Here is a 112123-nt window from a genome sequence, read left to right as displayed (position 1 = left end):
GGTAAAGGCAAAGGGGTATCCGTCGGGCGCGTAATGTTGGGCCGCCGTCAGGGAATTATCGGTGCCGGGGGGCAATGTATCGGGGCGATAAGTGGCGATGCGGCCGATTTCGGCCAGCGTGATCCGTTCCTGCCCCGTGTCGGCATCCACAACCAACCCGTTCGCCAGAGCCAGTGTCGCGGCATCAGCCTGCAAGATCTGCCCCGCCAGCGCGAGGATTTGCCCTTGCAGCTTTCGCCCCGCGCGCAGTGCCGTTTCGCCGCCAATGCCGGCCCCGCGGCTGGCCCAGGTTGCGCCACCGCTGGGCGTGGTTTCTGTATCGCCCGTCACCACCGACACCTGATCCGGCGTCACGCCCAACTGATCGGCAACGATCTGGGCGACGATGGTTTCCGTGCCCTGCCCCAGTTCGTTGATCGAAATCGCGCAAGTCACATCTCCCGAGGGGGTCAGCCTGACAACCGCCCCGTCCTGCGATGAAATCCGCGCCCCGCCGATGCCGTAAAACGCCGCCCCCGGATTGGTAATTTCGGCAAAGGGCGCAATTCCGATCCCGCGAAAAACACCCTTTTCGCGAAGTGCCGCCTGTTCGGTGCGCAGATCGTCATAACCCATCAGGCCGTGCATTTGCGCGAGACAGGCATCATGGGACAGTTTTTCAAACTGAAACCCGGTGGCTGACGTGCACGGATAGGCATCATCCGGCACCAGATTGCGCGCGCGCATCTCGAACGGGTCAAGCCCAAGAACCTCTGCGGCGCGGTCGGCCATCACTTCGGTCACGGCACAGGCAATCGGGTGGCCCACGGCGCGATACTGGCTGGTCTGCACCTTGTTCTGAAACACCACCGACAACCGCCCGCGATAATCGGGCATCCGGTAAGGCGCGCCCATCAGGCGGATCACCTGATTGCCCTCGGCAACGCTGGTGCGCGGATATGTGGAAAACGGCCCGATCTGGGTCATGTCATCGACATCCATGGCAAGGATGGTGCCCTCGCCGTCCAGCGCCATGCGGGCGTGAATGCGGTGATCGCGGGCGTGAATATCCGACAGAAAGGATTCCAGCCGATCCGCGATAAAACGCACCGGACGCCCCAGATGGATGCTGGCGGCCACCACCGCCATTTCTTCGTTATAGACGTGCAATTTCATCCCGAAAGACCCGCCAACGTCGGGCGCCGCCACCCGGACCTTGCCTTCGGGGATACCGAAATGGCGGGCATAAATATCCTGAAACTGATAGGGGGTCTGCGTGCCGTGATGCACGGTCAACTGCCCGTCCGAACTGTCATAATCCGCGATGATCGAGCGCGGCTCAAGCGACACCGCCGTGTGGCGGCCAAAGATGAAATCATCCTCGATCACATGGGCGGCCCGCGCAAAGGCATCTTCGACCCCCGGCGTTTCCAGAACCGTGCGATAGCACAGGTTGCTGTCCAGCCCGTCAGCGGCCAGCGGTGCATCCTCCAGCAACGCGTCATCGCCATCGACAACCGCCTGATCCTCATCAATGTCGAGCATCACCAGCTCGCAGGCGTCCTCGGCCTCGGCCCGGCTGCGCGCCAGGATCATCACCACGGGATGCCCGGCCCACAAAACCTGACCATCGGCCAGCATGTTCTGCGGCGTGCTTTTCATCCGCTCAAAATGTTTCAAGCTGCCGGTCCAGGGGGCACAGACATGGTTCAGGGTTTCGGCGGTAAAAACCCGCACAACCCCCGCCGCGCTTTCGGCCTCTTGCAGGTCAAGGCCAATGATGCGCCCCTTTGCCATCGGGCTGCGCACAAACGCGGCGTGCAGCATCCGGGGCAGCACCAGATCGCCCACGAAACGCCCGCGCCCCGCCAGATGGCGCAGGGCGGTCTTGCGCCGGTGGGATTGCCCGATATGGCTGGTGTCGGGGGCGGCATCGTTCATTGTGGCACCTCCTGCCCGCCGGATCGCTGCACCGCAGTGGCCTGAATGGCGTCAACGATGGCCTCGTACCCGGTGCAGCGGCAATAATTCCCCGACAGGGCATCGCGGATTTCATCCCGGGTGGGGGCTGCGTTGGTTTCAAGCAAGGCATGGGCGTTCATCAACATGCCGCTGGTGCAATACCCGCATTGCAGCGCGTTGCGGTCGTGAAACCTGTCTTGCAGATCGGCAATCGCGCCGCGCTCGGCCAGGCCTTCGATGGTTTCGACGGTGTGCCCTGAAACCTGCACCGCCAGCACCAGACAGGCATGGGCCGGTTTGCCGTCAAGCAGCACCAGACAGGCCCCGCAAGCGCCCATTTCGCAGCCCAGATGGGTGCCGGTCAGGCGCAGCCGGTCACGCAGGAAATCCGCAAGGCTGGTGCGCGGCTCGACGAATTCGCGCACCTCCTCATTGTTGACTACCGTGCGAACCTCGACCGTCATGCTGATGCCTCCAGTTTGGCAAGGATGCGGCCAAGCAGGACGCGCGCCAGATGCAACCGCGCGCTGGCCGGAAATTGCGGATCATCGGGCGGATCAAGATCATCACTCAGGGCGTCTTGCGCCGCTGCGATCCGCTCTGCGGTGATCGCGCCGCCCCGCAACGCATCTGCGGCCTGCAAGGCGGGTGTTGGCCGATCCCCGACCGAAAAAAGCGCGATGCTGATGTCCTCGATCACGCCAGCGGGTGCCACGGCCTGAACCGCCGCCCCGACCATGGCATAATCGCCCCGCCGCCGCGCAATTTCATCAAAGCCGATAATCTGGCCCTCCCGCACCGGCGGCACATAGATTGCGCGCAGGATTTCACCGGGGGCCATTGCCGTTTCATAAAGGCCCAGAAAAAACGCATCTGCCGGGATACGGCGCGCGCCCTTTGCGCCGACGACCTCCAATTCGGCCCCCAAAGCCACCGCAACCGCCGGAAATTCAGAGGCCGGATCAGCCAACGACAGGCTGCCGCCGATTGTGCCGCGATTGCGAATTGCCGGATGGGCCACATGGGGCGCCGCCGCCGCGAACAAGGCCGCATGTTGCGCGATCAACGGGTCTGAAATGGCCTCGGCGTGGCGCGTCATCGCCCCGATCCGCAACCATCCATCCTCAAGATAAACCCCTGACAATTCGGAAATACCGGAAATATCAATCAACTGCGCCGGTGCCTGAAGCCGCAGCGCCAAAGACGGCACCACAGAATGCCCGCCCGCCAGATACACGGCGTCATCGTTCATCGCGTCATAGGCCGACAGGGCCTCTGCCACGGAATCCACGCGGATATAATCAAACGCCGGTGATTTCATTTCCCCTCCCAAATGCGATCTCCCCACCGCATTTGTAACCACTTGTTCATTTTTGGTAGGCCCCATTTTTTCATCGGTCAAGGAAAAAGTGACCACTTGGTAATTTATCCCCAGCCTGCTAGATCGACGTGGCACGAGAGAGTGAGCCTGATGCAAGATCCGACAACAGACCAACCCATCCAGACGCCGCGCCGCCGAAACATGCGGGCAAAAGACCGCGAGGCGCAGATTTTGTCAGAGGCGGTCAGGTTTTTTGCAGAATGCGGATTTGAGGGGCAGACACGCGAACTTGCCAAACGCATGGGCATATCGCACGCTGTGATTTACCGCCATTTCGAAAGCAAGGACGCGTTGATCGAGCGGGTCTATGATCATATCTATGTCAAACGCTGGAACCCCGCATGGGAGCCTTTGGTGCTGGACCGAAGCCGCAGTCTCAAGGATCGGCTGACGCAGTTTTATCTGGAATACGCCGAACGGGTGTTCGATTATGACTGGGTCAGGATATTCGTGTCGTCCGGCCTTAAATCCTATGGGCTGAGCCAGCGGTATCTGGATCTCATCAATGAAAAACTGATCTGCCCGGCTGCGCGAGAATTACGTTTCGAACGCAATGAGAGCGACCTTGACCGGCCATTAACCCTGGAAGAAACCGAGCTGTTCTGGGGCCTGCACGGCAGTATCTTCTATATTGCGATCAGGAAATTCGTTTATAACGTCGTGGTCGATATTGATGTAAACGTCGCGGTCACAAACACGGTCAGCACGTTTTTCGATGGTGTTTCGTCAGGGCGCAAAACACCCTGACGCGCAACGCCCCTTTTCAAATCGCTTTCTGATTGACCCGCCTTGACAGTTCGGCGGCGCTTTCCTTGCGTTCGCTGTAACGGTCAAGCAAGTAATCCTTGGCGTCACGGGTCAGGATGGTGAATTTCATCAATTCCTCCATGACATCGACCATCCTGTCGTAAAACGGCGAGGGTTTCATCCGCCCTGCCTCGTCAAACTCCAGAAATGCCTTTGGGGTCGAGGATTGGTTGGGAATGGTCAGCAGGCGCATCCAGCGGCCAAGGATACGCAGTTGATTGACGGCGTTGAAACTTTGCGACCCACCACTGACCTGCATGACGGCCAGGGTTTTGCCCTGGGTCGGGCGCACCCCGCCCAGCGACAGCGGCATCCAATCCACTTGCGTTTTCATGATCCCCGTCATCGCGCCGTGCCGTTCAGGCGAACACCACACCATACCTTCGGACCATGTAACCAGATCGCGCAATTCCTGCACCTTGGGGTGATCCGCCTCGGCATCATCGGGCAAAGGCAGGCCAGAGGGGCAATAGGTGCGGGTTTGCGCGCCGAACCGGGTCAGAACACGCGCCGCTTCCTCGGTCATCAGCCGGCTGAACGAACGCGCCCTGAGCGAGCCGTAAAGCAGCAGGATACGCGGCGCATGTGTTGCCCGCGCCGGGGCGAACAACCGGTCGGCGTCGATGGCCCGGAAATGCGCCGTGTCGAGGTTTGGTGCATCAGTCAACTCGGCATCCCTTCGCATCGATCACAAGTGTGCCGTCTTCTTTCGTCATCGGCCCGTGCGGCAAGCGATCAAGAAGATCCAGCACCAACGCGCTCGGACGGCACAACCGCACCCCCTTTGGCGAACAAACGATAGGGCGGTTGACCAGAACGGGGTGTTCCAGCATCGCGGCAAGCAGGGTCTCATCATCCACCGCCGGGTCAAGCAGGCCCAGATCCTGCGCGGGGGATTTTGTCGTGCGCAGGGCCGTGTGGGGCGTCAGCCCGGCGGCGGCGAACAGTGCCAAAAGCTGTGGCCGCGTCCAGCCGGTTTGCAGATAGTCGATGATCGTCGGCGTCGCCCCCGAGGCTTGGATGATCGCCAGAACATTGCGTGACGTGCCGCAGGCAGGATTGTGGTGGATGACAATGCTCATGATGTGCCTTTCCCGGCTGGAAACCAATGTTGTGTCCGGTTGGCAAAGGCGACAAGGGACAGCATGACCGGCACCTCGACCAGCACCCCGACAACCGTGGCCAGCGCGGCGCCCGAGCCAAGGCCAAACAGGCTGATTGCGACGGCAACCGCCAGTTCAAAGAAATTGGAGGTTCCGATCATGGCGCAGGGGGCCGCGACGTTGAACGGAATGCCCCATGCCCGCGCCGCGCCGTAAGCCAGAAAAAAGATGCCATAGGATTGGATCAGCAGCGGAACGGCAATCAGCGCGATCACCAGCGGGCGGTTGAAAATCACCTCGCCCTGAAACCCGAACAACAGCACCACCGTCACCAGCAGCCCGATGATGGAAAACGGCTGCACCCGCGCCTTGAACCCATCCACCGCCGCCTCGCCGCCGTTGCGCACAAGGCGCTGGCGGGTCAGATACCCGGCCAGAAGCGGCAGCATCACATAAAGCCCGACCGACAACAGCAGCGTATCCCACGGCACGACAATATCGGTCACGCCCAGCAGAAATGCCACGATGGGCGCAAAGGCAAAGACCATGACAACATCATTCACGCTGACCTGCACCAGCGTATAGGTGGCATCGCCACGCGTCAGGTTTGACCAGACAAACACCATCGCCGTGCAAGGAGCCGCACCCAGCAGGATCACCCCGGCCAGATACGCCTGGGCATCATCCGGCGGAATGAACCCGGCGAAAACGTGGTTAAAGAACAACACGCCAAGCGCCGCCATGGTAAAGGGTTTGATCAGCCAGTTGACCACCAGCGTCACAACCAACCCTTTCGGTTTATCCCCCGCCTGCCGCAGGGCGCCAAAATCGACACCCACCATCATCGGATAAACCATCGCCCAAATCAGCACCGCCACCGGCAGGTTGACCGAAGCGATCTCAAGCGATGCAAGCGCCGCGAAAAGGCCGGGAAACAGATTGCCGAGCAAAAAACCGCCCCCGATGGCAAGCGCCACCCAGACAGACAGCCAGCGTTCAAAAAGCCCCAGACCCGCCGCAGCGGGACGCGATGTATCAGTCATGGTTCACTTTCGGAATTTGAAGGTTAGCAGGCGCAGGCGATTTCGTTGATGACAGGCTGGCACAGGTCCGGTTGCCCGCCACAGCAGTCCTCCATCAGAAAGGCCAACAGGCCGCGCATCCCGTCCATATCGGCGAAATAGCGGATACTGCGGCCCTGCCGTGTGCTGCGGATCAGGCCAGAGCGGGCGAGAATTGACAGGTTCGCCGACATGGTGTTCTGGCGGACCCCAAGCGTTTCCCCAATGTCGCCCGCCGACATGCCCGCCGCGCCCGCCTTGACCAGCAGGCGGAACACGTCAAGCCGGGTCGGCTGACTGAGGGCGGCAAAGGCTTCGAGGGCGCGATTCTTATCCATATATCCAGAGATATGGATTTATAGGGAGATCGTCAAACGGATAATTGCGGGCCACCCGGCAGGTTGGAGCGCGCCGCGGTAATCCGGTCGGTCAGCCGTGTGATGAACGTTTCAACCAGCGGGCTGGACATGGCATTCCGCCGCCGCACGATCCCGACCTTTCGTTCAAAATCAAAGCCTTTCAGATAGAACCGCCCAAAGCCCTGAAATTCCGGAAGCTGGATATTGGTAGAGGGCGTCACCCCGAAAAACTGTGTGCCGGACAGGAAACGCCGCAATATCTGTTCGGCATTCGTTGTGATCTTTACCCGGGGCGGAACCTGTTTGTTGCTGACAAAATACGCATCCAACGCCCGGCGGGCGGGTTCCTCCAGACTTGGAAAGATCCACTCATAGGTGGCCAGTTCGGCGGGGCCGACGCTTTTGCCCTCAAACGGGTGATCGGGTGAACACAGACCGATGAAACGGTCAGTGTAAAGGATCTGCACGTCAAACGACGTGTCATCGAACTCATCGTTGGCCATGCCGATATAAAAATCGATCCGGTCACCCAACAGCGCCTGACGCAGGTTGTGGGCATGGTCGGTCAGCACGGTGAACTGCACATCGGGGAACTGTCGGTCAAAATCGTGCATCATCTCCGAGGCGACCCCGACAAACGAAGACCCGGTTCCGACCGCGATCCGCCCTGACGAACCGGCGGCGATTGTCGCGATTTCGGCCCGGCTTTCCGCGACATTAAACAGAATACGCCGGGCGTGCGGTTCAAGGGTCAGGGCGAATCCGGTCGGCCGCACCCCGCGCGGCAACCGCTTGAACAGTGGAACCTTGTAATAGTTTTCGATCGAAATGATGCTTTTGCTTAACGCTGGCTGGCTGATATTCAGCTCTTTCGAGGCGCCAAGCAGGCTTCCGTTTTCGAGAACGGCAATGAAGTGCCGAAATTGTCGGATATTTATCAATGGCTTCACCCAAGCAGGATTCTGGCCTCGGATCATAGTCGGAAAGGTTATATAAACCAAAGGAAAAGAAGCTTGTTGTTGTAGTTATCGCAGATGACTATGGCGCAGCTTTTAGGGAGGGCATCATGAAAGTATTTCCAACAATCTGCCGTTCGGCAGCGGTGTCGGTGACGGCGGCGCTTTATGTTTCAACCGCATCCTTCGCCAATGCGCAGGATCTTGCACCCATCAACATCGTCATCAACCAGTCACCGTGGCTGCAAGGGTTTGCCAATCTCGTCGATCTGTATGAATCCGAAACCGGCAATGAGGTTACGCTTGACGTGAACCCCTATGCCGGGAGCCTTGAAAAACAGCGCAATGCCGTGCGTTCGGAAAAGAGCGAATATGACATCCTGATCGTCAACGGCATCTTTTACCCCGAGATGTATCACGGCGGTTTCCTTGAGCCGCTCAAGAACATTGACCCGGATTTCAAGCTGGACCCGCAGATTTACACCTATGATGATACCGTCTGTTTCGATGCAAAAACCAAGACGGTGAACTGCGAAACCGGCGATCTTCTGACTGTACCGGTCAACCCGAACATCACGCTGATGTTCTATCGCAAGGATCTGTACGAAGAAAACGGGCTGAGCATCCCAGAAACATGGGACGATCTGCTGGCCAATGCCAAGGCCCTGCACAACCCGCCCGAAATGATCGGCATGATGCAACGCGCGGCACGGGGCGCGATTTCGATCACCTGGGATTACTGGCCCTATCTGATCAGCAACGGCGGGTCGCTGTTTCGTGACGAAGGAAACGGCGATTTCTTCGTGACCATCAACAGCCCCGAGGCCCTGAAGGCGCTTGAAACCTATGTGAAATTTTCCAAGGAAGTCGGCCCCGAAAACCCCGCCAGCATGGATCAGGGCGATCTGATTCAATATCTGGTCACCGGGCGCGCGGCCCACGCGGTGTTGCCCGCAGCGGCGCAATCGCAGATGGATGACCCGAACAAATCCATCGTGGTGGGCAAGATCGGCTATATGACCATTCCCCATGCGCCGGGCTATCCGTCGGCGCCGGCGCTTGGTCACTGGCTGGGCGGTATTCCCAAGAATATCGAACCTGACCACAAAAAGGCGGCGCTGGCCTTTCTTGACTGGTTCCAAAAGCCGGAAACCCAGATCGCCTATGCAGAAATGGGTGGCTCTCCGGTCAGTGCGGCGGCCTATGAATCGGACTTCGCCGAAAAGCCGGAAAACCGCTATATGCTGACCATGCGCACGGCCTCGCCGACCGCACGGCGCCTGTGGACCATCCCGGAAGGCGCTGAAATCGTTGCCGTGCTGGAAGTGGGCCTGAACAGAACCGTTGCCGGTGAAATCACCCCGGTTGACGCGTTGAACGGCATGGCCGCTGACATCGAAAAGATCATGGTCGACGCAGGCTATGACACGGGCCGCCTGCCCGATCTGGCCGACTGATCGCTGCGGACTGGCGGCCATATGCGCCGCCAGTCCCCCCGTGCCTTTGCAGGCCATCATCCAATTTTCCGACTCTGGTGGACACCCCGATGGCAAAACCGAACAACCGAACAACCGCCAAATATCTGTCGCTTCTTCCCGCCCTGTTGTTTCTTGTGGTGCTGTCGGCACTGCCGCTGTTCAACCTTGTCGCGCTCAGCTTTGCCGAGGTGACATGGACGGGCGGACAGGCGCATTGGGCCTGGGTCGGCTTTGAAAACTACGTCAAACTTGCCTCGGATGCCTTGTTCAAGGCGGGGATCGTAAACACCGTTATCCTTGTGATCACCGCGACCACGGCGCAGATTTCCATTGGCCTGATGCTGGCGCTGGCCTGTTCGCGCCTTGGCAAGCGATCGCGCGCTTACCGGACGCTGTTTTTGCTGCCGATCCTCATTCCGGGCATCATCATCGGTGCGATCTGGCGGTTGATGTACAACTCGCAGTTCGGCGTGGTGAATCAGATACTTGATCTTGTGGGGCTGGGGCCGGTGGATTGGCTTGGCTCGTCATCTCTTGCGCTGATGTCGGTCATCATCGTCGATATCTGGCACTGGACACCGTTTTCATTCCTGCTGTTGCTTGCAGCGGTCGAGGCCCTGCCCAAGGATGTATCCGAGGCCGCGCAGATTGACGGGGCCAGCAAATGGAAAGAATTCCGCCGCATATCCCTGCCGCTTTTGTGGCCCGCCATTTTCACGACCTTCGTGTTTCGCGCCATCATCGCCTTCAAGGTGTTTGACGAGGTGTATCTGCTTACCGGGGGCGGGCCGGGCACCTCTACCGAGGTGATCAGTTTCACCATCTATCAGCGGTTCTTCGTTCAGGACAATCCAGGGTACGGGTCGGCCATGTCGGTCACGGTGATCCTTGTCATTGCCACGATCATCGCCGTCGCCATGACCCGCCAAAGGAGCAGAACCCAATGAGCACGCGTCACAAACAACGCCGTTCGGTCGACCGGGTGCTGCTTGGGTTTCTGTTTCTGGCGGCGGTCCTGACCCTTGGCCCGTTCCTCTGGATCGCTCTGGCCTCGCTCAAGACCCAGATCGCGCTGCTGATGGGCACGGTGAAATTCACCCCGGTCACGATGAATTATAACGAGGTCCTGTTCGGCAACACATCGCTGTTTGCGCGCAATTTCCTCAATTCGCTCGTCGTGGCGTCGATCAGCACGCTGATGGCCATGAGCATCGGGTTTCTTGCCGGGTATTCGCTGCTGCGCCTGCGCTGGCCCACCTGGGTCGTGAACCTGTTTTTGCTGTGGGCCGTGGTGTTCAATCTGGTGCCGCCGGTCACTCTGGCGGGGGCATGGTATGAATTGTTCCGCGATGTCGGGCTGGGCAATGATACTGTTGCGCTGATCCTGGCGCACACCACGCTGCACCTGCCCATGTCGCTTTGGCTGTTGTCGTCGTTCCTGCGCGAAATCCCGCGCGAACTGGAAGAGGCGGCATTCATCGACGGGGCGGGGTTTGTCAAAACCCTGTGGCGCGTCGTGATCCCGATCATGATGCCGGGGTTGGTTTCGACCGGGATTCTGGTCTTTATCTTCAGTTGGAACGAATTCCCGGTTGCCCTTGCCCTGACCAACAACACCTCGGCCACGGTGCCCGTGGGCATTGCGAAATTCGCACAGGAAAATGAAATCAAATACACCCAGATGGCCGCCGCGTCGGTGCTGTCGGCCATTCCGGCGCTGCTTGCGCTGTTGTTTGGCCAACGCTTTATCGTCAAGGGCCTGACCGCCGGAGCGGTGAAATGAACGCGCCCACCACCATGCACGCCCTGCGCCAGCAATACGGCGCGTTGCACGCCTATGGCGATATCCGTCTGGTCACCCTGGGCGACGGCGCCGAACGGGGGGTGCGGGTGCTGGAACTGCGCACCGGAGGCGGGCTTGAGGCGGAAATCATCATCGACCGCACGTTCGACATCGGGCGCCTTGCCCTGAACGGGACAACCCTGTCGTGGCACACACCGGCCGGTTATCGCAGCGCGGCCCATATCGACCCGCACAGCGAAGGCGGGCAAGGGTGGCTGACGGGGATGTCCGGGTTTCTGGGCACCTGCGGGTTCGACCACATCCGCCAACCCGAATCCGAACCGGCCCAAAATACCCCCCTGCACCCGACCCAAGACATCGCCTATCCGCTGCATGGCGCCGGGGCGCATCAGCCGGCGAAACTGATCGGCTATGGCATCGACGAATACGGGGAAGAACCGCTGATCTGGTGCGAGGGCGAGATCGTTCAATCCATGATGTTTCGCGGCGCCCTGCGATTGCACCGGCGGATCGAGGCGCCCCTGGGTGGCACCAGTTTCACCATTCACGACCGGGTCACGAATATCGGGCCGACGGCGATGCCAAACATGATGCTGTACCACCTGAACCTTGGGTATCCGATGGTTGATGCCGCGACCGAAGTGTCCCTGGACGCGGCAACCCAGGTCTGGAACGGGTCAGACCATGACCCCTGCGCGCCCATGGGGCCAAACCCCGATCCGGCGGTGTCTGAACTGTCGGTCCACCGGCAGGTTGCAACGAACGGAATGGCAACCTGTCACGTTCACAACCCGCGCAACGGCCTTTGCACACGGGTGTCCTATTCGACCGACACCCTGCCCTATGTGCAGATTCTGCGGGTGCGGGGCAAAGGCTGCACCATGATCGGCATCGAACCCTGCACCACCGCCGCCCGATCCCGGCAGGCCGCCCGTGCCGCCGGTGAATTACCGATACTGAAACCCGGCGACAGTCGCGCCTTCACCGTGACTATCGCACTTGAATCCCTGACGCCCAGCATGGAGGTCACCGCATAACCATGCGTGCAATCTTTGTTCTTTTCGACACGTTGAACCGGCATTTCCTTGAACCTTATGGGTCCGACCTGATGCAAACCCCGAATTTCCGCCGTCTGGCGGAAAAATCGGCCCGGTTCGACAATCACTATGTCGGCAGCCTGCCCTGTATGCCGGCCCGGCGTGATCTTCAGACCGGACGTCTGAATTTCATGCACCGCAGTTGGGGGCCGCTGGAACCCTTCGACACCGTCATGACCGAGGTGATGAAAAAGCAGGGGATCTATAGCCACCTGATCACCGATCACTATCATTACCTTGAGGTGGGTGGCGCTGGCTATCAGAACGCCTTTACCAGTTTCGAATTCCTGCGCGGTCAGGAAGGCGACGGCTGGAAGGCCCATGTCGCCCCCGACCTGAACAGGTATCGCCAGCAATATCACCCCGACCAATACAGCGAGACACCGGGAGAATTGCCGCTGCACTATATGATCAACCGGGATTATATCCGCGACGAGGCGGATTTTTCATCGGTGCAATGTTTCGATCTCGGGTGTGAATTCCTTGCGGTGAACAAGGACGCCGACAATTGGTTCCTGCAAATCGAAACCTTTGACCCGCACGAACCCTTTCACGCGCCCGAACGCTGGCGCGCGCAATTTCCCACGGAGTATGACGGCCCGATCCGCGATTGGCCGCCCTATGCCCGCGTCACCCAGGATGATGCCGAGGCGGCAGAGCTGCGGGCAAATTACATGGCCCTGCTGGCCCATTGCGACGCACAGATGGGCCGGCTGCTGGATCAGATGGATGCGCTGAACCTGTGGGAAGATACGATGCTGGTCGTGTCCACGGATCACGGCTATCTGACCGGCGAACATGATTGGTGGGCCAAGAACAAGATGCCCGCCTATCAGGAAATCGCCCATATCCCTCTGTTCATCCACCACCCCGATCACCCGGATGCGGCAGGCCAGTCGCGCGCCGCCCTCAGCCAGACGCCCGATCTGATGCCCACTTTCCTTGAGGCGTTCGGCTGCGACATTCCTGATGCGGTGCGGGGGAAATCGCTTTTGCCGGTGCTGCGCGATGCAGAGATTCAGAACCACGAAAGCGTCATCTTTGGCTATTTCGGCGGGGCGATCAACGTCACCGACGGACAGCACACTTATTTCCGCTATCCCGAAAACCTGCTGGATCAGACGCTGTATCAATACAGTTTGATCCCAAGCCACATGCGCCAACATTTCATCCGCGAAGAGATGGCGCAGGCCGAAATGATCACCGGCCTGCCCTACGGCGATGGTTATCCGGTCCTGCGCATTCCGGTGATCGAACAATCGCCGTGGTACACTTCGCACGGGCCGGCGGCGATGGCCCCAAGCGACAGCCTGTTGTTTGATGTCGCAACGGACCCGCAACAGGAAACACCACTGGACGATGGCGCGCTTCTGGCCGCCATGACCACAAAACTGACCCGGGAAATGCAGCGTCAGGATGCCCCCCCGAGGCGTTCACGCGGCTTGACCTCAATCCCGATGCGGAGACCACGTAATGGCAAGACTGACCGTTGATACCCTGACGAAATCCTTTGGTTCGGTGCAGGTGCTGCACGGGTTGAACGCCGATATATCCGATGGCGAATTCATCGCCGTTCTGGGCGAAAGCGGCTGTGGAAAATCCACATTCCTGCGCATCATTGCCGGGTTGGAGGATGCAACCGGCGGCGCGATCATGATCGACGGCAAGAACGTCACCGATCAGGGGCCGCGCGACCGCGACATCGCGATGGTGTTTCAATCCTATGCGCTGTACCCGCATATGACGGTCGAGCAAAACATTGATTTTCCGTTGGAATTGATGGGGCTGGACGCGCCGGAACGCAAACGCCGCATTGCCGAAACCGCCGAATTGCTGAACCTGACACCCTATCTGGGCCGCAAACCCAAGGATCTGTCCGGTGGGCAGCGTCAGCGTGTTGCCATGGGCCGGGCCATTGTCCGCGAACCCAAGGTGTTCTTGTTTGACGAACCCCTGTCAAACCTTGACGCGAAATTGCGCGTGCAAATGCGCAGCGAAATCCGCAACCTGCAACAGCGGCTGAACGTCACCGCGATCTATGTCACCCATGATCAGGTCGAGGCGCTGACCATGGCCGACCGGGTGATGTTGTTGAACGGTGGCAGGATCGAACAATTCGCCCCCCCGCTTGATCTCTACGACCGCCCGGCAAGCGTTTTCGTGGCAGGCTTTGTCGGCACCCCGCCGATGAACCTTGTGGATGCCCGGATGAAGGCCGGTGCCGGGATTGCCGCGCTGGACACGACATTTCCCTTTGCCGCTGAATCGACCCGGGATGTGACCCTTGGGTTTCGCCCCGAACACATCAGAATCGTAAATGCGAATGATGCCCATTTCAGCGGCACATTGGAATCAACCGAAAACACCGGCGACCGGCTCAACCTTGTGCTGAGGGTCGCAGGACAAGAGGTGCGCGTCAGCCTGAACGAACGCCACCACCTGACGGTCGGGGATATTGTCCCGTGCCGGGTCATGGACAACCATATCCATCTGTTTGATCGCACCACCGGCGAAAGGATCAACTGACCCGGCAACCCGACTGCGGTATTTACAGCGCCACCCAACTGACATATCAGATAGAACATTATAGATGGTAGTTTTAATAACTGCCATATCTTCTATGTCTCTTGGATGGAATCAGCGTTGCGCGAACATTTGTCACAGACGGTCAGGCGGCAACCGACGCAGTCACCTGTTGCGCAATTGCTTGGTGATTTTCGCCTGAACGCCGACGCGAACATCACGTTTCAGGTGTTCGACATTCTCAGGGGCCTCATCGTTTCGGTAAAGCTGCGGCCGGGGCAACGGCTGTCCGAGAAAGAAATCGCCTCGGCACTCTGTGCCAGCAAAACCCCCGTGCGCGAGGCATTGATCCGCCTTGATGAGGTAAAGCTGGTCAAGATCGTTCCCCAAAGCGGAACCTATGTGACCAAAATCTCGGTCAGCCGCTATACCACGGCCTGTTTCATCCGGTTGCAACTGGAACTTGGCGCGGTGCGCGGTGCCGCATCCCTGCCCGACCCAAGATACCGGGTTGAGGATCTGGACGATATTCTTGCACAGCAGTCCGACGCATTGGCCCGGGATGATTACGCCGCGTTCTTCAACTTGGACGAGGCCTTCCACCACCAGATTTTCGTTCTTGCCGGCTATGGCGATGCCTGGACAACGGCACGGCGCACGCAATTCGATCTTAACCGGGCGCGCCACGTCCGGATAATGCACCGCATCCTGCGCGGGCCAGAGGTGCTTGCGGAACACACCGCCATCGTCGAGGCGATCCGCGCCCGCGACAGCGACCGCGCAGAAGCGGCGCTGCGGGCGCACATCGGCGATCTGGATCGCCAGATCAGCGTGCTTTTCACCGACGACCGCCTGCACGGACTTATCGAACTGCCAAGCGCCATGAACACCGGGACATAGGATAGAATGTTGAACGTCTTGATTCACGGAACCGGATTCGCCGGACAGGGCCACGCCGACGCCTTTCGCGGGGCTGGCGCCAGGGTTGTCGGTATCGTCGGCCGAACACCCGGCGTTGTCAGCGACGTGGCGGCCAAAATGGGAATTCCCTATTGCGGCACCGACTGGCAAGAGGCCCTGAACACCTGCCAGCCCGATATCGTTTCCATTGCAACACCCGGTGGTGCGCATTTCGAACCGATTCAACAGGCCATTGATTTTGGTTGCCATGTCTTTTGCGACAAACCGATGACCCAAAGCGGTGAAACCGCGCGCGCCCTGTTTGAACAAGCGCAGCAAAAAGGCGTCAAGACCGCCTATGCCGCCAGCTTTCGCTATGCGCCAAGCGTTCGTCACGCCAGACAATTAATTGCGGATGGTGCCATCGGCGAACCGACCGAGGTTGAGTGCATTTCGCATTTCAACCTGGAGCGTGAGATCCCGTTTGGATGGTCCCACCGCAAGGCAGACGGCGGCGGGCGCCTGAACAACAATTTCACCCATACCCTGTCGATTGTCACTGCGGTGATCGGTGAAAACATCCTGTCAGTCATGGGCGAGGTGCGCGACGATCTGGGCCGCGCGCCCATCGTCGACGGCGTGCATAATTTCACAACCCGGCGCGATTTCATTCCCGCAGACCTGAACGATCCCGCCCTTGAATGGGGCCAAAGCGATGTCGAATGGTCCTATACCGTGCTTGCCCAGATCCAAGGCACCCTTGCCGCCAAACCGGTATCGGTGCTGTTCAAGCATGGCGGTCTGGTGCCGCGTTTTCACGACGACCACATTGTGTTTTACGGCACCAAAGGCGCGATCCATCTTAACGGCCATTACGGCAGCGGGCAGTTGTCTTTGTGGGGCGCGGACAAGGCGTGGAACGCCGTGCCATTGCCACACGCCATTGCCGCCACGGTGGCCGATGTGAAAGGCGAAACCGAACAATGCTGGCACTATCTGGCGCAGGAATTCGTCAGGGATATCTGCGGCGAACCGGTTGACCCCTACCCGACCTTCCGCGAAGGCAGCCAATATCAGCAGCTTATCGACGTGATCCGCCAGAACGGCAACTGGACAGATGTGACCCATCTGGCCTGAGCCATCCCCCACGACCGGAGACCCGCACCATGAAGATCACCGATGCAAAAGTGTTCGTCGGCGGCCCCGCCAAAAACTATGTCACCCTGAAAATCATGACCGATCAGGGCGTGTACGGGCTGGGCGATGCGACCCTGAACAACCGCGAAACCCTGCCCGCGACATATCTGCGGGATTACCTGATCCCGAACCTGATCGGGATGGACCCGCGCAACAGCGAAGACATCTGGCAGTTCTTCTATCGCGGTGCCTATTTCCGGCGCGGACCGATTGCCATGGCCGCCATCGGGGCCATCGACATGGCCCTGTGGGATATCAAGGGCAAGCTGGCGAATATGCCCCTGTATCAACTGTTCGGCGGCAAAAGCCGTGAGGGGGCGCTGGTTTATGCCCATGCCACCGGCGCCGATCTGGAAGACCTGATGGATTCCATTTCCCACTACATCGCGCAGGGCTATCAGGCGGTGCGCGTCCAATGCGGCATTCCGGGCATGCCCACGGCCAGTTATGCGGTGCCGCAAACCAAGGGCGACGGCAAACATTACATCAGCGATTTCAGCGGCATCCGTCCCAAGGTCGAGGTATGGGATACCGAACGCTACATGCGCTATATGCCCGGGGCGCTGGCCGAAATCCGCGCCCGGTTTGGCCCGGACATCAAGATACTGCACGACGTGCACCACCGCCTGCTGCCCCGCGAAGCCGCCGAATTTGCCAAAGCGGTAGAGCCGGCCCGCCTGTTCTGGCTTGAGGATCCGACCCCGGCAGAAGATCAGGATGCCCTGCGATTGCTGCGTCAGCATTCGACGGTGCCGGTTGCCATTGGCGAAGTGTTCAATTCGATCTGGGATTGCAACAAGCTGATCGAAAACGAGCTGATTGATTTCATCCGCGTTGCCGTCACCTATGCGGGCGGGATCACCCCCGTCAAACGCATTGTTGATCTTGCCGCCCTGCATCACGTGCGCATTGGTTTTCATGGCGCCCCCAGCCATTCGCCCCTGTGCATGGCGGCGCAGGCGCATTTCAACGCATGGGCGCCCAATTTCGGCATTCAGGAATATCTGGTGCTTGGCACCCCCGCCTGTGACGCGCTGTTCCCTTCGGATCACCGCATGGAAAACGGCATGATGTACGTCAGCGACGCCCCCGGACTTGGCGTGGATTTCGATGAAAAAGAGGCCGCACAGTACAGTTACAGCCCCGGAAGCCACCCGGTTGTCCGCCTTGAAGATGGCACGCTCTGGAATTACTGAGCCTTTGTGAAAACGCCCGGGGTTTCCCTGCGGATGATGCCGGGCAGGCCGACGGTGGCATTTGCGGATGGGTTTCTTTTGGAACATCCCATGCTGGCCCTTGCGTTTCACGCAGGGTATCCCCGTATCCAGTCCGACCCGGTGAAAGTGGAATTGATGACGATATCTTGCCCATGGATGAAGCCCGCCCTTGCCTCTGGCGCCGTCTTGCGGGGCCTTATGGTTTCGGAACTGAAAACGCCATTCCTGGGCGCAATTCTGGATTCCGCCGGAATGGATTTCGCGATACTGGATCAGGAACACGGAAGCTATGGCCCGGACATTCTGGCCGCGCTGCTGGCAGGTTTTCGCAACGGGCGGTGTCAGACAATCGTGCGGGTGGCGGACATTCGGCGCGATGCCTTTCTGACCCCGCTTGAACTGGGCGCTGCCGGTGTTCTTGTGCCGCGCGTGGAAACCGCGGATCAGGCACGGGCCATTGTCGATTTTTGCCGCTATCCCCCGTCCGGGTCACGGGGGTCAGCATGTCGCGGGCGCACACAGGATTCACCCGCGTGGCCGCCGCAGAATATCTGCCACAAGCGAACGCCGACATCCTGATCGGTGTCCAGATCGAAACCGCTGCGGCGCTTGGCGCCCTTGATGAAATCCTTTCGGTCGATGGCATTGATATGGCGTTCATCGGCCCCTCTGATCTCAGCGTGTCCTGTGGAATATCACCCAAGCTCACATCGCCAGAGATGGCCGCCCTGATTGATGCGATTCTGGCCGCCTGCACGCGGCACGGCAAAATCGGCGCGCTCCAGACAACCGATTGGGAAGCCGCCCTCGCCCTTGTGCCCAAAGGGTTGGGGCTGATTTCCGCGACGACGGACCTTGCCGCGCTTCAGCATGGCATGAATGCCGCTCTCGACGCCCTCAAAACCCTGCCCCGCGCGACCTGAGCCATGGCGCACCGGGACACATTCATCGGTTTTGATCTGGGCACCAGCAGCCTCAAGGCGGTTTTGGCAGATGGCCAGGGTCGGGTGTTGGCCGAGGCATCGGCGCACTATCCCACCCTGCGCCCGCACGCCGGCTGGAGCGAACAAGACCCATCCGAATGGCGCCGCGCCATGGCGGAAACGGTCGCATCCCTGACCGCCCAGGCACCCGGGCCAATGGCCCGCCTTGCCGCTGTCGGTTTTTGTTCCGCCGCCCACTTACCGGTGCTTCTTGATGGTGACGGGGCCGTCATTCGCCCCGCAATTCTGTGGAGCGATCAGCGCAGCATTGATGAGGTCGCCCATCTTCGCGCCAACTTTGGCCCAGCGATACAGCGCGCCACGCTGAACGAACCCTCCTGCACATGGACGCTGCCGCAACTCATGTGGGTCAGCCGGAACGAACCCCGCGCCATGGCGCGGGCGGCGCTGTTGTTGTCGTCCAAGGATTATCTTGTCTATCTGCTGACGGGCCGGCCGCAGATGGACCGGACATCAGCCGTGGCGACCCTGCTGTATGATCTGGGGCGGCACTGCTGGGATCACGAACTTTGCGCGCTTGCCGGGCTTTCCCTTGATGCATTGCCCGAGGTTGTCACCCCCACAACCATCGTTGGCCAGACCGGTGACGGCCCCGCGCATTTTGGTTTGCCCCGGGGCATTCCGGTGGTCAGTGGCGCGCTTGACAGTGCAGCGGAAATTGTGGCTTGCGCGGGGCGCGGGGTTGATCCGCCTGCGGTGATCCGGATCGGATCATCGGCGGCCATCCTTGCCCCCGGTGCGCCGCTGTTCAAACCCGGCGTGCTGAATTATCCCCATGCCATTGGGCCGGGCCATTATTATCAGGCCGGAACCAACGCGGGTGCGGTCGCGCTTCAATGGGTGCGCCACCTTGCCGGAGGGCTGAGCCACGATGAGGTGGATGCCGTGGTACAGGATGTGCCCGCCGGCGCCGATGGTCTGCTGTTTCACCCTTATCTTCAGGGCGAACGCGCGCCCTATTGGAACCCCCATATGCGCGGCACCTTTTCCGGGCTGCACGCGGGCCATGACATGGGGCATTTTGTGCGGGCGGTGATGGAAGGGGTCGCCTTTTCCCTGCGCGACTGCGTGCAACGCCTGGATCTGTCCCTTGCACCGGATGTCACCGCACGTTTGGCCGGTGGTGTGACGCGCGGGCAGGTCTGGCCACAGATCCTCGCGGATGTTCTGGCGCGCCCGCTGGAATGCGTGGATTATGCGGAATCGGCGCTTGGCGCTGCCTTTATCGCCATGCAGGCCTTGGGCGGCGCTGCGGCCCTGCCCCGGGTGGCGGCCCGCGCGACGATCCGGCCCGATCCGGCAAAGGCCGATCTCTATTCAGGCATGTTCTGCCGCTATCAGCGATGGGCAGACTTTATAGCCCGGGAAGCGCAATGAGCCGGCCCTTTATGACCCGCCTGCGTTTTTTGACCGCCGGTCCGGCGATCCGGTTGTTGTGGCTGGTGATCGGCTGGCTGTCGCTTGCGCTTGGTCTTGTCGGAATTATCCTCCCGCTTTTGCCGACAACGCCGTTTGTGATCCTTGCCGCGTTCCTTTTTGCAAAAGCTCGCCCGCCCTCGCCGCGCGATTGGAGCGCAGCCGGACGTTCGGGCCGATCATCGCGAACTGGCGGGCCAGCGGGGCCATTGCCCCGCGTTACAAACTGATGGCGATTGTCATGATGGCCGGTGCTTTCGCGCTCAGCGTGGCGATGTCGCTGTCCGGTACGATACTGATTGTGCAGGCGGTCTGCATGACCGGTGCGGCGGCTTTCATCCTGACCCGCCCGAACAGCGCCCCCGCGAAACCCGGCGCCAACCGCCTGCCCCCTCATCAGGTGGCGCCCAAAGGTGACGGCAACGTAATTGCGATCTTGTCCTGAAGCTGGCGGACCGTTTCCAGCAACGCCCGGGCAATGGCGCCTATGCGGTTGTCCTGGGTATCGGGGCCGAAAATCGGCACCGTCATTGCACCGATGGCGGCCTTGCTGGGCAGATGCAGAACGGGGGCGGCCATTTCCAGAATGGCGTGTATTTCGGGGTTGGGCAGGGTCGCAAAGCCATGGGATTGGCATTCTTTTATGCTGGCCACGAACGCTTGCCGGTCTTTCGGGTCGGCCCCGGCCGCCACGTGGGACAGGGCGTCATCGCCCTGGGCCGACAGCATGCACGCGCCAGCCGCCGTGCCAAACAGCGGGGTCTTGTAGCCCACCAGCACGCTCAGCCCATAGTTTTGCACAGCAGAGGTGCTGGCAATCACCACCAGGCCCTCGTCGCAACCCACAGAAAAATGCGACGAATGCTGGATCTGATCTGACAGACGATCAAGGTAAGGCGTCGCGATCTCGGCCAGTTTGCTGTTGCCCGATCGCACCCCACCAAGCAGCGCCATCCGGTCGGTCAGGCCGAAAATGTCACCGTCAAACCGCTCGATATAGCCGCGCTCTTCCAGCACGATCATCATGCGGAATATTTCACTTTTGGAACGTCCGATCCCGGCGGCAAGCTGGGTCAGGCTGGGTGTCGTGTCGGTCAGCGAAAGAAACTCAAGAATATCCAGCCCTTTTTCAAGCGCGGGCGCAGAATATTTTTGCAGCTTCGTCTGCGGTTCGGACATCAGGACACCATTCATCGGAATGCGCGGGGGAAACACCCCCGCGCAGTTTGCAGCGTATTTGTCAGGAAAGACCGACAAACACCATGCGTTGCCTACTTGAGCCCGTTTTTCATCAGGATTTCATCGGCGTTTTCCGGCGTGATGGCCTCGGTGCCCATGACGACCTCTTTCGGCACATCAGCGCCGCCAAGGTACGCCAGCGCCTGACGCAACCCCTCGGCGCCCGGTGTCGGATAAAGGAACGTGGCGGCCAGTTCGCCATTGGCAACCCAGGTCACGCCTTCGCCGGGCAACCCATCAACCCCAAGAAAGATGATGTCTTTCTCGCGGCCGGCATCCTTGGCGGCAAGATAAGCGCCATAGGCCATCGGATCATTGTGGCCATAAACCAGAGCGATGTCTTCGTAGTTGCGCAAGGCCGTCGACATGATGTCATAGGCCTGATCCTGTTTCCAATCGCCCGACTGACGGTCCAGCAGGAACTTTACCCCTTCTTCACCCTCAAAGGCCGCATGAAACGGGTCCGAACGGTCGAACGTCGCCTGAATGCCAAGCCCGCCGTAGATTTCGACGATGTTGCCTTTCGCATGGCCCTTGCCGCCCAGCAGCTTCAGCGCGTAAGCGCCCGCCGCTTCGCCGATCAGCACGTTGTCACCGCCGACCCATTGCACGAATTTGTCGGTGTCCACGTTGCGGTCAAGCACGAAAACCGGGATGCCCGCATCGGTCGCCTGTTCGACAACCCCGGTCAGGCCCGCCGATTCCTTGGGTGAAATCAGGATGGCGTCGACCTCCTGACGGATGAAGTTTTCAACGTCCGCAACCTGATCTTCGGTGCGGTCGTTGGCGTCGGCCATCAACAGCTCTACGTTGGGATGCAACTCGGCCTCGGCGCGCAGGTCCTTGTTGAACTGCACGCGCCAGGGTTCAACTGTCGTCACCTGCGAAAAGCCGATGACATACTTGTCTTGCGCGAACGCGGGCATCGCCACGCACATGATTGCGGCTCGCCGCAGCGGTGGCAAGTAACCCCTTGCCAAATGTTCTTCGTTTCATAGTTTACTCCCCAGTCGTTATGCGGATCGCTTTATCCGCGTTATGATCGCTCTAACCTTTTCGTTTTCCAGATGAGAGGTTAGAGCCTCCTCCCTTGCCAAACCAGGTCTTGGTCATGGCAAAGATCTCGGTGAACCGACCCTCTTGCAGCATGACAGCCGCAATGATGATGACACCCTTCAGGATCAGTTGTGTGTTGCTGTCGATGTTGTTGAGTTGCAAAATATTGCTCAGGAACCCGAAGATCAGAACGCCGACAAAGGTTCCCATCACGGCCCCCCGCCCGCCCATCAGGCTGGTCCCGCCGATGACCACGGCGGCAATCGCATCCAGCTCCAGCCCGATGCCAGCGTCGGGTTTGCCCTGCCGGAACTGCGCCACATAAAGAACCCCGGCAAGGGCCGACAGCGCGCCAGCGATGGCATAGGTGCTGATCTTGATCCGGGCCACATCAATGCCCGCAAGGCGCGATGCCTCTTCGTTGCCGCCGATCGCCAACAGATAGCTGCCAAAGGTGGTCAGCCGGGTGATCAGCACGAACACTACCAGAAGGCACAGGAAAATCATCCCCGGCATGGGCAGAAAACCCCAAAGCAATTCGCGCAGCACCTCAAAATTCTCGGTGGCGTTGCTGCCCGTATAAACGGGATAAACGGCGGTATCCTGCCCGGCGATCACCCGCGCCAACCCCAACGCGCCAACCATCATTGCAAGGGTCACGATAAAGGGTTGCAGGCGGCCATAGACAATCAGCGCACCGTTGATCGTGCCCATCACGGCCCCGATGCAGGGCACCACCAACAGCACGGCAAGCACGCCGAATTTGGCGTCAACCTGCGCGGCAAGCCAGATCATCGTCACCCCCGCAACAAGCAGGGCCAGCCCGCCCCCCAGCGCAAGCGACGCCTTGCTGTTGCGCCTGTCGGTGCCACCTTTCAGGTTCTTGCTGAAAAACAGAAACGATGCCGCGACGATCACGAACAGGATCGCCCCTGTGGCCGGCACGCCAAATTCGCTGGCCGCGGTCCAGCCTTCCTGGGTCAGCAGCATCGCACAGATCACCGTTCCCAGCGCCATGATCGACCCCACCGACAGATCAATCCCCGCGATAAAGATCACCAGGGTCATGCCGATTGCCACAATCCCCGTCACCGACACCTGACGCAGCACATCCGTAAGATTGCCCAAAGACATGAAGATATTGTTGCCTTTCGATGACAACGGCGACGTAATCGCGCCAAAGGCAATCAGGGCGACAAGCCCCCAATACAGCTTGGTCCGGTTCAGCAGTGATATCAGAAAGCGGCCCGTGCTTTTGGGCGCGGATCTTGGGGTGGGTTTCAGGTCGGTCGTGGTCATGTCAGGTATTCTCCGCACCCTATGCCGATCCAGAAAACTGCATCGCAAGGTCTTTGATGGCGTCATTGGTGATGTCTTCGCCCGTCAACGTGCCGGTCATCTGGCCTTCACACAGAACGATGACGCGGTCGCACACCGCAACGAATTCGGACAGTTCGGAACTGGTAAAGATGACCGACAGGCCCTTGTCGGCCAATTTTCCGACCAGATCGTAAATTTCATCCTTGGCGCCGATATCAATGCCACGGGTCGGTTCGTCCAACAGCAGGATACGCGGATTTGTGGCCAGCCATTTGCCCAGCACCACCTTTTGCTGGTTGCCGCCGCTCAGCTTGCCCACCACATGATCCGGCCCGTTGGCCACGATACGCAACTGTTCGATCGTTGAAAGCGTCTGGGATGTGCGCAACCGGCCCGACATCACGCCGAATTTCGATCTGAGGGGCATCAGCGGCAACATGACATTGTTGGCGATCGTGTCGGACAGGATCAATCCGTTGCCCTTGCGATCTTCGGTAATCAACGCCAACCCAAGGGCAACGCCATCCTTTGGCGTGACCGGGTGAACCGGTTCACCGTCGATCTCGATCCGCCCCTCATAGTGACCGCCGCGCGCCCCAAACAGTGCTTCAACCAGTTCCGTGCGCCCTGCCCCCAACAGACCGCCCACGCCCAGAACCTCGCCGTGGTGCAGGGTGAACGACACGTTTTTGACAACCTCGCGCTGATTGGCCCGCACGCTCAGCCCCTCAACCCGCAGCAGCGGTTTTTGGGTTGGGGGTGTCTTGCGGCGGACCGGTTTGATATCCACCGGACGCCCCACCATCATATGCACCAGTTCGGCGGGGGTGGTTTCAGTCACCAGTTTCGATCCGATCTGATTGCCATCGCGCAGCACCGTCACCCGGTCGGAAATCTCGAACACCTCATCCATGCGGTGCGAGATATAGATCACCGCGACCCCCTGAAGCGCCAGATCGCGCACGACCTCCATCAGAATGTCGGTTTCGTTCTGGGACAGGGCCGACGTCGGTTCATCCATGATCAGAACCCGCGCGTCCATCAACAGGGCGCGGGCAATTTCGACCAACTGTTGTTCCCCGACCCGCAAATCGCGAATGCGGGTGTCCACATCAAGGGTAAAGCCAAACCGGGCCAGCGCCGTGTTCGCCGTTTCGCGCAGTTTTGCACGGTCGATTTTCATCCCGAATGTTAGCGGCTCATGGCCCAGCATCACGTTTTCGGCCACGGTCATATCGGGGATCAGGCTTAATTCCTGATGCATGATGACGATGCCCAGGTCTTCGGCCTCGCGCGGCGAGGAAAAGCTGACCGGAACGCCATCAATAACCATCGAACCGGATGTGGGCTGTTGAACCCCGCTGATGATTTTCACAAGCGTGCTTTTGCCCGCCCCGTTTTCCCCCATCAACGTGTGAATTTCGCCGCCGGTGAAATCAACATTCACATCCCGCAGCACCGACACGCCCGAAAATGTCATGCCAATCTGCGCAAGGCGCAACTCGATCTTGCTGGGCGCGCCGCGCTGCTCGCGAAGCAGAGACGTTGAAACCATCGACACAGCTCCTCCCTGAAACTGACGATCCTTCGGTGTTACCGTTTCATATACGAAACGCGCACCATATGTAAGTCAAAAAACACCTCACCCAGAAAATCGATGTAAAGGCTTTTATCGACTTTCTTCCACTGACATGTCAGAACCGGGGGCACGGTGACCAACCGATCACGCCACCACCCCTGCCAAGCCCGAGGAAATTACATCGTGTCCAACGTCCTTTACGATACTCTGATCGCTCGTCACGCCCAGAGTGACACCCCTTTCCTGACGCTCGATGATGGCACCACGCTCAGCTATGGGGGGTTTGTGGCGCGGGTTGCGCAAATTGCCCATGTTTTGGCCGATGCGGGGGTGGTGCCGGGCGACCGGATTGTCGTTCAGGCCGCCAAACTTGCCGATACGCTGGCCCTGTACGGCGCGGCGTTACAGACCGGCGCGGTCTATCTGCCCCTGAACACGGGCTATACCCACAGCGAGCTGCGCTATTTCATCCACGACGCGACCCCCGCCGTTGTGGTCTGCGATGCCGGGGATGCCGCCGATCTGGGGGCGATCTGCACGCAAAACACCCGCGTTCTGACCCTCGCCAACGACGGGAGCGGCACCCTGTCGATACAGGCAAATGCCAAACCCACCACATTCGAAACCGTGCCGCGCGGCGCCGATGATCTTGCGGCGTTGCTCTATACCTCTGGCACCACAGGGCGGTCAAAGGGCGCGATGCTGTCGCACAAGAACCTGTTGTCCAACGCGCAATCCCTTACCGATCTGTGGCAGATCACCGATGCGGACCGGTTGATCCACGCCCTGCCGATCTTTCACACCCACGGATTGTTCGTGGCCCTGAACACTGCGCTGCTGGCCGGGGCGCAGGTGCGTTTCATGGGTGAATTCAATCTGGATACGATTATCGCAGAACTGCCCGCCTCGACCCTGCTGATGGGGGTGCCGACGTTTTACACCCGCCTGTTGGGTGACGCGCGGCTGACCCGCGATCTGGCCCACAACATGCGCCTGTTCGTATCCGGCTCGGCCCCCCTGCTGGCCGAGGTCCACAGCGCGTTCGAGGCCCGCACAGGCCACCGGATTCTTGAACGCTATGGCATGACCGAAACGAACATGATCGCCTCCAACCCCTATGACGGCGAACGGGTGGCGGGAACTGTCGGTTTTGCCCTGCCCGGCACCGAAGTGGTGATTACCGACAACGGCGCGCCCCTTGCCGCGAATGAAATCGGCATGATCGAGGTACGCGGCGACAACGTGTTTCAGGGGTATTGGAACATGCCCGAGAAAACCGCCGAAGAGCTGCGCGCCACGGGATTTTTCATCACCGGCGATCTGGGGGTGCAATCAGGCGACGGGCGCATCAGCATCGTCGGACGGCAAAAAGACCTGATCATTTCGGGGGGCTACAACATCTATCCCAAAGAAATTGAGGATGTCATCAACGATGTGGACGGCGTGCTTGAAAGCGCGGTATTCGGCGTGCCCCATCCCGATTTCGGCGAAAGCGTTCTGGCCGCTGTGGTGTTGGACGACACCAGCATCACGACCGAAACAATCGCCGCACAGGTCGAACATCACCTTGCGCGGTTCAAACACCCGCGCCGCTATATCCTGATTGAGGCCCTGCCGCGCAACACCATGGGCAAGGTGCAAAAAAACCTGTTGCGCGCTGAATATGGTGACAGCGTGTGTTGAAAAGTGGCGCAGCCCGGGCATAGCCCGGACTGCGCCAAAAGGATCAATCGTAAAGGACAGCCTGAATTTCAGGATCGTCGATGTTCGACTGGTCATAGTAGTAGAAACCGGTGTCGATGATCTTGGGCAGCTCTTCGCCGTTGATCGCGGCAACTGCGGCCTTGACGGTTTCATAGCCGATGCCGACCGGGTTCTGGGTGATCGCACCCGCCATCAGGCCATCGCGGATCGCGTCGGTCTGGGCCTTGCCCGAGTCATACCCGATAACCGTCAAACCTTCGGTACCCATCTCGCGCACGGCGTTGACGATACCAATGGCCGAGCCTTCGTTGGTGCCGAACATGCCGTCCAGATCGGGGTTGGCGGTCATGATCGCCTTGGCAACTTCGGTTGATTGCAACTGATCGCCGGCGCCATATTGCACGCTGACAACTTCGATGTCGGGATATTCCGCTTCGATCCGGTTCAGGAAACCGTCACGCCGGTCGATACCCGTGCGGCTGGTCTGATCGTGCGCAACAACGGCAACCTTGCCTTTGCCACCGATCAGTTCGGCCATCTTGTCAGCGGCCAGCCCGGCGGCTGCAACGTTGTCGGTTGTGGCGGTCGTGACGGGAATGTCGCTGTCGACACCGCTGTCAAAAGCGACGATCGGAATGCCCGCATCAGCGGCCTGACGCAGCAGCGGAATGGCCGCCTGGCTGTCGAGGGCGGCAAAACCGATGGCGGCGGGATTGTTGGCCAGGGCGGCGGCCAGCATGTCAATCTGACGGTCAACCATGGTTTCGTTGTCGGGGCCTTCGAAGGTGATGCGAACACCGAATTCCTCGGCGGCCTGATCGGCGCCGGATTTCACGGCCTGCCAGAACTGGTGCTGGAACCCCTTCGAGATCAGCGGGATGTAAAGCTTGCCATCCTGTGCGGCAACGGCAGATGCCGATCCCAGGGCAAGCGTGGCGCTCAGGGCGCCAATGAGAACGCGACGTGACAACATGTGGTTTCCTCCTCGGTTGTCGATTGGCCGGACCATTCGTGGGTCAGGCCGCTTGGTGATCAGTTGGATTTCTTGCGGCGCATCATGTCGGCGTAAACCGCCAGAATGATGATCGCGCCAGTAACGACGGTTTGCCATTCCTGCGCCACGGACAGAACCCGCAGGCCGTTGGTCAGCACCGCCATGATAAGCGCCCCGATAAGCGAGCCAAGGATCGAACCGCGCCCGCCGGACAGGGACGTGCCGCCAATGACCACGGCGGCAATCGCCTCCAGCTCATAGCCAAGGCCCAATGCGGGCTGTGCGGAATTCAGGCGCGACGCGATAAGCAGGCCGGCGATTCCGACAATGCCCCCCGCCACGGCATAGATGGCGATTTTCCAGCGGTCGGTGTTCACCCCCGACAGGCGCACGGATTCTTCGTTCGAACCTAGGGCAAAGCAATACCGCCCCAACACCGTCCGGTTCAGAACATAGGCGGTGACGGCGGCAACGATGAACAGGATCAGCACACCGTTGGGGATTGGCACGGCAGGGATGATTTCACCGATCAGCGACCCGCGCGAAATATTGCTGAACCCCGGCGTATCGTTGAAATAAATCGGGCGGGTGCCGGAAATGACAAGGCTCAGCCCCTTGAGGATCAGCATCATGCCAAGGGTGGCAATGAACGGCGGGATTTTCATCTTGGCCACGAAACTGCCCGACGCCGAGCCGCACAGCGCGCCCGTGGCCACCGCAGCAATGACCCCCAACAAAAGGGGCATCCCCGCATAGGTCAGAACCACGCCGGTGATGACGGCACAGAATGTCATCATGGTGCCAACCGACAGATCAATCCCGCCGGTGATGATAACCAGCGTCACCGCGATCGCCAGCACACCGTTCACCGATGTCGCCTGCAAGATGGCAATCATATTCGACGTCTGCATGAAATTGGATGACGCAACCGAGAACCCGATCAACAGCACGATCAGGCTGGCAAAGGCCAGCACCCTTTGGTGGGTGCCTGCGGCGATGATCCGCGACAGGGCCGACTTGGGGGCGTTAACTGTGGTGGTGGTCATAGTGTTTCCTCCGCGCCGGCCAGCGCTGTGTCGCGCTGTGTGGCCAATTCCATGATGTCTTCCTGGGTGGTTCCGGCGCCGCCGGGCAGAATGCCGGTCAGGCGGCCTTCGCACATCACCGCAATGCGATGGCTCAGGCGCATGACTTCGGGCAATTCCGATGAGATCACGATGATTGCCCGCCCCTGTGCCGCCAGATCTTCGAGCAGGGCATAGATTTCCGATTTCGCGCCAACGTCGATTCCGCGCGTCGGTTCGTCAAAGATCAGAACATCGCAATCGCGCAACAACCATTTTGCAATGACCACCTTCTGTTGGTTTCCGCCCGACAAAAGCCGCACATCCTGCATATCCGAAGGGGTGCGGATGCCAAGGCGTTCGATGTATTTCACCGCCGTGCGTTTCATCGCCGCCTCATCCAGAACGCCGGTGCGGCTGGTGAACTGGCCAAGGTTGGCCATGGCGACATTGGCACGCACGGTCATATCGACAGCCAGACCAAAGTGTTTGCGATCCTCTGACAGATACCCGATCCCCGCCTCGACGGCGGCATGGGGGGTGCGGATGTTAACCGGTTGCCCGCCCACCAGAATCTCGCCCTTGTCGCGGGGATCGGCGCCAAAGATGATCCGCGCCACTTCGGTGCGCCCCGCCCCCATCAGGCCCGCAAAACCCAGAATTTCGCCTTTGCGCACGTCGAAACTGACATCGCGCACCTCTTTGCCGCGCGACAGGTTGCGCACCTCAAGGGCGACAGGATTTTGCGAGGTGTCGGGCACAACCGGCGCGCTTTGGGTCACTTCGCGCCCCACCATCAGTTGGATGATCGTCGAAAGCGGCGTATCGGCGGCCTGAACCGTGTCGATATAGGCCCCGTCGCGCAGGATGGTAACACGGTCGGCAATCCGTTTGATTTCGTCCATACGGTGGCTGATATAAACGATGCCCACGCCATCGGCCTTGAGCTTTTCGATCACCCGGAACAATTCGGCAATCTCAGCGTCGTTCAGCGCCGCCGTCGGTTCGTCCATGATCAGAACGCGCGGATCATAGGACAGCGCCTTGGCAATTTCGATCAACTGCTGGCGGGCAATCGTCTGGGTGCTGACCTGTGTGCGCGGGTCCATCTTCAGGTTCAGCGAGGCAAAGATTTCGGCGGTTTTCCGGTTCAGCTCCGGTTCGTCCAGCCGGCCGAAACTGCGCCGTGGTTCGCGCCCGATCAACACGTTCTGGGCCGCCGTCAGATCATTCATCAGGCTGAGTTCCTGATGGATGATCCCAATGCCCAGATCCTGCGCCGCGCGCGGGCTGTCGGGCGTCACCGGATCGCCGTTCACGAACATTTCGCCGCCGTCGCGGGCATAAATGCCGGACATGATTTTCATCAGGGTCGATTTCCCGGCGCCATTCTCGCCCATCAGGGCGTGAACTTCGCCAGGACGAAGATTGAATTGCACGGCTTTCAGGGCGTGAACGCCGGGAAAGCGTTTTTCGATCCCCTTCATCTCGACCAGATAACTCATGTGGTTCAGCCCTCCCAAGCCTGTCCTGCGTCTCAGATCGTTACGCCGCCATCAACAAGAAATGTCTGCCCGGTCACGAAACGGCTGCCGTCGGACAGCAGATGCACGACCGTGGGGGTCATATCGTCGACCGTGGCCAGGCGGCCCATGGGCTGTCGCGCGATGAAATCCTTTTCCGCCTGAACAGGGTCCGCCGCCGAGGCAATGCGCCCCCGCAAGGAAGGTGTATCAACCGTGCCGGGGCATAGGGCGTTGCAGCGCAGATTCTGCGCGACAAAATCCGCCGCGATCGCCTTGGTCAGCCCGATCACGGCGGCCTTGCTGGCGCCATATGCCGTGCGATTGACAAAGCCCTTTTCGGACGACGCCATGGATGCCATGTTCAGGATCGACGCGCTCCCTGCACTTTCGGCGCGGCGCAACAGGCCGGGCACAAAGGCGCGGCACATGCGCATCATCGACGTCACGTTCAGGCTGAGCGCGAAATCCCAGTCGGCATCCGTCACGTCAAGAACGCTGCCGTTATGGACAACCCCGGCGCAGTTGAACATGCCGTCAAGGTCAGGAAGATCGGCGGCAAGCGCGGTGATCGCCGTGCCATCGGTCACATCAAGAACGCGGGTTTCGATCCCTTTGACATCACCAAGGTCGGCCAGAAGATCGCCGTTCAGATCCGTCGCGATAACCCTGGCCCCGGCGGCGGCACAGGCCCGCGCACTGGCGGCCCCGATGCCCTGCCCCGCGGCGGTGATCAGGATGGTTTTGTTCTCAAGCGTCATATCAATTCCCATGTTCACATTACCGCGCCAATCTGCCAAGGCACGAATTCGACCCCGCCAAACCCCAGGTCTTCGCTTTTCGTCTGCTCGCCCGAGGCGATGGCGATAAACATCTCGAAAATATCGCGCCCCTTGTCCTCAAGGCTGACGCCATCACTAACGATATCGCCGCAATTTATGTCCATATCGCCCGCCATGCGGTGATACATTTCCGAATTGGTAGCGATTTTAATGCAGGGTGTCGGCATATAGCCCGAAACCGAACCGCGCCCGGTGGTAAACACGATCAGGTTCGCGCCCGAGGCAATCTGGCCCGTCACCGAACAGGGATCAAACCCGGGGCTGTCCATGAAAACAAAGCCCTTTTTGTCGATCTTTTCACCGAACAGATACACATCCGTCAGGGGCGCGCTGCCGCTTTTGGCAACGGCACCCAGCGATTTTTCAAGGATCGTGGTCAGCCCGCCGCGTTTGTTGCCCGGGCTGGGGTTGTTATCCATTTCGCCGTGATTGCGGGCGGTGTAATCTTCCCACCACCGCACCCGGTCAATCAGCTTTTCCCCCACCTCGACCGACACCGCGCGCCGGGTCAGCAAGTGTTCTGCGCCATAGATTTCAGAGGTTTCCGACAGGATCGTGGTGCCGCCGTGGCGCACCAGCAGATCAGAGGCCACCCCAAGGGCCGGGTTGGCGGTGATGCCGGAATATCCGTCCGATCCGCCGCATTGCATCCCCACCATCAACTGTGAAACAGGCGCAGGTTTCCGGGTGGCGGTGTTGGCCAGTTCGGCAATACCGCGCAATTCGGCAAGCCCCTTTTCAATCGTCTTGCGGGTGCCACCCTCGTGCTGAATCGTCATATAGCGCAGCGCGCCATCGGCCCGGATCGCCCGCCCACCCACAAGGGCCGACACCTGCATCACTTCGCAGCCAAGCCCGATCAAAAGGATACCGCCGAAATTGGGGTGCTGCGCATACCCCGAAAGCGTGCGGAACAATGTGGCATAGCCCTCGTTTTCGCCGGACATGCCACAGCCGGTGCCATGGGTGATCGGGACGATCCCGTCGATATTGGGGAATTCATCAAGCAACCCGGATTTTTCAGCCGCCTCAGCAATGAATTTGGCAACCGACCCCGAGCAGTTCACGGATGTCAGAATCCCAAGATAATTGCGCGTGCCCACCCGCCCATCGGCCCGGTGATAGCCCTCGAACGTGCGCCCATCGGGGGCCGGGTCAAGGGTGGATGCCGCGCTGGCATGGGCATAATCGCGGGTGTGTTCCCCCATTCCAAGGTTTTGGACGTGAACATGTTCACCCGCTGCAATGTCGGCGGTCGCCTGACCGATGGTCTGACCATAGCGCAGCACGTTCTGCCCCGCCCGAATCGGAGCGATCGCAACCTTGTGCCCCTGCTTGACCGACTGGGTAAGAACCGGCCCGCCGGCGCTGGCCGCCTCGCCTGCGGGAATATCCGCCAATGCAATGGCCACATTATCCTGCGGGTGAAGGGTAAGCATTCGGGGCAGTTGGCTCATGTGGCGCATTCCTCTGGCTGATGGACGAACGATCCGATAATTTGCGTACTAGCTTGACTTGCTTCACATGTCAACTAACATGTCAGTTGGAAGGTTCAAAATACCCATGCCTGATCGCGCGCTTGATATCACCGGTTTGGAAGGCCCGCTTGGTCAGCGGATCTATACGGCGTTGCGCAACAGCATTCTGGATATGTCCCTGAAACCCGGAACAGTATTGCGCAAAGGTGCCCTGTGCGAACAGCTTGGCGTCTCTCGCTCGCCCGTTGCCGAGGCGTTGGGGCGGCTGTCCTCGGATGGGCTGGTCGATATCATCCCGCAATCCGCAACCCGCGTGTCGCAGTTTTCCATGGACGCGCTGCGCGAAGAGAACTTTCTGCGCGAAGCCGTCGAAGTTGCCGCCGTTGCACGGGTGGCCGAACGGCGCACCGATGACCAGATCACCAAATTATCGCGCAATCTGCGATTGCAGGTACTGCTTGTCGAGGACAAGGATTTTCAGGGGTTCTTTGAGGCGGATCTGGAATTTCACGAACTGATCCTTGGCTTTACCGGGTTTCCCAAGGTTGCCCTTGCCGCCGGCCAGATGTCGCTTCAGCTTCAGCGCGCGCGCATGTTGATTTTACCCGAACCGGGACGCCCTGCCGAAGCGGTGGCAGAACATCACGCGATTTTCGACGCGATCAAGGCAAGCGACCCAAAGGCAGCGCGCACCGCGATGTTGGTGCATTTGGATCAGTTAATTCAGCGCATTGAGCCCCTTGAATCTCGGCACCCTGATTTCTTTCGCCCGGCGTGATCCTCGGGTTTCCCGAGAACAGATCACGATGTGCGGTGCCCCTGCACCTCAAGGCAATCAGGATCGGCACTATTTCAACAACAGGCATGGACGCCCCCGTTACCCCGCCATAGATTGCGCCCGATGACAAACAAAGTTCCGGTGCGGTTTCTTGATCGCACGACCCCTCCGCATATTTTCACGCTGATCCTGCTGGCCGGGATTTCGGCGCTGGCGATGAATATCTTTTTGCCGTCGTTGCCGGGAATGACCACCTATTTCGACACCGATTATGCCACGATGCAGCTGTCGGTGGCGTTTTATCTGGTGGGCAATGCGGTGTTGCAACTGCTGATCGGCCCGATTTCCGATCGGTATGGCCGCCGCCCCGTGGTGCTGTTTGGCGGCGGGGTGTTCATTCTCTCGTCAGTCGCATGCATCTTTGCGCCCAGCGTTGAAATCTTTCTGGCGTTGCGGGTGGTGCAGGCGATCGTGATTTCGGGCCTTGTGCTCAGCCGCGCGGTGATCCGCGATATGGTACCACAGGAACAGGCGGCGTCGATGATCGGCTATGTCACCATGGGCATGGCCGTGGCCCCCATGGTTGCCCCGGCTTTGGGCGGCGCTTTGGATGCGTCATTCGGCTGGAAGGCCAGCTTTTGGGTGCTGGCCGGAATGGGAATCCTGATTCAGTGGCTGGTCTGGAAGGATCTGGGCGAAACCGCCCCCGTCCGCACCACCAGCCTTGCCGAACAGGTGCGTGAATACCCCGAGCTTCTCGCCTCGCGGCGGTTCTGGGGCTATTGTCTGGCGGCGGCTTTCACCTCGGGGGCCTTCTATGCCTACCTTGGCGGCGCGCCCTATGTGGGCACCAACGTGTTCGGCATGGACCCGGCCACCCTTGGCATTTTCTTTGGCGCACCTGCCATCGGCTATATGATCGGGAATTTCATAACCGGGCGCTTTGCCGTGCGCTTTGGGATCAACGGGATGATCCTGACCGGCGCAATCCTGTCGGCAGGCGGGTTGTTTACCGCGCTGATCCTGTTCTTGCTGGGCTTTGGCGGGCCTTATGTCTTCTTTGGCTTCATGATCTTTGTCGGGCTGGGCAACGGGCTGGTTCTGCCCAACGCCACGTCGGGGATGCTTTCGGTGCGGCCGCATCTGGCCGGCACCGCCTCGGGGTTGGGTGGGGCGATCATGATCGGCGGCGGCGCGGCGCTGTCGGTTCTCGCGGGGATTTCGCTGGAAAACGGTCAGGGCGCGCTGCCGCTGGTCTGGATCATGGTCGCCACCTCGGTCCTGTCGCTTTGCGCAGCGCTCTATACGGTGCGCCGTGATCGGGCAATGACCGGCAACTGACCCTTGCGCACGGCGCTTTGCAACGGCAAACTCGGCTTTGCAAATCCCCGCGAAAGGCGCGCCATGGCCCCCCAAAAACTCTATGCCGGTGTGAAACTGCGCGACATCCGCACCCGGCTGGGCCTGACGCAAAAGGCCTTTGCCGAAAAGCTGGGCGTTTCCCTGCCCTACCTCAACCAGATGGAGAACAACAACCGCCCCGTGTCCACCGGTGTGGTTCTGGCGCTGGCAAGCGAGTTTGGCTTTGACGTCACCGAACTGACAAGCGGCGACGCCGAACGTGTGGTCACCGACATGCGCGAGGCGCTGGCCGATCCGGTCTTTACCGACGATCCGCCGCCGCTGGCCGATCTGCGCCTTGCGGCATCAAACGCCCCGGCGCTGGCCCGCGCGTTTCTGCATCTGCATCGCAGTTATCGCCAGACCCACGAACGCCTTGCCTCACTGGATGAATCTTTGGGCCACGACGGGCGCGCCCTGCAACAAAGCCCCTGGGAAGAGGTGCGCGATTTCTTTCACTATTGCGACAATTACATTGATGCAGTGGACCGTGCCGCCGAAAGATTTGCACAAAACGGGGATTCAGTCGTGCGGGCGCAGGATGCGCTCAAGACCCGCGGAATTGATACGCTCATCCGTGATGACACCCTGCTGCGCCACTTCGACCCCGAGGCGGGGCTTCTCATCCTGTCGGCCCGTGCCGCGCCCGCCACCCGGGCGTTTCAAATGTTGCATCAACTGGCCCTGCTGACCCAGAACGACCTGATCGAGGCGACCCTTGATCTGGCCCGGTTCCGCTCAGACGAGGCGCGCGCGATTGCCAAACTGGGGTTGGCCAATTATTTCGCCGGCGCCGCCCTGTTGCCCTATGGCGCGTTTCTGGCTGCCGCGCAGGACACCCGCCACGATCTTGAACTTTTGTCAGATCGCTTTGGTGCCAGCATCGAACAGGTGGCGCATCGCCTGTCCACCCTGCAACGCCCGGGCGCCAAGGGCGTGCCGTTCTTTTTCGTGCGCGTCGATCAGGCCGGCACGATCACCAAACGCCATTCCGCCACGCAATTGCAATTCGCCCGGTTCGGCGGGGCCTGCCCCCTGTGGAACGTCCACCGCGCCTTTGAAACCCCCGGGCGGTTCCTGCGGCAGTTGGCGCAAACCCCCGACGGCTTGCGTTACCTGTGCCTGGCCCGGGATGTGAGCAAATCCGGCGGCAGTTTCGCCGCCCCCACCCGCCGCTTTGCCATAGGCCTGGGGTGCGAGGTGAAACACGCTTCGGCCCTCGTTTATGCCGACACGCTGGATGTCTCAAGTGGCGCGGTGTTTGAACCCATCGGCATTTCCTGCCGCATCTGCGAACGGGAAAATTGCCACCAGCGGTCGGTTCCGCCGCTGGAGCGACGCCTGACCATCGACCCGGATCGGCGCGGCACATTGCCCTATCGCGTCGAGCGGTAAGGCTACGCCACGGGGCTGAATATTGCGGATCACCTTTGGCCAACCTGCCAGTTGGGGTTGATCCAGGGTTCGGCGTTGTCAGCGGCCAGCGGCGTGCGACCCAGAATATGGTCAGAGGCCTTTTCCCCCACCATGATCGACGGTGCATTCAGGTTGCCATTGGTGATCCGGGGAAACACCGAACTGTCCGCCAGACGCAGCCCATCCACCCCGATCACCCGACATTCCGGGTCGACCACCGCGCGCCGGTCATCCGCCTGCCCCATCCGGGCGGTGCCGCAGGGATGATAGGCGCTTTCAACGTGATCGCGGATCACATCATTCAGCTCATCATCACTCTGGGCGGTCGCGCCGGGTTGGATTTCATCCCCCGCAAAGGGCGCAAAGGCCGGTTGGGCAAAAATTTCACGGGTCAGGCGAATACAGGTGCGAAAGTCCTCCCAATCCTCATCGTGGGACATGTAATTGAACCGGATCACCGGCGCCGCGGCAGGATCGGCACTGCGCAGGGTCACATTGCCCCGGGATTTTGAGCGCATGGGCCCGACATGGGCCTGAAACCCATGCCCCTCGGCCGCGGCCTGCCCGTCATAGCGCACGGCAATGGGCAGGAAATGATACTGGATGTCCGGGTATTCGATGCCCGCCCGACTGCGGATAAAGGCCGCACTTTCAAACTGGTTGCTGGCCCCCGGGCCGGTGCCGGTGAACAACCAGCGCGCCCCGACATAGGCCTTGCCCATGAGGTTCCAGTATTTGAACAGGGAAACCGGCTGAGTCGCGGCCATCTGGATATAAAGCTCCAGATGGTCCTGAAGATTGGCACCAACGCCGGGCCGGTCGGCGATCACGTCAATCCCGTGATCGGCCAGATGCGCCGCCGGGCCGATCCCCGACAGCATCAGCAGCTTGGGCGAATTGAGCGATGAGGCCGCAAGGATCACCTCGCGCCGGGCGCGAATGACCTTTCGCTGCCCGCCCTGCTCAACCTCAACCCCCACCGCGCGGCCCTCTTCAATCACCACCCGAGTGGCCAGGGCGCGTATCAAATCGCAATTTTGCCGCTTCAGCGCCGGTTTCAGATAGGCATTGGCCGCTGACCAGCGCCGCCCGTTGAAAATGGTCGCTTCCATGGGGCCAAAGCCCTCTTGCTGTTGACCATTATAATCGCCGGTGGTCTGATACCCCGCCTGGGCACCGGCCTGCACGAATGCCTGCACCAGCGGATTGTCGCGCCGCCCACGCGATACATGCAGCGGGCCATCGGTGCCGCGCCACGCCGTATCACCGCCGTGACCGCCATCATGCCAATGCTCCATCCGCTTGAAGTAAGGCAAGACATCGGCAAACCGCCAGCCAGCGGCGCCCATATGGGCCCAGGTGTCGAAATCCCGGGCGTGTCCCCGGACATAAACCATGCCGTTGATGCTGCTTGACCCACCAATCACCTTGCCCCGGGGCGTGGCCACGGACCGCCCCCGAGGTGCGGTTCGGGTTCGCTGGCATAGCCCCAATCATAACGGGCCATGTTCATGGGATAGGATAGCGCCCCGGGCATCTGAATAAACGGGCCCGCATCGGTGCCACCGTGTTCGATCACCAGAACCGAAGACCCGGCTTCGGACAGGCGAAAGGCCATGGCGCAACCGGCGCTGCCAGCGCCGATGATAACGAAATCCGCTTCCATCACGGCGCTCCTCGGTCCTGACGTCCCTCGTCGCGAAGAGCGACCGCAAGGGAGCGATGAGCACCGCTCAAAACGGCGCCTCCACATCGCCCATGGCCACATAAACCGATTTCACCTGAGAATAATGATTGATCGCCTCTTTCGAATTCTCACGCCCAACCCCCGACGCCTTGACCCCGCCAAAGGGGGCTTCGACCGGCGCCAGATTATAGGTATTGATGTAACAGGTGCCGGCCTCAAACCCCTGCGCCACCCGGTGTGCACGGGTCAGATCACGCGTAAATACCCCCGCCGCCAAACCAAACTGGGTGTCATTGGCGCGGGCGATCACTTCATCTTCGGTATCGAAATCCAGTACCGACAGGACCGGGCCAAAAATTTCATCCCGCGCGATGGTCATTCCATCGGTGACGTCGGTAAACACCGTGGGTTCCAGAAAGAACCCCTCGCGCGCCACGCGCCCACCACCGTGGGCCAAGGTTGCACCTTCGCTGACGCCCTTTGCGATAAAGCCCTGCACAAGCTCCATCTGCCGTTCACTGACCATGGGTCCGAAATTCACCGCCTTGTCCAGCGGATCACCGATCACCACATCGCCCAGCCGTTCGCACAACCGCGCCACGAACGCATCGCGCAAACCGCGCTGCACGAACACGCGGGTGCCGTTGGAACACACCTGCCCGGTGGAATAGAAATTGCCCAGAATTGCACCCGAAACGGCATTTTCCAGATCAGCGTCGTCAAAGATCACCAGCGGGGATTTGCCACCCAATTCCATGGTAACGTGTTTCATTCCGGCAGCCGCAGCGGCATAGACACGGCGCCCGGTGGGCACCGAGCCGGTCAGCGATACCTTGGCCACGCGCGGATCACCAACCAATGCGCCCCCCACGGCGCCCATGCCCTGCACCACGTTGAACACACCCGGCGGTGCGCCCGCCTCGATCAGGATTTCGGCCACTTTCAGCGCACACAACGGGGTGGTTTCCGAGGGTTTGAACACCATCGTATTGCCACAGGCCAGGGCCGGTGCTGCCTTCCAACAGGCAATTTGGGTGGGATAATTCCAAGCCCCGATCCCGACACAAACGCCCAGAGGTTGGCGCACCGTATAGACCCAGTCGGCGCCCAGTTGGATATGTTCGCCCGTCAGGCTCCCGGCCAGCCCGCCGAAATATTCCATTGCATCCGCCCCGCTGGTGGCATCCGCGACGCTGGTTTCGGAATAGGGTTTCCCGGTATCGAGGGTTTCCAGCGCCGAAAGGTCATGATTACGGTCCCGCATGATATCGGCGGCGCGGCGCAGGATGCGGCCCCGCGCGGTGCCGGTCATCGCCGCCCAGATCACCCCGGCACGGCGGGCCGCAGCCAGGGATTGTTCGATAATTGCAGGTGTTGCGGCGTAAACCCGCGCGATTGGCACCCCGGTTGCGGGATAAATGCAATCTATCGGTTCGCCGCTGGTGTCTTCGACATAGGCGCCATCGATAAAATGGCTGGCGGTGGGTTGGGCATTATGGGTCATTTTTGAGTATTTTCATCAGTAAAAAGCGGGGATTCATTCGCCGCGGGGGAAGCGGGCGATTTCTTCGACGGTGTTCAGGTCCATGTCGTTGCGCATATAGCGGCGGGCGGCGGGTTGGACCGGCTGGAAATCCCAGGGGGTGTAGGTGCCTTGACGCAGAGCCTCGTAAACCACCCAGCGGCGGGCCTGGCTTGCGCGGACCTCGGCATCGAAGTGTTCGAGATCCCAGCGGGCGGCGGCGGTGCGGCGGAATTGTTCCAGAACGGCGGCGCTGGCCGGGTCGTCGGACAGATTGTTCAACTCGTCCGGGTCGGTTTCGAGATCGAACAATTGTTCGGGGTCGAGCGCGCAGTTGGTGTATTTATATTGTCCCTGCCGCAGGGCAATCAGCGGCGACCAGGACGCCTCTGCGGCGTATTCCATCGCGACCGGTTCATCGCGCGGGGTGCCTTTGGTCAGGGGCAGCAGGCTCTGCCCGTCGGTCCAGGGCGTTACCTGGGCCATGTCAACACCGGCCAGATCGCACAGGGTGGGGCAGACATCGAGCGTGCTGACCGGCGTGTCGATTTTTCCGGCGGGCACTCCCGCGCCGCAGACCATCAGCGGCACCCGCGCAGCGCCTTCGAGGAAGGTCATCTTGAACCACAGCCCCCGTTCGCCCAGCATGTCCCCGTGATCGGAGACCAGCAGGATCACCGCGTCCTGACGGCTGCCCTCCAGCGCCTCGAACACCTCGCCTATCTTGTCATCAAGGTATGATATATTGGCGAAATAGGCCCGGCGCGAGCTGTTTCACGTCGTCTTCGGCTATGTCGAAGCTGCGCCAGTCGTTGGCGTCGAAAATCCGTTGTGCGTGGGGGTCGTGATCTTCGTATGCCATGGCCGGAACCCGGGGCAGCAGGTGGTCGCAATCCTCGTAGAGATCCCAGTATTTTTTCCGCGCAACATAGGGGTCGTGCGGATGCGTGAACGAGACAGTCAGACACCAGGGGCGCGCATCCTTGCCCCGGGCCAAATCATAGACCTTGCGCGTGGCGTGATAGGCGACCTCATCGTCATATTCCATCTGGTTGGAAATCTCGGCGACGCCCGCGCCGGTGACGCTGCCCATGTTGTGATACCACCAGTCAATCCGTTCGCCAGGCTTGCGATAATCGGGCGTCCAGCCGAAATCGGCGGGATAGACATCGGTGGTCAGGCGTTCTTCGAATCCGTGCAACTGATCGGCGCCGACAAAGTGCATCTTGCCCGACAGGCTGGTCTGATACCCCGCGCGGCGCAGGTGGTGGGCATAGGTGGGCAGATCGGAACGGAATTCGGCCGCGTTGTCATAGACGCCAGTTTTGCTGGGCAACAGGCCGGTCATGAACGAGGCCCGCGACGGGCCGCAGAGGGGCGAGGCGCAATAGGCGTTGGAAAACCGGGCCGAACGCGCTGCCAGCCGCTTCAGGTTGGGCGCATGCAGCCAATCGGCGGGGCCATCCGGGAACAAGGTGCCGCTGAGCTGATCCACCATGAAAATCAGGATGTTGGGGGCGGTGTGCGTGGTCATGTTTGTGCCCCGATCAGGCGGTCGACCACATCCAGCACGCTGGCGACGGCCACGTCGCCGCTCATTTCATCGCCCAGAGCCGCCCGCAGATACAGCCCGTCGATCAGCGCGCCCAGAAGCCGGGCCACCTCTTCGGCGCGGGCACCGCACAGGGGGCGCAACTCATTCAGCAGATTCGAGCGCAACCGCCGCTGATAGACTGCCAAAAGGCGCCCTGCCTCGTGCACCGTGTGGGCCTGTACGTAAAACGTCAGCCAGGCCGCGATCACTTCGCGGCGGAAATTGCCCGGTTCGAAATTGGCGCGCAAAATCCGCTCCAGCCGGTCGCGCGGGGCCGTCGCGCCAATCAGCGCACCCCGCACCGAAGCGCCGTAAATCGTCAGGATATGGCGCATGGCGGCCAGAAATATCTGATCCTTGCCGCCAAAATAATGGTGCGCCAGCGCCGTCGACATGCCCGCCCGGCGCGCGATCTGCCCCACGGTCACGTCAAGGGAACCGGCCTTGCCGATTTCGTGGATCGTTGCTTGGACCAACGCGTCGCGCCTGATAGGCTCCATACCAACCTTGGGCATATCTCTCTCCGGGTGTTGCCATGTAAGGCTAAATGTTTTTTAACTGACTCGTCAATCAATAAACCCAGGGAGCGTCCATGATGCTGAAATCCGCCCTTTCCATTCTTGCGCTGAGTGCCACGGCAGGTGCCGCGCTGGCCGACTGCGATTCCATCAACTTTGCCGATGTGGGCTGGACCGACATCACCGCCACAACAGCCGCCACCACCGTGGTTCTGGATGCGTTGGGATATGACACCGACATCAAGGTGCTGTCGGTGCCGGTCACCTATACGTCGATGGCCGCCGGGGACATCGACGTGTTTCTTGGCAATTGGATGCCCACCATGGAGGGCGATATCGCCCCCTACCGCGAAGCGGGCACTGTCGACACCGTGCGCGCCAATCTGGAAGGGGCGAAATATACCCTGGCCGTGAACAAGGCCGCCGCCGATCTGGGCATTGCCAGCTTTGCCGATATTGCCGCCCACAAGGACGCGCTGGAAGGCAAGATTTACGGCATCGAGCCGGGCAATGACGGCAACCGCCTGATCATGGATATGATCGACGGCGATGCCTTTGACCTTTCGGGGTTCGAGGTGGTCGAATCCAGCGAACAGGGGATGCTGGCGCAGGTGGCCCGCGCCGACCGCCGCGATGAACCCGTCGTGTTTCTGGGGTGGGAGCCGCACCCGATGAACGCCAAATTTGATATGCATTACCTGACGGGGGGTGATGATTTCTTTGGCCCCAATCTGGGCGGTGCCACGGTTTATACCAACACCCGCGCCGGATATGGCGATGAGTGCAAGAACGTCGGCACCCTGCTGGACAATCTCGTCTTTTCCCTTGCCATGGAGAATGAGATCATGGGCAGCATCCTGAACGACGCCGAGCAACCCGCAGCGGCAGCCAAGACGTGGCTCACCGCGCACCCCGATGTTCTGGACGGCTGGCTTGCCGGTGTGACCACCAAAGACGGCCAGCCGGGCGCGCCGGCGGTGCGCGCCGAACTGGGGCTGTAACGCCCTTGGCCACGCAAAAAGGCACCGTGGATTTCATCGCCGGACAGATGGCAGGCGCGGGCGAAATCCGCACGCGCCCGATGTTCGGCGAATACGGGGTTTACTGCGATGGCAAATTCATCGGCGTCATTTGTGACGCCCGGCTGTTTGTGAAACCCACAACAGCCGGGCGCGCGTTTGGCGCCGATCTGTCCGAAGAACCGGCCTATGACGGGGCCAAACCCAGCCTGGCAATCCCCGAAGACCGGGTTGATGACGCCGAATGGCTGGCCGGGTTGATCCGGGCCACATGGGGCGATCTGCCCGCGCCCAAACCGCGCAAACCAAAACCGCCAAAGGATGACAACCGGACATGAACTGGATCACCGAAGCGAAAATTCCCGTCGGTCTGGCCGCGCGCAGCGTGTTCGACTGGCTGCAAGACAACGGCGCGTGGTTCTTTGATTCGCTTGCCGATTTCATGGACGGTGTGATTGACGGCATCCTTTGGGTTTTCCTTACCCCGCCGCCGTTTGTGATCATCGCGGCGTTTGTCCTGCTCACCTGGGTGCTTCAGCGCAACTGGCGGATTTGCCTGCTGATTACGGTCGGGTTTCTGTTCATCCTCAATCAGGGCTATTGGGAGGCGACGATGGAGAGCCTTACCCTGGTTCTCTCGGCCTGTATCGTCTGTATGGGGGTGGGTGTGCCCATCGGGATTGCCGCCGCGCATCGGCCCAGATTATATAACGTGCTGCAACCGATCCTTGATCTGATGCAAACCCTGCCCACCTTTGTCTACCTTATTCCCACGGTGATTTTCTTTGGCATCGGCACCTTTGCCGGCCTTGTCGCCACCATCGTGTTTGTGCTGCCCGCCCCGATCCGCCTGACGCAACTGGGGGTCAGCCAGACGCCCCAACCCCTGCTTGAGGCGGCGCAGGCCTTTGGCGCCACCAGACGGCAGATCCTGTGGAAGGTCGAACTGCCCTCGGCCTTTCCACAGATCATGGCCGGGTTGAACCAAACCATCATGCTGTCCCTGTCCATGGTGGTGATCGCGGGCCTTGTGGGCGCCGATGGCTTGGGCATTCCGGTGGTGCGGGCGCTGAACACCGTGAATGCCGCACTGGGGTTTGAATCCGGTTTCGTGATCGTCGTCGTCGCAATCATGCTGGACCGGATGCTGAGGGTGAACCGCAAATGAGCCATGCCGTAATTTTCGACGCTGTGAACATCGTGTTTGGCGACACCCCGGAAACCGCCCTGCCCCTGATGGATGCCGGGCAGGACCGGGCGCAGATTCAGGCTGAAACCGGGCAGGTGCTGGGTGTGCATGATTGTTCGTTGTCGGTGAACACCGGCGAAATCCTCGTGCTGATGGGCCTGTCCGGGTCGGGAAAATCCACGCTTCTGCGGGCCGTCAACGGGTTGAACCCTGTGGCGCGCGGCGCGGTCACCATCAATGATGGCGACTGGAGCTGTGATGTGACCCACGCCAGCCCCGCCGATCTGCGCCGGGTTCGGCGCGAATGCGTGTCGATGGTGTTTCAGCAATTCGGCCTGCTGCCGTGGCGCAGCGTGCGCGAAAATGTCGGTCTGGGGCTGGAGCTGGCGGGGATGTCAAAACCCGAACGCGCCGCCAAGGTTGATGAACAACTGGCCCTTGTCGGCCTGTCCGATTGGGCGGATCGGCGGGTGGGCGACCTGTCGGGCGGGATGCAACAGCGCGTGGGCCTTGCCCGCGCCTTTGCCACTGACGCCCCGATCCTGTTGATGGATGAACCGTTTTCCGCCCTTGATCCGCTGATCCGCTCGCGCCTTCAGGACGAACTGCTGGACCTGCAACAAAAACTGAACCGCACCATCGTTTTCGTGTCTCACGATCTGGACGAGGCGTTCAAGATCGGCAACCGCATCGCGATCATGGAAGGGGGGCGCATCGTGCAACACGGCACCCCGCGCGATATTTTTCAGGCGCCCGCCAATGAATATGTGGCCGATTTCGTCGCCCACATGAACCCGCTGGGCGTGCTGACCGCCCAGGATGTGATGGATTCCCCCGGCGCGCCAACCCCGCGCACCACGCCCCACGACACCCCGATTTCCGCGATCCTGCCCCTGTTTGACAGCGACCCGACGCCAATTTCCGTGGTGCAGGACGGGCGCGAACTGGGCCAGATCACCGCCGCCACGGTGCTGAGCCGCCTCGCGCCATAGGGATGGTCACGCGTGATCTGCCGCCACCCGGACAGCGCGGCGTTTCAGCATTGCCTCGCGCCAGGTGATGAAACTGACCGCGCCCATAATGATCACCCCACCGAAAATCACCCAGCCGTCAACCGGTTCACTGAACGCAAACCACCCCAGCGCGGCGGCCCAGATCAGTTGCAGGAACGTCACTGGCTGGGTAATCGTGACGGGTGCGGCGCGAAAGGCCACGGTCATCGCCAGATGGCCGCAGGTGGCCAACACCGCCACAAGAAACAGCCAGGCCACCTCAACCATGGTTGGGGTTACCCAGTTCAACGCCGCAAAGGGTGCCAACCCGATCGTCACCGTGATCGACAGCATGGCGACCACCACCGTCGGATGTTGCCGGTCGGCCATCAGCTTGGCCACCAGATAGGACAGCGCAAACAACAGCGTCGTGCCCAGCATCGCAATATGGCCCGGGTCCAGCGCCCGCACCCCGGGGCGCAGCACGATAAGCGCCCCCATCAGGCCAACCGCCACCGCCACAATCCGCCGAAAGGCCAGGCTTTCGCCCAGAAACAACGCCGCCCCAACAGTGACATAGATCGGGGTAAGATAATTCATCGCCGTCACCTCGGCGAGGGGAATGCGGGTCATGGCGTAAAACCACAGGATGACGCCCAAGGTATGCGCCACCCCGCGCAGGGAAAACAGCGCCATGGCGCGCCGGTCCAGACGGGCGGCGCGCATGGCAGGCAACATCGGCAACAGAAACACCAGCCCCAGCGCATAGCGCAGAAAGGCCGATTCAGCCGCCGGAATCCGCGCGCCCAGATGTTTCACAATCGCCGTGACCCCGACAAAGAATATCCCGGTCACCACCATCCAGATTACACCGGCAACAGGGCCCTTCATGCGCTTACCAATCCCACAGCCAAAGCCCACATCACGCACCCGACCCCCGCATCCAGAACCCGCCATGCCGCCGGGCGCGCAAACAACGGTCGCAAGATCCGCGCGCCATAGCCCAGGGCAAAGAAAAACACGAATGACGCCACGATAGCGCCCGCACCAAAGGCCCAGCGGTGCCATTGCGCCGCCACGGTGCCCAGCAGAACCACCGTATCGAGATAGACATGCGGGTTCAGCCAGGTCAACGCGAGGCAGGTGGCAAGGGCGCGGCGCAGATCTTTGGTCGGGGCCTCTGCCGCGTCCAGATGCCCGCCGCCCACCCAGGCCGCCTTGAACGCCAAGGCACCATAGACCAACAGAAACGCCGCGCCAGCCCACCGCATCACCGGCCCGATCCACGGCGCCGCTTCCACCAGCCAGCCAAATCCGGCAACGCCGGCCGCGATCAGCACCGCGTCGCTTAACGCGCAGGTCAGGCAGATGGCAAAGACATGGGCGCCCCGCAGCCCGGCGCGCAGCACAAAGGCATTCTGGGCGCCAATCGCCAGGATCAAGGAAAGCCCCAGGCCAAACCCGGCGACAGCAGATTGCATCATGGCCAAAGGGTTAGGCCCGTTGCACCGAAAGGTCCAGCCACCTTGCGAAATGTTCCATACCGCCCCACGGCGGACTGATTGCACCCCCTTTCCTGAAAAATCGGTGCAGTCACCGTGCCGCGATTCGGATGTGGAAAGGATTAACGCCGGGCGGGATGCTGCCTCAGCCCTCAAACAGATCGCTTTGCCCTGTCGGGCGTGGCGGCGGCAGGCCCAGATGCGCCCATGCTTTTTGCGCCAGCATCCGCCCGCGCGGGGTGCGCTGAATCAAACCCTGTTGCAGCAGAAACGGCTCAATCACCTCTTCCAACGCGTCCCGGCTTTCCGACAGGGCCGCCGACAGGGTTTCAACGCCCACGGGGCCGCCCTGATAACTTTCGGCAATCAAGGACAAATAGCGCCGGTCGGCGCCATCCAGCCCCAGATGATCAACCCCAAGACGGCGCAGCGCCGAATCGGCAATCTCGCGGGTCAGGGTGCCGTCGCCTTCGACCAATGCAAAATCCACCACCCGGCGCAGCAGCCGCCCGGCGATCCGGGGGTGCCACGGGCGCGGCGCGCAATTTCAAGCGCCCCGTCATCCTGTGCCCTGATCCCCAACAGCCGCGCGCCGCGCGTCACGATCTGGTGCAATTCATCCACGGTATAAAATTGCAGCCTGACAGGAATCCCGAACCGGTCCCGCAGGGGCGTTGTCAGCAGACCCAGCCGCGTGGTGGCCCCGACCAGCGTGAAGGGCTGCAATTCGATCCGTACGGTGCGCGCGGCCGGTCCTTCGCCAATCACCAGATCCAGCTCGAAATCCTCAAGCGCGGGGTAAAGCACCTCTTCCACCACCGGATTGAGCCGGTGAATTTCGTCGATGAACAGCACATCGCGCGCTTCGAGGTTGGTCAGGATCGCGGCCAGATCGCCGGGGCGCGCCAGAACCGGGCCAGATGTCATGCGAAAATTCACCCCCAGTTCGCGCGCCATGATCTGGGCCAAGGTCGTTTTTCCCAACCCCGGCGGCCCATGAAACAGCGCATGATCCATCGCCTGTTCGCGCATCTTGGCGCTTTCGATGAACACCCGCAGGTTGGCGCGGGCTTCGGCCTGACCGATGAATTCGTCCAATGCCTGCGGTCGCAACGCGCGATCCGCATCCTCGGGGAGCCGACCGGGGCGCAGGGCAGGATCGGGGGTTTCCATGGTTTATCCCTTCGGCGCCAAAAGGCGCAGCGCGGCGCGGATCAAAACAGGCGTCTGTGCATCGGGTGCATCGCGCGCCGCCTCGGCCACGGCACCTGCCGCCTCGCCGGGGGCATAGCCGAGGTTGGTCAGCGCCGACAGCGCCTCGGCCTGTGCAGCACCCGACGGGTTTTTGGCAGGTGCCACGCGGGGTTTGGCCGCTGCCGGTGCCGGAGTTTCGACCACCTCATCATCCAGTGCCGGCGCAACATCCGCCGCACCGCCCATGGCCATGACGGTGGGTGCCTTGTCTTTCAGTTCATTCACCACCCGCTGGGCGATCTTTGGGCCAACCCCCTGTGCCGCCTTGACCGCGTTCCAATCGCCCAGGGCAATCGCGCGCCCCACGCTTTCGGGGCCAAGGGCGCTGAGGATCGCCATGGCGGCCTTGGCGCCGATCCCCTGCACCGAGATCAGCAGCCGATACCATTCCTTTTCAATCATCGACACAAAGCCGAACAATTGCAGATTATCCTCGCGCACCAGCAGATCGGTATAAAGCGCGGTCGCCTCGCCCACGCCGGGCAGCGCCATCATCGTGCGTTCGGAAACATACACGATATATCCAACGCCGCGCACGTCGATCAGCACATGGTCGGCGCCGCGATAATCAATCCGCCCTGCAATGCGCCCGATCATCGCGCCGCCCCCGCCACGGCCTGTGCCATCCGATCACCGGTCTGGCGGTGGAAGGCGTGGCAGATGGCAATGGCCAGCGCATCGGCGGCATCCGCCCCCACGATCACGACGCCGGGCAATTGCATCCGCACCATGTGATCCACCTGCGCCTTGGCCGCGTGGCCCACACCCACCACGGTTTTCTTGACCTTGTTGGGCGCATATTCCCCCACGCTCAGCCCCGCCAGGGCGGGCACCAACAGGGCAACGCCCCGCGCCTGGCCCAGTTTCAGGGTCGCAACGGCATCCTTGTTCACAAAGGTCTGTTCAACCGCGGCGGTATCGGGGGCATAAAGGCGCACAACCGCGCCAAGCTGATCGTGAAGCGACACCAGACGCACCGCCAGATCATCGCGCGGGGACGAGGTGCAGTGACCGTTGGCCACATGGCGCAGACGCGGCCCGTCAACGTCAATCACACCCCATCCCAGGGTTCTAAGCCCCGGGTCGATTCCCAAAACGCGCATCCTCGGCCCTGCTCTTGTTGCTTTTGCGCAACCCCTAGCACGAAAGGCGAACATTCGCCAAGGGCCAAGGCCCACGCGCGCTGCGCGGCGCCCCTGCGGCAGGGCCGAAAAACGTCACTTTAATGCGAAAATGCGACATTCAGACAGGCCGATCATCGAGAATGCCAGCGGCAAGGATACCCCGTGATCGCCATGCGGGAAACGCATGGTTGCCATGCAGCGAAACCGGCTTGTGCGAATCCGGGGGCTTACTACCTGCTGCCCGAGAACAACACATATCCCTGCATCATATCCTTGAAAGTAACCGTCATGACGACCCTCGACCATACCCGCTCTTCCGGCTCAGGCCGCATCTCTTCCGTTTTTTCCGGCCTCGTTTCTGCCGTTGTCGCATGGAACGATCAGCGCGTGACGCGCAAATCCCTGTCGCGCCTGACCGATTACGAACTTGCAGATATCGGCCTGGTGCGCAGCGACATCGACGCGATGTAAGCGCCCATGTTCATATCGGACAGAAAAAGGCCGCTCGGATGAAGATCCTGAGCGGCCTTTTCATGTAAGGCGCCGGCTTAGCCCAGCAATTGGCCCAGCCCGTCCGCCAGAAAAACCGTCAGCGGATCGGCCTGCATGACCCAGGCGCCGACACGCTCGGCGCTGCTGCCTTCGGCGAGCCGCGCGACACGTTCGGCATAGGAGGTGGCGCCATCCTGATTCAGCATCATTGCCTTGGTTCCGAACAGCAGCACCGCAATCAGCAGCAACCCACGAAACGGAATGCCGGTGCCGCCGCGCCGACGGCGCACCGTCAACAGGCCATCCGGCCCCATCTGAAATTCGCCCCCATTGCGCGCAATAGAGCGGTGACGGCGCACGATCTGACGGCTGCGTTTATGAAATGACGGTGTGGATGTAAAAGACATGGCAGTGTCGCTATCCTGAATATCGGCCCCCACCGACAAGGCCATTAGACGCCCAAAATGTGGCGCGAATATGGCAAATGCGGCAAATTACGGCTGAATTTGGTTGAAATCATCAGTGATGTGTCAGGCGTGAGCGGAAAAACCAAAGGCCGCCCCGGGGACAACGGAGCGGCCTTTCGTGAAACCGGATCAGGGCCTGCGGGGGACAACCGCAGGCAAATTCCCAACCCTTCGTTAACCTATTATCACGCTCAGGGCCGCAGTGGCGCCATCGACACCAAGGGCCAGCGCCCCAAGCCGATCAAAAAGACCGCCATTCTGCATCTCGTTCAACGCGGCGCCATAAGCATCACCGCCCAGCGCCACAAGAACCAGCGCCTTGCCGATAGTCAGCAAAACCAGAGCGCCCAGAAGGCTTGCCATGAATGCCAGCCCCGGACGGGGGCGATATGCAACCACCATGCCATCACCGGTCAGGCTCATCCCGGCGCTGCGCGCGACGGCAAAGTTGTGACGGGAAATCAGGCGGTTCATTTCAGCGATTGCAACAGACATGGCAGTGTCTTCTTTCGTTATCGGCCCCCACCGACAAGGGCAGAATACAGCCACAAATGTGGCGGAAATTGGGCAGAAACACTCAATTGAGGCAAAATTTGCCTGAAATCTGCTGCTTCGGCCTATTCACGCCCCATTGTTAAGGTCGTCCAGTCACCAATGTCCTCGCGGTGGCGCAGATTGTATCCATTGGCGCAATAAACCGCGATCACGTCGTCGGCCTGTTCCACCAAAATGCCCGAAAGAATCACGTGGCCACCCTGCGCGGTCGATTCGGCCATGGAGGGGGCAAGGTCGATCAGCGGACCCTTGAGGATATTGGCAAAGACCAGATCGAACGGCGCCGCCCTGGCCAGCGCCGGATGATCAAAACCTGTCGCCTCGATACAGATCACCCGATCACTCAGCCCGTTCACCGCCACGTTTGCCTGCGCCACCTCAACCGCGACCGGATCAATATCGCTGGCCAGAACCGGACGCGGCCAGACATGGGCCGCCGCCATGGCCAGAACCGCGGTGCCACAGCCGATGTCGGCCACGTTCTGCGCCTCAACGCCCGCCTCCATCAACCGGTCCAGCGCGCGCAAACAGCCCAGGGTGGTGCCGTGGTGGCCGGTGCCAAAGGCCATCGCCGCCTCGATCAACAGCGGGATACCATCGTCAGGCACCTTGTCGGCGTCGTGGCTGCCGTAAACGAAAAACCGCCCCGCCTGCACCGGCACCAGTTCGCGCCGCACCTTGGCCACCCAATCGGTTTCGGGCAGTTCGCTTATCGCAAAGGGTTTGGCATCATAGGCGGCGGCCAGCAGGCTCAGCGCCACGTCGTCGGGGGCTTCGGTGAAATAACCACCGACCTCCCACAGACCCGAGCCGTCTTCCATCTCGAACACGCCCACCCCGTCGGGCGTGGGGTCCATCTCTTCCATGATCTCGGCCAGAACGCGGGCCTTTTCGCCATCGGCAAGGGTGGTCAGGGCGGTAAATGTGGGCATGTCGGGCCTCCGGGGTTGGGACGAACCCGCTTACCCACCCCCAAAGGCCCGTCAATCGCCTGACGCCCTTTCAGGCCGAAACGCCGGTCCCGATGGGGCAACTCACCCCTGTGCCGCCAATACCGCAATATCCGGCGGGATTCTTGGCCAGATATTGCTGGTGATACGCCTCGGCCGCATAGAACGCGGGTGCGGGCAAAATCTCGGTTGTGATCGCCCCGTGACCCGCCTCTGCCAGCACCGGCGCAAAGGCATCGCGACTGGATTGCGCCGCTGCGGCCTGCGCATCGCTGAACGTATAGATGGCCGAACGGTATTGCGTGCCGCGATCATTGCCTTGACGCATGCCCTGGGTCGGGTCGTGCCCTTCCCAGAACACGCGCAGCAGATCATCATAAGACACCACCGCCGGGTCAAAGATCACGCGCACCACCTCATTATGGCCGGTCTGCCCCGAGCATACCTCATCGTAGGTCGGGTTCGGCGTATAGCCCCCCGCATACCCCGCCATGGTCAGATAGACCCCCGGCAATTTCCAGAAAATCCGCTCAACACCCCAGAAACAGCCCATGCCGAACATCGCCTGTTCCATGCCCTCGGGCACTGCGGCGTTCAGGGGGTGATCCGATACAAAATGCCGCTCGGCGGTTGGGATCGGCGTATCGCGTCCGGGCAGCGCCGAATCGCGCGCCACCATGTCGGTCTTTTTCTTCTGGAACAGAAACATCTTCAGTCTCCTGCGTTGGGTTGGTTGGAATATAGGGCGGCATGGGATGCTCTGCCACATCAGACGATCACGATTGCGCGGGCTGACACAGCGTATTTCCGCAGCACAAAGGCGCATGGGGCGTTCCGTTCACCAACGCGGCGGTGTATGCCAACCGCCATGGTACAGAACCCACCCAACCTCCGCCCCGATCTGGCCCCCAAGGGCCGCTTTGGCGAAACGCCCCGCGCGGGCCAGCCCACCATTGGGATGGTTTCGCTCGGCTGTCCCAAGGCCTTGGTCGACAGCGAACGCATTCTGACCCGGCTGCGCGCCGAAGGTTACGGAATTTCCCCCGATTACGCGGGCGCCGATGCGGTCATCGTCAACACCTGCGGGTTTCTCGATTCCGCCAAGGCCGAAAGCCTTGAGGCCATTGGCGAGGCGTTGAATGAAAACGGTCGGGTGATCGTGACTGGCTGTCTGGGCGCCGAGCCGGATTATATCACCGGCGCACACCCCAAGGTATTGGCCGTGACCGGGCCGCAGCAATATGAACAGGTGCTGGATGCCGTTCATGGCGCGGTGCCGCCCAGCCCCGATCCGTTCATCGACCTGCTGCCTGCCACCGGCGTGTCGCTGACGCCGCGCCATTTCAGCTATCTCAAGATTTCCGAGGGCTGCAATCACAAGTGCAAATTCTGCATCATCCCCGACATGCGCGGGCGGCTGGCATCGCGCCCCGCCCATGCGGTGCTGCGCGAGGCGGAAAAGCTGGTGCAGGCCGGAGTGCGCGAATTGTTGGTGATTTCACAGGATACCAGCGCTTATGGCGTGGACATCAAACATGCCAGCGACAGGGGCCACCGCGCCCATATCACCGATCTGGCCCGCGATCTGGGGTCGCTCGGGGCCTGGGTGCGGCTGCACTATGTTTACCCCTATCCCCATGTGCGCGACCTGATCCCGCTGATGGCGGACCCGGCCAATGGGGTGCTGCCCTATCTCGACATTCCATTTCAGCACGCCCACCCGGATGTGCTGAAACGCATGGCGCGCCCGGCGGCGGCGGCAAAAACCCTTGATGAAATCGCCGCCTGGCGCGGCATTTGCCCCGACATCACCCTGCGGTCCACCTTTATCGTCGGATATCCCGGCGAAACCGAGGCCGAATTCCAGACCCTGCTGGATTGGATGGACGAGGCGCAGTTGGATCGCGTCGGGTGTTTTCAATATGAAAACGTCGATGGCGCACGCAGCAACGCCCTGCCCGATCATGTGGCACCAGAGGTGAAACAAGACCGCTGGGATCGGTTCATGGCCAAAGCTCAGGCGATTTCCGAAGCAAAGCTCGCCGCGAAGGTCGGCAAGACCCTGCAAGTGATCGTCGATGACATCGACGATGAGGCCGCCACTTGCCGCACTTGGGCCGACGCGCCCGAAATCGACGGCAACCTGTTCATCGACGAAGGGTTCACCGCCCTGAACGTGGGCGACATCGTCACCGTCGAAGTGGACGAAGCCGGGGAATATGATTTGTGGGGGCGGTTGGTGAAGGCGGGCAGCGCCTAAAGCTGCCCCTCCTACAACCCCGCTGCCACCCGGCGCACGGTGGCGATGCGTTCAGCGTTGGGCGGGTGAGTGCCAAGAAAGCTGTTGCCGGGGTCGGGCGTGCGGGTAAAATATTCGGCCCCATGCACCGGATCATACCCCGCATGGGCGGCAATCACCGCGCCAAGGGCATCGGCCTCAAGCTCGAATGATTTTGAAAACCGGCGCGCCCCCAGAGAGGCGCCGAAATTCTGCGCCTCGCGCACGCCAGCGGCATCCGCGCCGGTGACACTGGCCAGAACCCCGGCCAACACCGCACCGCCAATGGCCGATTGCCGGGTGCGCGCGATATGGCCGGAAATGTGATGTGCCGCCTCGTGGCCCAGAATGAACGCCAGCTCATCCGTGTTGCGGGCCTCGGCGATCAGGGCAAGCGTGAACCCGATGATCGGGCGGCCCTGTTTATCCTGCGTCTGAAAGGCGTTGGGCGGCAGGTCGCGCCGGTCATCGACCACAATGACGAAATCACAGTTCACATCATGGGTGCGGGTGCGGCATTCACGCTCGGCCACGGGTTCGACTGTTTTCACCACGGTGACAAAGTTGCGCGCCGCCATCTGGCCCCGCTGACGTGGGGTCAGCGTGTCATCCACGGGGGCCACCACGGGCCGCTGTGGCGCAGGCTGCGGTGCCACAGCACAGCCCGCGACCCCCAACATCATCGCCAGAACCAGACCTGTCCGCATGGCACACCCTTTCCCTGTCGCCCAAAGCATAACCGCCCCGGCGCGGGCCGCCAGTGGCAGGGCGCGATTTTCTGCCCGACACGGCCCGCCTCGCGCATATGTCATCCTGCATCTGGACGGCCTGACAGGGCGGCCCTAAGGTGGCCCCATGTTTACTATCGAACATGAATTCGACGCCACCGTGATCACCCTTTTGGATGAACCCGCGCCCCATCGCCAGCAGGATATCACCATCAATGCCTTTGACGATTGCGTGACCCTGGAACAGCACGATCCGCACAGCAACCGGATACAGAAAATCACCCTGTCCATGGCGCAACTGCGCGATCTGGCGGCGGCGCTGGATCTGCCCGAGGGGGCCTATCACCTGCGTCAGCCCTGATCGAGGCGAAACACCTTGGTGCGTGATTTTGCCCCCTTTCCAGCACCAGCCGCGATTTTGCCACCCCCATGGCACCGGCCAGCAGATCGCGCGCCGCGCGGGTGGCCCGGCCCGCCTCTGGCACCGCCGTAACATAGAGGCGCAGCGGATCGCCCGGCACAACCCGGTTGCGCGCCGCGCCCGGCGTGACCTGTACGGTGATCCGTGCGCCCGTTTGCGCCAGATGGCTCAGATCAACACTGTCACGTCCCATTTTCCCACCTTTGGCAAAAGCGCGGCTTGACCCCGCGCGCCCCTGCCCCGACATATTCCCAAACTGACCGGAGATCACCATGCCCCAACCCAACCCTGCCGCTCTTGAGTTTCTGCTGAGCCGCCGTTCGCGCCCGGCGCGCACCCTGTCCCTGCCGGTGCCGGGGGATGCGGAGCTGCGCCAGATCCTGACTGCCGCGGCCCGCACCCCCGACCATGGCAAGCTGGAGCCGTGGCGCTTTGTCGTGCTGGATCGCGCCGCGCTGCTGGCCATGGCGGAACGGGTTGGTGCAAAAGGGGCGGCACTGAACCTTGACCCTGACAAACAGGCCAAGACACGGGATGAATATGCCAACGCCCACCTTGCCGTGGTCGTGGTCTCTGCGCCTATGGAGTCGGAAAAGATCCCGCGCAGCGAACAGATTTATTCCGCCGGTGCCGTCTGTCTGGCCATGTTGAACGGGGCGCTTGCATCGGGTTGGGGGGCGAACTGGCTGTCGGGCTGGCCCTCGCGCGATCCTGAAATCACCGGCTGGCTGGGCCTGACAGAGGGCGAGGAAATCGCCGGGATCATCCACCTTGGCACCGAATCCTCGGCGCCGCCCGACCGCCCCCGCCCTGACATTGACGCCCTCACCACATGGTTCGCCCCATGATTTTCAGGGATTTCTGGCGCGCGGTTCAGCAATTGGGCGATCCGCGCTTTCGCCGGGTTCTGTTGCTGGGCCTTGGGATGACCATAGCCCTGCTTTTCGGGGTCTATGCCACATTTCTGGGCCTGCTCAACTGGCTGGTCCCGGACGAGGCGACGATTCCGGGCATCGGCACCGTGACATGGATCGACGATCTGCTGTCCGGGGCGTCGATCATTTTCATGCTGGTGCTGTCGGTGTTTCTTATGGTGCCGGTTGCCTCGGCGTTCACCTCGCTGTTTCTCGATGATGTGGCCGATGCGGTCGAAGATCGCCATTATCCGCACCTGCCCCCGGCCCGCCGGGTCGGATTTTACGCGGGGCTGCGGGATTCGGTGAATTTCATGGGCGTTCTGCTGTTCGCCAACGCCGTGGCGTTCCTTGTTTATGCGTTCGTTTTTCCGGCCACGCCGCTGCTGTTCATTGCCCTGAACGGCTATCTTCTGGGGCGCGAGTATTTTCAGCTTGTCGCGATGCGCCGGATGAGCCGGGACGAGGCCCGCGCCCTGCGCCGCCGTCATGCCGGCACGATCTGGATCGCGGGCGCACTGATGGCGCTGCCGCTGACGGTACCGCTGGTCAATCTGTTGGTGCCGGTGCTGGGCGCGGCGACCTTTACCCACCTGTTCCAGCGACTGGCGCTCGCGACACCATCCGCGCGAACCAGCCCAGATCGTCGATTGTAAGGATACCCGAAAGCAACACACCTGCGATAACGCACCACAGGATCGCTGCAAACAGCGTGACCCACAGGCATTTACGCTTCAGGTTCAGATTGGCGGGGCTGCCCACATGGGTGCCCGGCACCACATGCCCCTCGTCCCCCTGGGTGCGCAACCCGATGGGCAGAACGATAAACATCGTCATGAACCAGATCACGGCGAAAAGTACGATAGCAGAGATAATGCCCATATGACTGGTATCCTTAGGGGTTAATGGCGTGAAAAATGCAGGTCAGACCTGCTCAAGTTCGATCAGGCAGCCGTTGAAATCCTTGGGGTGCAGAAACAGAACCGGCTTGCCATGGGCGCCGGTTTTCGGCGCCCCGCCACCCAGAACCCGCGCGCCGCCCGCCAGCAGCCGATCACGCGCGGCAAGGATATCGTCGACCTCGTAACAGATATGGTGGATGCCCCCGGATGGGTTTTTCGCCAGAAACGCCGTGATCGGGCTGTCATCCCCAAGGGGGTGCAACAGTTCGATCTTGGTGTTGGGCAGGGTGATGAACACCACGGTGACCCCGTGATCCGGCTCATCCTGAGCCGGGCCGACCTCTGCACCCAGCATCGCGGAATATTGGGTGGCGGCCGCGCCAAGATCGGGCACGGCGATGGCCACATGGTTCAGACGTCCGATCATCAGGAAACCTCGGCGCCGCCCGACCGCCCCCGCCCTGACATTGACGCCCTCACCACATGGTTCGCCCCATGATTTTCAGGGATTTCTGGCGCGCGGTTCAGCAATTGGGCGATCCGCGCTTTCGCCGGGTTCTGTTGCTGGGCCTTGGGATGACCATAGCCCTGCTTTTCGGGGTCTATGCCACATTTCTGGGCCTGCTCAACTGGCTGGTCCCGGACGAGGCGACGATTCCGGGCATCGGCACCGTGACATGGATCGACGATCTGCTGTCCGGGGCGTCGATCATTTTCATGCTGGTGCTGTCGGTGTTTCTGATGGTGCCGGTTGCCTCGGCGTTCACCTCGCTGTTTCTCGATGATGTGGCCGATGCGGTCGAAGATCGCCATTATCCGCACCTGCCCCCGGCCCGCCGGGTCGGATTTTACGCGGGGCTGCGGGATTCGGTGAATTTCATGGGCGTTCTGCTGTTCGCCAACGCCGTGGCGTTCCTTGTGTATGCGTTCGTTTTTCCGGCCACGCCGCTGCTGTTCATTGCCCTGAACGGCTATCTTCTGGGGCGCGAGTATTTTCAGCTTGTCGCGATGCGCCGGATGAGCCGGGACGAGGCCCGCGCCCTGCGCCGCCGCCATGCCGGCACGATCTGGATCGCGGGCGCACTGATGGCGCTGCCGCTGACGGTACCGCTGGTCAATCTGTTGGTGCCGGTGCTGGGCGCGGCGACCTTTACCCACCTGTTCCAGCGACTGGCGCACGCGACACCATCCGCGCGAACCAGCCCAGATCGTCGATTGTAAGGATACCCGAAAGCAACACACCTGCGATGACGCACCACAGGATCGCTGCAAACAGCGTAACCCACAGGCATTTACGTTTCAGGTTCAGATTGGCGGGGCTGCCCACATGGGTGCCCGGCACCACATGCCCCTCGTCCCCCTGGGTGCGCAACCCGATGGGCAGAACGATAAACATCGTCATGAACCAGATCACGGCGAAAAGTACGATAGCAGAGATAATGCCCATATGACTGGTATCCTTAGGGGTTAATGGCGTGGAAAATGCAGGTCAGACCTGCTCAAGCTCGATCAGGCAGCCGTTGAAATCCTTGGGGTGCAGAAACAGAACCGGCTTGCCATGGGCGCCGGTTTTCGGCGCCCCGCCACCCAGAACCCGCGCGCCGCCCGCCAGCAGCCGGTCACGCGCGGCAAGGATATCATCGACTTCGTAACAGATATGATGGATGCCCCCTGACGGGTTTTTCGCCAGAAACGCCGCGATCGGGCTGTCATCACCAAGGGGGTGCAACAGTTCGATCTTGGTGTTGGGCAGGGTGATGAACACCACGGTGACCCCGTGATCCGGTTCATCCTGAGCCGGGCCGACCTGCGCACCCAGCATCGCGGAATATTGGGTGGCGGCCGCCCCGAGATCGGGCACGGCGATGGCCACATGGTTCAGACGTCCGATCATCAGGAAACTCCCGGTGGTTTGGCCCGTTATGGCGGGCGTGGCGGACGACGGCAAGGGACGCATGGCCGCAGGTACTGGGCAGTTAACCACCTGTTAGCCTTCCTGACCTAGGGTGAAATATGCGATTCTGCACCACAGCCGGGGAAAATCCCATGCCGGACATGCACGATGAATTCCTGTTTCCGCTTCGCCCGACGGCCGAACACCCCCTTTTGGGCCAAACCGTTCTGATCGTCGAAGACAGCCGTTTCGCCAGCGAAGCGGTGCGTTTGATGTGCCTGCGATGTGGCGCCCGAATACGGCGGGCCGATACTCTGGCCGCGGCTGCGCGCCATCTGCGGGTGTATCGCCCAACCGTGGCCGTGATCGATCTGGGCCTGCCCGATGGATCGGGGCGCGATCTGATCGCCGAATTGGCGCAGGCCCGGCCCCGGGTGCCCGTTCTGCTGGCCATGTCGGGCAATCCCGGCGCGATGGACGGGGCCATTTCTGCGGGGGCCGATGCGTTTCTGGAAAAACCGCTCACCTCTCTGGGGCAGTTTCTTGAGATGATACTGTCCCGCCTGCCGCCCGACAGTCGGCCCACCGGGCCGCGCCCCGTGCTTGACGATCAGGTCCGCCCCGACCGGCTCGCCCTGCAAGATGACCTGGCCCATGTGTCCGACCTGCTCGGCTCTGCCGACACGCCCAGCCGAACACGTTATGTCAGCGGGTTTCTCACCGGGCTGGCGCGCAGCACCGGTGACCGCGATCTGACCCGTGCCGCCGAAAAACTTCTGGCCCTGTCCGGCGCCGGTCAGCCGGTCGGGCCGCAGATTTCCATCGTGGCGGCATTGGTGAACGACCGGCTGAGCGCCCGGCCCATTGCCATCTGATCAACCACGCAGTGCCGGATCACCCGCCACCCGGACCAGCGCCGTCAGGTCGCCCAGCCGCTCGCGCTGCTGCCCTGTGGCGTCAAAATTCGATGGCGCCAGCCAGGCATCATAGGCCGCCTGCAACGCAGGCCATTCCCCGTCTATGGCGGCGAACCACGCCGTATCGCGATTGCGCCCCTTGACCACGGCGGCCTGACGAAACACGCCCTCAAAGCTGAATCCAAACCGCTGCGCCGCCCGGCGCGACGCAAGGTTAAGCGCGTTACACTTCCATTCAAACCGGCGATACCCCGCCTCAAACGCCCAGCCCATCATCAGGTAAATTGCCTCGCTCGCCGCAACCGTCCGTTGCAATTCGGGGGCAAGGGCGATGTGGCCCACTTCGATGCTCCCGGCGTCGGGGGCGATTCGCAGAAAGCTGGCCACGCCGCCCAGCCGTCCGGTGGCGCGGTTTTCGATGGCATAAAACATCGGGTCGGTCCCCGACGCCTGTTCGCGCACCCATCTGTGATAGGCCGAAGCCGAGGCAAAAGGCCCATAGGGCATATAATCCCACATCCCGTCATCCGCCGAATTCGCCCGGTGCAGCGCCGCCGCATGGTCATCGGCGCGCAGCCGATGCAACCGCGCATACCGCCCCTCGATCACCTCTGGCCCGGGCCGTGGCGGAGCCTGCCAATCGCTCACCGGCTGTCCCAACTGCTGATCGATGCCCATGCCGCAATCCTTTCGCGCCTCCGACACGGTGATGTGCCGTTTTCATCTCATTGTTGACCGATTCTTTAACCACTCTGGGCGCAAGGTCCAGAGACAGGGGATATTCCCCCGCTGGAAATGAGGACGGCAATGGAAAAACTGGTCGAAACATTCATGCGCACGGAACGCGACAGCGATCTTTTGGATCATGTGGTCCTGGCCATCGGGGCATTGTCCCTGTGCCTGGCCCTGGCCGGAACGCTGATCACCGCCGACCACGACATCGCCGGGGATTCGGCCATTCAACCCACGGTCACCGCGGTCTGAGCCGTCACAACAACAGGCCCGGATCGCCCCCCATGTCGAGACCGGGAAAAATGTCACGCTCCAGCATCGGCGTTTCCAGCCCGAACACCCCACGCATCGCCCAAGCGGCATAGGCGCGCACATCGCCCGTCGGCATCAGATCGCGCCGCTCATAAAGATCAGCCTCGGACAGCCCGGGCCATCGGCCCAGAACCCGCCCGCCGCGCAAGGCGCCCCCGGCCAGCACCATCGCGCCGCCGGTGCCATGGTCGGTTCCCCGGCTGCCGTTCTCGCGCACCGTGCGGCCAAATTCCGTCATCGCCAGAACGGTGGTTTTGACCCAAACGCCCCCCAAACCGGTTTTCAGGGTCAGGATCGCATCCGTCAGTTGCCCCAGAACCCGCGTCATTCCCGCATCCTGACGGCGGTGGGTATCCCACCCCCCAGGGAAAACGCGGCGATCCGGGTGTCATGAAACAACCGTTCCGCGGCGAACCCGGCCAGTTGGCGCACGGAATTGCGCCCGCCCTGCTCTACCATATCCGCCAGCGCAGCGCCCCGCGCACTGCCCCCGTCCGGCGCGGCCAGTTCGGCCAGGTCCATCGCCTCTTGTGCGGCATCGCGAAAAATCGGGTCGCCGTGGTACATTTCATCCAGCAACCGCCGCGTTTGCCCGGTGACGGTCAGCGCCGCCTCGGGAGACCAGTTCAACACCGGCGCCGCCCCCGCCAGCACCTTCATCTCGTCGCGCCCGATGGCAAAGGCGGTTTCGCTTTCCAGCCCCGGCATGGTTTGCAGCAACCGGTTCAGCCAACCGTCGCGCTGTGCGACGCCCACCATATCCATGCCTGTCCCGGCCTCCAGAATATCCTGCCCGTCGAAATGGCTGCGTTTGCCGCGATAGGGCGTTGAAACCGCATGGACAAAGCCCAGATCGCCGACGTCCCACATGGGTTTCAGCGGGGCCAACGCCGGGTGCATGTCATAAAACCCCAAAGGCACCCCCGGTATTTTCAACAACCCCGGGCGCGCCGCTGCAAAGGCCGGGTCGCCCACCGGGCGCACCACATCCAACCCGTCCATCCCGCCGCGCAGGATAATCACCACCAGCCGCGCATCCCACGGCCCCGAGGCCAGCGTCACCGTCGACATAAACGGATGCGCCGCCGCCGAACATCCGACCAACGCCGCGCCCCGGCGCAAAAACCCCCGTCGATCTATCACGCCATCCCCCTCATCTGCGGTTGAACTCGGGTGAGGCAAGCACCACGCCCACCCCCTGCACCACGCTATCGGCCGCCCCGACCGACCAGATCAGCCGCGCCGAAGCGGCATCGCCAAGGGCAGTCTGCACGAAATCACGCGGATCGGGCAGATCGGGGCGCAGCCGCCGGGGTACGTTCATTGCCCAATGGATGCGCGCCGACAGGCCCAGCGGCGTGATCCAGGCTTTGGCCTCTTCCGGCCAACCATTCGGCCCGGCGGGGCGCAGGAACGGCTGGGCCATCACCGCCATCCGCTGCATCGTGGCATTGCGAAACGTATTGCCCTTCATGGTCATCACCTGTTCGCCAGGCACCCCCAGTGCGCGCATGGACGACCCAATGAAATCAATCGGTTGCCGCACCTTTTGCAACGTGTCATTCCGTGCCGCCGGATGATCCAGCAAGGCACCATAGGCCGCCATCAGATCACCGCCGCTGCGCTGCCATGCCCCGGCCACATGGGCGATGTGATCGGGATCGGGGGTGTCGGAAATGAAATGCACCACCAGTTTGCGCGCGATATGGCGGGCTGTGTCGGGATGCACCGCCAGATCGTCAAGAAACGCCAGAACATCGTCCAGGCGGGCGCGTTTCGGCTGTCCATAGGTCCGGCCAAGAACCGTTTCACGCCCCGGCTCGGCCCGTTCGGGACGAAACTGAAACCCCTTTCGCGGAAAATAGGTCACCCCCGTCAGCAGTTCGGCAAATTGGCGCACGTCGGTTTGCGAATATCCGCCATCCACGCCCATGGTGTGCAGTTCCAGAACCTCGCGCGCCAGATTTTCGTTCAGCCCCACCCCCGTTTCAATCCAAAGCGCGATCGCGGCCCGACCGAATTCACCTGATCGAGATAATAGAGCATCTGCGGATGCAGCACCGCCGCGCGCAGCAGATCACCAAACCGCCCCGTCATATTCGGGCGCAGGGCGTGGTCGATGAAATCCGGCGTCAGGGCAAAACCGCCCAGCCCACGGTTTCGCAGGGTGAAATGATCGGTCCAGAACAGGGTTAACCGTTCGCGCAGGGGCGTGGCGCTGTCCATCATCCGGGCAAACATTGCACGGGGCAGACGGCGCTGTATCGCGCGCACCTCTTTTATCACCGCTTTGTGGCGTTCGGTGCCGCCATCAACGCCTTGATTGTGCTCTTTCAGGGTCGTGGCATAGCGCGCCACCAACGCTTGCGCCGCGCCCGGCGCGACGGTGGGAAAGGTGGCGGTCATGGTATCGGCGGCCGTCAAACTGGCCAGAATTGCCCCGGTTTCAATGGGCTGTGGGCCAGTCGGCCCGAATCCGAATCGGATTGATGAAAGAATTGCCTGCTGCATCGGGGCCTCTTCGGGCGGTTAGCGCACCTTATCACAAAGGATATGCACCGCCCCAAGACTTTTTAACCCCACCGTTCCCCGTCAGCCGAAACCGGCCTGACACGGCTCAGCTTTCGGGGGCAGAACCCGCAGGCGCAATTCGCGCAATTGTTCGTTCATCGGTTCGCTTGGCGCCCCCATCATCAGGTCTTCGGCGCGCTGGTTCATCGGGAACATGATAACCTCGCGGATGTTCGCCTCATCGGCCAACAGCATGACCATCCGGTCAATCCCCGCCGCACAACCACCGTGGGGCGGCGCGCCGTATTGGAACGCGTTGACCATACCACCGAACCGCTTGCGCACCTCGTCTTCGCCATACCCGGCCAGCTCAAACGCCTTGAACATGATTTCCGGCTTGTGGTTCCAGAATCGCCCCCGAGATCAGCTCATAACCGTTACAGGCAAGATCATATTGATAGCCAAGCACGCTCAGCGGATCACCGTTCAGCGCCTCAAGCCCGCCCTGGGGCATGGAAAACGGATTGTGCGAAAAATCAATCTTGCCGGTTTCCTCGTCGGCCTCGTACATCGGGAAATCGACGATCCAGGCGAATTGGAAACTGTTCGTATCGGTCAGGCCCAATTCCTCGCCAATCGTCACCCGCGCCTTACCGGCGACCCGTTCGAACGCCGCCGGTTTGCCCCCAAGGAAAAACGCCGCATCGCCCACGCCAAGGCCAAGCTGCTGGCGGATCGCCTCGGTCCGCTCGGGGCCGATGTTTTTCGCCAGCGGTCCGGCGGCTTCCATCCCCTGCCCCTGATCGCGCCAGAAAATATAGCCCATCCCGGGCAGGCCTTCCTTTTGCGCAAAGGCATTCATCCGGTCACAGAACTTGCGCGATCCGCCCTTGGGGGCCGGAATGGCACGAATCTCGGTGCCGTCCTGCTCCAACAACTTGGCGAAGATGGCAAAACCAGACCCGGCGAAGTGGTCGGAAACAACCTGCATCTTGATCGGGTTGCGCAGGTCGGGTTTATCGGTGCCATACCACAGGGCGGAATCACGATAGGAAATCTGCGGCCATTCGGTGTTCACCTTTCGCCCGCCGCCGAACCGTTCAAAACAGCCCTGCATCACCGGCTGAATCGTGTCGAACACGTCTTGCTGGCTGACAAAGCTCATTTCAAGGTCAAGCTGATAGAAATCGGTGGGCGAACGATCGGCGCGGGGGTCTTCGTCGCGGAAACAGGGGGCGATCTGAAAATATTTGTCAAACCCGCTGACCATGATCAACTGTTTGAACTGCTGGGGCGCTTGCGGCAGCGCATAGAATTTGCCCGGGTGCAGGCGCGAGGGCACCAGAAAATCCCGCGCGCCTTCGGGGGACGATGCCGTGATGATCGGCGTCTGAAATTCGTTGAAATCCTGTTCCCACATCCGCTGACGCAGATCGCGCACCACGTTGGAACGCAGCACGATATTGTTGTGCAACTCTTCGCGTCGCAGGTCCAGGAACCGATAGCGCAGGCGCGTTTCCTCGGGGTATTCCTGTTCGCCGAACACCTGCAATGGCAGCTCGCTTGCCGCGCCCAACACCTCAACGTCGCGCACGTACACCTCGATTTCGCCGGTGGGAATCTTGGCGTTCACCAAATCCTCGGCCCGCGCTTTCACCGTGCCGTCGATACGGATGCACCATTCGGCGCGCACCTTTTCCAGCGCCGCAAAGGCCGGGCTGTCGCCGTCGCACAACACCTGGGTCATGCCATAATGATCGCGCAGGTCGATGAACAACACACCCCCATGATCGCGCACGCGGTGCACCCAGCCCGACAGGCGCACGTCACTGCCCACATCGGTTTTTTTCAGGTCGGCACAAGTATGAGAGCGATAGGCGTGCATCGGGGGCCTCCGGGGGCTTGGTCTGCGGGTTCGCGCCGATACACCTGTGGCGGCGCGAAAAGTCAAGGGAACCTTGGGCAGAACCGGGCGTTCCCCTGCAAGGCCCCCATTGATCTCTCGCAAAAAAATCGCAGGATGTGAGGGAATATTGACAGTGAAGCGGGGGATTTACCCATGTGGGAGAAACTTTTCACAACTTTCCTCAACCGGCTGATCCGGCGCGGGGCCATGCAGGTGACCCTGCCTTCGGGCCGGGTCATCACCGCCGGGGACGGCAGCCCGCCTTTGCGCGTCACCCTCACCGATCCGGCCCTGTTGGCGCGGATCATCACCAGCCCCGACATGGGCGTGGGCGAAGGGTACATGGACGGCACCCTGTTGATCGAAGATGACGATCTGCGCCGGTTCATGATGCTGGTGATGGAAAACTCCGCCATTGGCCCCACGCCCCGCTGGCAACGCCCGCTGCACATCGCGCAACGCGCCCTGCATCGGGCACAGCAATACGCCCCCGCCCAAAAGGCGCAGGCCAACGTCGCGCATCACTATGACCTGTCGGGCGAACTGTACGATCTGTTTCTTGACACCGACAAACAATATTCCTGCGCCTATTTTCGCGCCCCCGACGCCACGCTGGAACAGGCGCAAGCCGACAAGAAATCCCATATCGCGGCGAAACTGCTGTTGAAACCGGGGATGCGGGTGCTGGACATCGGCTGTGGCTGGGGGGCATGGCGCTGACCCTGGCGCGCGATTACGGGGCCGAGGTTGTCGGCGTCACCCTCAGCCGCGAACAACATGCCATTGCCCGTCAACGGGTCGAAGACGCCGGACTGGAACGCCAGATCGCCATCCGCCTCGAAGATTACCGCGCCGTGCGTGGCACCTTTGACCGGATCGTGTCGGTGGGCATGTTCGAACATGTGGGCGCCCCACAGTACGACACCTATTTTCGCACCGTTTACAATCTTCTTGCCCCCGATGGCGTGGCGCTGATCCATTGCATCGGGCGCAGCGGCCCCCCGGCACCACCAGCCCCTGGGTCAACAAATACATCTTTCCCGGCGGCTATGTGCCCGCCATGTCGGAAATGAGCGCCGCGTTTGAACGTCAGGCCCTGATCCTCACCGATCTTGAGGTCTGGCGCCTTCACTATGCCGAAACCCTGCGCCACTGGGACGAAAGGTTCACCGCCAACATCGACCGCGCCCGCGCCCTTTATGACGACAGATTCTGTCGCATGTGGCGCTGCTATCTGGTGGCCAGCGAAATGGCCTTTCGCTTTGGCGGTCAGGTGGTATTTCAGGCGCAACTGACCCACAGCAACGACGCCGTACCGATCACGCGGGATTATCTTTGCGACGGTTGAGCGCGAAAATTTCGCGCCATCGCCCCATCCTTGCCCAATTGCTCTGTTCCCATTGGGCAACCAAAAGATGGAGCACCCCATGCAACTTTGCCGCCCTTATATCTATGTGATGCTGGTGTGCGTCATGGTCGTCAACGTCGTCTTGGCCGGAATGACCCGGGCCGAGATCGCGTTTGATACGGTCTGGCCCTCGGCCCTGATCGCGGCCAGCGTCGGCGCGCTATTGTGGTCACGCCGGACGACCATTGCACAGTCCGGGCGGCTGACACGGGTCGCGGCCGCGCTGATGGAAGCGTTCATGCTGATTCTGGTGCTGGTATTGGCGCTGCGCTATCTTGATCATATCACCAAGGTTAGTGCGATTCCCCTGGCCGACCCTCTTCTGGCATCGGCAGATGCCGCACTGGGGTTGAACTGGGTTGCCTATTGGGATTGGATTTACAGCCATCCCGAATTCCACAACCTGTTGATTTTCTGCTATGGCAACATCGAAGCCGCCTCTCTTTTGATCATCGTGCTGCTGTTTGTCATCAACCGGGGCCAACAGGGAAAAATCCTGCTGGAAACCCTGGTCATCTGCGGCGTGGTCAGCGTGGCCGTGGGCGCGTTCTTTCCTGCGATCGGGTCTGTTGCCCATTTCCTCAACGACCCGGCATCCTTTGATGCCTTTCCGTTCATCCCTGGCGTATTCTTTGTCGAAACGATTAATGATTTGCGTGACACCAGCCAGGTCATTCCCATCGGCTCACAACATCTGGTCGGGCTGACAACCATGCCGTCGATGCATACCGCCACGGCCATCGCCATGATTGTACTGACCCGGCGCACCTGGGTCGCCCTGCCGACAATGGGTTTTGCCATTCCGATGCTGATTGCCACACCCGTTTGGGGCGGCCATTACTTTGTCGATGTGATTGCGGGCACCATCATGGCTCTCGTTATCGGCGCCCTTGTAACGCGGTCGTTCAACCCGGCACCCAAGGCCGCCGCGCGGACCGATACAAACGGTGCCCTGCCCGCCTGATCCCGCAATCACCCTTGCGCCGGGCAGACCAAGGCCTATAACCCCCGAGATTTAACTGCTCTGGGGGTCTGGCCATGCCGAAACGAACCGATATCAAATCCATCATGATCATCGGCGCGGGGCCAATTATTATCGGGCAGGCGTGCGAATTCGACTATTCCGGCGCTCAGGCCTGCAAGGCCCTGCGCGAAGAAGGGTATCGGGTGATTCTGGTCAATTCCAACCCGGCCACGATCATGACCGACCCGGAGCTGGCCGACGCCACCTATATCGAACCGATCACGCCCGAAATCGTTGCCCGGATCATCGAAAAGGAACGCCCCGACGCCTTGCTGCCCACCATGGGCGGGCAAACCGGGCTGAACACCGCCCTCGCGGTCGAGGAAATGGGCGTGCTGAAAAAATTCAGCGTCGAGATGATCGGCGCCACCCGCGAGGCCATCGAGATGGCCGAGGACCGAAAGCTGTTCCGCGAAGCGATGGATCGTCTGGGCATCGAAAACCCCAAGGCCACCATTGTCACGGCGCCGGTCAGGCAGGGCAAAAAGGATCTGGCCGCAGGTGTCGGCTTGGCCATCGACGCGCTGGAAGAGATCGGCCTGCCCGCCATCATCCGCCCTGCCTTTACCATGGGTGGCACCGGTGGCGGCGTGGCCTACAACCGCGAGGAATACGAATATTTCTGCCGCTCGGGGATGGATGCATCGCCCGTGGGGCAAATTCTGGTCGATGAATCCCTGCTGGGCTGGAAAGAATTCGAAATGGAGGTGGTGCGCGACCGGGCCGACAACGCGATCATCGTCTGCGCCATCGAAAACGTCGATCCCATGGGCGTGCATACCGGTGATTCGATCACCGTCGCCCCGGCGCTGACCCTGACCGACAAGGAATACCAGGCCATGCGCTCGGCCAGCATCGCGGTGCTGCGCGAAATCGGTGTCGAAACCGGCGGATCGAACGTGCAATGGGCGATAAACCCTGCCGATGGCCGCATGGTGGTGATCGAAATGAACCCCCGGGTGTCGCGCTCATCCGCGCTGGCGTCCAAGGCCACCGGGTTTCCCATCGCCAAGATCGCCGCGAAACTGGCCGTGGGCTATACGCTCGATGAGCTGGACAACGACATCACCAAGGTCACACCGGCCAGTTTCGAGCCGACCATCGACTATGTCGTCACCAAGATTCCGCGCTTTGCGTTCGAAAAATTCCCCGGCTCTGAACCCCTGCTCTCCACCGCGATGAAATCGGTGGGCGAGGCGATGGCGATCGGCCGCACCATCCACGAATCCCTGCAAAAGGCGCTGGCCTCGCTGGAAACCGGCCTGACCGGGTTTGACGAAATCGAAATCCCCGGCGCCCCGGATGTGGCCAGCATCACCGCCGCCCTGTCGCGCCAGACGCCGGACCGGATGCGCACCATCGCCCAGGCCATGCGCCACGGGCTGAGCAACGATGATCTGCACGCCATCACCAAATTCGATCCTTGGTTCCTTGATCGTATCCGCGAAATCGTCGATGCCGAAGAACAGGTGCGCCGTGACGGGTTGCCCCTTGGCGAACAGGGGTTGCGCCATCTGAAAATGATGGGCTTTACCGACGCCCGCCTTGCCACCCTTACGGGACGCGACGAAGATCAGATCCGTCGCGCCCGCCACAATCTGGGGGTCCATGCCGTGTTCAAGCGGATCGACACCTGCGCCGCCGAATTCGAGGCGCAAACCCCCTATATGTATTCCACCTACGAAACCCCGGTCATGGGCGACGTCGAATGCGAAGCCCGGCCAAGTGATCGCAAAAAGGTGGTCATCCTTGGCGGCGGTCCCAACCGGATCGGGCAAGGGATCGAGTTTGACTATTGCTGTTGTCACGCCTGCTATGCCCTTTCGGCCACGGGCTATGAAACGATCATGATCAACTGCAACCCTGAAACGGTTTCAACCGATTACGACACCTCTGACCGGCTCTATTTCGAACCGCTGACCTTTGAACACGTGATGGAAATCCTGCGCGTCGAACAGGAAAACGGCACGCTGCATGGCGTAATCGTACAATTTGGCGGTCAAACGCCCCTGAAACTGGCCAATGCCTTGCAGGATGCGGGCATTCCCATTCTGGGCACCACCCCCGACGCCATCGACCTGGCCGAAGACCGCGAACGCTTTCAGGCGATGCTGAACGATCTGGGCCTGAAACAGCCCGTCAACGGCATCGCCCATTCCGACGCCGAAGCGATGGAGATCGCCCACCGGGTCGGCTATCCTCTTGTGATCCGCCCTTCCTATGTGCTGGGCGGGCGCGCCATGGAAATCGTGCGCGACGATGCCCACCTTGCCCGCTATATCCGCGACGCGGTGCAGGTTTCCGGCGACACCCCCGTCCTGCTTGACAGCTATCTGTCGGGCGCGGTCGAGGTTGACGTTGATTGCCTTTGCGATGGCACCAGCACCCACATCGCCGGCGTGATGCAGCACATCGAAGAGGCCGGCGTGCATTCAGGCGACAGCGCCTGTTCGCTCCCGCCGTATACGTTGTCGGATGATCTGATTGCACAAATGGAACAACAGGCGGCAGCCATGGCCCTGAAACTGGGCGTTGTCGGGCTGATGAATGTTCAATTTGCGATAAAAGACGGCGTGATCTATGTGCTTGAGGTAAACCCCCGCGCCTCGCGCACCGTGCCCTTTGTGGCCAAGGCCACCGACAGTGCCATCGCCTCTATTGCCGCCCGCCTGATGGCGGGAGAGCCGCTGACGAACTTCCCCTTGCGCGCCCCCTATCCCGCTGGCACCGGGCCGGATGATACGCTTCCCTATGCCGATCCGATGACGCTGGCCGATCCGGCCATGCCCTGGTATTCGGTGAAAGAGGCGGTGTTGCCCTTTGCCCGCTTTCCCGGCGTCGATACCCTGCTTGGCCCGGAAATGCGCAGCACGGGCGAGGTGATGGGGTGGGATCGTTCGTTCCCGCGCGCCTTTCTCAAGGCGCAGATGGGGGCCGGTGTCGTTCTGCCCACCTCTGGCGTGGCGTTCCTGTCGATCAAGGACATGGACAAGACGGATCAATTCGTTGAAACCGCCCGCATCCTGACCACCATCGGCATGAGCCTGACCGCCACCAAAGGCACCGCCGCATTCCTGCGCGAAAACGGCATCGAAACCAGTGACGTGAACAAGGTATATGAAGGCGGGCGCACCATCGTGGACATCATGAAAGACGGCGAAATCGCCCTTGTCATGAACACCACCGAAGGCGCGCGCGCGGTCGAGGATTCCCGCTCCATGCGCAACGTCGCCTTGATGGACAAAATCCCCTACTTCACGACCCTGGCCGCAAGCCATGCCGTGGCCCTGGCGATGAAGGCGCGGGAAGAAGGCGAACTGGGCGTTCGCGCGCTGCAAGGGTAAACCGCGCCGCGCGGGGATTGCGCCGCGCCTTCGGGCGCTGGCGCAATCCCTATGACAAATTCATTCGCCGCAGATGCCTTGCAGTGTCACCCATTGCCCGTCGGTCAGGATCGGGCGCCCTTCCCCCGGGCGGATCGGATCGCCTTCGATCAGGGGCAGCGTCGCCTCGCCCGAAATATCCAGCGCATAGGCATAGGCCGTGGCGCTGATCCCGGCCAGCCGGAACCGTTGCAGCAAATCCTCTGTGCCGATCGGGGCCGGTGGCTGCAACAGCAGCGTTTCGGCATAGCCTTCGAGGGTGTCATCATCCATGTGGCCGGTGATCAGCAACTGAAACGCCGAAAAGGCCCCGGTACTGATCAGCAACCGCTCCAGCGGGTCAAGCTCGCGGGCGCGTTCATCTTCGGCCAGAATATACCCGGCAAGGGGCGCCGGGCCTTCGAAATCTTCGATCAGGGCGCGGTTCAGCAGAATGTAACCGCCGGGCAGATGTTCCGACGCGGCCACCCCGCGCGACAGCACCACCATATGCACCTTGCGATCAGGCAGCACCCGGCGGGCCAGTGTTTCCAGCACATCCGATGCGCCGGAACTGACACAGGGGCGGCCTGCAACCCGTTGAATCGTATCCATAAGCTGCGCGCCAATATCGGCGCGGCTGGCCAGTGGCACCACCTTGACCGTGTGACGGATCATTGCCTTGGGCAACCAGAACACGGCCAGCGCCGTGACAATGGCCAGACTGCCCGCCATCAGATAATACCGCAGACGCCCCTGCCGGGGGCGGTGCCTCTCGACCACCCGGCGCACCTTTTCGATGGCATCAATCATGGTGTCGTCGTCCAGCTCAAGGCGTTCTTCGGCATCGGCGCCGGGGCTGAAGATGGCCGGGCGGGTGCCGGGGTTTTCCCGCTGGACGGCCGCCAGCGACCAATGGGCCAGCGCCGTTTCGTTCATGTCAAAGATGGCCAGCGTGGCATCGCCAAGCGAAACCCCCACATCACGGCGTTGGGTATAGGGACTGGCGCGCCAGATGCCCGTGGTTTCAAGCCGTTCGTATTCGTTCAGCGCTGTCATATACCTGCCGGGCGGGATTGGGGGCCGCCTCACTGTCATTATTGCAGGTAATAATAGGGCAATCGCACCGGTCCGACAATCGCGATCCGCTTACAATGCGCGGGCGATGTCGCGCAGGGCGAATTTCTGAATCTTCCCGGTCGAGGTTTTGGGAAGTTCCTGAAACACAACCCGTTTGGGCGCCTTGAACCCGGCCAGACGGGCGCGGGCAAAGGCGATGATTTCACCCTCATCCGCCTGCGCGCCCGGTTTCAATTCGACAAAGGCACAGGGCACTTCGCCCCATTTCTCATCAGGTTGCGCCACCACGGCGCACAGCGATATGGCGGGATGGTGCATCAGCGCGCCCTCAACCTCGACGGACGACACGTTTTCACCGCCCGAAATGATGATGTCTTTGGCCCGGTCCACGATCTGGATATGGCCCCCCGGGTGCTGCACCGCAAGATCGCCAGAGTGGAACCAGCCCCCCGCGAATGCCTCGGCGGTGGCGTCGGGGTTGCGGTAATACCCTTTCATCACCGCGTTGCCGCGCATGGCGATTTCGCCCTGAGTCTGACCATCCAGCGCGACCTGCGCCATGGCATTGTCCAGCACTGTCACCTCCTCCATCATCGGAAAGGCCACGCCCTGCCGCGCCTTGATCGTGGCCCGTTCGGCGGCGGGCAGATCATCCCATGCGCCATCGTTCCATGTGCATTCGGTGACATGGCCATAGGTTTCGGTCAGCCCGTAAACCTGGGTAACGTTGAACCCCAGCGTTTCTATGGCGGCCAATGTGGCGGCCGCAGGGGGGCGCCGGCGGTGAACACCTCGACCCGGTGGTCAAAGGCGCGGCGCTCGGCCTCGGGCGCGTTGACGATCAGGTTCAACACAATCGGCGCGCCGCCGAAATATCTCACCCCCTCGTCCGCGATGGCGTTGTAAATCGCGCCCGCCGTCACATCACGACAACACACGGTGGTGCCACCCAGCAGGGGCATCATCCAGACGTGATTCCAGCCGTTGCAGTGAAACAGCGGCACGATGGACAGAAACCGGGGGTACAGCGTCATCCGCCACGACACGACGGTGCCCATGGTCATCAGATACGCGCCGCGATGGTGATACACCACGCCCTTGGGGCGCCCGGTGGTGCCCGAGGTATAATTCAGCGCGAGGCTCTCCCATTCATCCGCTGGCATCTGCCAGGGGGTGTCGGGCGCGCCCTTGGCCAACAAATCGTCAAAGGTGATGAACCGGCCCGTGGCGGGAAATCCGGCGGCAGCGTCGGGCACTTCGATCAGGATCGGGGCGTGGTCCAACAGGGCGATGGCCGCTTCGGCCAAGGGCAGGAACTGGGTGTCGCACAGCACCACCTTGGCCCCGCCATGGGTCAGGATATAGGCGACGGTATCAGGCTCCAGCCGGATGTTGATGGTGTTCAGCACCGCCCCGGTGGCCGGCACCGCAAAATGCGCCATGGCCTGTGCCGGCAGATTGGGGATCAGCGTTGCCACCACATCGCCGGGGCGCACCCCCAGCGCGATCAGCCCGCCCGCCATGCGCGACACATCGGCGTGATAATCGGCATACGTCCAGCGCGCAGCGCCATAGACCAGCGCCTCGCGGTCCGCAAACACGCGCGCGGCGCGATTCAGATGTGACAGCGGCGTCAGGGGCACATGATTGGCCGCACAGCGTTCCAACCCTGTCTCATCGCTTAGCCAACCCATCGCATCCTCCCGAAAAGATTGAGTTTGTGTCACGGCAGCAGTATTGCCAAAGGCGGGCAGGTTGGAAAGTGGTTTCATGCAACAGGGAATGAGCAGAGCACAGGCCGCCCCGACAATGGCCGCGCTGGCTGTGTTGTCGGGGGTGGGCGTTCTGGGCCTGATCGACAACCTTATTCCCATGATCACCGGCGATATCGGGCTGTGGCAGTTTCACGTATTGCGCAGCGTGCTGGCCCTGCCGTTGCTGATCGGTGCGGGGCTGTGGTTGCGCGCACCTTTTGCGGTGCGCCACTGGGGCGCGGTGATCCTGCGCAGTGCCCTGGTGGGAACGGCGATTTGCGTTTATTTCGGCTGCCTTGCCTTTCTGCCCATCGGGCAGGTGGCGGCGGGGTTGTTTACGGCGCCGATGTTCGTGATCCTGATTTCCCGGGGGCTGGGCGATCGGATCGGGCCATGGCGTATGGGATCGGTTGTGCTGGGATTTTCCGGCATCCTGTTGGTGTTGCAACCCAATGGCGCCGCTTTTGGCGCGACCTCGCTGATTCCGGTGGTGGCGGGTGCGCTTTATGGGGCGGGGGCCGTGGTCACCCGGCGGCTTTGCGCGGATGAGGCGACGCTGACCTTGCTGGCCGGGTTCTTTGGGGTGCTGGGGCTGTGGGGGCTGGCCGGGCTGGCGGCGGTTCCGGCTGATGGCGTGGGCTGGGTTCTCTCGGGGTGGTCCGGGCTGCCCGGTGGGTTTGTCTGGAGCATCATCGCGGTGCAGGCGATAGGATCGCTGTTTGCGGTGGGGTTGATCATCTGGGGGTATCAGGCAGGCGATCCGTCACATGCCTCGGTCTGTGAATACGGATTGCTGATCTTTGCCGCGTTCTGGGCCTGGGTTCTGCGCGGCGACACGGTAAATGCCATGGCGATGTTTGGCATGACCTGCATCATTCTGGCAGGGATCATCATCACCCTGCGCAGCGAGCCCGGCAACGTGATCATTTCGCCCGGTCGCCGCTTTGTCTTTGCCCATGCGCCCAAAACCGGTGGTACGTCGCTGACCCTCGCGCTGGAGGCGCGGGCGATGAAAGATGATATCCTGATCGGCGACACCCCCAAGGCCCGGCGTCGGCGCCGCCGGTTAAAGGGCTGCCCGCGCGGGGGCGGTTGTGGAAACACGCGACCCTGGCCGATATCGAAGGCATCCTGCCCCCCGAACAGATGGCGCAGATGTTGATCGTCACGCTTGTGCGCAACCCCTGGGACCGGTTTGTCAGCTATTACCATTGGTTGCAGACCCAGACATTCGACCACCCCGCCGTTCCGCTGGCGCAATCCCTGGGCTTTGGCGCATTCCTGCGCCAGGATCTTGTTCAGCGCTCGTTTGTCAACGAAGGGTTTGGCCATTATGTGACCGGTTCGGACGGCACCGAACACCCGGCGTTGTTTTTGCGGCTGGAGCATCTGGCCAGTGACATCGCGCCGTTCGAGGCGCATCTCGGCTTTGCGCTCGATATCCCCCACGCCAACCCGTCACAGCGACCTGCCGGGTATCGCGCCCTTTACAATGACGAAACCCGCGCCCTGGTGGGCCGTATCTGTGCGCAGGATATTGCCCGGTTCGGCTATGGTTTCTGAGCGGCGCCCCCGCAACCAAAAGTTGCGTTTACCATAATGTTGCCCGGATTGCGCCGAACTCTGGGCGTGGTTTCCGTTCAAGGATTGCTCAACCGGATCAGAAAGACCGGGTGAGGACAAGGAAGAGACGCATGTTTGGTTTGAGGTTGCCGGGCTTTAACGCAAAGATCACCAAAAGGCAGGCCGAACACAGCGGCGCGCACGACAGCGTGGATTCGCCCCCCGCCGGGTTGGCCACGGGCATGGTGGTTGGCACACGGGTGGCCACAACCATAGGCTGGCGCCCGGTCGAGGGTGTGCTGCCCGGCGATATGGTGCTGACCTTTGATGGCGGCCTGCAAGAGGTTGTTTCGGTCCAACGCGGAAAACTCTGGTCATCGCCGCGCGCCTGTCCACGCCATCTGTGGCCTCTGCGCGTTACCGCCGGAAGCCTGGGCAATCAGGTCGAAACCATTCTGTTGCCCGAACAATCCGTGATGATCGAGGCCGATTGCGCCGAAGCGATCCTGGGTGATCCGTTCGTTCTGATCCCCGCTGCGGCGCTGGAAGAATTTGCCGGAATCGAAGCGGTGAACCCCTCGGGCGATCTGGACGTGATCACCCTGCACTTTGCCGATGATCAGGTCGTCTTTGCCAATCTGGGCGTGCTGTTTTTCTGCCCGGCCCAACGGGGCGTGGCGGGGCTTGTGGACCTGTTGGAGGAAGGGGCCAAGGCCCGGTATGATCCTTTGCCGCTGGATCAGGCCGAGGCCCTGATTGCCCATATCGATGAGCGGGTTCACTTGGTTTGAACATGGGGCAATTTAGGATTGTGCGAAATCAATGGGTTAGCGGGAGGCGTTTTCACATGGTTTGCACCAATCCGCCGGATTATCGGGGTTGGGACAGGTATTATGTTATCTGATGCTTGAAATAATCGAATGAAATCAGTGGGGGCTTTCTGAAGTCGTGGGCAAAAATGCCCATGACCCACGATGTTCTGGAACCGCAGTATCGTGTTATTCGGACGTGACCTTGTTGCCACCATCCGGCGTCGGTTCGGCGTCGGGCGCGCCGGGTTCAGTTGATCCGGCGCGCTGTTGAATGCGCTCTTCAAGACGCTTTTGAAAGACCCTTTCGGCAACTCGAAGGGTGTGCCGATTCACGGCTTTACCGCCCAGGCCCTGCGCAGCTTCCCCGGCGAGGTGGGCAATCTCTGCCGCCCACTCCTCGGCGGTCAGGCCCTTATAGCTGCCATCACTTTCGGCAATGTCCTCAAGGATCGTCTCGAGCACCTTCACAGCCCCGGCTCTGGCACAGAGGCGAACGATGCGCCCTGCGTCGTCAGCCGCAGTTTCGGCACCGAACACCAGCCAATCGAGCGATACATCTAAGCCAGACGCAATCATAGATATGGCGTCTAAGCCGGGTAAGCTGCCACCTTCCTTTAGCAGATACTTATCGAAAGTCCGTTTCGGAATGCCGGTGCGCTCTGCCATCTGCTGGACCGTATAGTCGTTGCGATCACGCAAATAGCGCAACCGATCCGAAAAACCTTCAATCGCCATCTGTCGCCCCTTGAAAATACCCAAATTTGGGGCAATGTGACCCCAATTAGGGGATCACAGGTAACACTCCGATGCTTCTTAAACTATCCGAGATCGAACCCGATGAACAGACCAACGCACGCGTTCGCGCCGGTTTCACGTTGCGTGGCACATCGTTGAATGCATATTGCTGCGCAGACGGCATCGACGTGGGGAACGCGCGCAAGGCCCTGATCGGGCAGTGACGAGGTAAGACGGCACAGGCGCTGGTCGCCCGGTTGAAGGCGGCGGCGGGCATCGAAGACTGATGATTGTGCCGGTGACGCATATTCTGGGCATGGCCGGTGTACCCGACCATCGAACATCTGCAACCCGATGGTTGCTCGCCGCTGGGGTGCCAATCCGCCAGTTGAGCGACGATGGCCGCAAGCCGCAGGCGGTAAGCCTTTCCGATCTTCCCGAGGACGTTCAGCACGAATACCGGGTCAGGATTGCCGCCGATCTGCACATGTCGTTCGGTCAGCAGGATGACGATGCCCATGCCGCCCTGGCGCGCAAGCCGAAGGGCGTCCAGGACAGGGCGCAGGAGCGGTTTGCGCTGCTGGTGTTCTTCCTGCGGCATGAGGCGGCGGGCCTGAGCCACAGCAAGATCGCGAAGCTGGTGAAGGCCGAAAGAGGACTGCCCGACTGCCCGTCGCGGCATACAATCGCCCGGTGGAAAGAGATGGTGCAGGGCGTCGATCCGGCGAACTGGGCACCGGCCCTTGCGCCGGATTTCCAAGGCAAGACAGCTTTTGCCGAAGTTTCGCCCGAGGCGTGGCAAGCGTTCAAGGATATGGTCGGCCTGTCGGGCAAGAACGGCACCGGGCCGAACCTCAAGCGGCTGTATAATCGTGTCGCAGAGTGCGCAAATGCCGAAGGATGGGCATGGCCGTCTTATCCGACGATCAATCGCCGGTGGCAGAACCTGCCTGTAGCCGAACGTCGCACGTTGCAGATGGGTGAAGACGCCGCGATCAAGTCTCTGATCCAGTATCAGCCGCGCACCGTCGCAGGCATGAAGGCGATGCAGCAGGTCGAACTGGACGGGCGCGAGTTCAAGGTCAAGGTCTCTTTCCCTGATGGTTCAACGGGTTACCCATGGGTAATCGTCTATACTGATCGGGCGTCATCGCGGGTTGTCGGCTGGTCAGTATCCACTTCCGAGAATGAGGAAGCGACTGCCGACGCCACCATCAACATGTGCGAAACAAACGGCATTCCCGATCTTGTCGTGACTGATAACGGATCGGCTTTCAACAGCCGCCGGATCGCGGGCGGCTTGAAGCCCAGATATCGCACCACGCCCCAACGCGCTGCCGATTGGGACGTGCCCGGGGTGTTAAAAATCTTTGGCATCGATTTGCAAAACACCGCGCCGGGCAATCCACAGGGCAAGCTGTCGGAGAGCATCTTTTCGGTGTTGCGGCATATGGACAACGATCCGGTTTTTCATCGCGCGCAACGATCCGGCCCGACAGATACACCAAACCCGAACCCGGTGCCGGTCAGCTTCGATCTGTTCAAGGCGATGGTGGCGCAGGAAATCCAGCGGTTCAACGCCCGCCGTGACAGCCGCGCGCAAGGTTTGCTGGCGGGCGAGTGCCGGGACGACGCCTTCAAGCGGCTTTCCGAGGGTCGCGTGGTGCGGCACGTTTCGCCGCTGCAACGGCGCAGTGTGCGGATGAAGTGGTTCGAACGAGTTGTCAGAACTGACGGACGGGTGAAGCTACCTTTCGGGCTGTTCGGGGATGCCAGCACTCAATCCGCGATGTTGGAGCATGAGGGAAAGCGGGTTCTCGTTGGCATCGACCCCAGCGACTACAGCGCACCAGGTATTGTGCGTGGCTGGGGAGAGGAAAAGTGGAAAGGCCGGGAGCTAATACACTATCTGTCCGCCTATCAGGCGACCGAACACCAGAATGAGGCAAGCCGTCGCCGCGCTTTGGCCGAGAAGCGGCGCATCACTAAGCTGGCCCAGCAATATCAGGTGCAGGAGTCCGATCAGAAGGTGGCCGCGCTGCAACGGCTTGTGACGGAAGCCGCGTTGCCCGCGCCTTCGCCGCTGGCCCCTGCCGTTCACCAGCTCGACACACGCGGGCCGTTTTCGGCGGCGGCACCGGTTCACCAGGTCGCGCCACAAACGGCGGCAACCGACGACGAAATTCCGCTCGAATTCAAGGCGCGACGCAACGCGCTGGTGGCGGAAAAACTGCGGTCGAAAGGCCGGTAAGTGGCGCGGGAGGCGGCAACAACGCCCCCCAACGCCGATCACAGCGGGCAAGCCCGCACTTTGACGGAGACCAGAATGGCACAGATACTGAAACTTGCCAATGCCGAACGGAGTTGGCGCAATCCGCAGGATTGGGCTGAAACCAGCACACATACTGAAGTGGTCGCGGCACTGGATCGGGCGAGAGCGCGCGAAGGGTTCTGCGCGACCATGATTGCAGGCGCGCCGGGTATCGGCAAGACGCTTGCCGCCCAAGGCTATTGCATCGACATGGGCGAGAGGGCCTTTTATCACAAGGTCGCGCGGGGTGAAGGCACACCGTGGGCGCTGGCCAAGGCGCTGCTGGCGCGCTTTGATCGTTCGCCGCTGGGAATGAGCCTGAGTGACTCCGGGCTTCAGCTTGCTGATCTGATCGGGCCTGAAGGCCTGATCGTTCTGGACGAATCGCAATACCTTAACCAGCGAAACCGCAAGACGAACGCCCGTGGTGAGTCCTTTGAATGGGCGCGCGATCTGGCGGAAACGGCGGACTGTGCAATCGCTTTCTGCGGTGATCTGTCTCTTGTCGGACTAATCGCCGATATTCCCCAGTTGCAAAGCCGGGTGCGGTATCCGGTAATTTTCCGTTCTGTGCCCGATGCGGATATTCGCGCCGTCACTGCCGACACCGGGTTTGACCCCCGCCGGGATGAACATCCTTTATGCTGTTGCGGCTTTGCCGGGCGGACTGCGCAATGTCGAAAGCGTTCTGCACGAAGCTGCGGCGTTCGCGGGGTTCGATCCGCGAGAACCGATGCACCTGAAAGCGGCAGTTCTAGACCTGAAACTTACACCGAAGGGGGGCCGGTAATGTCGATCCTCACCATTCACGTCCCGGTTTCTGATGGGCAAGCCGCCTATTTCCTTTCGCGCGACATGATCGTCACGCCGATGAATGAGCTTGAGGTTGGGCAGTTTGCGGTGGCGCTGGAAGGGATTGCCAACGCGATCCGCACCAACCGCAAAGCGCTGGCCACCCTGCAACAACTTCTGGAAACGAAGGGCGCAAACGAGGCTGATATTGCCAAGACGTTCAATATGTTGATCGAACCGAATGACTTGGCCGGTGAACAGATCGAGTTGGTCAGGATCATCCTTGGCCGGTCTGCCCGCGTCGGTCGCACCGGCACCGGCGAAGGGGAGACGCTGCAATGACAGATGATCAAACCGGGGAAGATTACCGGGAAGTGAACGCGCGTGAAGGGCGCGCGGTCTATCTGCCCGGCAAGGAAGCGAGAAAGCTGTTTGCCGATGCCGAAGCGCGGGCGGCGGAGCGGGCGAAACAAACGCATACCCTGTCAGTCAGCCAGTCAGAGATGCAAAATCAAATCGACCGGCTGAACGAGGTGCAAAGCCATCTCTATAACGCACAGATCGTCTTCGAAGAGTTCACGCGCTTGGACCTGCCCGACTACTTCATGCGGGCGGTCTCGGAGTTTGTCGCGGTTGCGATGAAAACGGCAGCGAACGGCGACGCTGAAAAATCCGTCACATATGCCATGCGGTTGCAGAGCGCCGCCACGCCGATTGAAAAACCTTCATCGAAAGGACCGAAGACATGAGCCTGACCAACAAGCAAAAAGCGATCCTGCATATTGCCAAAGGCAAGCTGAACCTCACCGATTCCGAATACCGGTCGGCCTTGGTCCATATTGCGGGCGTTACCAGTTCAACCGAATTGGACAAAGCCGGGTTTGAGGCGCTCATGGGATTCTTTGAATGGCTGGGCTTCGCGCCGCTGACCAGCACCGGCAAAGACTATGGCGCGCGCCCCGGCATGGCCAGCTTTGCCCAGCTTGAACTGATCCGGGCGTTGTTTGTGAATCGGCATGCGAAATTGCCCCACTTAGGTGGGTTATGAGCGAGTAAAATTGACCCACCTGTTTCGTTAACATCGGCGCTTCAAGTGCGGAGGGAAGAGCAGGTGTTATTGATGGAAAGTGTATCGAAGATCCGTCTGTGGGTGCTGGTTGAAGGGCGCAGTATCCGGTCTGTTGCGCGGGCGACGGGATTATCGCGCAACACGATCAAGAAGTATCTGAAGGATGAGAGCCCGCCGAGCTACCAGCGCCAAGCCCCGCCGGTTCGGCACAAACTGTGCAACGGGTTTGATCTTCGGCTTCAGGAGCTGTTCGAGCAGGACCAGAAGCGACCACGCCGGGAACGGCGAACGGCCGTGAGGCTTTACGAGCAGCTTGTCTCGGAAGGTTATCCTGGTTCCTATTCGCCGGTTCAGCGATTTGTCCGCGATCTGAAGCAGGCCGGTGCCGGTTCGGGCGAGGCTTTTATCCCGCTTTATTTTGCGGCAGGTGACGCGCTGCAATTTGACTGGAGCGAGGAACGGGTTGTCCTGGGCGGTGTCGAGCGATCGGTGAAGGTTGCCCACTTCCGCCTGTGCCATAGTCGCAAGCCCTTTGTCGTCGCCTATCCCGGCGAAGCCCAAGAGATGGTGCTGGATGCCTTTGTGCGGGCGTTGTCCTTCTACGGCGGGGTCCCGCGACGGGGTGAACATCGACCCACCGAAGGTGGCAAACCGTCCGGGGGACGGTTTGAGATGTGAACGGGCGGAGCCCCGGGATCATCGACAATCCCAAAACGATGGTGACCTATGTCTCCCGCTCGAAGGACCGGATATTCCATCCGCGGTTCCTCGCGTTGATGAACCACTATGTCATGGAGCCGCCGTCCATTGGGCTTGAACCAATGGCGCCCTTCTGGACGGCCCTGCCCCCCGCGTCGGGCTGGGAGAAGGGTCAGGTCGAGAACCAGGTCCAGTTTTTGCGAGGCCGGTTGTTTGCCCCAATGCCAGCCTTCGATGATCTGGATGGGCTGAACGACTGGTTGCGCCTGCGCTGCGAGGAGCTGGCAAATCGCGCTCATCCTGAACATTCGACCCGCACGGTTGCAGAGGTTTTTGAAGATGAACGCGCCGGGCTGCGCCCCCTGGGGCGGGCTTTTGATGGCTATGTGGAGAAGACGGTGCGTGTCCGCTCCACCTGCCTGGTTCAATATGCCAGCAATCGCTACAGCGTGCCGTCCCGGTTTGCAGGCCAGCATGTCTCCTTGCGCGCCTATGCGGGCCGGATCGTGCTGGTGTCAGGCCAGAATGTCATTGCCGAACACAGGCGCCGCTTCACCCGCAACATCAGCTACTTTGAGCCGTGGCATTATGTTCCTCTGCTGGATCGCAAACCCGGTGCCTTGCGCAACGGGGCGCCCTTCGTGGATTGGCAACTGCCAGATGCCATGCATCGGATCAGGGAACATTACATGGCCGGCAAAGGTGGGGATCGGGAGTTTGTCGATCTGCTTCTGCTGGCCCAGGATCACCGGATCGAGGTGGTCGAGACGGCTTGCGAATTGGCAGTGGAACAAAACACGCTGCGCCTGCCCGCCATCATCAACCTGATTAACCAGCTGGTCGAGCCGGTCATCACCTCCTTGAGCGAAACATACGTCTATCCACAGCTGACCCTGCGCCCGGAGGCCGATTGTAAGCGCTATGAAACGCTGTGCTCGGCAGAGGGGGCCGTCATATGAACGCTCTCATTGATCAACTGACCGCCCTGAGGCTGCATGGAATGGCAGCTTGCGCACATGATTTGCTGTCCGCGCGCAAGCCGCCCAGTCTGACCACAGCGATAAAGCAACTGATCGACGCAGAAACTGTAGAGCGCCGGGTGCGCTCCATCTATTAGCTGACAGGCGATGCTTTGCATCGCCGAGAGGCCAGTATCAAATGCGCATCGCGAAGTTCCCGCATCACAAGGACTTCGCCACCTTCGATTACGGCGCGGCAGCCGTCACCAAGGCCCGGATCGAGCCCTTCTGCTCGGGCCAGTTTACCGAAGAGGCACACAACCTCATCCTGGTGGGTGGAACCGGAACAGGCAAAACCCACATCGCCATCGCGCTTGGAACCGCCTTGATCAACAACGGCAAAAAGGCCCGCTTCTTCAACGCCGTCGATCTGATCAATGCCCTCCCTCTCATGCATGTAAACATGCACTGCCGGGCAGTGGATCAAGGAACAGGCCGATGGCAACGCCGGGAAGATCATCCGGCAACTGTCGGCCCTGGATTGCGCCATCATCGACGAGTTGGGCTACATCCCCTTCCCGAAATCCGGCGGCGCACTGCTGTTCCACCTGATCAGCAAGCTCTACGAGAAAACCAGCGTCATCATCACCACCAATCTGGAGTTCGGGGAATGGGTCGCTGTCTTCGGCCCCTCTCATCGCTGCAAGCAGCGACTGCCGGGCAGTGGATGCCAAGATGACAACCGCGCTGCTGGACCGCGTCACGCACCACTGCGCCATCATCGAGACCGGCAACACCTCATACCGCTTCGCTCAGAGCAAAAGCCGCAGAGAAGAATAACCGCACCGCAAGCAAAGCCCACAGACGGACTCGCTATATGAGGGCGGCCCGCCTGAGGGCTTTGCCTCCCAATAGGCGGGTCAAAATCAAATGCTGAAACCGGGTCAGTTTTGAACGCTCATTGACACAAAAGGTGAATGATGCCTTCGCGCAAGGCTATCTGACCACGCCCATCCGCGAATGGGCGACCGCACTTTGCCAGTCCAATGAGGCCGCTTTTGACAATTTCATTGCCACGTCTGTTCCCATGTTCGGCCATTTGACAAAACCATCAGGCTTGCGCGCACAGCCGCCCCACACGCAAAATCACGGGTGGGCATCGTCCGTTGAGGAAACGGCGATCTGCGCACAACTGGGCCTGAAACCCGGTTCGCTTTCAAGTTGAGATCGGCAGGCCGGGGGCGATCATGGCCCGGCTTGCTGCACGTTCCGCAATCCCCCTCTGCGGAACGCACAACACTCCGGCTGGCGGTTTCCTCTGCCCAGCCGGAGTGTTTCCCCCGACCGACAAGGCCCTACCCGACATGCCGCAAGATGATCCGAACTATCCGCTGCCCCCGGCCCAGGTTGACCCATTTGTTGACGTTCTGGGCTATCCCCTTGCGATCCGGTTCCTGCTGGAATTCGGCGGGTCCGAAGTGGCGCTGTCCGCCACGCCGCGCGGTGACGGCATGGTATCCCGCGTGATCGGGGCCGAAAGGGAAACCGCGTTACAGGCCCGGTGCGGCCTGAAAATCTATCGCGTTCCGCTGGCATCGCGCTGGCTGGCGCTCTGCCTCTATGCCGAGGGCGAAACCACCGCCGGTATTGCCCGCCGTCTGCGCACCAGCGACGTGAGCGTCCGCCGGTGGACCCGCGGCACCAACACCCCACGCCCGCCCCGCCATGTGATCGAGAATAGATAATGGATGATATTGACAGAGAATGTGACCGGAACGTGCCGCGCAGCGATTGGCGCAAGGCGCTTCGGGATGCGCGGTCAGAGCTTGCGCAGGCGAAGGCATTGACATCCGGTGTTCTCGCCGCACAGGCCTGTGCACTGGCCGATCTTGAACTGGCCATGGAAGGGGCGTTTAACGAAGGCTTAAAGACCCTGCCCGAACCCACCGTTCCGCCCACCGAACACCGCCGCAATCACCGCCCCGGCAAAATGGCAAAGCGGGACGCCGACCCGGAATTGCGCGCCTTCGTCACCGCACGGCTCGACAGGCTGACATTCCACGAGATCGCCAACGACGTGCGCACCCACTTCCCGCCCGACCGCCGCGTCGGCAAAAGCGCAATCCATGCGTGGTGGCAAAAATCAGGATCACCGGGCGGTCCCGGATAGCCACAGGACTACCGGCTTAGTCCGGTATCAAACCTTGTGAAACTACTGTTCAGAGCATGTGAACACACACAATCGACGCGACAAATCACGACGCCGCCCCCCGCCTCTGCTGTGGGGGACGGCGCCGGACAGCGGCGCTTACGCCGCGCGCTGAGCCTCGGCGCGGCCATAGAAGGTTTCCCCCTTTTCGGCCATGTCGCGCAACATCTGCGGCGTGGCAAAACGCGCGCCGTGGCGGTCGCTCAGCCCGTCGCAAAGTTCGACGGCCCTGGCCGCGCCCAGAATATCAAGCCAACTGAACGGCCCGCCCGACCAAGGCGCGAAACCCCAGCCAAGGATGGCGCCCACGTCGCCCTCGCGGATGTCGGTCAGCACGCCATCTTCCAACGCGCGGACGCCCTCAAGAACCTGGGCAAACATCAACCGGTGCTGCACCTCTGACAGGTCGGGCTGCTCGTCGGCCTCGGGGTATTTCGACAGGCCCTCCCACAGGCCCGTGCGCTTGCCTTTGTCATCATAGGCATAAAACCCGGCCTGTGCCTTGCGCCCCATGCGGCCCTGATCGGCCATCCAGAACAGCACCTCATCCACCGCTTCGTCCGGGTAAGCATCGCCCATGGCCGCTTTGGTGGCCTTGGCGATCTTCACGCCCAGATCAATGCTGGTTTCATCCACCAGTTGCAGCGGACCAAGGGGAAAGCCCAACATCTTGGCCGCGTTTTCGATCAGGGCGGGGGTAACGCCCTCTTTCACCATGCGGATGCCTTCGTTGATATAGGGGATGATACAGCGGTTGGCATAAAAGAACCGCGCATCGTTCACCACGATCGGCGTCTTGCGGATTTGCCGCACGAAATCCAGCGCCTTGGCCACCGCAACATCGCCGGTTTTCGCCCCCTTGATGATTTCCACCAGCATCATCTTGTCAACCGGGCTAAAGAAATGGATGCCGATATATTGATCGGGCCGCGCGCTGGCCTTGGCCAGATCACTGATCGGCAGGGTCGAAGTGTTGGTGGCAAAGATGCAATCGGCGCCCACCACCTGTTCCACGGCCTTCGTCACCTCGGCCTTGATCGACATATCCTCGAACACCGCCTCGACGATCAGATCACAGCCTTTCAGCGCGTCGTAATCCGTGGTGGCGGTGATCTGGCCCAGCACCTGTTCCTTTTTCTCGGGGGTTGCCTTTTTGCGGGCAATCCCCTTGTCCATGTAATCGGCGGAATAGGATTTCCCCTTGTCCGCCGCCTCTTGTTTCTGGTCCAGCAGAACCACCTCGATGCCTGCCAGCGCGCTGACCAAGGCAATGCCGGCCCCCATCATCCCAGCGCCCAACACGCCGACCTTTTTCACCGTCTGATCGGCCACATCGGGGCGGTTTGCGCCCTTTTCCAACGCCTGCTTGTTGATGAACAGGCTGCGGATCATGGCCGAAGAACTGGGGTTCATCAGAACATGGGTGAACCACCGCGCCTCGATCTTCAGGGCCGTATCAAAGGGCACCATCGCACCCTCATAAACCGCGCTCAGCAAGGCCTTGGCCGCCGGGAACACGCCCTGCGTCTTGCCATTGACCATGGCGCTCGCGCCCACGAATGTCATGAAGCCTGCGGGGTGATAGGGCGCGCCTCCGGGCATTTTCCACCCCTTCACATCCCACGGCTTGACGATATCGGCGTCTTTGGCCGCCAGAACCCAGGCCTTGGCATCGGCCACAGGATCGGCGCTCACCTCATCGACCAGCGCGGCGGATTTCGCCTTTTTCGGGTCCAGCATCTTGCCTTCCAACAACACCGGAGAGGCCGCCATCGCCCCCACCATCCGCGAATACCGCGTGGTGCCGCCACCGCCGGGAAAGATACCCAACAGGATTTCCGGCAACCCGATTTTCGCCTTGGCGTTATCGGTCATGAACCGGCGATGGCAGGCCAGCGCGATTTCGGTGCCGATGCCCGCACAGGTGCCGTTGATGGCGCAGGCAACCGGCTTGCCGCCCTTGTTGGTTTTCGGGTCCATCCCGGCACGTTCCAGCTTCCGCAGAATGCGGTGGCCGTTCATCGTGAAATCAAACAACCCCTGCGCGGCATTGTCGCCGCTTTCCGCGCGGATCGACGCCAGCACGTTCAAATCCATCCCCCCGGCAAAATCCTTTTTGCCAGAGGTGATGACGACGCCTTTCACGGCATCGTCAGCCAGCGCGCGGTCGATATGGTCCTCAACCGTTGCAAAGGCTTCGCGCGTCAGGACATTCATGGATTTTCCCGGTGCGTCCCATGTGATCAGGGCAACGCCGTCGGGGTCCACGTCATAGGTGAAATCGGTCATATCAGCTCCTTACACGCGTTCGATAATGGTGGCCGCGCCCATGCCGGACGCAATACAAAGGGTGGCAAGGCCGACTTCCTTGTCAGACCGCTCCAATTCATCCAGCAGGGTGCCGATGATGATCGCCCCGGTGGCCCCCAACGGGTGGCCCATGGCGATGGACCCGCCGTTCACGTTCACCTTGGAATGATCCACATCAAAGGCCTGCATGAAGCGCAACACGACGCTGGCGAAGGCCTCGTTCACCTCAAACAGATCAATGTCGGAAATCGCCATGCCGTGATCGCGCAGTATCTTTTCGGTGACAGGCACCGGGCCGGTCAGCATGATGGTTGGATCGGTGCCGATCTTGGCCGTGGCGCGGATGCGGGCGCGGGGTTTCAACCCATGCGCCTCGCCCCATTCCTTGCTGCCGATCAACACGGCGGCGCTGCCATCAACGATGCCCGATGAATTGCCCGCGTGGTGAATATGGTTGATCGCCTCAAGATGCGGGTATTTCATCAGCGCGATCTTGTCGAAACCGGGCATCACCTCGCCCATGTCCTTGAAACTGGGTTTGAGCGCGCCAAGGCTTTGCATATCGGTGCCGGGGCGCATGTATTCATCGCGCGACAGGATCGGCAGACCATTGATGTCTTTCACCTCGATCATGGATTTGGCAAACCGGTTGTCCGCCCATGCGGCGGCGGCGCGGTTCTGGGATTCCACCGCCAAAGCATCGGCATCGTCGCGGGAAAATCCATATTCGGTGGCGATAATATCGGCGCTGATCCCTTGCGGCACGAAATAGGTGTTCATGGCGATGGAGGGATCCACCGCAATCGCGGCGCCGTCGCTGCCCATGGGCACCCGGCCCATCATTTCGACCCCACCGGCGATATACCCGCCCCCGGCGCCGCCACGCACCTGATTGGCGGCCAGATTGACCGCCTCCATGCCGCTGGCACAGAACCGGTTGATGGCAAGGCCCGGGATACTTTCATCAAGGTCAGAGGCCAGAACGGCCGTGCGCGCCAGACAGCCACCCTGTTCACCAACCTGCGTGACATTGCCCCAGATCACATCCTCAACCGCGTGGCCCTCAAGCCCGTTGCGGTGCTTGATGGCGTTCAGCATCTCGGCGGACAGGCGCACGCTCGTCACCTCGTGCAAGCTGCCGTCAGGGCGACCCTTGCCACGGGGGCTGCGAACGGCGTCGAAAATATAGGCGTCGGTCATCTTCTTTCCTTTCAGGTCCGGTCTGCGGGGGAACCGGGCATCAAATCATAGGGGGCTTTCCAACCGGGCAAGGCGGAAATGTCGTTCAGCCAGCGGTCGATGTTCGGCCAATCTGCGCGCTCGAACCCAAACGGTTCGGGGTAATAAAGATACCCGCAGCACCCCAGATCAGCGATACTCACATGATCGGTCGCGATCCATGACCGGTCAGCCAGATGCGCGTCGAGAACCTGATATGCCGCTTTCAGTCTCGCCTGGGTAAAGGCAATCACTTCGTCCGGGCGTTTGTCGGCAGGCATAAAATTCATCAGGAACCGACACATCCCCGCCTGGCCCGACAGTTTGTGATTGTCCCAGAGCATCCATCGCAGAATTTCACGGCGCGCCTCGGGCGTTGTTCCGCCAAATTTCCCGGATCTCTCGGCCACATAATCCATGATCGCCCCAGACTGGGTCAGCCGGTAGTCGCCGTCCAGCATCACCGGAGCTTCGCCCATGGAATTGATATTGCCGCGATATTCTGGCGTGCGCGTCTCGCCGCCAAAAAAATCGACCTTGGCCGGCTCCCAGGCCAGTCCCGAAAGCTCCAGTGTCAACGCCGCCTTATAGGCGTTGCCGCTTTCTCCAAAGCAGTAGAGTTTGATCGTCATGTCAGCCCCCTTTGCCGATGTCAGAGCGGGGGTTTGCCACCCCCGCACCCCCGGCGAGTATTTTTATCAGTAAAAAGCCATGCGGTAAGAAACGGTTAAGGTTAATGGGCGATCCTGAATTTGCGGTACAGGCTGGAGAGCCGATGACCGCTCAGTGAAAAGTCGCCCTGTCGACGGGCCGATAAGGCCGCGGATTAGGTTCCAAGGTTTCGGCAGGGCGCACCCCTCACTTTTTACTGATCCAAATACTCGCCCGCCGCAGGCGTCCCGCATGTGCAAACCGCGCTCCATTACCGCTTGCGCGCATCGAGTTCGGCCAGGAACAGCCGCAACCGGGCGGTAAGGTTTTCGCGGTTCATCACGCTGTCGAAATGTTCAAACAAGAAGCTCAGCGCCTCGCCCTCATCCAACCCTGCCTCATCCGCGAACCGCTTGAGTCGCCGATAACCGTCTTCGGTCATCGCGATGGGCAGGCGGCGGGTTGGTTTGAAACGTTTGGGCATGACTGCCTCCTTTTGCCACGACGCTAGAAGTTCGCGGCGTCCAGTTCCATCACCGTTTCCGCTCCGCTGGTGATCCGGGCCAGATGCATCGTTGTGGCCGGAAGTTGGCGCGCCATGTAATAGCGGCCGGTGGCAATTTTGGTGGTATGGAACTCGGTATCGGTGGTGCCGTCCGAAAGGGCCATCGATGCGGCTTTGGCCATGCGCGCCCACATCAGCCCCAGGCAAACGTGGCCGAACAGGTGCATGAAATCATAAGATCCCGAGAGCGCCGCATTCGGGTTTTTCATGTTCTGCATAAAGTACATGCCAGCGGCCTGCAAATCCTTGCTTGCGGCTTTCAACGGGTCGAGGAAATCGGATTTCAGTGCCGGGTCGTCTTCGTTTTCCTTGATGAACGTTTTCACCATCTCGAAAAAGCCCATCACCGTCTTGCCGCCGTTCAGGCCCAGTTTGCGGCCCACGAGGTCGAGCGACTGAATGCCGTTGGTGCCTTCATAGATCATGGTGATCCGGGCATCGCGCACGAATTGTTCCACCCCCATTCCCGGGTAAAGCCCGAACCACCCAGAGTTTGCTGAGCCAGCACGGTGGTTTCAAAGCCCTTGTCGGTCAGGAACCCTTTCAGCACGGGAGTGAGAAGCGAAATCATTGCCTCGGCTTCGGCATCGTCGTTACGACGGGCGCGGTCGATCAGCGAGGCACCCCAGAACGTGAACGCGCGCGCCCCTTCGACAAAGCTTTTTTGATGCAGCAGATTGCGGCGCACATCGGGGTGCACGATGATCGGGTCGGCGGGTTTTTCTGGCGCCTCAGCGCCGGTCACGGCGCGGCCTTGCAGGCGATCCTGCGCAAAGCCAAGGGCGTTTTGATAGGCGACCACGCCCTGGGCATAGCCCTGAAGCCCGACGCCGAGGCGCGCTTCGTTCATCATGGTGAACATGGCGCGCATGCCCTTGTGCTTTTCACCGATCAGATAGCCGGTGGCGCCGTCATAATTCATCACACAGGTGGCATTGCCGTGGATGCCCATCTTTTTTCCAGCCCACCACAGGACAGGGCGTTGCGATCACCAAGTGAACCGTCGTCGTTGACCAGGAACTTTGGCACGATGAACAGGGAAATTCCCTTTACGCCCTCGGGGCCACCCGGAATTTTCGCCAGCACCAGATGGATGATGTTGTCGGTCAGATCGTGTTCGCCCGCCGAAATCCAGATTTTCTGGCCGGTCACCTTAAAGGTGCCGTCGTCCTGCGGTTCGGCCTTGGTGCGGATCAGGCCCAGATCGGTGCCACAATGGGGTTCGGTCAGGTTCATGGTGCCTGACCATGATCCTTCGACCATCTTGGGCAGATATCGGGCCTTTTGTGCGTCTGTCCCGTGGGTGTGGATCGCGTTATAGGCGCCGTGGCTCAGGCCCTGATACATGTTGAAGGCCATGTTGGCGCTGACGAACATCTCGCCCACGGCCGAATTCAACAGATACGGCATGCCCTGGCCGCCATATTCGGGGTCACAGTCCAGCCCGATCCAGCCGCCCTCGCGCATCTGGTCATAGGCGTCCTTGAATCCTGACGGGGTGCGCACCACGCCGTTGTCCAGGGTGCAGCCCTCTTCGTCGCCCACAACGTTCAGCGGGGCCAGTACGTTTTCGGCCAGCTTGCCCGCCTCGCCCAGGATCGCCCCGGTGAAATCCCGGTCAAGATCGTCATACCCCGGTATATCAGTTTTGGAAATTTCAAGGACATCGTGCAGGATGAATTGCATGTCCTTGGTGGGGGCGGAGTAGCTGGGCATCTGTCGGCTCCTTAAGCTGCGGTTGACTGTCCGAGCGTGGCCAGTTTGGCGGCGGCCCAGGCTAACTTTTTCTTCAGGTCGGTGATCGCTTCGTCGAGTTCGGCGCGCTGCTGTTCCATGGCTGCCAGACGATTCTGGCCGAGTTCATGGGCACGGGAAAGTTGAGTCGCCTGCGTATCGTCGACCTCGTAAAGATCCAGAATCTGGCGGATCTCTTCCAGGGAGACACCAAACCTCTTGCCACGCAGAATCAGGGTCAGGCGGGCGCGGTCACGGTGGGTAAACAGGCGCTTCTGGCCCTCCCGGATGGGAAACAAAAGCTCTTTCGCCTCGTAAAACCGCAAGGTGCGTGGCGTGACATCAAAGGCCTCGCACATTTCGCGGATTGTCATCAATTGCTCGTCCATTCTGAGTACCTCTCATCTCCGGTTGCGGAATTGAGATGCGGCTGTTGCGGCAAGCATACAAGATTGGTTGACGCAAACGTAAACGGAACGTGGCGTCACTTTTCGGGCAGTAAAATTATGCGCAAGCTGACCCTGGGTCATACGCAATTTTACTCAATCAAAAGCGCTTTGGGCGCACGAATTAACAGAGGTTTCTTGCGGGGCGTGACGCAAAGTCAGGCAGGGGTTTCCGGCTTGCCCATCGCGTCGGCCACCTGATTGCGGGTTTCTTCAAGTTCCGTGATGGTGATGTCAAGTTGGGCGCGTTCATCGCGCAATGTGGCCAGTTGTCGGTCTGCCAGCCTGATCCATTCTGCCATCTGGGCATCGTTGCCCTGATTGTCATAGATCATCAGCCACTGACGGATTTCTTCCAGCGAAAAGCCCCAGCGCCGCCCCCGCAGGATAAGCGTCATGCGGGCGACATCGCGCGCCAGGTAAAACCGCGAGCTGGCCTTCTTTCTCGGGCTGCAACAGCTCGATGTATTCGTAATATCTCAGGGTGCGCGGGGTCACGTCGAACCTGGCGCACATTTCCTTGAAGGAAAGACGATTATCTGACATGGGGGCGGGCCTCCTGTGGTCAGGCTAGTCCAGCTTTGGCAGGGGTTCAATCGGTTGTCGCCATCCCACATGGCAAGTTTGCGCTTGTCGCGGACCGGTCCAGGGCCAATAACCATGGCGATAACACGGGAATTCCTTGATGACAGATGACGCAACCTTTGCCCAACAATTCATTTCGGCCCTGCCCCATGCCCGGGCGCTGGGAATGAAGATGCTGTCGGTGGGCAATGGCGCCGCCGAAATCGAGATGCCCTATGATGACCGGCTGATCGGTGATCCGCTGACCGGGGTGATTCACGGTGGGGCGGTGTCGGCGCTGATGGATACCTGCGGCGGGGCGGCGGTGATGTGCCACCCCGACGGCACGGGCAGCACGGCCACCATTGATCTGCGGATTGATTACATGCGTGCGGCCACGCCGGGCCAGACGATCCGCGCCCGCGCCACCTGTTATCACGTGACGCGTAATGTTGCCTTTGTGCGGGCCGAGGCGATGGATGACGACACCACCCGCCCCGTCGCCGCCGCAACCGGCGCCTTTACCTTTGAACGCAAGAAAGCCAAGCCATGACCCGCCCGCCCCCGAACCCGTTCAGGTGATCAAGCGGCGGCGCGATGGTGCGTTGTCGGCATTGGTGGGGAATATTCCCTATGTCCGCTTCATGGGCATCGAATTTGAACGTCGGGGCGATGAGCTGACCGCGATTCTGCCCTTTGCCGATGCACTGATCGGCAATCCGATTCTGCCCGCGATCCACGGGGGTGCCACGGCGGCATTTCTTGAGGTAACGGCGATTGTTGAACTGAGCTGGGCCATTCTGTGGCCCGAGATCGAGGCGGGGCGGATCGACCCGAACCACCTGCCGCGTCTGCCGCGCACGGTGGATTTCACCGTCGATTACCTGCGCTCGGGCCTGCCGCGCGATGCCTATGCCCGGGCGCGGATCAACCGGTCGGGGCGGCGCTATGCCAGTGTCCACGTCGAGGCGTGGCAGGACAATCGCGCCCGCCTGTTTGCCCAGGGCACCGGGCATTTCATCATGCCCGACCTGACCCAGCCGCAAGATGGCTGAGCCTGCGCCGATCACCCACGGCAGGGTGTTGAAAATCGCCATTCCCATCGTGCTGTCCAATGCCACGGTGCCCATTCTGGGCGCGGTGGATACGGGCGTTGTGGGGCAGATCGGGCTGGCCGCCCCCATCGGTGCGGTGGGGATCGGCGCGATCATCCTGTCGGCGCTTTACTGGATCTTCGGGTTCCTGCGCATGGGCACCGTGGGCCTGACCGCACAGGCGATCGGCGCCGATGACACGGGCGAGGTGGCGGCGCTGCTGTCGCGTGCGCTGTTGATCGGGCTGGGGGGCGGTCTGGCCCTGATTGCCCTGCAATTCTGGCTGTTTGCCGGCGCCTTTGCCATTTCCCCCGCCAGCCCCGAGGTTGAGGCGCTGGCGCGCGATTACATGCAGATCCGCGTCTGGTCGGCCCCTGCCGCCATTGCCATTTTCGGGATCACCGGCTGGCTGATCGCGGCCGAACGCACCCGGGCGGTTCTGGTGCTGCAACTGTGGATGAACGGACTGAACATCGCTTTGGATATGTGGTTCGTCCTAGGCCTTGATTGGGGCGTGAACGGCGTGGCCTTTGCCACCTTTCTGGCGGAATGGAGCGGCTTTGCCATTGGCCTCTGGCTGTGCCGCGCGGCGTTCCGGGTGCCGGACTGGCACAATTGGGCGCAGGTGTTTGACCGGGTGCGGCTGACACGGATGGCGCTGGTCAACCGGGATATCCTGTTGCGCTCCATCCTGCTTGAGGCGATCATGCTGTCCTTCATGTTCATGGGGTCGCAATTTGGTGATGTGCCGCTGGCGGCCAATCAGATCCTGCTGCAATTCCTGTTCATCACCGCCTTTGGCCTTGATGGGTTCGCCTTTTCCGCCGAGGCGCTGGTGGGTCAGGCCATGGGGCGGCAACGGCGCGATCTGTTCCGCCGCTCGGCGCTGCTGACCTCGGGGTGGGGCGTGGCGATTGCCGTATTTCTGGCCGTCGGGTTCGGGGTGTTTGGCGGCGCGCTGATTGATCTGATGACGACGGCGCCGCTGGTGCGGGCCGAGGCGCGGCTGTATCTGCCATGGATGTGTGCCGTACCATTGATCGCGCTGGCGGCATGGATGCTGGATGGCATCTTCATCGGCGCAACGGCCACCCGCGAAATGCGCAACATGATGGCGATTTCCGCCGTGATCTATTTCGCCGCCGTGCTGGTGCTTGCCCCTGCCTTTAGCAATCACGGGCTGTGGATGGCGCTGCTGATTTCCTTTGCGGCGCGGGGCGTGACCCTGGGTGCGCGTTATCCGGCGCTGGAACGCTCGGTGGCCTGAAGCAGGGCGTCGCGCCCGGTGCCGACCGCATCGGCGACAGTGGCAAAGCCACCCTGCGCCAGCAACCTGTCCAGCCCTTGGGCGATGTCGGCCACCATGGACAGCCCGCCGAACACCAGCGCGGTGTAAAGCTGCACCGCCGATGCCCCGGCGCGGATCTTGCCATAGGCATCTTCGGCGCTGGCAATCCCCCCACGCCGATCAGTGGCAGGGCGCCATCCGTCAGGCGCGACAGTTTCGCCAGAACAAGGGTCGAGCGGGCCAACAGCGGCGCGCCCGACAGCCCCCCGTTTCGCCCGCATGACGACTGCCAAGGCCCTCACGCGACAGGGTGGTGTTGGTGGCGATAATCCCGTCGATGCCGGTGCTGCGCGCCACCTGCGCGATGTCGGCCAGATCGGTATCGCTCAGGTCGGGGGCGATTTTCAGGAATATCGGAATGGCCCGGGGCAGGTGCGCGCGGGCCCCCATCACACCGTCCAAAAGGGCGCCAAGCGCCGCCGCGCCCTGCAAATCGCGCAGGCGTTCGGTGTTGGGTGATGACACGTTGACCGTGGCGAAATCCACATGGGGGCCGCAATGGGCCAGCACCCGGGCAAAATCGGCGGCGCGATCTTCGCTGTCCTTGTTGGCCCCAAGGTTCAGGCCCACAGGAATGCCGGGGCTGCGGGGGGCAAGGCGGGCGGCGATTGCCTCCATCCCGTCGTTGTTGAACCCGAAACGGTTGATCGCTGCCGCGTCTTCGGTCAGGCGAAACAGGCGCGGGCGCGGGTTGCCCGGCTGCGGGCGCGGTGTGGCAGCCCCCAGTTCGATAAACCCGAACCCGGCGCGCGACAGGGACGCGACGGCCTGGGCGTTCTTGTCAAACCCGGCGGCCAATCCGACAGGGTTGGGCAGGGACAGCCCGGCAACGGTGGTGGCCAGACGCGGCGATGTCACCGCGCCGGGTGCCGGGGCAAGGCCCAGCTTCAGCGCCCGGATCGCCAGCCCATGGGCCGTTTCAGGATCGACCCGGTGCAACAACGCCAGGCCAAAACGTTCAAGCCCGCTCATTCCACCCCTTCGGGCAGGGTGTGGCCGCTGGCGCCGCTTTCGATCGGGCGGTTCCAGATCACATCGGCCAGCGACAACGCGCGGTAAAGGTGCGGAAACTTCTGCCCCCCGCGCGATTCTTCCCATTTCAGGCTGTCGCCAAGGGTGTCGGCATTGACCGCCAGCAACAACAGGCCGGTTTCACCGGCAAAGTGGATGTCCAGCGTTTCCTGCACCTGTGCGGCGGTGGAAAAGTGAACATAGCCATCCTCGATGTCTATGGGGGCGCCGCCGGTGGTGCCAAGTTCGGAGAGGGCTGCCCATTCGGGCGCGCGAAAAATTTTGTATATCTGCATGATGCCCTCATGCCTCCTTGCTGCGCGATGGTCAAGGATTCTGGTGGCGGACGCTGCGCCATGGCACGCAGGCGCCCCGCAACGGCATTGGGCGGCGGCGGAATGCTCCGGCACCGCCCAATCTGATGTCACGGCAACTCTGGTGGTCAGTTGCGGATGAACGCATCGCCAAACCCGGCACGCCGCGCAATGGACAGGCCGTTTTGCACCTGCTGCACACTGGCGAACGGCCCCGCAACCACGATCTGCAACGCCCTGCCCTTGCGTTTGACCGTTCCGATCCGCACCGGCAGGCCCGCCTGTTGCAACCGCGCGACCGTATCCTGTGCATTCCCGGCGACGCCAAAGGTTGCCACCTGCACATACCGCCCGGTTGCGGCCTTGGGCACCGGAGTGGCCTTGGCGACGGGCGCGGATTTGGTGGAATAGGTCGTATTGACCGGCGATCTCAGGATCGTCTTGCCACTGCGTTTTGACACGCCAAGCTGGCTTTTGTGAACGATGATCCGCTGACCCGCCGAAGTGCGCACCACCAGATATTGCCCGCCCCGCAGATCGCGTTTCTGCTTGGCGTAATCGGTATAGGGATAGACCAGATAATTGTAATCCCGGGTCACATCGGCCCCGGTGCGGTTGTCAACCAACCGGCGCGGCACGGTCTGGGTCCAGATCAGGGCGGTTTGCAGCGCCCCCGACAATAATTGTTTGCCCCGGTTCGGGTTCAGCCGGTCGTCTTTCCACACCTCGCGATACCCTTGGGGAACCTGCACAGGGGCCGGCCGCGCCACAGGCAGGCTGGTCACGCCGGCAATCGCCCTGTCACCGCCGCCCCGCACCACCGCGCCGCCGGGGTGCTGGGCCTGGGGCCCACACCGCGCCCCCGGGTTGATATATTGCGCCGACACCGGCGAAGCCCCGGCACAGGTGCCGCGCACCGGCCGCACCACGGCGGTTTGCCGGGGCGCGCGCACAACAGGTGCCACCGCCACGGGGCGCGTCACAACGCGGGGGGCAGGCACCACCGCCACGGGCGCAGGCGTACCCGGCGCATCCGCCACCACGGGCACGTTTGAACGGCGCGTGTTCGTCGGGGTAAACCCGCACATCCTTTTGCGCCCTCGTGACACCCGCGGAATCCATGATACAGCCCCGTCAAAACCGGCCCGCACGAACACACAGCCCGCGCTGTCGACATATTGCCGTCCGCTATAGCTGCTTGGTGGGAATTCGGCAGGTTGGTCATTGCCGGTAAGCTGTTGAGCCTCGGCCGGGGCTCCGACACAAAAGGCCACCGCAAACGCAGCAGCGATGGCAAACACACTTGTACGCAAGGAATTCATGTAATGTGCCCCCACACATTTGATTTTCAACGACGATGCCGGAATTGACCCATTGGGTAAAGTCCAATTCGCCCTATTTTGTGCCGAACATCCGGTCTCCGGCGTCGCCCAGACCGGGCACGATATAGCCCTGCTCGTTCAGCCTCTCGTCCAGCGCCGCCGTGATGACCGGCACATCCGGGTGCGCCTCGCGCATCCGCGCGACACCTTCGGGGGCCGCCAGAAGGCAGAGGAACCGGATGTCTTTCGCGCCCGACTTTTTCAGCAGATCAATCGCCGCCACCGAGGAATTGCCCGTGGCCAGCATCGGATCAACGGCAATCACCAGACGTTCGCCCAACTCGCTGGGCAGTTTGCAGTAATACTGCACCGGTTGCAGGGTTTTTTCGTCCCGGTACAGCCCCACAAACCCGACCCGCGCCGATGGCACCAGTTCAAGTATCCCGTCAAGCAATCCGTTGCCCGCCCGCAGGATCGACACCAGCGCCAGTTTCCGCCCGTCCAGAACCGGCGCGTCCATCTCGCACACGGGCGTTTCGATGCGCCGGGTGGTCATCGCCAGATTGTCGGTGATCTCATAGGCCAGAAGCTGTGAAATCTCGCGCAGAAGCTGGCGAAAGACGGCGGTTGAGGTGTCCTTGTCGCGCATCAGGGTCAGCTTGTGCTGCACCAGAGGATGGCGAACGATGGTCAGATGATCGGGCTGTGACATGGCAGTGTCCCTTGGCAGCGGAAGTTGGCATGGGGATAGCCCGGCTTGACAGGCAGGTAAAGCCAATGAAAACTTCACCGCATTGGTTCAAGGGGGATTGGGATGAACTGGAAACCAGCGAGCCTTGTTTTTCAGGGTGGCACCCAGGAAGCGCGCGCGCTGACCGGCAAACGGGTGCGCGCACGGCGAAGCCTGAGCGCGAACCGGTTCCTTGGCGCCGATTTTCCCTCTGGTCCGCCCTTTGATCTGCGCACCGGACAGGAAGGGTTCGTGGGTCATCCGGTCGGTGACATGATCGTGCTGGCGTTCAGCACGGGCAACGCCCCGCCCCCGGCAAACCTGACGGCGCTTACACGCGGGGCGTTCGTTTCGATTTCGGTCAACTGGCCCACATTCCGCGCGACTTTCGACGTGGAAAGTTAACCCGCAAGCCGCTTTTGCACCCTTCCCCGCGTGTCGGCATCACAAAACGCCGCCTCTACGCTGGTGCGCTCAACACTGTCAAACACGCCCTCGTCCCAATCAAAGGTTTCGGCCAGCTTGTCGTATTCCGCGCTCATGGTGGTGTGAAAGAACGGCGGATCGTCGGTTGATACGGTCACTTTCACCCCGCGTTCGCGCAACCGGTGGATGGGGTGATCGCGCCAAGTTTCATAAACCCCCAGCGCGATATTGGACCCCGGGCACACCTCCAGCACAACACCGTCTTCGGCCAGCCGATCCACCAGCGCCAGATCGTCAATGGCCTGCACCCCGTGGCCGATACGTTCCACCCGCAGATCATCAAGGGCATCGCGCACCGATTGCGCCCCGCCCCATTCACCGGCATGGGCGGTCAGCCGCAAACCCGCCTCGCGCGCCATATCAAAGGAATATGCGAAATCACAAAGTTTTCCGGCCATTTCATCGCCGCCAATGCCATAGCCGACAATCCAGTCGCCCGCCGTTTCCGCCGCACAGCGCGCCGCCTCGCGGGCCTTGTCGGGGCCGAAATGGCGCACGCAGGTGACGATGCCGCGCAGGATGATGCCGTCGTCGCGCTCGGCCTGATCTGCCGCCTCTTGCATGGCATGCAGATATTCGCGCCACGCCCCCACATCACGCCCACCACAAAAATCGGGTGAAATGAAGGTTTCGGCGTAAATCACACCATGGGCCGCACATTCGGCCAGAACGGCGCGGGTCAGGCGGGCGTAATCGTCAGGCGTCGTCAGAACGCTGGTGGCCGCCTCGTAAACCCGCAGGAATTCGGGAAAATCGCCATAGGCATAATGGCCCTGCTCATCGAATATCCTGCCGATATCGATGCCTTTTTCCTTGGCCAGCCCCCGGATGAAGACAGGCGGCGCCGCCCCTCCAGATGCAGGTGCAGTTCAACCTTGGGACGGTTTGACAGGCTCATAAAAAGCTCCTTCCGCGTTTGGGGGCAGGCAGGCCAAGATGTGCGGCGATCGAGGCGGCAACATCGACAAAGGCGCAGTGGCCGACTTCGCCCGTACCCGCCCCGGCCACCAGAACCGGCACCCGTTCGCGGGTGTGTTCGGTGCCGTGCCATGTGGGGTCATTGCCATGATCGGCGGTGATGATCAGAATGTCGCCCGCCCGCATCCGCGCCAAAAGACCGGGCAGTGCTGCGTCGAACCATTCCAGATGCCGCGCATATCCCGCAACATCGCGCCGGTGGCCATAGACGGAATCGAACTCGACGAAATTGGCAAAGATCAGGGACATGTCCCCGGCGCTGTCGATCCGGTTTTCCAAAGCCGTCAGAAGGTCTGCATCAAACCCCTTATCCACCGTGTCGACCCCCTGCATCGAGAAGATGTCACCGATCTTGCCCACCGCGTGAACCGTGCCACCCGCCTGTTGCACCCAATCGCACAGCGAGGGTTCAGGCAGGGCAATGGCATAATCGTGGCGGTTGGCGGTGCGGTGAAAATCCCCCGCCGTGCCAAGGAACGGGCGGGCGATCACCCGACCCACCTTCATGGCGTGCAGGGTTGGGGCCAGTTCGGCACAAAGGGTTTGCAGCCGTTCCAACCCAAAGGCCTGTTCATGGGCGGCGATCTGCAACACGCTGTCAGCCGAGGTGTAACAGATCGGCCAGCCGGTGGTCAGGTGTTCGGCCCCCAGCCGTTCAATCACTTCGGTGCCCGAGGCGTGGCAATTCCCCAGAATGCCATCGGTTCCGGCCCGCGCGCAGATTTCGGCAGTCACAGCGGCGGGAAAGGCCGGGGTTTCATCGGGAAACACCGTCCAGTCCCACGGCACCGGCACCCCGGCCAATTCCCAATGGCCCGAAGGCGTGTCCTTGCCCCGTGACACCTCGGTCGCCGCGCCCCAGCGCCCGGAGGGAGTGGCCCCAAGGCCGGGGGTATCCGCACCCGAGGCAAGGCGCACTGCCGCCCCAAGGCCCAGCCCGTCAAGGTTGGGCAGGTGCAGACCGCCGGGGTTTTGCTGTGCGATATGGGCCAGCGTGTTGGCGCCTTCATCCCCGAAATCAGCGGCATCGGGCGCGCCACCACAGCCAACGGAATCAAGCACGATCAGGATGGCGCGGGGCATCAGCGGATTTCCTCGTGGATCAGGGGCGGCAGGGCGGGGGCCGCGCCGATATGGATGGCCTTTTGCAGGGCAACTGCGGCCTTGTCGGCCATGGTCTCATCTGCGGCGTGGATGCGCAACAACGGCGCGCCCTTGTCCACCGATGCGCCAAGGCGCAGCACATCCGACAGACCAACAGCGGGGTTGATCCGGTCGGTTTCGCGCTGCCGTCCGCCCCCCAGATGCACCACGGCCATGCCCATTGCCACGCCATCAATGGCGGCGATGTGACCGGTTTCAGGGGCGGGCAGATGGCGGATTACCGGCGCCACCGGCAGATGTGCGCGCCAGTTTTCGGCAAAATCCGCAGGCCCGCCCAGCGCGGCGATCATCCGGCCAAAGCGTTCGGCGGCGCGCCCGTCGCGCAGGGTTGCGGCCAGATCGCCCCCCTGCCCCGACATCTCCAACAATGCCCCACCAAGGGCCAGCGCCACCTGCGCCAAAGGCGTGTCGGTGGCGCCGTGCAGCACCGCCATCACCTCGGCCAGTTCCACGGCATTGCCGACCGATGCGGCCAAGGGTTGGTTCATGTCGGTAATCAATGCCATGGTCGGGCATCCCGCCCCCTTGGCCGTGTCGACCAATTGCCGGGCAAGGGCGCGGGCGTCATCGGGCGTGGCCATGAAGGCGCCACTGCCCACCTTTACATCCAGCACCAGCGCGCCAATCCCGCTGGCCAGCTTTTTGGACAGGATCGAGGCGGTGATCAGATCGATGCTCTCCACCGTCGCCGTCACATCGCGGATGGCATAAAGCCGCTTGTCGGCGGGGGCGATCCGCCCGGTGGCAGACACGATGGCACAGCCGACATCGCCCACGATGGCGCGCAACCGCGCCTCATCGACCATTGTATCAACGCCGGGAATCGACTCCAGCTTGTCCAGCGTGCCGCCCGAATGGCCCAGCCCCCGGCCCGAAATCATCGGCACGAAACAGCCCAGCGCGGCCAGGGCGGGCGCCAGCACCAGTGACACCGGATCACCGATACCGCCGGTTGAATGTTTGTCGATCACTGGCCCCGGCATATCCCAGCGCAACACATCGCCGCTGTCGCGCATTCCGGTGGTCAGGGCCACCGCGCCGCCCGCGCCCAGCCCGTTCAGACAGGCAGCCATGGCAAAGGCCCCGGCCTGTGCGTCACTCACCCGGCCATCGGCCAGCCCCAGCGCGAAATCGCGCAGGACGGCCCCGTCAGGTGAACGCCCGGCCCGCAGATCGGCAATGACAGCGCGCGCATCCATCGGATCAGGTGCCGCCCATATACGAGGCGTCAAACCGCCCCGGCAGCAAATCGCCCACAGTCACCGTTTCGGCCTTGCCGCCCGTGGTCGCCATGGTGACCGGCACGTCCGGCGCCGCGAATTCGGCCAGTTTCTGACGGCAGCCGCCACAGGGCGGCACGGGTGCGGGGCTGTCTGCAACCACATAAACCTCGGCGATCACCGTTTCACCGGCGGCGACCATGGCGGCGATGGCCCCGGCCTCGGCGCATGTCCCTTCGGGATAGGCGACATTTTCAACATTGCAGCCCACATAGACATGGCCGGTGTCGGTGCGGATGGCCGCCCCCACCTTGAACCGGGAATAGGGGGCATGGGCGTTTTCGCGCACCTGACGGGCGGCTGTTTTCAGGGTCATATCGGCTCCTTCCACGCGGATAGTGGCATGGTGCCGCCACACGGACCCGGGCGCAAGGGGAACTGCGCGCCCTGCCCCCGCGTTCGCCCTTTGAAAGGAGAACACCATGCCAAAGCAGGAACGCCCGGGCATCGCCCCGGCAAGCCCGCTTGGTGCCGTGCCAAACGTCGACACCCACGGCACCGAGCCGATGACCGATAAACAGGCCGCCTATCTTCGCAATCTCTGCGACAAGGCCGGAGAACCGTTCGATACCTCTCTGACCCGCCGACAGGCGCAGGAACGAATAGACATCCTGCGCACTCAGGTCGATGACGTCTGAAAAACCCCGGGAAGCGACACTTCCAGCAATTCGAAATCATCGCTGGCCCGGGCATACCGTGTGGCCATATCGGGCGGAATGACAAAGGCATCCCCCGCCGACAGGGCAAAGGCTTCGCGCCCTTCCCCCTCAAGCTCCATCGTGCCGTCCATGACGAAACCGAACAGGATGTCACTGTCGTGGCGCACCGTGGGCGGGGTGCCGTCGCCCTTTTTCACCACCTGCACCCCGGCCACATTGCCGGTATGCTGTGCAATCGTCGTATCGCGCGACACAAATCCCGGAATGCGGAACGGCCCCCATTGGGCGTTTTCCGCCCGGTGATGGACAAACCGCTGCCCCTGAAACAGGCGGTCAGGGTTTAGCGTGGCGGTGGGCAATTCCATGTCGTGGTCGATGGTGGTGACATGTTCGGCCGGCACGCCGATTTCGATCACTTCGATGTTATCGCTGGCAAACAGAACCCGGTGGCAGAATCTCGGGGGGCTGAATCACGCAATTTCCGGCATGCAGGCGGAACGGCGGCCCCTGATCCTCATAGACCAGATCGACCCAGCCACGATAGCAGAAGATCAACTGAAACCCGACGGTATGGTAATGCACCATATCCGGCACCGGGCCACCATCGGGAATGCGGATGTGGCTGGCAATGATCGACCCGCCCAGCCGGTCAGGCACCAGATCGCGATAATGCATGCCCGCGCGCCCGATCACCCATGGGGCCTGATCGGCCAACCGGCGCACCACAAAGGAATGCACCGTTTCCGGCATGACCAAGGGCGGGTTCAGATCGTCGATTTCAACCCTTGTGCCGTTGGGCGCTGTCAGCACCCGTTGACCATCGGCGAATCCATCGGGGTCGCCGGTAAGGATGCGGATCGTGCCCGGCGGCTCGGACGCGCCCTTTTCGATACGCAGGCGCAAACCATGCCCGGAAAACACCGCAACCTGCGGATCGTCAGCCGGATAGATCGAATCCAGCCGCATCCCCAACGCCTTGGTATAAAACGGAATGTCGTTGCGTATTTCCTGTGTGGGCAGCCGGATTTCCGCGCGCGTGTCCGTCATTTACTTTCCCCGTTTGAAACTGCTGTAAATTCGACGCGACAGTGCAACCCCTTTCATCATTTGACAAGTCGGCCCCAAGCGCCGGATATGGACGAACCCCGTTGCAACAAGGAAAGGCCCATCCATGGACGACGCCAAAAAGGAAAGCCTGCGTCAGGCCGCGCTGCATTATCACCGGTTTCCCAAGCCCGGAAAGCTGGAGATCCGCGCCACCAAGCCGCTTGCCAACGGGCGTGATCTGTCGCGCGCCTATTCCCCCGGCGTCGCCGAAGCCTGCCTTGAAATCAAATCCGACCCGGGAACCGCCAGCGATTACACCTCGCGCGGGAATCTGGTGGCAGTGGTCACCAACGGCACCGCAGTTCTGGGGCTGGGCAACATCGGGGCGCTGGCCAGCAAACCGGTGATGGAGGGCAAGGCGGTTCTGTTCAAGAAATTCGCCAACATTGATTGTTTCGATATCGAGCTGAACGAAAGCGACCCCGAGAAGCTCGCCGATATTGTCTGCGCGCTGGAACCGACCTTTGGCGCAATCAACCTGGAAGACATCAAGGCCCCCGATTGTTTCATCGTTGAAAAAATCTGCCGTGAGCGGATGAACATTCCGGTGTTCCACGACGATCAGCACGGCACCGCCATTGTTGTGGGCGCGGCGGCAACGAATGCCCTGCGTGTGGCGGGCAAGAAATTTGAAGACATCAAAGTGGTCAGCACCGGCGGCGGCGCGGCGGGTATTGCCTGTCTCAACATGTTGCTGAAGCTGGGCGTAAAGCGGGAAAACGTGTTTTTGTGCGATCTGGCCGGGCTGGTCTATGAGGGCCGCACCGAGGACATGACCGAACAAAAGGCCGCCTATGCCCAACCGGGCGGACCGCGTACGCTGGGCGACGTTATTGATGGCGCCGATCTGTTTCTGGGCCTGTCCGGCCCCGGGGTTCTGAAACAGGATATGGTGGCGAAAATGGCCACCGACCCGGTGATTTTCGCGCTGGCCAACCCCAACCCCGAAATCGACCCCGATGTCGCCCGCAAGGTCGCGCCCGGCGCCCTGATCGCCACCGGGCGCAGCGATTATCCCAATCAGGTGAATAACGTGTTGTGTTTCCCGTTCATCTTTCGCGGTGCGCTGGATGTCGGCGCAACCGAGATCAACGACGAAATGAAAATCGCTTGCGTGGAAGGCATCGCCGAACTGGCGCGCAAGACCACCAGCGCCGAGGCCGCCGCCGCCTATCAGGGCGAACAGATGACCTTTGGCGCCGATTACCTGATCCCCAAACCCTTTGATCCGCGCCTGATGGGCGTGGTGGCCAGCGCCGTGGCGCGGGCCGCGATGGAAACCGGTGTGGCATCGCGCCCGATCGAAGATTTGGCCGCCTACAAGGCAAAGCTGGACGGTTCGGTGTTCAAATCCGCCATGATCATGCGCCCGGTGTTCGAAGCCGCGGCAACCGCTGAACGGCGCATCGTCTTTGCCGAGGGCGAAGATGAACGGGTGCTGCGCGCCGCCTCGGCCATGTTGGAGGATACCACCGACAAACCGATCCTGATCGGTCGCCCCGACGTGATCGAAAGCCGGGCGGAACGGGCCGGTCTGGCCATTCGCCCCGGGCGTGATTTTGAAATCGTAAACCCGGAAAATGACCCCCGCTATCGCGACTATTGGGGCACCTATCACGAAATCATGCAACGCAAGGGCGTGACCCCGGACCTGGCCAAGGCGATCATGCGCACCAACACCACGGCCATTGGCGCCGTCATGGTCCACCGCGAAGAGGCCGATTCGCTGATCTGTGGCACCTTCGGGCAATTCCTGTGGCATCTGAACTATATCGAACAGGTTCTGGGAACGCCCCAACTGCACCCTGTCGCGGCGCTGTCGCTGATGATTCTCGAAGACGGGCCGCTGTTTGTGGCCGATACCCAGGTGCATTCATCGCCCAGCCCCGAACAGATCGCGGAAACGGTGATCGGGGCCGCGCGCCATGTGCGCCGCTTTGGCGTGGTGCCCAAGATCGCGCTGTGTTCCCATTCGCAGTTCGGCAACCTCGATTGTGACACCGGCGTCAGAATGCGCGCCGCGCTGGCGATCCTCGATTCCCAGCCGCGCGATTTTGACTATGAGGGTGAAATGCACGCCGATGCCGCCCTTGATGCGGACCTGCGGGAACGGATCTATCCCAACAGCCGGTTTGCGGGGGCCGCGAATGTGCTGGTCTTTGCCAATACCGATGCCGCCTCTGGTGTGCGCAACATCCTCAAGCTCAAGGGCGGCGGGCTGGAAGTGGGGCCGATCCTGATGGGCATGGGCAACCGCGCCCATATCGTGACCCCGTCGATCACCGCACGCGGCCTGCTGAACATGAGCGCGCTGGCCGGCACGCCGGTGGCACACTACGGCTAGCCGCGCCCCAACAACTGAAAACGGCCTGCCGCCCGGTGAACGGGCGGCAGGCCGCTGCGCCCTTGGTGTCTCCTATTTGCGGGGCGGTTGCTTTTTGACGGCTGCCGCCACGGGGGCGGCCATCGGCTCGGGCTTGGCGCCCGGTTTGGCCGGTTGTTTCAACTTTTTCTTCGGGTTTTTGTCGCCCATGGCAACGGATCCTTGATGCTGGCCCGGCCCTGTGCCGTATGCCTGTTTCCCGGCATGCCGCAAAACCAACCGGCCTGCGCGTCTGAATTCGACCTCGATGTCGAAAACGAACCGCCCGGTGCACGCCGAAACACGGCGCGACATCGCAAACCTTGCCCCATCGCGCAGCATCGGCGTATGACTTTGCAAGGTACGAACGGGAGGCAACGCACCATGGGATATCGCGAGATTTACGAGGGTTGGAAAACCGACCCCGAAGCATTCTGGATGGAGCAGGCCCAGGCCATTGATTGGGATGTCCCGCCCAGCCGCGCCCTGAACGACACCCAGGCGCCGCTTTTTGAATGGTTCACCGATGCCATGGGCAACACCTGTTTCAACGCGGTTGACCGCCATGTGAACGCCGGGCGGGGCGATCAGCCCGCAATCATTTGGGACAGCCCGGTCACCGGATCGAAATCCGTCACCACATTTGCAGAACTGCAACACCAGACCGCGCGCCTTGCCGGGGCGCTGGCGGCCAAAGGCGTGGAAAAGGGCGACCGGGTCATCATCTATATGCCCATGGTCCCCGAAGCCCTTGTGGCGATGTTGGCCTGCACCCGGATCGGGGCGGTGCATTCGGTGGTGTTTGGCGGCTTTGCCGCCAACGAACTGGCCACCCGGATCGACGATGCCACCCCAAAGGCGGTGATCGCCGGATCATGCGGGATCGAACCCGGGCGCGTTGTGCCCTATAAACCCCTGCTGGACGGGGCGATTGCCATCGCCGCGCACAAACCCGATTTCTGCGTGATCTTTCAGCGCGATCAACAGCGCGCCGATCTGACCGGGGGGCGCGATTTCGACTGGCACGAGATGCAGGAAGGCGCCGCCCCCGCCGATTGTCTGCCGGTTGAAGGCAGCCACCCGGCCTATATCCTCTATACCTCTGGCACCACCGGCCAGCCAAAAGGCGTGGTGCGCCCCACGGCGGGGCATATGGTGGCGCTACACTGGACGATGAAGAACGTCTATAACGTCGATCCGGGCGATGTGTTCTGGGCCGCCTCCGATGTGGGCTGGGTCGTCGGGCACAGCTATATCTGCTATGCACCGCTGTTGGCGGGCAACACCACCGTGGTGTTTGAGGGCAAGCCGATCGGCACCCCCGACGCAGGGGCCTATTGGCGGGTGATTTCCGAATATAACGTGCGCAGCTTTTTCACCGCCCCCACCGCTTTTCGCGCGATCCGCCGCGAAGACCCGGATGGAACATTCCTCAAGAAATATGACCTGTCCTGCCTCAGGGTTCTTTATCTGGCCGGGGAACGCGCCGACCCCGATACCGTGCATTGGGCCGAACAGCAGTTGAATGTCCCGGTGATCGACCATTGGTGGCAAACCGAAACCGGATATACCATCGTCGGCAATCCCATGGGGATCGAACCCTTGCCGGTGAAGGTCGGTTCACCCACGGTGCCGATGCCCGGCTATGAAATGCATATCCTTGACGAGGCAGGGCACGAACTGCCCCCCGGCACCCTTGGCGCCATCGCCATCAAACTGCCCCTGCCGCCGGGCACCCTGCCCACCCTGTGGAACGCCGAAGACCGGTTTCGCAAGGCATACCTTGACCATTTCCCGGGGTATTATGAAACCGGCGATGCGGGTTATATCGACGACGACGGATACCTTTACATCATGGCCCGCACCGATGATGTGATCAACGTCGCCGGGCACCGCCTGTCAACCGGCGCCATGGAGGAAGTGTTGGCCAGCCACCCGGATGTGGCGGAATGTGCCGTTCTGGGGGTGGCCGACCCGCTGAAAGGGCAATTGGCCATGGGGTTGATCTGTTTGCCCAAAGGGGTGGCGAAATCCCACGCCGAGATCGAACAGGAATGCATCCAACTGGTGCGCGATCAGATCGGCCCGGTGGCGGCGTTTCGGCTGGTCAAGGTGGTGGAACGTCTGCCGAAAACAAGGTCGGGCAAGATTTTACGCGCGACCATCGCCAAGATTGCCGATGGCGAACCCTTCAAGATGCCCGCCACCATCGACGACCCGGCGATCCTTGATGAAATCACCGTCAGCCTTGGGGAATTGGGCTATCCCGCCAAGGGCTAGGTCGCTGTGCCGGACACAACCGGACAATCAAGCGAGCCGCCGTCAATGGTGATGGTCATGGTGATCGAGGCCCCGTCCGGGTCGCCCGATTGTTTTGAATGGGCAACGACAGCCACCTTGCCCGCTTTTGCAGCAAAATCCCCGGACGAGGTCGAGGACATGCTGACCCCACCCCCCGAGCGTTTGACCTGAAGGGTATAGCGGCCACTGACATCGCTTTGCGCCATCACCCGGCCTTCATAAAGTGTTGCGCCATCATTGGACGTGGCCAGAACCTCGCAACTGATGCCCGTGGGCGGCGCTTGCTTGCTGCCCATTGCGTGACCTGCAACGGCGGTTGCGCCGCAAACCATGGCGACAGCGCAGATTTTGGCGATATTCATAGCGGGTTCCTTTCGCTTTCACGCCACGATCGGGTCAGTCTTTGTCGACCTGCTCGACCGGGCCGCCAGCCTTCTGCCAGCCGGAAAAGCCGTCTTTCAGGTGGGCGGCGTCAAACCCCATGTCCTGCAAGGTGGCCACGGTCAGGGCCGAGCGCCAGCCAGAGGCGCAGTGAAAGACAAATTTCTTGTCCTCGCCGAACACCTCTTTGAAATAGGGGCTGTCGGGGTCGACCCAGAATTCGATCATCCCGCGCGGCGCGTGAACACTGCCGGGGATGAACCCGCTGCGCTGGCGTTCGCGCACGTCGCGCAAATCGACAATCACCACATCCGGGTCATCCACCATGGCAATGCCATCGGCGGTTTCGACCTCGGAAATCCGGGCGCGGGCAGCGGCCACCATGGCGGCGGCGTTGGTTTTCAACGATGGCATGTCTTCTCCTTTTCAGACAAATTGTTCGCGGATCAGACGTTCTTCCAATCCGTGACCGGGATCGAACAACAGCCGGTGACGCACGGCGCGTTCGCTGCGAATTTCGACGCTGGCCACATCGCGCACCGACTGGCGGCTGTCGGCATCGGCCATGACCGGGCGTTTGTCCGGGTCCAGCACATCAATCCGCACCACCGCCCCGGACGGAAGCAACGCCCCGCGCCAGCGCCGGGGCCGAAAGGCCGCCATGGCCGTCAGCGCCAGAACATCGGCGCCAATGGGCAAAATCGGGCCATGGGCGGAATAGTTGTAAGCGGTGGACCCGGCAGGCGTTGAAACAAGCGCCCCGTCGCACACCAATTCATCCAGCCGCATCCGGCCATCGACGCTGATCCGCAGTTTGGCCGCCTGCGGCCCGGCGCGCAACAGCGCCACCTCGTTGATGGCCAGCGCGTTATGGTGGGTGCCATCGCAGGTGACGGCGGACATGGTCAGCGGGTTTATCACCTCTTCCACCGCTTCGGACAAACGGTCGGGCAGATCATCTTCGGAATATTCGTTCATCAGAAACCCGATGGTGCCCCGGTTCATCCCATAAACCGGCACATCCAGCACCCGGTTGCCATGCAGCGTCTGCAACATGAACCCGTCGCCCCCCAGCGCCACGATCACATCCGCCGCTTCTGGCGCAACATCGCCATATCGGGCGCGCAACCGCACAGCGGCCTCTTGCGCAATGGGGGCCGTGCTGGCGGCAAAAGCAATCGCGCGCATATCTTACTCCGTTGTCCCGAACCGCAGCGTGGCCGACCGATTGAGGAAACACAAGTCCACCATGGGCAACGGATTGCCGCGATCCCACGCGGTTTCGTCGCAATGCGGGCTTTCTCGGGCGCGCGCCTTGGCCTATACCGCCGCCAACACAGCCCCAGGAGACGCCCCATGAACGCCCCCCACAAAGACAACGGTTTCTTCAGCGAAGATCTGGCCAGCCGCGACCCCGAGATTTTCGGCACCATCGGCAAGGAACTGCACCGCCAACAGACCGAGATCGAGCTGATCGCCAGCGAAAACATCGTCAGCCGCGCGGTGATGCAGGCCCAGGGCAGCGTCCTGACCAACAAATACGCCGAAGGTTACCCCGGGCGGCGGTATTACGGCGGCTGTGAACACGTTGATGTCGCCGAGGATCTGGCGATTTCGCGCGCCTGCGAATTGTTCGGGTGCAGCTTTGCCAATGTGCAGCCGAATTCCGGTTCGCAGGCCAATCAGGGGGTGTTCACCGCCCTGTTGCAGCCCGGTGATACGATCCTTGGCATGTCGCTGGATGCGGGGGGCCACCTGACCCACGGCGCACGGCCCAACCAATCGGGCAAATGGTTCAACGCCGTGCAATACGGCGTGCGGCGCGACACGCTCGAACTGGATTACGATCAGGTCGAGGCCTTGGCCAAAGAACATCAGCCAAAGATGATCATCGCGGGCGGTTCGGCCATTCCCCGCCAGGTGGATTTCGCCCGGATGCGCGCGATTGCCGATATGGTGGGCGCATATCTGTTGGTCGACATGGCGCATTTCGCCGGTCTTGTTGCGGCGGGCGAACACCCCTCGCCCTTTCCCCACGCCCATGTGGCCACAACAACCACCCACAAAACCCTGCGCGGCCCGCGCGGCGGGATGATCCTGACCAATGACGAGGCTTTGGCCAAGAAATTCAACTCGGCCATCTTCCCCGGCATCCAGGGCGGCCCCCTGATGCATGTGATCGCAGGCAAGGCGGTGGCGTTCGGCGAGGCATTGCGCCCCGATTTCAAAACCTATCAGCAACAGGTGATCGCCAATGCCAAAACCCTGGCCGCGCAGCTGATCGAAGGCGGGCTGGACATTGTCACCGGCGGCACCGACACCCATGTCGTGCTGGTCGATCTGCGCCCCAAGGGGGTGAAAGGCAACGCCACCGAAAAGGCGCTGGGACGGGCCAATATCACCTGCAACAAGAACGGCATCCCGTTTGACGACGAAAAACCGACAATAACCAGCGGCATCCGGCTCGGCTCTCCTGCGGGCACCACGCGCGGGTTCGGCACACCGGAATTCACCCAGATCGCCGGTTGGATTGTCGAGGTCGTCGATGGCCTTGCCGCCAATGGCGAAGAGGGCAACGCCGCCATCGAGGCCAAGGTGAAAGCCGAGGTCGAGGCTCTCTGCGCCCGATTCCCGATCTATTCTGATCTGTAAGACTTATCTGACGACGCTGGAAAAAGGGGGCTTTGGCCCCTTTTTTGCCCCATGCGCCCTACAGATACCCGCGCCACACCAGCACCGCGATCAGCACCGCTGCCACTGCCAGAACGTTGAACGCATTCACGGTGACCACGCCAAGGGCAAACCGCACGATCCGCTCTGACCCGTCGATCTTTTCCAGAAAACGTTTGCAATCGCGATAGGCCCGCGTTTGCAATGTGACGTCGATCCGGCGGGCGAGCTTGGGATGCGCCGACAGCGCCTCTGCCTCGATCAGGGTGTCGGCCTCGCGGCGGATACGGCGGGGCAGCAGGCGGCCTGCCTTTTTCACCTTTTGGGCAAGACCCTGACCGCCAATGCCCAACCGCGATCCGATCAGATCGGCGATGTCCTGCGCCTGTTGCTGTGGTGTCATATCGTCCCCCGCTCGGGGTTGAATTACCCCCTGGCCAGATTCGCTCAATCCCTTGTGGCCTGCAAATTTATCCTGCGCTAAAAGGCAAGTATGCTGAATGTCATCACCCACGGAACACCAACCGCACGCCCCCCTTCTGATCGTCCATGGGTTGTTCGGATCGGCCCGCAACTGGGGCGTTATTGCCAAACGCCTGTCGGATTCCCGGCTGGTGCGGGTGGTGGACATGC

At 61.4% G+C, this 112123-nt stretch carries 106 protein-coding genes and 14 pseudogenes (2 of these 120 only partly in view); 56 read left to right on the top strand and 64 right to left on the bottom strand.

Annotated features, from left to right (window positions below):
• The 3 genes in view from AC0L7P_RS07525 to AC0L7P_RS07515 are tightly spaced (each overlapping or abutting the next) and all read right to left on the bottom strand, a layout consistent with a single transcriptional unit that may run on beyond the window.
• Window positions 1–1920, bottom strand: the 5' portion of a protein-coding gene (locus tag AC0L7P_RS07525) for a xanthine dehydrogenase family protein molybdopterin-binding subunit (RefSeq protein ID WP_473435144.1). The gene continues 444 nt to the left of window position 1, outside the view; only the first 1920 of its 2364 coding nucleotides appear in the window; the start codon lies at window positions 1918–1920; the stop codon falls past the left edge of the window.
• Window positions 1917–2405: a (2Fe-2S)-binding protein gene (locus AC0L7P_RS07520; protein ID WP_473435143.1), complete on the bottom strand. Its 489-nt coding sequence runs from the start codon at window positions 2403–2405 to the stop codon at window positions 1917–1919. The genes AC0L7P_RS07525 and AC0L7P_RS07520 overlap by 4 nt, the downstream gene beginning before the upstream one ends.
• Window positions 2402–3262 (bottom strand): FAD binding domain-containing protein, encoded by an 861-nt coding sequence (locus AC0L7P_RS07515; RefSeq protein ID WP_473435142.1) that lies wholly within the window; start codon window positions 3260–3262, stop codon window positions 2402–2404. The genes AC0L7P_RS07520 and AC0L7P_RS07515 overlap by 4 nt, the downstream gene beginning before the upstream one ends.
• Window positions 3263–3412: 150 nt before the next feature.
• Here AC0L7P_RS07515 and AC0L7P_RS07510 point away from each other — a divergent pair, with 150 nt between their 5' ends.
• Window positions 3413–4069, top strand: coding sequence for a TetR/AcrR family transcriptional regulator (locus AC0L7P_RS07510; protein WP_473435418.1), 657 nt, complete (start codon window positions 3413–3415; stop codon window positions 4067–4069).
• A 16-nt stretch (window positions 4070–4085) separates the two neighbouring features.
• Here AC0L7P_RS07510 and arsH read toward each other — a convergent pair whose 3' ends face one another.
• From arsH to AC0L7P_RS07485, 5 genes are read right to left on the bottom strand one after another with little or no spacing between them, the layout of a single operon-like run.
• The gene (arsH, locus tag AC0L7P_RS07505; protein ID WP_473435141.1) at window positions 4086–4796 is read right to left on the bottom strand and encodes an arsenical resistance protein ArsH; all 711 of its coding nucleotides are present in this window, start codon (window positions 4794–4796) and stop codon (window positions 4086–4088) included.
• Entirely contained in the window at window positions 4789–5211 is a 423-nt protein-coding gene (gene arsC / locus AC0L7P_RS07500) for an arsenate reductase (glutaredoxin) (RefSeq protein WP_473435140.1), read from the bottom strand. The genes arsH and arsC overlap by 8 nt, the downstream gene beginning before the upstream one ends.
• Window positions 5208–6275: an ACR3 family arsenite efflux transporter gene (gene arsB / locus AC0L7P_RS07495; protein WP_473435139.1), complete on the bottom strand. Its 1068-nt coding sequence runs from the start codon at window positions 6273–6275 to the stop codon at window positions 5208–5210. Before arsB ends, arsC begins: the two co-directional genes overlap by 4 nt.
• A gap of 23 nt (window positions 6276–6298) precedes the next feature.
• Window positions 6299–6631 carry an ArsR/SmtB family transcription factor gene (locus AC0L7P_RS07490; RefSeq protein WP_473435138.1) on the bottom strand — a complete coding sequence of 111 codons (333 nt, stop codon included), beginning with the start codon at window positions 6629–6631 and terminating at the stop codon, window positions 6299–6301.
• A gap of 32 nt (window positions 6632–6663) precedes the next feature.
• A complete protein-coding gene (locus AC0L7P_RS07485; protein ID WP_473435137.1) occupies window positions 6664–7593 on the bottom strand; it encodes a LysR family transcriptional regulator in 930 nt (309 codons plus the stop codon).
• Between the two features lie 125 nt (window positions 7594–7718).
• On the opposite strand from AC0L7P_RS07485, the gene AC0L7P_RS07480 reads away from it, so the two are divergent.
• The 13 genes and pseudogenes from AC0L7P_RS07480 (at window position 7719) to AC0L7P_RS07420 (ending at window position 20689) form a co-directional block, all read left to right on the top strand.
• The gene (locus AC0L7P_RS07480) at window positions 7719–9065 is read left to right on the top strand and encodes an ABC transporter substrate-binding protein (protein WP_473435136.1); all 1347 of its coding nucleotides are present in this window, start codon (window positions 7719–7721) and stop codon (window positions 9063–9065) included.
• 89 nt (window positions 9066–9154) lie between these two features.
• Window positions 9155–10033 (top strand): carbohydrate ABC transporter permease, encoded by an 879-nt coding sequence (locus AC0L7P_RS07475; RefSeq protein WP_473435135.1) that lies wholly within the window; start codon window positions 9155–9157, stop codon window positions 10031–10033.
• Window positions 10030–10869, top strand: a complete 840-nt coding sequence (locus tag AC0L7P_RS07470; RefSeq protein WP_473435134.1) for a carbohydrate ABC transporter permease — start codon at window positions 10030–10032, stop codon at window positions 10867–10869. Before AC0L7P_RS07475 ends, AC0L7P_RS07470 begins: the two co-directional genes overlap by 4 nt.
• Window positions 10866–11927 carry a DUF4432 family protein gene (locus tag AC0L7P_RS07465; RefSeq protein WP_473435133.1) on the top strand — a complete coding sequence of 354 codons (1062 nt, stop codon included), beginning with the start codon at window positions 10866–10868 and terminating at the stop codon, window positions 11925–11927. Before AC0L7P_RS07470 ends, AC0L7P_RS07465 begins: the two co-directional genes overlap by 4 nt.
• 2 nt (window positions 11928–11929) lie before the next feature.
• On the top strand, window positions 11930–13480 hold the full coding sequence (locus AC0L7P_RS07460; protein ID WP_473435132.1) for a sulfatase: 1551 nt from the start codon (window positions 11930–11932) through the stop codon (window positions 13478–13480).
• Window positions 13461–14513, top strand: a complete 1053-nt coding sequence (locus AC0L7P_RS07455; protein WP_473435131.1) for an ABC transporter ATP-binding protein — start codon at window positions 13461–13463, stop codon at window positions 14511–14513. Before AC0L7P_RS07460 ends, AC0L7P_RS07455 begins: the two co-directional genes overlap by 20 nt.
• A gap of 117 nt (window positions 14514–14630) precedes the next feature.
• Window positions 14631–15410 (top strand): GntR family transcriptional regulator, encoded by a 780-nt coding sequence (locus AC0L7P_RS07450; RefSeq protein ID WP_473435130.1) that lies wholly within the window; start codon window positions 14631–14633, stop codon window positions 15408–15410.
• Between the two features lie 6 nt (window positions 15411–15416).
• Complete coding sequence (locus AC0L7P_RS07445; RefSeq protein ID WP_473435129.1) at window positions 15417–16547, top strand: Gfo/Idh/MocA family protein; 1131 nt, start codon at window positions 15417–15419, stop codon at window positions 16545–16547.
• A gap of 29 nt (window positions 16548–16576) precedes the next feature.
• Entirely contained in the window at window positions 16577–17803 is a 1227-nt protein-coding gene (gene manD, locus AC0L7P_RS07440) for a D-mannonate dehydratase ManD (protein ID WP_473435128.1), read from the top strand.
• Window positions 17804–17809: 6 nt separating this feature from the next.
• The gene (locus tag AC0L7P_RS07435) at window positions 17810–18403 is read left to right on the top strand and encodes an aldolase/citrate lyase family protein (RefSeq protein ID WP_473435127.1); all 594 of its coding nucleotides are present in this window, start codon (window positions 17810–17812) and stop codon (window positions 18401–18403) included.
• Window positions 18358–18747 (top strand): aldolase/citrate lyase family protein, encoded by a 390-nt coding sequence (locus AC0L7P_RS07430; RefSeq protein WP_473435126.1) that lies wholly within the window; start codon window positions 18358–18360, stop codon window positions 18745–18747. The genes AC0L7P_RS07435 and AC0L7P_RS07430 overlap by 46 nt, the downstream gene beginning before the upstream one ends.
• A 3-nt stretch (window positions 18748–18750) precedes the next feature.
• Window positions 18751–20205 (top strand): xylulokinase, encoded by a 1455-nt coding sequence (locus tag AC0L7P_RS07425; protein ID WP_473435125.1) that lies wholly within the window; start codon window positions 18751–18753, stop codon window positions 20203–20205.
• Window positions 20172–20689, top strand: a pseudogene (locus tag AC0L7P_RS07420) (YbaN family protein). The gene AC0L7P_RS07425 and the pseudogene AC0L7P_RS07420 overlap by 34 nt, the downstream one beginning before the upstream one ends.
• Here the strand turns inward: AC0L7P_RS07420 and AC0L7P_RS07415 are convergent.
• The 4 genes from AC0L7P_RS07415 to AC0L7P_RS07400 all read right to left on the bottom strand — a co-directional run bounded on the left by AC0L7P_RS07415 (window position 20641) and on the right by AC0L7P_RS07400 (window position 25414).
• Entirely contained in the window at window positions 20641–21423 is a 783-nt protein-coding gene (locus tag AC0L7P_RS07415; protein ID WP_473435124.1) for an IclR family transcriptional regulator, read from the bottom strand. The pseudogene AC0L7P_RS07420 and the gene AC0L7P_RS07415 overlap by 49 nt on opposite strands.
• 92 nt (window positions 21424–21515) lie before the next feature.
• Entirely contained in the window at window positions 21516–22409 is an 894-nt protein-coding gene (locus tag AC0L7P_RS07410) for a substrate-binding domain-containing protein (RefSeq protein ID WP_473435123.1), read from the bottom strand.
• Between the two features lie 121 nt (window positions 22410–22530).
• Window positions 22531–23838: an ABC transporter permease gene (locus AC0L7P_RS07405; protein ID WP_473435122.1), complete on the bottom strand. Its 1308-nt coding sequence runs from the start codon at window positions 23836–23838 to the stop codon at window positions 22531–22533.
• 19 nt (window positions 23839–23857) lie between these two features.
• Window positions 23858–25414, bottom strand: a complete 1557-nt coding sequence (locus AC0L7P_RS07400) for a sugar ABC transporter ATP-binding protein (protein ID WP_473435121.1) — start codon at window positions 25412–25414, stop codon at window positions 23858–23860.
• A gap of 207 nt (window positions 25415–25621) precedes the next feature.
• On the opposite strand from AC0L7P_RS07400, the gene AC0L7P_RS07395 reads away from it, so the two are divergent.
• Window positions 25622–27121 carry a malonate--CoA ligase gene (locus tag AC0L7P_RS07395; protein WP_473435120.1) on the top strand — a complete coding sequence of 500 codons (1500 nt, stop codon included), beginning with the start codon at window positions 25622–25624 and terminating at the stop codon, window positions 27119–27121.
• Window positions 27122–27164: 43 nt separating this feature from the next.
• Here the strand turns inward: AC0L7P_RS07395 and AC0L7P_RS07390 are convergent, their stop codons facing one another.
• Genes AC0L7P_RS07390 through AC0L7P_RS07370 form a run of 5 tightly spaced genes read right to left on the bottom strand, consistent with a single transcriptional unit; the run spans window position 27165 to window position 33022 of the window.
• On the bottom strand, window positions 27165–28115 hold the full coding sequence (locus AC0L7P_RS07390; protein ID WP_473435119.1) for a substrate-binding domain-containing protein: 951 nt from the start codon (window positions 28113–28115) through the stop codon (window positions 27165–27167).
• A gap of 59 nt (window positions 28116–28174) precedes the next feature.
• On the bottom strand, window positions 28175–29182 hold the full coding sequence (locus AC0L7P_RS07385) for an ABC transporter permease (RefSeq protein WP_473435118.1): 1008 nt from the start codon (window positions 29180–29182) through the stop codon (window positions 28175–28177).
• Complete coding sequence (locus AC0L7P_RS07380) at window positions 29179–30705, bottom strand: sugar ABC transporter ATP-binding protein (RefSeq protein WP_473435117.1); 1527 nt, start codon at window positions 30703–30705, stop codon at window positions 29179–29181. The genes AC0L7P_RS07385 and AC0L7P_RS07380 overlap by 4 nt, the downstream gene beginning before the upstream one ends.
• A gap of 32 nt (window positions 30706–30737) precedes the next feature.
• The gene (locus tag AC0L7P_RS07375) at window positions 30738–31484 is read right to left on the bottom strand and encodes an SDR family oxidoreductase (RefSeq protein ID WP_473435116.1); all 747 of its coding nucleotides are present in this window, start codon (window positions 31482–31484) and stop codon (window positions 30738–30740) included.
• Between the two features lie 14 nt (window positions 31485–31498).
• Window positions 31499–33022, bottom strand: coding sequence for a UxaA family hydrolase (locus AC0L7P_RS07370; RefSeq protein ID WP_473435115.1), 1524 nt, complete (start codon window positions 33020–33022; stop codon window positions 31499–31501).
• 106 nt (window positions 33023–33128) lie between these two features.
• Here AC0L7P_RS07370 and AC0L7P_RS07365 point away from each other — a divergent pair, with 106 nt between their 5' ends.
• The 3 genes from AC0L7P_RS07365 to AC0L7P_RS07355 all read left to right on the top strand — a co-directional run bounded on the left by AC0L7P_RS07365 (window position 33129) and on the right by AC0L7P_RS07355 (window position 36617).
• The gene (locus AC0L7P_RS07365) at window positions 33129–33821 is read left to right on the top strand and encodes a GntR family transcriptional regulator (protein ID WP_473435114.1); all 693 of its coding nucleotides are present in this window, start codon (window positions 33129–33131) and stop codon (window positions 33819–33821) included.
• 123 nt (window positions 33822–33944) lie between these two features.
• Window positions 33945–35162, top strand: coding sequence for a multidrug effflux MFS transporter (locus AC0L7P_RS07360; RefSeq protein ID WP_473435113.1), 1218 nt, complete (start codon window positions 33945–33947; stop codon window positions 35160–35162).
• A 63-nt stretch (window positions 35163–35225) separates the two neighbouring features.
• Window positions 35226–36617, top strand: coding sequence for a helix-turn-helix domain-containing protein (locus AC0L7P_RS07355; protein WP_473435112.1), 1392 nt, complete (start codon window positions 35226–35228; stop codon window positions 36615–36617).
• 29 nt (window positions 36618–36646) lie between these two features.
• On the opposite strand, the pseudogene betA reads toward AC0L7P_RS07355, so the two are convergent.
• The 4 genes and pseudogenes from betA to betI form a co-directional block, all read right to left on the bottom strand.
• Window positions 36647–38304 (bottom strand): annotated as a pseudogene (betA, locus tag AC0L7P_RS07350) (choline dehydrogenase).
• A gap of 67 nt (window positions 38305–38371) precedes the next feature.
• Window positions 38372–39829, bottom strand: coding sequence for a betaine-aldehyde dehydrogenase (betB, locus tag AC0L7P_RS07345; protein ID WP_473435111.1), 1458 nt, complete (start codon window positions 39827–39829; stop codon window positions 38372–38374).
• A 33-nt stretch (window positions 39830–39862) separates the two neighbouring features.
• Window positions 39863–41381, bottom strand: a pseudogene (gene betC / locus AC0L7P_RS07340) (choline-sulfatase).
• On the bottom strand, window positions 41378–41956 hold the full coding sequence (gene betI / locus AC0L7P_RS07335) for a choline-binding transcriptional repressor BetI (RefSeq protein WP_473435110.1): 579 nt from the start codon (window positions 41954–41956) through the stop codon (window positions 41378–41380). Before betI ends, betC begins: the two are co-directional and overlap by 4 nt.
• A gap of 77 nt (window positions 41957–42033) precedes the next feature.
• On the opposite strand from betI, the gene AC0L7P_RS07330 reads away from it, so the two are divergent.
• The 4 genes from AC0L7P_RS07330 to choV are packed head-to-tail and all read left to right on the top strand — an operon-like array spanning window position 42034 to window position 45159.
• Window positions 42034–42960 (top strand): choline ABC transporter substrate-binding protein, encoded by a 927-nt coding sequence (locus AC0L7P_RS07330; protein WP_473435109.1) that lies wholly within the window; start codon window positions 42034–42036, stop codon window positions 42958–42960.
• A 5-nt stretch (window positions 42961–42965) separates the two neighbouring features.
• Window positions 42966–43316, top strand: a complete 351-nt coding sequence (locus tag AC0L7P_RS07325; RefSeq protein WP_473435108.1) for a TfoX/Sxy family protein — start codon at window positions 42966–42968, stop codon at window positions 43314–43316.
• The gene (choW, locus tag AC0L7P_RS07320) at window positions 43313–44146 is read left to right on the top strand and encodes a choline ABC transporter permease subunit (protein ID WP_473435107.1); all 834 of its coding nucleotides are present in this window, start codon (window positions 43313–43315) and stop codon (window positions 44144–44146) included. Before AC0L7P_RS07325 ends, choW begins: the two co-directional genes overlap by 4 nt.
• Window positions 44143–45159: a choline ABC transporter ATP-binding protein gene (choV, locus tag AC0L7P_RS07315; RefSeq protein ID WP_473435106.1), complete on the top strand. Its 1017-nt coding sequence runs from the start codon at window positions 44143–44145 to the stop codon at window positions 45157–45159. The genes choW and choV overlap by 4 nt, the downstream gene beginning before the upstream one ends.
• Window positions 45160–45165: 6 nt before the next feature.
• Here the strand turns inward: choV and AC0L7P_RS07310 are convergent, their stop codons facing one another.
• The 5 genes and pseudogenes from AC0L7P_RS07310 to ruvC all read right to left on the bottom strand — a co-directional run bounded on the left by AC0L7P_RS07310 (window position 45166) and on the right by ruvC (window position 49018).
• The gene (locus AC0L7P_RS07310; RefSeq protein WP_473435105.1) at window positions 45166–46050 is read right to left on the bottom strand and encodes a DMT family transporter; all 885 of its coding nucleotides are present in this window, start codon (window positions 46048–46050) and stop codon (window positions 45166–45168) included.
• Window positions 46047–46640, bottom strand: a complete 594-nt coding sequence (locus AC0L7P_RS07305) for a LysE/ArgO family amino acid transporter (protein WP_473435417.1) — start codon at window positions 46638–46640, stop codon at window positions 46047–46049. Before AC0L7P_RS07305 ends, AC0L7P_RS07310 begins: the two co-directional genes overlap by 4 nt.
• Before the next feature lie 166 nt (window positions 46641–46806).
• Window positions 46807–47834, bottom strand: a pseudogene (gene ruvB / locus AC0L7P_RS07300) (Holliday junction branch migration DNA helicase RuvB).
• A gap of 3 nt (window positions 47835–47837) precedes the next feature.
• Complete coding sequence (ruvA, locus tag AC0L7P_RS07295; RefSeq protein ID WP_473435104.1) at window positions 47838–48512, bottom strand: Holliday junction branch migration protein RuvA; 675 nt, start codon at window positions 48510–48512, stop codon at window positions 47838–47840.
• Window positions 48509–49018, bottom strand: a complete 510-nt coding sequence (gene ruvC, locus AC0L7P_RS07290) for a crossover junction endodeoxyribonuclease RuvC (RefSeq protein WP_473435103.1) — start codon at window positions 49016–49018, stop codon at window positions 48509–48511. The genes ruvA and ruvC overlap by 4 nt, the downstream gene beginning before the upstream one ends.
• A gap of 192 nt (window positions 49019–49210) precedes the next feature.
• Between ruvC and AC0L7P_RS07285 the strand changes: the two genes are divergently transcribed.
• Entirely contained in the window at window positions 49211–49510 is a 300-nt protein-coding gene (locus tag AC0L7P_RS07285) for a DUF1127 domain-containing protein (protein WP_473435416.1), read from the top strand.
• Between the two features lie 77 nt (window positions 49511–49587).
• Here AC0L7P_RS07285 and AC0L7P_RS07280 read toward each other — a convergent pair whose 3' ends face one another.
• From AC0L7P_RS07280 to msrA, 4 genes are all read right to left on the bottom strand, one after another.
• Window positions 49588–49938: a hypothetical protein gene (locus AC0L7P_RS07280; protein WP_473435102.1), complete on the bottom strand. Its 351-nt coding sequence runs from the start codon at window positions 49936–49938 to the stop codon at window positions 49588–49590.
• Between the two features lie 234 nt (window positions 49939–50172).
• Window positions 50173–50493 (bottom strand): hypothetical protein, encoded by a 321-nt coding sequence (locus AC0L7P_RS07275; RefSeq protein ID WP_473435101.1) that lies wholly within the window; start codon window positions 50491–50493, stop codon window positions 50173–50175.
• A gap of 122 nt (window positions 50494–50615) precedes the next feature.
• Entirely contained in the window at window positions 50616–51485 is an 870-nt protein-coding gene (locus tag AC0L7P_RS07270) for a 50S ribosomal protein L11 methyltransferase (protein WP_473435100.1), read from the bottom strand.
• Window positions 51486–51555: 70 nt separating this feature from the next.
• The gene (msrA, locus tag AC0L7P_RS07265) at window positions 51556–52212 is read right to left on the bottom strand and encodes a peptide-methionine (S)-S-oxide reductase MsrA (RefSeq protein WP_473435099.1); all 657 of its coding nucleotides are present in this window, start codon (window positions 52210–52212) and stop codon (window positions 51556–51558) included.
• A gap of 159 nt (window positions 52213–52371) precedes the next feature.
• Here msrA and rimO point away from each other — a divergent pair, with 159 nt between their 5' ends.
• The gene (gene rimO / locus AC0L7P_RS07260) at window positions 52372–53763 is read left to right on the top strand and encodes a 30S ribosomal protein S12 methylthiotransferase RimO (protein WP_473435098.1); all 1392 of its coding nucleotides are present in this window, start codon (window positions 52372–52374) and stop codon (window positions 53761–53763) included.
• 11 nt (window positions 53764–53774) lie between these two features.
• On the opposite strand, the gene AC0L7P_RS07255 is transcribed toward rimO, so the two are convergent.
• Window positions 53775–54488, bottom strand: coding sequence for a M48 family metallopeptidase (locus AC0L7P_RS07255; protein WP_473435097.1), 714 nt, complete (start codon window positions 54486–54488; stop codon window positions 53775–53777).
• A 148-nt stretch (window positions 54489–54636) separates the two neighbouring features.
• On the opposite strand from AC0L7P_RS07255, the gene AC0L7P_RS07250 reads away from it, so the two are divergent.
• The gene (locus AC0L7P_RS07250) at window positions 54637–54870 is read left to right on the top strand and encodes a hypothetical protein (protein ID WP_473435096.1); all 234 of its coding nucleotides are present in this window, start codon (window positions 54637–54639) and stop codon (window positions 54868–54870) included.
• On the opposite strand, the gene AC0L7P_RS07245 is transcribed toward AC0L7P_RS07250, so the two are convergent.
• On the bottom strand, window positions 54788–55123 hold the full coding sequence (locus tag AC0L7P_RS07245) for a DUF167 domain-containing protein (protein WP_473435095.1): 336 nt from the start codon (window positions 55121–55123) through the stop codon (window positions 54788–54790). The genes AC0L7P_RS07250 and AC0L7P_RS07245 overlap by 83 nt on opposite strands.
• Window positions 55124–55202: 79 nt before the next feature.
• Here AC0L7P_RS07245 and AC0L7P_RS07240 point away from each other — a divergent pair, with 79 nt between their 5' ends.
• Window positions 55203–55778 (top strand): nitroreductase family protein, encoded by a 576-nt coding sequence (locus tag AC0L7P_RS07240; RefSeq protein WP_473435094.1) that lies wholly within the window; start codon window positions 55203–55205, stop codon window positions 55776–55778.
• Window positions 55775–56500, top strand: a complete 726-nt coding sequence (locus AC0L7P_RS07235) for an EI24 domain-containing protein (protein WP_473435093.1) — start codon at window positions 55775–55777, stop codon at window positions 56498–56500. Before AC0L7P_RS07240 ends, AC0L7P_RS07235 begins: the two co-directional genes overlap by 4 nt.
• On the opposite strand, the gene AC0L7P_RS07230 is transcribed toward AC0L7P_RS07235, so the two are convergent.
• Together AC0L7P_RS07230 and mce (AC0L7P_RS07225) are read right to left on the bottom strand one after the other, a co-directional pair.
• Window positions 56430–56726: a DUF1467 family protein gene (locus AC0L7P_RS07230; protein WP_473435090.1), complete on the bottom strand. Its 297-nt coding sequence runs from the start codon at window positions 56724–56726 to the stop codon at window positions 56430–56432. The two genes, AC0L7P_RS07235 and AC0L7P_RS07230, sit on opposite strands and share 71 nt — an antisense overlap.
• Window positions 56727–56768: 42 nt before the next feature.
• Entirely contained in the window at window positions 56769–57173 is a 405-nt protein-coding gene (gene mce, locus AC0L7P_RS07225; protein ID WP_473435092.1) for a methylmalonyl-CoA epimerase, read from the bottom strand.
• A gap of 68 nt (window positions 57174–57241) precedes the next feature.
• Here mce (AC0L7P_RS07225) and AC0L7P_RS07220 point away from each other — a divergent pair, with 68 nt between their 5' ends.
• Window positions 57242–57967, top strand: coding sequence for an EI24 domain-containing protein (locus tag AC0L7P_RS07220; protein ID WP_473435091.1), 726 nt, complete (start codon window positions 57242–57244; stop codon window positions 57965–57967).
• Here AC0L7P_RS07220 and AC0L7P_RS07215 read toward each other — a convergent pair.
• A complete protein-coding gene (locus AC0L7P_RS07215) occupies window positions 57897–58193 on the bottom strand; it encodes a DUF1467 family protein (protein WP_473435090.1) in 297 nt (98 codons plus the stop codon). The two genes, AC0L7P_RS07220 and AC0L7P_RS07215, sit on opposite strands and share 71 nt — an antisense overlap.
• 42 nt (window positions 58194–58235) lie before the next feature.
• Entirely contained in the window at window positions 58236–58640 is a 405-nt protein-coding gene (gene mce / locus AC0L7P_RS07210; protein WP_473435089.1) for a methylmalonyl-CoA epimerase, read from the bottom strand.
• Window positions 58641–58792: 152 nt separating this feature from the next.
• Between mce (AC0L7P_RS07210) and AC0L7P_RS07205 the strand changes: the two genes are divergently transcribed.
• On the top strand, window positions 58793–59515 hold the full coding sequence (locus AC0L7P_RS07205; protein ID WP_473435088.1) for a response regulator: 723 nt from the start codon (window positions 58793–58795) through the stop codon (window positions 59513–59515).
• Here AC0L7P_RS07205 and AC0L7P_RS07200 read toward each other — a convergent pair whose 3' ends face one another.
• Window positions 59516–60235 carry a GNAT family N-acetyltransferase gene (locus AC0L7P_RS07200; protein WP_473435087.1) on the bottom strand — a complete coding sequence of 240 codons (720 nt, stop codon included), beginning with the start codon at window positions 60233–60235 and terminating at the stop codon, window positions 59516–59518. It abuts the gene before it with no gap.
• Window positions 60236–60364: 129 nt separating this feature from the next.
• Here AC0L7P_RS07200 and AC0L7P_RS07195 point away from each other — a divergent pair, with 129 nt between their 5' ends.
• Window positions 60365–60541: a hypothetical protein gene (locus AC0L7P_RS07195; protein ID WP_473435086.1), complete on the top strand. Its 177-nt coding sequence runs from the start codon at window positions 60365–60367 to the stop codon at window positions 60539–60541.
• A gap of 4 nt (window positions 60542–60545) precedes the next feature.
• Here AC0L7P_RS07195 and AC0L7P_RS07190 read toward each other — a convergent pair.
• The 4 genes and pseudogenes from AC0L7P_RS07190 to aspS form a co-directional block, all read right to left on the bottom strand.
• Window positions 60546–61741 (bottom strand): annotated as a pseudogene (locus AC0L7P_RS07190) (DUF1501 domain-containing protein).
• Window positions 61742–61754: 13 nt separating this feature from the next.
• Window positions 61755–62582 carry a DUF1800 domain-containing protein gene (locus AC0L7P_RS07185; RefSeq protein ID WP_473435085.1) on the bottom strand — a complete coding sequence of 276 codons (828 nt, stop codon included), beginning with the start codon at window positions 62580–62582 and terminating at the stop codon, window positions 61755–61757.
• Window positions 62573–63112 (bottom strand): DUF1800 family protein, encoded by a 540-nt coding sequence (locus AC0L7P_RS07180; protein ID WP_473435084.1) that lies wholly within the window; start codon window positions 63110–63112, stop codon window positions 62573–62575. Before AC0L7P_RS07180 ends, AC0L7P_RS07185 begins: the two co-directional genes overlap by 10 nt.
• Window positions 63113–63193: 81 nt before the next feature.
• Window positions 63194–64997, bottom strand: a pseudogene (gene aspS / locus AC0L7P_RS07175) (aspartate--tRNA ligase).
• 174 nt (window positions 64998–65171) lie between these two features.
• On the opposite strand from aspS, the pseudogene AC0L7P_RS07170 reads away from it, so the two are divergent.
• The 4 genes and pseudogenes from AC0L7P_RS07170 to carB all read left to right on the top strand — a co-directional run bounded on the left by AC0L7P_RS07170 (window position 65172) and on the right by carB (window position 70794).
• Window positions 65172–66091: pseudogene (locus AC0L7P_RS07170) on the top strand (SAM-dependent methyltransferase).
• Window positions 66079–66366 carry a class I SAM-dependent methyltransferase gene (locus tag AC0L7P_RS07165; RefSeq protein ID WP_473435083.1) on the top strand — a complete coding sequence of 96 codons (288 nt, stop codon included), beginning with the start codon at window positions 66079–66081 and terminating at the stop codon, window positions 66364–66366. The pseudogene AC0L7P_RS07170 and the gene AC0L7P_RS07165 overlap by 13 nt, the downstream one beginning before the upstream one ends.
• 79 nt (window positions 66367–66445) lie before the next feature.
• Window positions 66446–67390: a phosphatase PAP2 family protein gene (locus AC0L7P_RS07160; RefSeq protein ID WP_473435082.1), complete on the top strand. Its 945-nt coding sequence runs from the start codon at window positions 66446–66448 to the stop codon at window positions 67388–67390.
• Between the two features lie 74 nt (window positions 67391–67464).
• Window positions 67465–70794, top strand: a complete 3330-nt coding sequence (carB, locus tag AC0L7P_RS07155; protein WP_473435081.1) for a carbamoyl-phosphate synthase large subunit — start codon at window positions 67465–67467, stop codon at window positions 70792–70794.
• A 60-nt stretch (window positions 70795–70854) separates the two neighbouring features.
• Here carB and AC0L7P_RS07150 read toward each other — a convergent pair whose 3' ends face one another.
• Window positions 70855–71871: a hypothetical protein gene (locus AC0L7P_RS07150; protein WP_473435080.1), complete on the bottom strand. Its 1017-nt coding sequence runs from the start codon at window positions 71869–71871 to the stop codon at window positions 70855–70857.
• 90 nt (window positions 71872–71961) lie between these two features.
• A pseudogene (locus AC0L7P_RS07145) lies at window positions 71962–73586 on the bottom strand (AMP-binding protein).
• Between the two features lie 88 nt (window positions 73587–73674).
• Between AC0L7P_RS07145 and AC0L7P_RS07140 the strand changes: the two are divergent.
• The 3 genes from AC0L7P_RS07140 to AC0L7P_RS07130 all read left to right on the top strand — a co-directional run bounded on the left by AC0L7P_RS07140 (window position 73675) and on the right by AC0L7P_RS07130 (window position 76000).
• Complete coding sequence (locus AC0L7P_RS07140; protein ID WP_473435079.1) at window positions 73675–74808, top strand: DMT family transporter; 1134 nt, start codon at window positions 73675–73677, stop codon at window positions 74806–74808.
• Window positions 74739–75209, top strand: coding sequence for a sulfotransferase family 2 domain-containing protein (locus AC0L7P_RS07135; protein WP_473435078.1), 471 nt, complete (start codon window positions 74739–74741; stop codon window positions 75207–75209). Before AC0L7P_RS07140 ends, AC0L7P_RS07135 begins: the two co-directional genes overlap by 70 nt.
• 131 nt (window positions 75210–75340) lie before the next feature.
• Window positions 75341–76000, top strand: a complete 660-nt coding sequence (locus AC0L7P_RS07130; RefSeq protein ID WP_473435077.1) for a Hint domain-containing protein — start codon at window positions 75341–75343, stop codon at window positions 75998–76000.
• A gap of 207 nt (window positions 76001–76207) precedes the next feature.
• Here the strand turns inward: AC0L7P_RS07130 and AC0L7P_RS07125 are convergent, their stop codons facing one another.
• Window positions 76208–76756 (bottom strand): helix-turn-helix domain-containing protein, encoded by a 549-nt coding sequence (locus AC0L7P_RS07125; protein WP_473435076.1) that lies wholly within the window; start codon window positions 76754–76756, stop codon window positions 76208–76210.
• 286 nt (window positions 76757–77042) lie between these two features.
• On the opposite strand from AC0L7P_RS07125, the gene AC0L7P_RS07120 reads away from it, so the two are divergent.
• From AC0L7P_RS07120 to AC0L7P_RS07075, 10 genes and pseudogenes are all read left to right on the top strand, one after another.
• A complete protein-coding gene (locus AC0L7P_RS07120; protein WP_473435075.1) occupies window positions 77043–79007 on the top strand; it encodes a transposase domain-containing protein in 1965 nt (654 codons plus the stop codon).
• A 75-nt stretch (window positions 79008–79082) separates the two neighbouring features.
• Window positions 79083–80201 carry a TniB family NTP-binding protein gene (locus tag AC0L7P_RS07115; protein WP_473435074.1) on the top strand — a complete coding sequence of 373 codons (1119 nt, stop codon included), beginning with the start codon at window positions 79083–79085 and terminating at the stop codon, window positions 80199–80201.
• Window positions 80198–80608 (top strand): hypothetical protein, encoded by a 411-nt coding sequence (locus tag AC0L7P_RS07110; protein ID WP_473435073.1) that lies wholly within the window; start codon window positions 80198–80200, stop codon window positions 80606–80608. Before AC0L7P_RS07115 ends, AC0L7P_RS07110 begins: the two co-directional genes overlap by 4 nt.
• On the top strand, window positions 80605–80907 hold the full coding sequence (locus AC0L7P_RS07105; protein WP_473435072.1) for a phage protein GemA/Gp16 family protein: 303 nt from the start codon (window positions 80605–80607) through the stop codon (window positions 80905–80907). Before AC0L7P_RS07110 ends, AC0L7P_RS07105 begins: the two co-directional genes overlap by 4 nt.
• A 72-nt stretch (window positions 80908–80979) precedes the next feature.
• A complete protein-coding gene (gene istA, locus AC0L7P_RS07100; RefSeq protein WP_473432712.1) occupies window positions 80980–81606 on the top strand; it encodes an IS21 family transposase in 627 nt (208 codons plus the stop codon).
• Window positions 81603–82586: a Mu transposase domain-containing protein gene (locus AC0L7P_RS07095; RefSeq protein WP_473435071.1), complete on the top strand. Its 984-nt coding sequence runs from the start codon at window positions 81603–81605 to the stop codon at window positions 82584–82586. The genes istA and AC0L7P_RS07095 overlap by 4 nt, the downstream gene beginning before the upstream one ends.
• A pseudogene (locus AC0L7P_RS07090) lies at window positions 82583–83426 on the top strand (ATP-binding protein). Before AC0L7P_RS07095 ends, AC0L7P_RS07090 begins: the two are co-directional and overlap by 4 nt.
• A gap of 121 nt (window positions 83427–83547) precedes the next feature.
• Window positions 83548–83811, top strand: a complete 264-nt coding sequence (locus AC0L7P_RS07085) for a phage protease (RefSeq protein ID WP_473434142.1) — start codon at window positions 83548–83550, stop codon at window positions 83809–83811.
• Window positions 83812–83950: 139 nt separating this feature from the next.
• On the top strand, window positions 83951–84331 hold the full coding sequence (locus tag AC0L7P_RS07080) for a helix-turn-helix domain-containing protein (RefSeq protein ID WP_473434141.1): 381 nt from the start codon (window positions 83951–83953) through the stop codon (window positions 84329–84331).
• The gene (locus tag AC0L7P_RS07075) at window positions 84331–84756 is read left to right on the top strand and encodes a hypothetical protein (protein WP_473434140.1); all 426 of its coding nucleotides are present in this window, start codon (window positions 84331–84333) and stop codon (window positions 84754–84756) included. The genes AC0L7P_RS07080 and AC0L7P_RS07075 overlap by 1 nt, the downstream gene beginning before the upstream one ends.
• A gap of 138 nt (window positions 84757–84894) precedes the next feature.
• Here AC0L7P_RS07075 and AC0L7P_RS07070 read toward each other — a convergent pair whose 3' ends face one another.
• From AC0L7P_RS07070 to AC0L7P_RS07040, 7 genes and pseudogenes are all read right to left on the bottom strand, one after another.
• Window positions 84895–87084: a 3-hydroxyacyl-CoA dehydrogenase NAD-binding domain-containing protein gene (locus tag AC0L7P_RS07070; RefSeq protein ID WP_473435070.1), complete on the bottom strand. Its 2190-nt coding sequence runs from the start codon at window positions 87082–87084 to the stop codon at window positions 84895–84897.
• Between the two features lie 9 nt (window positions 87085–87093).
• Window positions 87094–88305 (bottom strand): acetyl-CoA C-acetyltransferase, encoded by a 1212-nt coding sequence (locus AC0L7P_RS07065; RefSeq protein ID WP_473435069.1) that lies wholly within the window; start codon window positions 88303–88305, stop codon window positions 87094–87096.
• Between the two features lie 11 nt (window positions 88306–88316).
• Window positions 88317–88955: a glutathione S-transferase family protein gene (locus tag AC0L7P_RS07060; RefSeq protein WP_473435068.1), complete on the bottom strand. Its 639-nt coding sequence runs from the start codon at window positions 88953–88955 to the stop codon at window positions 88317–88319.
• Window positions 88956–89245: 290 nt separating this feature from the next.
• On the bottom strand, window positions 89246–89458 hold the full coding sequence (locus AC0L7P_RS07055; RefSeq protein WP_473435067.1) for a hypothetical protein: 213 nt from the start codon (window positions 89456–89458) through the stop codon (window positions 89246–89248).
• Between the two features lie 23 nt (window positions 89459–89481).
• Window positions 89482–91255 (bottom strand): annotated as a pseudogene (locus AC0L7P_RS07050) (acyl-CoA dehydrogenase C-terminal domain-containing protein).
• 11 nt (window positions 91256–91266) lie between these two features.
• Window positions 91267–91662 (bottom strand): MerR family transcriptional regulator, encoded by a 396-nt coding sequence (locus AC0L7P_RS07045; protein ID WP_473435066.1) that lies wholly within the window; start codon window positions 91660–91662, stop codon window positions 91267–91269.
• Between the two features lie 215 nt (window positions 91663–91877).
• Window positions 91878–92265, bottom strand: a pseudogene (locus AC0L7P_RS07040) (MerR family transcriptional regulator).
• Between the two features lie 139 nt (window positions 92266–92404).
• Between AC0L7P_RS07040 and AC0L7P_RS07035 the strand changes: the two are divergent.
• From AC0L7P_RS07035 to AC0L7P_RS07025, 3 genes are read left to right on the top strand one after another with little or no spacing between them, the layout of a single operon-like run.
• Complete coding sequence (locus AC0L7P_RS07035; protein ID WP_473435065.1) at window positions 92405–92836, top strand: PaaI family thioesterase; 432 nt, start codon at window positions 92405–92407, stop codon at window positions 92834–92836.
• A complete protein-coding gene (locus tag AC0L7P_RS07030) occupies window positions 92811–93338 on the top strand; it encodes a PaaI family thioesterase (protein ID WP_473435064.1) in 528 nt (175 codons plus the stop codon). The genes AC0L7P_RS07035 and AC0L7P_RS07030 overlap by 26 nt, the downstream gene beginning before the upstream one ends.
• Entirely contained in the window at window positions 93331–94644 is a 1314-nt protein-coding gene (locus AC0L7P_RS07025) for an MATE family efflux transporter (protein ID WP_473435063.1), read from the top strand. Before AC0L7P_RS07030 ends, AC0L7P_RS07025 begins: the two co-directional genes overlap by 8 nt.
• On the opposite strand, the pseudogene AC0L7P_RS07020 reads toward AC0L7P_RS07025, so the two are convergent.
• From AC0L7P_RS07020 to upp, 4 genes and pseudogenes are all read right to left on the bottom strand, one after another.
• A pseudogene (locus AC0L7P_RS07020) lies at window positions 94614–95697 on the bottom strand (quinone-dependent dihydroorotate dehydrogenase). The gene AC0L7P_RS07025 and the pseudogene AC0L7P_RS07020 overlap by 31 nt on opposite strands.
• Window positions 95694–96032, bottom strand: coding sequence for a DUF952 domain-containing protein (locus AC0L7P_RS07015; protein ID WP_473435062.1), 339 nt, complete (start codon window positions 96030–96032; stop codon window positions 95694–95696). The pseudogene AC0L7P_RS07020 and the gene AC0L7P_RS07015 overlap by 4 nt, the downstream one beginning before the upstream one ends.
• A gap of 146 nt (window positions 96033–96178) precedes the next feature.
• A complete protein-coding gene (locus AC0L7P_RS07010) occupies window positions 96179–97372 on the bottom strand; it encodes an SPOR domain-containing protein (protein ID WP_473435061.1) in 1194 nt (397 codons plus the stop codon).
• A 73-nt stretch (window positions 97373–97445) separates the two neighbouring features.
• Complete coding sequence (gene upp / locus AC0L7P_RS07005; protein ID WP_473435060.1) at window positions 97446–98084, bottom strand: uracil phosphoribosyltransferase; 639 nt, start codon at window positions 98082–98084, stop codon at window positions 97446–97448.
• 102 nt (window positions 98085–98186) lie between these two features.
• Between upp and AC0L7P_RS07000 the strand changes: the two genes are divergently transcribed.
• The gene (locus AC0L7P_RS07000) at window positions 98187–98507 is read left to right on the top strand and encodes a hypothetical protein (RefSeq protein WP_473435059.1); all 321 of its coding nucleotides are present in this window, start codon (window positions 98187–98189) and stop codon (window positions 98505–98507) included.
• On the opposite strand, the pseudogene AC0L7P_RS06995 reads toward AC0L7P_RS07000, so the two are convergent.
• From AC0L7P_RS06995 to cdd, 4 genes and pseudogenes are all read right to left on the bottom strand, one after another.
• Window positions 98504–99486, bottom strand: a pseudogene (locus AC0L7P_RS06995) (adenosine deaminase). The gene AC0L7P_RS07000 and the pseudogene AC0L7P_RS06995 overlap by 4 nt on opposite strands.
• On the bottom strand, window positions 99483–100649 hold the full coding sequence (locus tag AC0L7P_RS06990; RefSeq protein WP_473435058.1) for a phosphopentomutase: 1167 nt from the start codon (window positions 100647–100649) through the stop codon (window positions 99483–99485). Before AC0L7P_RS06990 ends, AC0L7P_RS06995 begins: the two are co-directional and overlap by 4 nt.
• Window positions 100649–101929, bottom strand: coding sequence for a thymidine phosphorylase (locus AC0L7P_RS06985; protein WP_473435057.1), 1281 nt, complete (start codon window positions 101927–101929; stop codon window positions 100649–100651). Before AC0L7P_RS06985 ends, AC0L7P_RS06990 begins: the two co-directional genes overlap by 1 nt.
• Window positions 101930–101933: 4 nt before the next feature.
• Window positions 101934–102341, bottom strand: coding sequence for a cytidine deaminase (gene cdd, locus AC0L7P_RS06980; protein ID WP_473435056.1), 408 nt, complete (start codon window positions 102339–102341; stop codon window positions 101934–101936).
• A gap of 91 nt (window positions 102342–102432) precedes the next feature.
• On the opposite strand from cdd, the gene AC0L7P_RS06975 reads away from it, so the two are divergent.
• Complete coding sequence (locus tag AC0L7P_RS06975) at window positions 102433–102648, top strand: DUF3072 domain-containing protein (protein ID WP_473435055.1); 216 nt, start codon at window positions 102433–102435, stop codon at window positions 102646–102648.
• Here the strand turns inward: AC0L7P_RS06975 and AC0L7P_RS06970 are convergent.
• Window positions 102630–103716 (bottom strand): annotated as a pseudogene (locus tag AC0L7P_RS06970) (cupin domain-containing protein). The gene AC0L7P_RS06975 and the pseudogene AC0L7P_RS06970 sit on opposite strands and share 19 nt — an antisense overlap.
• A gap of 124 nt (window positions 103717–103840) precedes the next feature.
• On the opposite strand from AC0L7P_RS06970, the gene AC0L7P_RS06965 reads away from it, so the two are divergent.
• Window positions 103841–106120, top strand: a complete 2280-nt coding sequence (locus tag AC0L7P_RS06965) for an NADP-dependent malic enzyme (protein ID WP_473435054.1) — start codon at window positions 103841–103843, stop codon at window positions 106118–106120.
• A 402-nt stretch (window positions 106121–106522) separates the two neighbouring features.
• Complete coding sequence (locus AC0L7P_RS06960) at window positions 106523–108418, top strand: propionyl-CoA synthetase (protein WP_473435053.1); 1896 nt, start codon at window positions 106523–106525, stop codon at window positions 108416–108418.
• Here AC0L7P_RS06960 and csgH read toward each other — a convergent pair.
• The 3 genes from csgH to AC0L7P_RS06945 are packed head-to-tail and all read right to left on the bottom strand — an operon-like array spanning window position 108415 to window position 110008.
• Window positions 108415–108801 carry a curli-like amyloid fiber formation chaperone CsgH gene (gene csgH / locus AC0L7P_RS06955; RefSeq protein WP_473435052.1) on the bottom strand — a complete coding sequence of 129 codons (387 nt, stop codon included), beginning with the start codon at window positions 108799–108801 and terminating at the stop codon, window positions 108415–108417. The two genes, AC0L7P_RS06960 and csgH, sit on opposite strands and share 4 nt — an antisense overlap.
• A 34-nt stretch (window positions 108802–108835) precedes the next feature.
• A complete protein-coding gene (locus tag AC0L7P_RS06950) occupies window positions 108836–109234 on the bottom strand; it encodes a rhodanese-like domain-containing protein (protein WP_473435051.1) in 399 nt (132 codons plus the stop codon).
• A gap of 12 nt (window positions 109235–109246) precedes the next feature.
• Window positions 109247–110008: an NAD kinase gene (locus AC0L7P_RS06945; RefSeq protein WP_473435050.1), complete on the bottom strand. Its 762-nt coding sequence runs from the start codon at window positions 110006–110008 to the stop codon at window positions 109247–109249.
• A 168-nt stretch (window positions 110009–110176) separates the two neighbouring features.
• On the opposite strand from AC0L7P_RS06945, the gene glyA reads away from it, so the two are divergent.
• The gene (glyA, locus tag AC0L7P_RS06940) at window positions 110177–111472 is read left to right on the top strand and encodes a serine hydroxymethyltransferase (protein ID WP_473435049.1); all 1296 of its coding nucleotides are present in this window, start codon (window positions 110177–110179) and stop codon (window positions 111470–111472) included.
• A gap of 58 nt (window positions 111473–111530) precedes the next feature.
• Here the strand turns inward: glyA and AC0L7P_RS06935 are convergent, their stop codons facing one another.
• Window positions 111531–111893 (bottom strand): hypothetical protein, encoded by a 363-nt coding sequence (locus tag AC0L7P_RS06935; protein ID WP_473435048.1) that lies wholly within the window; start codon window positions 111891–111893, stop codon window positions 111531–111533.
• A gap of 97 nt (window positions 111894–111990) precedes the next feature.
• Here AC0L7P_RS06935 and AC0L7P_RS06930 point away from each other — a divergent pair, with 97 nt between their 5' ends.
• Window positions 111991–112123 carry the start of an alpha/beta fold hydrolase gene (locus AC0L7P_RS06930; protein WP_473435047.1) on the top strand. 629 nt of this gene lie beyond the right edge of the window, so only the first 133 of its 762 coding nucleotides appear in the window; its start codon is at window positions 111991–111993; its stop codon lies off the right edge, out of view.

It is taken from the genome of Oceaniglobus sp. K40-3 (assembly GCF_055808395.1).
The sequence above is the reverse complement of the archived record's forward strand: the minus strand, read 5'-3'. Positions and strand labels throughout refer to the sequence as shown.

What these genes read in the sequence shown, in the direction of transcription:
- AC0L7P_RS07515 (WP_473435142.1), bottom strand. Translation starts at nt 3,262, where the DNA reads ATGAAATCACCGGCGTTTGATTATATCCGCGTGGATTCCGTGGCAGAG.
- AC0L7P_RS07360 (WP_473435113.1), top strand. Translation starts at nt 33,945, where the DNA reads ATGACAAACAAAGTTCCGGTGCGGTTTCTTGATCGCACGACCCCTCCG.
- upp (WP_473435060.1), bottom strand. Translation starts at nt 98,084, where the DNA reads ATGTCACAGCCCGATCATCTGACCATCGTTCGCCATCCTCTGGTGCAG.
- arsB (WP_473435139.1), bottom strand. Translation starts at nt 6,275, where the DNA reads ATGACTGATACATCGCGTCCCGCTGCGGCGGGTCTGGGGCTTTTTGAA.
- AC0L7P_RS07045 (WP_473435066.1), bottom strand. Translation starts at nt 91,662, where the DNA reads ATGGACGAGCAATTGATGACAATCCGCGAAATGTGCGAGGCCTTTGAT.
- manD (WP_473435128.1), top strand. Translation starts at nt 16,577, where the DNA reads ATGAAGATCACCGATGCAAAAGTGTTCGTCGGCGGCCCCGCCAAAAAC.
- AC0L7P_RS07385 (WP_473435118.1), bottom strand. Translation starts at nt 29,182, where the DNA reads ATGACCACCACCACAGTTAACGCCCCCAAGTCGGCCCTGTCGCGGATC.
- AC0L7P_RS07130 (WP_473435077.1), top strand. Translation starts at nt 75,341, where the DNA reads ATGTTTGGTTTGAGGTTGCCGGGCTTTAACGCAAAGATCACCAAAAGG.
- AC0L7P_RS07240 (WP_473435094.1), top strand. Translation starts at nt 55,203, where the DNA reads ATGCCCCAACCCAACCCTGCCGCTCTTGAGTTTCTGCTGAGCCGCCGT.
- AC0L7P_RS07010 (WP_473435061.1), bottom strand. Translation starts at nt 97,372, where the DNA reads ATGAATTCCTTGCGTACAAGTGTGTTTGCCATCGCTGCTGCGTTTGCG.
- AC0L7P_RS07390 (WP_473435119.1), bottom strand. Translation starts at nt 28,115, where the DNA reads ATGTTGTCACGTCGCGTTCTCATTGGCGCCCTGAGCGCCACGCTTGCC.
- AC0L7P_RS07520 (WP_473435143.1), bottom strand. Translation starts at nt 2,405, where the DNA reads ATGACGGTCGAGGTTCGCACGGTAGTCAACAATGAGGAGGTGCGCGAA.
- choW (WP_473435107.1), top strand. Translation starts at nt 43,313, where the DNA reads ATGAACTGGATCACCGAAGCGAAAATTCCCGTCGGTCTGGCCGCGCGC.
- AC0L7P_RS07140 (WP_473435079.1), top strand. Translation starts at nt 73,675, where the DNA reads ATGAGCAGAGCACAGGCCGCCCCGACAATGGCCGCGCTGGCTGTGTTG.
- AC0L7P_RS07275 (WP_473435101.1), bottom strand. Translation starts at nt 50,493, where the DNA reads ATGTCTGTTGCAATCGCTGAAATGAACCGCCTGATTTCCCGTCACAAC.
- csgH (WP_473435052.1), bottom strand. Translation starts at nt 108,801, where the DNA reads ATGAATATCGCCAAAATCTGCGCTGTCGCCATGGTTTGCGGCGCAACC.
- AC0L7P_RS07370 (WP_473435115.1), bottom strand. Translation starts at nt 33,022, where the DNA reads ATGAGCCAACTGCCCCGAATGCTTACCCTTCACCCGCAGGATAATGTG.
- AC0L7P_RS07285 (WP_473435416.1), top strand. Translation starts at nt 49,211, where the DNA reads ATGCGGGAAACGCATGGTTGCCATGCAGCGAAACCGGCTTGTGCGAAT.
- AC0L7P_RS07480 (WP_473435136.1), top strand. Translation starts at nt 7,719, where the DNA reads ATGAAAGTATTTCCAACAATCTGCCGTTCGGCAGCGGTGTCGGTGACG.
- glyA (WP_473435049.1), top strand. Translation starts at nt 110,177, where the DNA reads ATGAACGCCCCCCACAAAGACAACGGTTTCTTCAGCGAAGATCTGGCC.
- AC0L7P_RS06935 (WP_473435048.1), bottom strand. Translation starts at nt 111,893, where the DNA reads ATGACACCACAGCAACAGGCGCAGGACATCGCCGATCTGATCGGATCG.
- AC0L7P_RS06990 (WP_473435058.1), bottom strand. Translation starts at nt 100,649, where the DNA reads ATGCCCCGCGCCATCCTGATCGTGCTTGATTCCGTTGGCTGTGGTGGC.
- AC0L7P_RS07365 (WP_473435114.1), top strand. Translation starts at nt 33,129, where the DNA reads ATGCCTGATCGCGCGCTTGATATCACCGGTTTGGAAGGCCCGCTTGGT.
- AC0L7P_RS07105 (WP_473435072.1), top strand. Translation starts at nt 80,605, where the DNA reads ATGAGCCTGACCAACAAGCAAAAAGCGATCCTGCATATTGCCAAAGGC.
- AC0L7P_RS07250 (WP_473435096.1), top strand. Translation starts at nt 54,637, where the DNA reads ATGTTTACTATCGAACATGAATTCGACGCCACCGTGATCACCCTTTTG.
- betI (WP_473435110.1), bottom strand. Translation starts at nt 41,956, where the DNA reads ATGCCCAAGGTTGGTATGGAGCCTATCAGGCGCGACGCGTTGGTCCAA.
- AC0L7P_RS07235 (WP_473435093.1), top strand. Translation starts at nt 55,775, where the DNA reads ATGATTTTCAGGGATTTCTGGCGCGCGGTTCAGCAATTGGGCGATCCG.
- AC0L7P_RS07150 (WP_473435080.1), bottom strand. Translation starts at nt 71,871, where the DNA reads ATGACAGCGCTGAACGAATACGAACGGCTTGAAACCACGGGCATCTGG.
- AC0L7P_RS07355 (WP_473435112.1), top strand. Translation starts at nt 35,226, where the DNA reads ATGGCCCCCCAAAAACTCTATGCCGGTGTGAAACTGCGCGACATCCGC.
- AC0L7P_RS07245 (WP_473435095.1), bottom strand. Translation starts at nt 55,123, where the DNA reads ATGGGACGTGACAGTGTTGATCTGAGCCATCTGGCGCAAACGGGCGCA.
- AC0L7P_RS07205 (WP_473435088.1), top strand. Translation starts at nt 58,793, where the DNA reads ATGCCGGACATGCACGATGAATTCCTGTTTCCGCTTCGCCCGACGGCC.
- choV (WP_473435106.1), top strand. Translation starts at nt 44,143, where the DNA reads ATGAGCCATGCCGTAATTTTCGACGCTGTGAACATCGTGTTTGGCGAC.
- AC0L7P_RS07490 (WP_473435138.1), bottom strand. Translation starts at nt 6,631, where the DNA reads ATGGATAAGAATCGCGCCCTCGAAGCCTTTGCCGCCCTCAGTCAGCCG.
- AC0L7P_RS07280 (WP_473435102.1), bottom strand. Translation starts at nt 49,938, where the DNA reads ATGTCTTTTACATCCACACCGTCATTTCATAAACGCAGCCGTCAGATC.
- AC0L7P_RS07305 (WP_473435417.1), bottom strand. Translation starts at nt 46,640, where the DNA reads ATGCAATCTGCTGTCGCCGGGTTTGGCCTGGGGCTTTCCTTGATCCTG.
- AC0L7P_RS06985 (WP_473435057.1), bottom strand. Translation starts at nt 101,929, where the DNA reads ATGGATGCGCGCGCTGTCATTGCCGATCTGCGGGCCGGGCGTTCACCT.
- mce (WP_473435089.1), bottom strand. Translation starts at nt 58,640, where the DNA reads ATGATCGGACGTCTGAACCATGTGGCCATCGCCGTGCCCGATCTCGGG.
- AC0L7P_RS07080 (WP_473434141.1), top strand. Translation starts at nt 83,951, where the DNA reads ATGCCGCAAGATGATCCGAACTATCCGCTGCCCCCGGCCCAGGTTGAC.
- AC0L7P_RS06960 (WP_473435053.1), top strand. Translation starts at nt 106,523, where the DNA reads ATGGGATATCGCGAGATTTACGAGGGTTGGAAAACCGACCCCGAAGCA.
- AC0L7P_RS07160 (WP_473435082.1), top strand. Translation starts at nt 66,446, where the DNA reads ATGCAACTTTGCCGCCCTTATATCTATGTGATGCTGGTGTGCGTCATG.
- AC0L7P_RS07380 (WP_473435117.1), bottom strand. Translation starts at nt 30,705, where the DNA reads ATGAGTTATCTGGTCGAGATGAAGGGGATCGAAAAACGCTTTCCCGGC.
- AC0L7P_RS07510 (WP_473435418.1), top strand. Translation starts at nt 3,413, where the DNA reads ATGCAAGATCCGACAACAGACCAACCCATCCAGACGCCGCGCCGCCGA.
- AC0L7P_RS07310 (WP_473435105.1), bottom strand. Translation starts at nt 46,050, where the DNA reads ATGAAGGGCCCTGTTGCCGGTGTAATCTGGATGGTGGTGACCGGGATA.
- AC0L7P_RS07255 (WP_473435097.1), bottom strand. Translation starts at nt 54,488, where the DNA reads ATGCGGACAGGTCTGGTTCTGGCGATGATGTTGGGGGTCGCGGGCTGT.
- AC0L7P_RS07180 (WP_473435084.1), bottom strand. Translation starts at nt 63,112, where the DNA reads ATGCAGCAGGCAATTCTTTCATCAATCCGATTCGGATTCGGGCCGACT.
- AC0L7P_RS07415 (WP_473435124.1), bottom strand. Translation starts at nt 21,423, where the DNA reads ATGTCCGAACCGCAGACGAAGCTGCAAAAATATTCTGCGCCCGCGCTT.
- mce (WP_473435092.1), bottom strand. Translation starts at nt 57,173, where the DNA reads ATGATCGGACGTCTGAACCATGTGGCCATCGCCGTGCCCGATCTTGGC.
- AC0L7P_RS07445 (WP_473435129.1), top strand. Translation starts at nt 15,417, where the DNA reads ATGTTGAACGTCTTGATTCACGGAACCGGATTCGCCGGACAGGGCCAC.
- AC0L7P_RS07455 (WP_473435131.1), top strand. Translation starts at nt 13,461, where the DNA reads ATGGCAAGACTGACCGTTGATACCCTGACGAAATCCTTTGGTTCGGTG.
- AC0L7P_RS07125 (WP_473435076.1), bottom strand. Translation starts at nt 76,756, where the DNA reads ATGGCGATTGAAGGTTTTTCGGATCGGTTGCGCTATTTGCGTGATCGC.
- AC0L7P_RS07400 (WP_473435121.1), bottom strand. Translation starts at nt 25,414, where the DNA reads ATGGTTTCAACGTCTCTGCTTCGCGAGCAGCGCGGCGCGCCCAGCAAG.
- AC0L7P_RS06965 (WP_473435054.1), top strand. Translation starts at nt 103,841, where the DNA reads ATGGACGACGCCAAAAAGGAAAGCCTGCGTCAGGCCGCGCTGCATTAT.
- AC0L7P_RS07075 (WP_473434140.1), top strand. Translation starts at nt 84,331, where the DNA reads ATGGATGATATTGACAGAGAATGTGACCGGAACGTGCCGCGCAGCGAT.
- AC0L7P_RS06950 (WP_473435051.1), bottom strand. Translation starts at nt 109,234, where the DNA reads ATGCCATCGTTGAAAACCAACGCCGCCGCCATGGTGGCCGCTGCCCGC.
- AC0L7P_RS07065 (WP_473435069.1), bottom strand. Translation starts at nt 88,305, where the DNA reads ATGACCGACGCCTATATTTTCGACGCCGTTCGCAGCCCCCGTGGCAAG.
- AC0L7P_RS07035 (WP_473435065.1), top strand. Translation starts at nt 92,405, where the DNA reads ATGACAGATGACGCAACCTTTGCCCAACAATTCATTTCGGCCCTGCCC.
- AC0L7P_RS07120 (WP_473435075.1), top strand. Translation starts at nt 77,043, where the DNA reads ATGATTGTGCCGGTGACGCATATTCTGGGCATGGCCGGTGTACCCGAC.
- AC0L7P_RS07195 (WP_473435086.1), top strand. Translation starts at nt 60,365, where the DNA reads ATGGAAAAACTGGTCGAAACATTCATGCGCACGGAACGCGACAGCGAT.
- msrA (WP_473435099.1), bottom strand. Translation starts at nt 52,212, where the DNA reads ATGTTTCTGTTCCAGAAGAAAAAGACCGACATGGTGGCGCGCGATTCG.
- AC0L7P_RS07000 (WP_473435059.1), top strand. Translation starts at nt 98,187, where the DNA reads ATGAACTGGAAACCAGCGAGCCTTGTTTTTCAGGGTGGCACCCAGGAA.
- AC0L7P_RS07055 (WP_473435067.1), bottom strand. Translation starts at nt 89,458, where the DNA reads ATGCCCAAACGTTTCAAACCAACCCGCCGCCTGCCCATCGCGATGACC.
- AC0L7P_RS07470 (WP_473435134.1), top strand. Translation starts at nt 10,030, where the DNA reads ATGAGCACGCGTCACAAACAACGCCGTTCGGTCGACCGGGTGCTGCTT.
- ruvC (WP_473435103.1), bottom strand. Translation starts at nt 49,018, where the DNA reads ATGCGCGTTTTGGGAATCGACCCGGGGCTTAGAACCCTGGGATGGGGT.
- betB (WP_473435111.1), bottom strand. Translation starts at nt 39,829, where the DNA reads ATGACCCATAATGCCCAACCCACCGCCAGCCATTTTATCGATGGCGCC.
- AC0L7P_RS07475 (WP_473435135.1), top strand. Translation starts at nt 9,155, where the DNA reads ATGGCAAAACCGAACAACCGAACAACCGCCAAATATCTGTCGCTTCTT.
- AC0L7P_RS06945 (WP_473435050.1), bottom strand. Translation starts at nt 110,008, where the DNA reads ATGCGCGCGATTGCTTTTGCCGCCAGCACGGCCCCCATTGCGCAAGAG.
- AC0L7P_RS07215 (WP_473435090.1), bottom strand. Translation starts at nt 58,193, where the DNA reads ATGGGCATTATCTCTGCTATCGTACTTTTCGCCGTGATCTGGTTCATG.
- AC0L7P_RS07270 (WP_473435100.1), bottom strand. Translation starts at nt 51,485, where the DNA reads ATGCCCACATTTACCGCCCTGACCACCCTTGCCGATGGCGAAAAGGCC.
- AC0L7P_RS07230 (WP_473435090.1), bottom strand. Translation starts at nt 56,726, where the DNA reads ATGGGCATTATCTCTGCTATCGTACTTTTCGCCGTGATCTGGTTCATG.
- carB (WP_473435081.1), top strand. Translation starts at nt 67,465, where the DNA reads ATGCCGAAACGAACCGATATCAAATCCATCATGATCATCGGCGCGGGG.
- AC0L7P_RS07425 (WP_473435125.1), top strand. Translation starts at nt 18,751, where the DNA reads ATGGCGCACCGGGACACATTCATCGGTTTTGATCTGGGCACCAGCAGC.
- AC0L7P_RS07330 (WP_473435109.1), top strand. Translation starts at nt 42,034, where the DNA reads ATGATGCTGAAATCCGCCCTTTCCATTCTTGCGCTGAGTGCCACGGCA.
- AC0L7P_RS07460 (WP_473435132.1), top strand. Translation starts at nt 11,930, where the DNA reads ATGCGTGCAATCTTTGTTCTTTTCGACACGTTGAACCGGCATTTCCTT.
- rimO (WP_473435098.1), top strand. Translation starts at nt 52,372, where the DNA reads ATGGTACAGAACCCACCCAACCTCCGCCCCGATCTGGCCCCCAAGGGC.
- istA (WP_473432712.1), top strand. Translation starts at nt 80,980, where the DNA reads ATGGAAAGTGTATCGAAGATCCGTCTGTGGGTGCTGGTTGAAGGGCGC.
- AC0L7P_RS07015 (WP_473435062.1), bottom strand. Translation starts at nt 96,032, where the DNA reads ATGCAGATATACAAAATTTTTCGCGCGCCCGAATGGGCAGCCCTCTCC.
- AC0L7P_RS07220 (WP_473435091.1), top strand. Translation starts at nt 57,242, where the DNA reads ATGATTTTCAGGGATTTCTGGCGCGCGGTTCAGCAATTGGGCGATCCG.
- AC0L7P_RS07200 (WP_473435087.1), bottom strand. Translation starts at nt 60,235, where the DNA reads ATGGGCATCGATCAGCAGTTGGGACAGCCGGTGAGCGATTGGCAGGCT.
- ruvA (WP_473435104.1), bottom strand. Translation starts at nt 48,512, where the DNA reads ATGATCGGGCGCATTGCAGGGCGGATTGATTATCGCGGCGCCGACCAT.
- AC0L7P_RS07110 (WP_473435073.1), top strand. Translation starts at nt 80,198, where the DNA reads ATGACAGATGATCAAACCGGGGAAGATTACCGGGAAGTGAACGCGCGT.
- AC0L7P_RS07375 (WP_473435116.1), bottom strand. Translation starts at nt 31,484, where the DNA reads ATGACGCTTGAGAACAAAACCATCCTGATCACCGCCGCGGGGCAGGGC.
- AC0L7P_RS07060 (WP_473435068.1), bottom strand. Translation starts at nt 88,955, where the DNA reads ATGACGATCAAACTCTACTGCTTTGGAGAAAGCGGCAACGCCTATAAG.
- AC0L7P_RS06975 (WP_473435055.1), top strand. Translation starts at nt 102,433, where the DNA reads ATGCCAAAGCAGGAACGCCCGGGCATCGCCCCGGCAAGCCCGCTTGGT.
- AC0L7P_RS07165 (WP_473435083.1), top strand. Translation starts at nt 66,079, where the DNA reads ATGTCGGAAATGAGCGCCGCGTTTGAACGTCAGGCCCTGATCCTCACC.
- AC0L7P_RS07465 (WP_473435133.1), top strand. Translation starts at nt 10,866, where the DNA reads ATGAACGCGCCCACCACCATGCACGCCCTGCGCCAGCAATACGGCGCG.
- AC0L7P_RS07070 (WP_473435070.1), bottom strand. Translation starts at nt 87,084, where the DNA reads ATGACCGATTTCACCTATGACGTGGACCCCGACGGCGTTGCCCTGATC.
- AC0L7P_RS07410 (WP_473435123.1), bottom strand. Translation starts at nt 22,409, where the DNA reads ATGCCCGCGTTCGCGCAAGACAAGTATGTCATCGGCTTTTCGCAGGTG.
- AC0L7P_RS07405 (WP_473435122.1), bottom strand. Translation starts at nt 23,838, where the DNA reads ATGACCACGACCGACCTGAAACCCACCCCAAGATCCGCGCCCAAAAGC.
- AC0L7P_RS07115 (WP_473435074.1), top strand. Translation starts at nt 79,083, where the DNA reads ATGGCACAGATACTGAAACTTGCCAATGCCGAACGGAGTTGGCGCAAT.
- AC0L7P_RS07025 (WP_473435063.1), top strand. Translation starts at nt 93,331, where the DNA reads ATGGCTGAGCCTGCGCCGATCACCCACGGCAGGGTGTTGAAAATCGCC.
- arsC (WP_473435140.1), bottom strand. Translation starts at nt 5,211, where the DNA reads ATGAGCATTGTCATCCACCACAATCCTGCCTGCGGCACGTCACGCAAT.